The following is a 102,811-nucleotide window of genomic DNA, read 5'->3' as shown; positions in this document are numbered from 1 at the left end:
GCTGTCAGCTCTTGATTGCTAGCTAGAACCGTTCTTTCCGCAAGTCTCATTTATCAAACAGCGAGTAAAAGGAGATGAATCAAAAAAGGAACGGGATCCTGTACCCAGAGGTTACTTTGTTTCGTTTGTCATGCTCGTTGCAGGTCCTTTTGGGATTGTCAGTCCAACGATTCTCTCAGCAGGTTTTTGTATCGTTTGTCCAAGTTTGACTTATTTGTCCTGGGGGAAACCGGCGGTTCCCTCTGCATTCCTTGTATGTGGGACCTGTATATAGACAATAATGTCCAAGCAGGCCTGAAAGACTATCCTATCAGGTGCGACAGAAGCTTTGTTTCAGGATCTCACGCAAAGACGCAAAGACGCAAAGGGGGAGATGAGTGGACTGATGGGTATCTGTGGCTCGCCCCTGGTTGGCACCGTTATCCGCCTCTCTCAGGATATGCCTTGCGGATTTCCCAATTCTGCCCACCTTTGCAAAATGCCTCACAATTGCAACTGTGTCCGCTAAACACCGCACCGGGAGATCCTCTTTAGAAAAGCGGCTTCAGCTTCATCGCGGATTTCACGAATATTTCCATCTAGATCCGAAATTGCTTCGAAGCCTAATTCTTGCCAAATTCCTTCCAGCTTTTCGACTTTCTTGTCGTTTCTCGAAGTTTCCTTTGTCAATATGAAATCAATAAAATCACAGACCTCCTCCAGCCTTTCAGGAGGTATCTTGTGCAATTTTCGCTTAATCCGAGATAGGGTCAATTGCTCTTTCATGGTGCAATTCCTTCGTTCTTCTATCCGCAAAATGCCAGCTTGGTTTAACGAACTTCTTTCCAGTGACATGCAAAGGCGCGAAAGCTCTAAGATACAACAAGGAAACTTTTACTGATCAAAGTCGCTTCGCCTGCTCTCAAGAACATTACCATAAATGAAGCGCCATGTGCCCGACATTCCCTGCACAATTTTGATTGTACGGACTTGCTTATTCTAAGTCAACCGCTCTAGGTCTCCGATTCTCCATGCATGAGTGCGCAATCATTGACACATCCGCCCTGATTGCCTTGGAGAAACTTCGTCTCTCCCCGGTTCTTTGCGAGCTCTATTCAGAAATCATCATTCCCAGAGCCGTTGTCGACGAATTTGGAACATTGGAATTCCCTTGTCTTTCAATCCGCCAAATCCAAAGTCCCAAATCTTCACAGACGCTCCCGAATATGGTTATGTCATGTGCTCTGAGCCCGGCCCCATGCCTGGCGCAGGGGTCGGACCGAGTCAAGTAACTGAATTAGCATCGAAAACTGTCCGAAATCAGGCGCATTTTGCTCCTAGAGCTGCCATTTTGGTGTCGAAACGGGGGCGCTAACGGGGTCTGGGTGCGGGCCCTCGATGTTTTCCCGTACCATATTCATACGGATGTTTCATTCGATAAGCGAGACGATCATCAAGGCCAAAAATAGAGAAACAACATGGCTTCAACGCGGTGTTCCTTCTTCAGGAAAATCGGAGCTACTTCCAAAACAGTTTTCTCCGCTTTTTGAGGAATTGAAGAGAAGAGGAAAACGGAAGGAACAAGGCTATGGAGTGCTTGTCCGTTGCACAAACGCATGGTATGGAATGTGTTAGTAAAGCCGATGAATCCGGGAGACAGAGGTGACCCAGCAGATATCCAATCCGCATGACAAGTTGTTCAAACAGCTCCTTGGCGAGCCCGAGAATGCTGCAGATTTTGTGGCGAACAACTTCAGAACTCTTGATCTGCGTGAAGTCAGGGTGACACCTCTCCGGCTATTCTCCAGGGGGCACTGATTCAGTGAGGAGTGAGACATCATGAGCAATACATTGGCAAAAGTCAAGAACCTGGAACAATTCTTAAGGAAACATGGAGATGATGCACTCATCTCCCAAACGATTGCCAAGATGTTGAGTTACAAGATCCAGCAATGCGAAAGGGAAATCAGGAAGCTTGATCGAGAGCTGAGGAAGTTCGAGCGAGCACACGGTATGAATTCATCTGATTTCTTCAGGGACTTTATGGATGGCAAATTGGGTGACGAGCTGGACCTCATTGAATGGTCTTCGTTCTATCAGATGCGTCAGCGAGTTTTGGACCGGAAGGCTGAGCTCGAAAGGGTGTGAGCGAGTGATCGAAAACTACTTCCTGGAGTTGCTCCAAAAGCTTTTTGTCAGCCCCGCTGTCTCCTCATTCAAGACGGTAAAAGAGAAAGTCCAGGAAGAGGATGGCTACATCCGAATTAAATGCCGGCTCCAGCGGGGCCACAGGCTTGAATTTGCCGAGTATGTGCAGGCGCATGGCAGCAGTATTGTCGTGGTCACATACAATTATCACTGGCAGGACGCTCATGGAGTCCTGGTCAGAAGATGGGATAATGTCCCACATCACAGAGGTGTGGATTCATTTCCTCACCATCTGCACATTTCGGAGGCCGAAGTGATCGGCTCCGGTCCGACCACGCTTCAAATGGTCCTGAGGGAAATTGAAGCACGGCTGCTCAAACCAGTCTGAAGGATTGCCGGCATGGCGATATCAAAGGGGTCCATGCGAAGTGAACTGACGACTTGTTCGAATCTCTTGATGCTGTAGGACAGCTGTAGGGCAGAATGATATCAGAGTATTTTGCATCCGACACCCGCCCACAGGTAGGCCTGCAAAAAGAGGACAGGTTTTTTGAGCCCCAGTCCCGCCGTTGGCGGGATTGATGGTGGTTTCGGTGCGAATGAAAAAACCGGTTTTGTTGTACTGCTTGATGGAGTTTCCCCGGAACCAGTGTTTGATGCAGGCGTTATTGTCGTAGGGCCGCCAGAAGGTCTCTCATTTAAATCCGGGAATTGCCCCGGCTAAAATTAACCATCATGCCGTTAACCCTTTGCATTTAGCCACTTTCGGAACTTTAGTTTGCTAAATATTATGCTACCGGTACAGATCATGTTATGCTGCAACTCTGGATAAGCGTGCGGAATCAAAGAGAATAGCCGTCGTTAAACACTCTGGGGACATCCGTTGCGATATCAACTGGTTACACAAACTCGCAACATAAGGGTCGGACCGAGTCAAGTGGCTTAATTACCTTTGAAAACTGCCACAAATCAGGCGCTCTTTGCTGTTAGAGCTGCCATTTTGGCGTCGAAACGGGGGCGCTAACGGGGTTTGGGTGCGGGCCCTGGTGGTTTGGATGTTGCCTCGGGTTGGCTTTATTAGAACCGCTAAGGCTCGAAGCCTGTCCTGAGATATCGAAGAGGGGCGCTAAGGAATTGACTTTTTCCCTGATCGGGGAAAAGCCGATCGGGGAGAGAACCAGCCCCTGGAGCTAACAGCGTTCTTTGCGTCTTGAACGACACCTTGCAGCGATTCGGGCTACATGCTAATTTCATTCCCATTCAGCTCGGAGCTCATTCTGACACGTCAGTCGATCACCGTTAAATTAGCCGCCGATAAACGCAGATTAACGCGGATGTGCCCTGTATAGGTCCATCGTGAATTCCTGTCGAAAGAGAAAGGACGTAGGGTGTTTTCTGGGCCGTTTTGTGGTAGTTTCCCCAAGGATTCCATGGTTAAATGAAAATGAGACTTGCCATTTGTGACCTGTATGGCGGGGAGTGCTATGCCGTACCGAATCGAATTTGCAGCGTCGGTGAAAGAGCAGCTCAAGGAGTTGTCCAATCATGAGCGAGCTTTGGTTTTCGATGAAATGGATAAGCAACTCATTCATGAGCCCCTCAAAGAAACAAGAAACCGCAAACCTTTGCGGCCAAATCCCTTAGCTCCATGGGAACTTCGCATCGGAGATTTAAGGGTTTTCTATGACGTAAGTTCCGGACCGCTCATTGTACAGGTCCTCGCGGTTGGTCGAAAGCGGGGCAACAGGCTTTTCATCGCAGGCAAAGAGGTGAAAATATGAAATCCATCGAAATTTCAACAGCATCAAAACCATTGTCCGAGTACGTCGATGAGCTGGGAGATGAGGTACTGGTTCTGACATCCCACCAGCAGCCCATTGCCGCCATTGTCTCCCTAAAGAATGTGGACAAGGAGTCTCTTTCCCTCAGCACCAACGCTGAGTTCATGGCCATTATTGAAAAAGCGAGGGATGAGCTTAAATCAGGCCGGAAGATCTCATTTGAAGATATGAGGAAAGAAGTCCTTCAGTGACACTTGCTCAGCCACATGAATTAGGGCATAGGGCATAGGGTGGAAAAGAGTTAGACTGCACGGCTATGAAATCAACTGCAATTACCAAATCGTTATTGATGCGGGTTCATTGGTTGGAGATTTTGCTGCGAACAACATCCGGGACCTGGCTCAAAGTCCGCTCGTACGAAGCTTCAACCCTATCTTGCTCAGCCACATGTTTATGATGTGGAAAACTTTCTACGTCCCAGTCGGGCGCATTATCCCAGCGGATGAGAAGGCGACCGGCACTGTCCTGCCAATGATAGGCGTATTTGCGTTTCATGCCCCGCATGACGGTTTCGCGAACGTAGAGCTTCGAGCCGTCGGCAAGATCAATTTCCATTCTCAACCGAAGTGAACTGCCGGCTTGTTCGAATCTCTTGATGCTGAAGGACAGAATGATATCGGAGTATTTACGCAGCGTCTGCAACACGCTGGAGCTCCTTGACCTTCGCCTGCCACCACTTCAGGGCGCTAACACAAAATTCCCAGTCTTCCAGGTCCTCCTCCAGCTCAAAGTCTTCCTTGCCCTTCTCACTATGAATGAGCCTCTCAAACTCATCTATCTTCATTCCGTGCTTACGTTCGAAAAACTCACATTCCGCGCTATATTGCTCCGTTCTGGAAAGGGCTACCAGTAGGGCCCAATCCTGCATGAGCTCAGACTTGGAGCTGTATCCTTCTCTCTGAAAAATCTCTTCAAGTTCTTCCGAATTGTTCATCACCTCTTCACCTCCTTGCCGCTGCTGAGAGTGTTTTTTACAACAGCCTTGAGTTCGTTTGGTGCGTTAATTGCGTTCGCCGGAAGATAGCTCCGCTTTGAAGTCGCGATTGTTGGGCGCGTGCACGTCGTTTTGAGCGCTGGGAGATTGAATCATTGGTAGATTGGGCTGCCACTGGCGTTGGATTCAATTTATAGAAACGCATTTGTCGTGTCAAGCCTTAATCAATTTTGAGTTGTGGACTGTTCGTCGTTCTTGGTTGTTATTGGAACCGCTAAGGCGCTAAGGACGCAAAGGATTGGGTTTCATATGGGGTCGGACCGAGTCAAGCGGCCGAATTGCCTTTGAAACCTGCCAAGAATCAGGCGCTTTTTGCTGTTAGAGCCGCCATTTTGGTGTCGAAACGGGGGTGCCAATGGGGTTTGGGTATGGGCCCTGGTGGTTTGGATGTTGCCTCGGGTTGGCTTTGCTGGAACCGCTAAGGCTCGAAGATCGCTAAGGAATTGCCTTTTTCCCTGATCGGGGAAAAGCCGATCAGGGAAAGAACCAGCCCCCTGGAGCTGACGGCGTTCTTTGCGTTCTTCGCGTTTTGCAGGACACCTTGCAGCGATTTGGGCTACATGGTATTAGGTTAAGAATTATCCGGGAGAGAAGGGTGACTCAGCAGATATCCAATCCGCATGACAAATTGTTCAAGCAGCTTCTCGGGGAGCCTGAAACCGCGGTGGATTTTGTGGCCAACAACTTGCCCGCCCAAGTGGTTTCTCATCTGGACCTGAAGACACTGCAGGTGGTGCAGGTATCGTTTATCGACACCCAGTTCGTGCAGTCTGAAGCTGATTTGCTTTTTTCGGTCGCCATTGACGGCCGGCCCGGCTATGTGTATTTCTTATTCGAACACCAGAGCAGCCCGGACGGTTTCATGATGTTGCGCTTACTGGGATACATGGTGCGCGTCTGGCGTCGCTTTCAGGGGGAGCACCGGCAACTGGATCGCCTGCCGGTGATTGTTCCCATGGTTTTGTTTCATGGCCCCAAAGGCCGGCAGACGCCGCTTTCATTCCAGTCTCTGGTGGACATTCCGGCCGAAAGCTTTGTGCCATACACGCCGGCTTTTCAGTGCAAGCTTTACGACTTGTCACCCTTCGGACAAGATCAGCTGGCGGGAAACGCCGTCATACGGATATTGGCGGATTTACTCAGCGCCTACGGAAGCGCTGATTTCCAAGAGCGGGTGCGAAGGGCCTTCGATACCCTCAATGAGCTCTTGAATGCACCCGGGTTTGGGAAGTTGCTGGAGATCGTCTTTCGCTACGTTCTTCAGGTATTCGACATTCCGAAAGAAGAGCTCGGACAACTTGTCACCAGTACACTCAAACGCGATGTGAGGGAGTTCATCATGACCACCTATGAGCAGTTGAAGCAGGAGGGTTGGCAGGAAGGCAGGCAGGAGGGTCGGCAGGAGGGCAGGCAGGAGGGAGCCAGCCTGGTTTTGGCCCGGTTGGTCGCAAAAAAATTTCAGACGCAGCCAGACGAATTGCTTCCCTTGCTTGGCAAGCTCAGTGCTGCGCAACAAGAGGAGTTGATCCAAACAATATTGGAATCATCGACTCTGCAAGACGTCACAGAGTGGCTTGAATCAGTCTGCCAAAACTGAGCCCCAGCCGACCCCTTCGGTCAACCTGACTTCCCGATATTTGTGGAAAAGGTTCAGAAAACTTCACCAATGCGGGGACGACCGAGATTCCGGCGGCCGGCATGCCTCCTAAACGCAGGGTCAAATCATGCCGCAGACGCCGCTCCATTTTTAACACTCGATCTTTTCCGCCAAAGCTCTACGGGCCGCCACTTTGGCGTCGAAACGGGCGCGGTAACGGGGTTTGGGATGGGCCCTGGTGGTTTGGATGTTGCCTCGGGTTGGCTTCATTGGAACCGCTAAGGCTCGAAGATCGCTGAGGAATTGACTTTTTCCCTGATCGGGGAAAAGCCGATCAGGGAAAGAACCAGCCCTGGAGCTAACGGCGTCCTTTGCGTTCTTCGCGTTTTGCAGGACACCTTGCAGCGATTCAGGCTCCATGGTATTAGGTTAAGAATTATCCGGGAGAGAAGGGTGACTCAGCAGATATCCAATCCGCATGACAAATTGTTCAAGCAGCTTCTCGGGGAGCCTGAGACCGCGGCGGATTTTGTGACCAACAACTTGCCCGCCCAAGTGGTTTCTCATCTGGACCTAAAGACACTGCAGGTGGTGCAGGTATCGTTTATCGACACCCAGTTCGTGCAGTCTGAAGCTGATTTGCTTTTTTCGGTCGCCATTGACGGCCGGCCCGGCTATGTGTATTTCTTATTCGAACACCAGAGCAGCCCGGACGGTTTCATGATGTTGCGCTTACTGGGATACATGGTGCGCGTCTGGCGTCGCTTTCAGGGGGAGCACCGGCAACTGGATCGCCTGCCGGTGATTGTTCCCATGGTTTTGTTTCATGGCCCCAAAGGCCGACAGACGCCGCTTTCATTCCAGTCCCTGGTGGACATTCCGGCCGAAAGCTTTGTGCCATACACGCCGGCTTTTCAGTGCAAGCTTTACGACTTGTCACCCTTCGGACAAGATCAGCTGGCGGGAAACGCCGTCATACGGATATTGGCGGATTTACTCAGCGCCTACGGAAGCGCTGATTTCCAAGAGCGGGTGCGAAGGGCCTTCGATACCCTCAATGAGCTCTTGAATGCACCCGGGTTTGGGAAGTTGCTGGAGATCGTCTTTCGCTACGTTCTTCAGGTATTCGACATTCCGAAAGAAGAGCTCGGACAACTTGTCACCAGTACACTCAAACGCGATGTGAGGGAGTTCATCATGACCACCTATGAGCAGTTGAAGCAGGAGGGTTGGCAGGAAGGCAGGCAGGAGGGAGCCGGCCTGGTTTTGGCCCGGTTGGTCGCAAAAAAATTTCAGACGCAGCCCGACGAATTGCTTCCCTTGCTCGGCAAGCTCAGTGCCGCGCAGCAAGAGGAGTTGATTCAAAGAATATTGGAATCATCGACTCTGCAAGACGTCACAGAGTGGCTTGAATCGGTCTGCCAAAACTGAGCCCCAGCCGACCCCTTCGGTCAACCTGACTTCCCGATATTTGTGGAAAAGGTTCAGAAAAGCTTCACCAATGCGGGGACGACCGAGATTCCGGCGGCCGGCATGCCTCCTAAATGCAGGGTCAAATCATGCCGCAGACGCCGCTCCATTTTTAACACTCGATCTTTTCCGCCAAAGCTCTACGGGCCGCCACTTTGGCGTCGAAACGGGCGCGGTAACGGGGTTTGGGTATGGGCCCTGGTGGTTTGGATGTTGCCTCGGGTTGGCTTCATTGGAACCGCGAAGGCTCGAAGATCGCTAAGGAGTCATTTTTTCCCTGATCGGGGAAAAGCCGATCAGGGAAAGAACCAGCCCTGGAGCTAACGGCGTCCTTTGCGTTCTTCGCGTCTTGGCGGTTCCCAATTTTCAAAAGCAAAGACAGGAAAAGCATTTCGGATTTCGGATGGACACTTGCCGAAAGGACACGAGCTTTTACTCGTCACTCGCATTTATGCGGCTTTCACCACTTCGGCCCTTATTTGGGCGCCCTTTTCCTGTTCGACCATGATCAAATCATATCGTGATTGGAGATTCATCCAAAATTGAGCACTATTCCCGAAATACTGCGCTAACCTGAGCGCTGTTTCGGCAGTAATGCCTCGCTTTGCATTTAGGATTTGTGAGATTTGACCGGTCGGCATTCGCAATGCGGATGCAAGGTCCTCTACTGTAATATTTCTTGCATTAAGTTCTCTTCCAAGAATCCGACCAGGATGCACCGCGTTCATATTCTCACCCTGCATGATAATCTACAATCTGAACCTCAGAAGCGTCTCCGTCTTTAAATCGAAAGCAGATTCGCCATGGTCCGTTTATCGTCATTGCCCATTGCCCGGCCCTATCGCCGCTCAGCTTGTGCAGGCCAACACTCCTTAACGGGCTAAGGTCCGACAACCCCGTCGCAGCATCGAGCGCGGCCAGCAAATCCTCGGCAGCCTCAATATCGAGCCCTCGAAACTTGCCAGCTTTACCGGATTCATAAAATCTTCGAGTTCGGCCGTCTGCAAAGGATTTGATCATGTTATACTGTTTGAGAGTGACAAGTTGCATTCCTGGATGCCGGCTTTCGCCGGCATGACGAGCATGGGCGCCAATTCCTACCGTCATTCCGGCAATCCCGCCGGGGCGGGATTAACCCGGAATCCAGAATATCGTGCAGAACGCAACATTTAATCCTTAACGATTATAGTACAATAATCTGATAGATTTCGTAGGTCAAGACAAGTCTTAAGCCGGATGGAAGGCAGAGGAAATTTACCGTGAAATAACCAAGTGACGCGAAGTTTTCCGGGCTCTCTCTCATCGAATCCCCGGAATGCCGAATGAGAAAGCAATAGAAAGGGACAGTGATGTGGAAAACTTTCCACCTCCCAGTCGGGCGCATTATCCCAGCGGATGAGAAGGCGACCGGCGCTGTCCTGCCAATGATAGGCATATTTGCGCTTCATGCCCCGCATGACGGTTTCGCGAACGTAGAGTTTCGAGCCGTCGGCAAGATCGATTTCCATTCTCAACCGAAGTGAACTGCCGGCTTGTTCGAATCTCTTGATGCTGAAGGACAGAATGATATCGGAATTCCGTGCTTCCGTTCGTAAAACTCGCATTCCGCACTATATTGCTCCGTTCTGGAAAGGGCCACCGGTAGGGCCCAATCCTGGATAAGCTCAGACCTGGAGCTTCGTCGTTCGTCGTTCTTGGTTGTTATTGGAACCGCTAAGGCGCAAAGGACGCAAAGGTTTGGGTTTTTTCCCTGATCGGGGAAAAGCCGATCAGGCAAAGATCCAGCCCTGGAGCTAATTCCCTTCTTCGTGCTCTTTGCGTCTTGATGGTTCCTAATTTTCGGTTCCCCTGGTTTAAAGCGTTTGGTGCCGGCACATACAATTACATTTGGGATTGCGGAAATGAAATCTTTTACAGAAGGCAGAGGGCAGAGGGCAGAGGACAGAAGGCAGAAGGCAGAAGGCAATTTCGGATTGCGGGGAAAAACAGCTAAATCACAAAAGCTCTCATGCAAAGGCGCTAAGACGCAAAGGGAAGCGGCGTTTTTGGTTCTTGGTTAAATGGGAAGATTGTTTACAGAAGCAAAGAAAGGCAGCAGGATAGGGATTACGGGTTACGCTTGAGAGCAGTGCTGCTTCGTTTGCTTCGTTGTGTAACACAGAGGGCAGAGTTCCTTGCCCCCTGCTCGCTGCTGCTAAATTACCAAAGCGTTATCGGTGAAGGTTGCTTGCAGCGATTCCGACCATAAGGTATGATTTCAAGAAATAGCTCCAGCATGATCGTGTCGAGCTGGTTTGGTAATCATATGTTCGACATCATTCTTCGAGTAGCTTTAGGCCGCTGATTCTTCGGAAGTCTTGCAGATTCAATGTCACAACCCATAAATCATAGCATTTCGCGGTCGCGCCAATGAATATATCCCTGAATTCCACAATCTCATTTCGCCCTTTCAGATCTCGGTATATCAGCGCAGCTGCTTCCGCTATATCATCGTCAAAGAAAACCGAGTCTATCCATCTCGTTATCTTGCTGATGTCCTCGCGATGTCTTGCTGTTTTTGCTCCGGAATACAACTCGAACAGGGTCACAGAGGACATGAAACAAACATTATGTTCCTTAATTTTCCACAGGCGCGAATTCTCTTTTTTCCGCTTCCGTAGAAAGTCGATTACAACCGATGTGTCCACTAAAATTCTTCTACCGGCCATGACTTTATTTTCACATCCTCTTCGCTGATGTCCCATTGCGAAACAGATTGGAAGTCCCTCTTCCACTCAGCACGATCATCCAGAACAGGAGCTCTTTTAAACGGTATCACGATCACCTCAACTTCCTTCCCATAAAATGTGTCAGGCAAGTCTATCGTAATTCGCCTTCCCTCAACCTTTTTGATTTCCCTGACTACTTGCATTCTAGATCCTCTGCAGATGAATAACTGTCCACAATTGCACCTTAACAAACGTCTGAAATTGAACCACAGTCGTATGCATGGAGCCCGCCTCCCACTTGATTTTAAAGCAAGCTGGATCTGAGTCAACACAAACACACAAACGATTTGGTTCTTCGCGTTTGGTACTTTTTTGAATTTTGAGTTTTGAGTTGTCCCCTGTTCGTGGCTGCCCTCGCACTTAATGCTTTCAGTCAAAATGAACACACAAAATCTGTGCCGTTCTTTAAAGTTCTTGGTTTGTCGTTCTTGGTTCTTGGCAAGAGGGAAATTGACTCTGCCTACTACTGGGAGTATGCTGCCACTGTATCCCGAGCTCACAAGAAGGAGGCTCCATGACCGAACTGCTCAAGAAGGCTTTTGAGGCCGTCTCAAAACTTCCCCAGAAAGCCGGGATGCCATAGCCGCAAGGATGCTGATGGAACTGGAGGATGAAAGCCGCTGGGATGAAGCCTTTGCCATTATGCAGTCAAAGCGAGGCCAAGATGATCCGGCCGCCAAATAAACCGGCAACCTCTACACTTCCCAATGAGAGATGCACATTGCCTGAGTTGGCCGATGTATCCTAACATCAAGCGTCAGGTCGCAGCTGTCTCGCCTTCGTCGATAGACGAGAAGTTCGTGATCTTCACAGCGCCATCGGGAAAACGAGCCACGATGTCGAGTGTTCCCCCCATGGCCTCGATCGTCGCGCGCAACGTGGAAATGTACATATCGGTTCGCTTTTCCAGTTTGGCTATATTGGGCTGTTTGATGTGCAGAAGCTTCGCCAGCATTTCCTGGGACACTCCCCGAGCACGGCGCAACTCATGCAAAGGCATCTCCGCAACCATTTCCCGATAACGCGCCTCGGATCGGGCGATTGCTTCAGGCGACATTTTGGCTTCCAGTTCAGCAAATTTACGAGCCATCCTTTAAGCCCTCCCTGCGCAATGTTTCTAAATGTTCATTGTAGAGCCGATCTGCGATGGGCACATATTCGTCATACCAGCGATCGTCTCCAGTTTTCTCTCCACCGATCAGCAAAATCGCGCATCGGCGAGGATCGAAGGCATAGAGCACGCGATAAGGTCGGCCGGTGTGCTGAATGCGCAGTTCGCGCATGTTGCCGTGTTGTGACCTTTTAATACGCGCCTTTTACAGTACTTCTGGTAACTGACTGCTTTAAGGCAACGTATCTTAAATGCAGATGATACGGAATCGGAGATCACTCATGAAGACTAAAGCAGTGAGCAGTACCTTAACCCTTGATGAACTGTTGCAGGAGATGCACTCACTGGAGGAAGACCTGGCCGGCTATGAGCGTAAATATGGAGTGCTTTCAGAAACCTTTTATGAATCCTATGACGGTGTCGAATTACAAAAAAGCACTGGCATCCACCTTGAAGTAGTCGCTCAGCGTCCTGATATGGGCTTTGCTCAGTTGGCGTTCACCCTTAAGGATCTTGTGCCCCAAGGAACGCTCCCCGAGGAGCCTGCCCAAATCAGATTCATTCATACCGCTGAATTCCAACAGCTTCTGCAAGAATTCAAGCGGAGACACTTTAGGTAAGACCATTGGATGATACATGTTTTCATAGACTTCTATGAGAGCGCTGAAAATATCCAACTGATCCTGCTCGGCCTCGGCAAGACTATCTTCGCCCTTTATGGCGAGCTGATCCACTACCTCGATGGCTCGCAAATAATCGTCCTCGGTTCTCAAAGGCCAAACAGGGTAAATCTTGGCGCTCGAAAACCCTGCCGTCCCTTCTCGCTGAGATCCTTCTTTGCCGGGCGGTACAACGGCTACCATAGACGTTCTCCTTTTCCTCTAATACTTTTCTTTCCAGGCGCCCTTGCTGTACTCGGCATGGGTTAAAACGTCCAGAATAAAGATTTTTCCCCTGTTATAGTGGATCGATGCTATCAGCCTGTAGTTATTCCAGCTAATATTGAAGACTGTCGCGGTTCTCCCGCTTTTCACCTCGACTGCATCAGCACTTGGAAAGACACGGCGAACATGGTTGATGTGCTCCCATTTTGCCTTATTTGCAACGCGATACCAATCTTCTAATGGGGATCTCGCCGGTTTATGAACTTCCCAAAAGCGTCTGAGCTTGTCCTTCGTAATGATCCACATCCTCCATCCTTAACCTTCGCCATATTATGGCTATCCGTGTACGTTCTGTCAACATGGCAATTAACAGACTTTTGAGTTGCGGGCTGTTCTTCGTTCTTCGTTGCTGGTTGCTGACTTTGAGCTATGCTCAGTTTTCAGTCTTGAATTTTGAATTTCCGCCTGTTCGGGGGTGCTGACCGCAATAACGTTTTCAAGAATGTGTGGACACACAATCTGGGTCATAATGCAGTGCTCAGAGGATTGAGGGGGAGACGGGAATCATTCTCGGATTTGGGATTTCGAATCTCGAATTTCGGAAATGAAATTGTTATCAGCGAAGTCTACTTGCAGCAACTTGGGCCTTAAGATATGATTGAAAAGAACTGATGGTTTTTCTTATTCGAACTGTATCGACAAGATCTTCAGGAAAGACAAAGGCATGGATACTGTGACTCAAAAGTTAGACACAAAGCAGCGCGAATAGGCCCCTCATGCGGCGGCGGAGGTGAACAGCGCGTGACCGAGATCATTGAACTGGCGGATCAAAATGCTTTGGACGTGACGAGATCCATGATGGAGATGTCATATGGAAACGACGAGGACGAAATGTGTCCACCTGCCTGAACTCAATCTGAGAGAGGATGAGATACGGCTTCTCCTTGCGATTAAACTTCTCGACGACGGTCTTCTCTCGTTGGGAAAGGCTGCTGAAGTCGCTGGATTCTCAGAGAGGGCATTTGTGGAAATTCTCCTCCAAAGAGGAGTGGCTCCCATAAAGTACACCGATATGGACCTGTACAAAGAGCTTGAAAATGCATGAGAGCGCAGTCATTGACACATCCGCCCTGATTGCCTTGGAAAAACTTCGTCTCTCCCCGGTTCTTTGCGAGCTCTATTCAGAAATTATCATTCCCAGAGCTGTTGTCGATGAATTTGGAACATTGGAATTAACTTGTCTTTCGATCCGCCAAGTCCAAAGTCCATTGATAAACTTGTTTGTCGGTGAGCTTGGTTTGGGTAGAGGGGAATCAGAGGTGATCACCCTTGGCGTTGATTCTGGCATGAGGGTAGTCATTGATGATTCCAAAGCACGTAAAATCGCCGAATCCCTTGGCCTGAAAGTGGTCGGGACGATAGGGATTTTGATGAAATCCGAAGGGATGGGATTGATTTCGAGCGCCTATGAGGAAGCAACTAAGCTAAAGGAAGCAGGTTTTTACTTAAGCGAGAGACTGCTGGATGAACTTTCCAAATGGAACAAGTAGTTCTTTGCTGGAACTCTGAACGGGATTGAGAGTGGCCAGGCTTTGGGCAAATCCGCTCTTTGTGCTTGGTTCCTGGTTCTTGGTTCGTCGTTCTTGGTTAAAAAGAAATGATTGCACGGATTACGATTTGCGCTTTTGAGCAGTGCTGCTTCGTTTGCTTTGTTGTCGCTTTTTCTTCCGAAACCCGAAATGCCTCAAAAAAGCTTTACCAATAAGGCAACCACAGCGATGCCGGCGGCCAGCATGCCTCCCAAACGCAAGGTCAAATCGTGCCTCAGACGCAGCTCCATTTCTTTCATATCGCGGCGTAGCTCTTCAATATCTCTTTTCAGAGCTGCTTCAACTTCATTGAGGTCTTTTCTCAGGGCCGCATCGAGTTCCTTGAGGTCTCTTCGCAGGGCCGCATCGAGTTCCTTGAGGTCTCTTCGCAGGACTACCTCAAGTTCCTTCAGATCGCGTTTGGTAGCTAAATGCCCGTCGATCAGTTCGACGATCACCTGCGTCTGAACTTCGGCTTGCTCCTCAGTGAACCCTACCGCCCTTAACTTCTTTACATATGCGTGTGTGTCGAACCCTAATCCACTCATGGCTGCTCCATACATTGATTTAGACTATACCGCCGCATGCGGGAAGTCAACGTTCAACGTTCTTCGTCAAAAAAAGATTGTTACAGGAGGAAACGAAGAGAAGGAAGGGGACATGAAAGGCATTTCAGTGAGCAAAGTGCCTCACAATTGCGACTGTATCTGCTAAATACCGCATCTAGAGATTCTTTCCAGAAGTCCCGTTTCAGTTTCCTGCCGGATTTCGCGAATACTTTTATCCAAATTTGAAATCTTTTCGAAGCCCAGCTCTTGCCAAATTCCCTCCAGCTTTTCGACCTTCCGGTCGTTTCTTGAAGTTTCTTTTGTCAGTATAAAGTCAATGAAATCAACAATCTCTTGAAGCTTTTCCGGAGGTATCTTGTGCAACTTCTGTTTGATCCGAGATACGGTCAGTTGTTCTCTCATGGTACAAATCCTTTTTCTTTGCGTTCTTCGCGCCTTGGCGGTTCCCAATTTTCAAAAGCAAAGACAGGAAAAGCATTTCGGATGGACACTTGCCGAAAGGACACGAGCTTTTACTCTCGCCGCTAAGCTTGTGCACGCCAACGCATCACCGACACGAAATCACGCGGCCACGGAACTTCATGATAACACCACCATATCGTCACCGCGTGGTTTCGTGTCCGCGAGCATGCCCTTGTTACCGCCTTCCAGTTTCTCGTAAAGTGTCTCTGGTGCTACATCTGCACCATTTGGCCATGCTATTGTGCCGCCCTCTATCGTGGCCATCTTAAAATACTCTATGTCTCGCAGAGGTTCGAAAATCGGTCCTCTGCCTATGTAATCTGAAAAATCAATCTCTCCCTCTAGACCATCATCAAATGCTATTCTGTATACGTAGCCGCCTCTGTAATTGATTTCAGATACTTCATTTAGATTCCACATTTTAGTCCTCAATCTAATGGGGGTATTTTTGTCGCCGTTCTCGACTTGAGATCCCCTCGTAGTATGTTACCCCTGAAATCGAAAACCGCCTTCATTCCTTGGTACTCAGCATGAAAATGTGGTGGATCGTGATCGTCATAGTACATTCTGATAATGATACCAAAGAACATAGACAATATGGGCATCTGTATCCTTTGTATCGTTTCTTCGTAGGGCAACGCGTTAACACTCTTTAACGGGCTAAGGTCCGACAAAGCCGTCGCAGCATCGAGCCCTGCCGGCAAATCCTCGGCAGCCTCAATATCGAGCCCTCGAAACTTGCCGGCTTTACCGTATTCATAAAATCTTGAGTTCGGCCGTCTGCAAAGGATTTGATCATGTAGTACAATATTTTGATAGATTTCATAGGTCAAGACAAGTCGATTTCGGAAACAAAAATACGTCCCAGGCTGGGGAGTGGAGGTACCTGAGTTCGGAGTTGAGCCACGCGATTATGAAATCAAGAGCAATTACCAAATCGTCATTGATGGAAGGCGAGTATTTACCCAGCGAATTCTTTCGAATTGTTCATCACCTCTTCACCTCTTCACCCCCTTGCCGCTGCTGATAAGGTTGTTTTACAACAGCCTTGGCGTTCTTTGCGCCTTTGTGGTTCATAAATAAGCGCTAAGCCTGTCGGCTAAGCCTGGGGTCGGACCGAGTCCAGTGGCTGAATTACCTATGAACTTACGTTTCCCCTCTGCTCTCACCAGAATTCCGACTTGACGGACTTAGTCAAATAAACTAAGTTGACTCAAAGTATGCAAAAAAACCATTACTTGGCAGCTTGCTACTCCGATGAGGTGAAATGCCGATATCCCGTCAGGCGGCAACAAGACCCGGTCCGGAAAGGGAGGAAACGATGAAGGCTGTCAATGTCCACGAAGCAAAGACAAAGCTCTCGGCTCTCCTGGCTGAAGTGGAAAAAAACGGGGAGCGTATCTCTATATGCCGGAATGGCAAACCCGTGGCCGACCTGGTGCCCCACACGCACCCCGATCGCCTTGCACCGCATCCGGTCATGAGCGCCATTAAGATCAAATATGATCCGACAGAGCCTCTGAATGATGATGAATGGCCGGAGACAAACTGATGTTGCTGGATACATGCGCTTTGCTCTGATTACCTTTGAAAACTACCACAAATCAGGCGCTTTTTGCTGTTAGAGCCGCGATTGTGGCGTCGAAACGGGGGCGATAACGGGTTCTGGGTGCGGGTTTGGGTGGTTTGGATGGTTTGGATGTTGCCGCGGGTTGGCTTTATTGGAACCGCTAAGGCTCGAAGGACGCTAAGGAATGGGTTTTTTCCTGATCGGGGAAAACCGATCAGGAAAAGATCCAGCCCCTGGAGCTAACGGCGTTCTTTGCGTTCTTCGCGTTTTGCAGGACACCTTGCAGCGATTCGGGCCACATGCCAATTTCATTCCCATTCAGCTCGGAGCTCATTCTGATACCTCGGTCCATCACCGTTAAATTGGCCGCCGATAAGCGCAGATTAACGCGGATGTGCACCAAATCGTTATTGATACGGGTTCATTGCTTGGAGATATTGCGTTTCATGCCCGCCATGACGGTTTCACGAACGTAGAGCTTCGAGCAGTCGGCAAGATCAATTCCCATTGTCAGCCGAAGCGAACCGCCGACTTGTTCGAATCTCTTGATACTGTAAGACAGAATGACATCAGACTACTTACGCAGCGTCTGCAACACCCCGGAGCTCCTTGACCTTCGCCTGCCACCACTTCAGGGCGCTGAGAGAAAATTCCCAGTCTTCCAGGTCTTCCTTGTTCTGCCCGCATTGTGACACCAAAAAAGGAGCTTAAACCACTGCCAAGTCTGAAAGGTTTTCGGAAATCGATTCGAATTTCCGGCGAACCTCTCAGCACCACCGTTGTGCGTATGAGAAACCGGGAGCGTTATTGATGTACTACGTGGATACCAGCATCCTGGCCGCGTATTATTGCCCCGTTCATAATTTTCCCAACTCGACGTTTGGGTATTTGAGCTAAAGGATCACAAACATCGGTAGTCCGCTCGTCTTCTCGTAGGACTATTATTTCAACTTCCCCGGGCGGAATGTCGGGCATATGAATGACGAGCATTCTGTCTTCGCCGATTTTTGTCCTCATTTTTCGCGCCAGCATTCTTGAACTCCTTGGCTTAAGATCCTGTTCTTTCAGCAAGCATTGGAAACAATTAATAAAACGCTCTTTCGGAATCGCGCCCGAACCGTCTCGCTGCAGCCCACTCGTCATGATCTAAAGGCCTTATCATTCTATGCACCCTCGTTGCGAAATTCAAGGAAGGAACGAAGGGGTGTTGGGGATTACGGATTAAGGCGGATTGCGGATTGCGGAAAGTTTAAAAAACAAATTTTTGCAGAAGTTAATCAAGGAGACGAAGGGGGCGCAGAGGGCATGGGGCATGATGCAGAAGACCCAGACTACAGAAGACAGAGGGCGGGAGACGGAAAACAATTTCCGATTTCGGATTGTGAATTTCGGAAAATAAAGACTGCTTGGCTCTTGGTTCGGGTTCCCGGCGTAATCCGTAATCCTTGATCCTTAATCCGTCTCTTGGTTCTTCGTTTGTCGTTTGGAGCGTTTAGATCGTTAGGATCATAAGCATAGGTGGCCGCCCAGAGCTTGGATTCTGTCCCCTCGCGAAGTAACAAAAGGCTGATTAGAAATTGATTCGTTTCAAATGTGTGTTACACCGAGACTGTGGAGCACAGGAGGGTAAAATGAGCAACTTGACCATCACCGTGGATAGTCAAACCTTAAAGAAAGCGAGGCTGCGCGCCATCGAGCAGGGAACCTCCGTCAATTCTGTGCTGCGGGATTTTTTGGAGGCTTATGCGGGTTTGCGCAGCGAGCGAACAAAAGCACTCCAGGAACTGATTGCTTTATCCCGCAATTCGGATTCCAGGCGCGGAGGTCGTGTCTGGTGTCGGAATGATCTGCACCAGCGCGACTGATGCGATCCTTTTTTGACACCAACATCCTGGTTTATCTTTTTGACGAAGATGCTCCCGCAAAGAAAGCCAAGGCCCAACTCCTGCTTAAGGAGGAAGTTGAAGCGGGCCGAGCCACCCTGAGCACCCAAGTTCTTCAGGAATTCTATGTGGTCGTGACACGCAAGCTTGCTAAACCGCTCTCCCTCGATTCGGCAGAACAAGCGGTCCGTAATTTGGCTGCCCTAAACACGATCCAAGTAGATAGTGCTTTGGTGCTTGCTGCAATCGCAAGGAACCGTCAGGAGGGCTTTTCTTTCCGGGATTCTCTCATTATTGAGACCGCTTTGGCCTGCGGGACCAAGCGCCTCTTTACCGAGGATTTGCAGAATGGGCAGATCATCCAAGAAATGCTAATTGAAAATCCATTCATGGCTTTACCGGTAGAAGAAAAAAGCAACATACCCCCCCGATCCAAACGCTCTTCAATGACTTTCCTTATCGTCTTGCGATTCTTCCATATCATTTCGATCCAATTTCCAACAAAACACTGATTATCAGTCTGCATCAAACAGCAAAATGTCGGTCAGCCCCGCTAGCTTTAGGAATTCTCTGTCATTGGTGATGATGCCCCCGGCGCCCATTTTCAAGCCGGTAGCAGCATGGATGGCGTCAGGTGTCCGCATACCATGAGCTCCGCGCAGGCGAGCCGCTGCAACTGAGATTTCCGAAGATAACGGGAGCACCTTTATATTCGGAAAATCAGTCACCAATTGGACCAAAATTTCGGCTCGTTCGAAATCATTGGCTCGGCAGGCAGGAACCAGCAGCTCGGCAAAAACCAGCGTGGATATGATACCAGTCAGATCACCCGCTTCGATACGGCGGAAAAGCCGCTTTGACGTTGCGTAATGTCTTGGATGTTGTTCCAGGAAATAAACGAAGACTACGGTGTCCAGCCCAAGGATACTGCCTCTGCTCAGTTTTTCCGGATCTAACTGTCCCATCGTTCACGCGATCTTTCAAGCTCCGTCTCATATCCCCGCCAAAGGTCCGAAGCACAGCGTTCCAACGCATCGACATAAGATGACGGTGCTCTGCGAATAACAATAGCATCATCTTTTTCAATAACCTGCAGAAGGTCGCCGGGCTTGATAGCCAATCGTTTACGAATGGCCGCCGGCAATACAAGCTGCGATTTGCTGCTGAGCTTTACAATGGGCATGGCAACTCTCCCCCACAAATATGTTTTACCTATCAGTAAAGCAAGTGTTGCGTTTTGTCAACAATGGGTTCTTGGTTCTTCGTTAGGAGGAGGCTCCACAATCGCGGGGTTTGGGTGGTTTGGATGTTGCCTCGGGTTGGTTTTATTGGAACCGCTAAGGCGCGAAGGACGCTAAGGAGTGGGTTTTTTCCTGATCGGGGAAAACCGATCAGGAAAAGATCCAGCCCCTGGAGCTAACAGCGTTCTTTGCGTTCTTTGCGCCTTGGCGGTTCCCAATTTTCAAAAGCAAAGACAGGAAAGGCATTCAGGATTCGCCATGGTCCGTTTATCGTCATTGCCCATTGGCCGGCTCTATCGCCGCTCAGCTTGTGCGGGCCAACCCCGTCGCAGCATCGAAGCAGGCCGGGTTGAGGTATGAAACCCAGCGAAACAGGTGTTGGGTTTCGTACCTCAACCCAACCTATACCTATCCAGGTGTGCGAATCCAGGAGAATCATCCATCAATCCGGCTCCCGTGCCTCATGTTCGACGACCGGCTCGGTCAGGTCCCCCACCGTCTCGACGGCACCTTCCATGCTGCCGAGGAGAAGATCTTAATCCTTAATCCTTAATCCCAACTTCAGCAGAAGGCCGACTACGATGATCCCCTCCGCCACGAACAGCGCCAGCATCGCATAGATCGCCAGCTTTATCAGGCCGAGCGGCCGTTCCGTGGCCACCGCTACCGGTGCGGTTATGGTGTAGAGCACCTGGTTCGGGTTGAGGTTGTCCCTGCTGAGCTTCTGGTAGATGGCGTTCATTTGGTCTATGCTCTGCACCAGCCCGGCAAAAACCTGGTCCTGCGTCTTTGCAATGCGCTCCGTTGCCATTTCGGCAAATCGTTCCTCGACATCCGTTTTGGGCTCGCCCCGGTTGAAATCGAAACTGTTTATTTTATCAAAGAGTTCCTGGTAATATTTGGCTTCGAATTCCAGATTGATTTTTTCCAGACCGGAATCGATCATCTTCTTGGTGATGTCCTGCCGGAACATGGAGTCCGAATTTTCCTGGGCCATCTGCACCAGGCTGTCGAGGAAGGAGGAACCGAACTGAGGAATCATGGCGGGCACGTTTTCGAACGGGGTGCGTGCCGGCGGGCCCTGGGCGGCGGCGGCTGATCCCTGGCCGGGCGGCAGCCCGACTCCGATGGACTTGCGAATGTACTGGTCGAGGGAACTCTCATACACCGCGCTGTCGGCCGAAGCCTCCTCCATCTTCAGTTGAATTTCGAACAGCCGGTTTTGCAGGTAAGCCAGGGTGAATTCGGGGAACTTGGCCACCCCGACCTGGCGGATGAGGCCAAACAGCGGGCTCAGCTTGAACTGATTGAGATCGTTCAGGCGATAGCGCAGATCGCTCAATGAAATGCCCTTCTCCCCGATACAGCAGATTTTGGCTCCAGGCAGCCCGGACAGCCGGTCGATGTCCTTGAGGGCGCGCGTGACCGTCAAGCGCAGCCGGTCCGTAGCGATCAGGTAATCTTCCGATGCGATGCTTTCCTTGTCGATGACATTGGGAGAAACCAGTTCGATTTGGTACTGATTGGCTCCTTTCACTCGCTCGGCGTAACTTGCCCAGGTGCTCAGAATGTCGTTGAGGACCTTTGCCAACATGGTTTCGGGCAGAAATGAGCCAGGATTTTCCTGCACAAAGGCCAGCGAAAAAACCGGCACCATGAGGTTCTTCTTCTTCTCCAGAAACTCCGCTTCGATGCGCTGGCGAGACTCGAAGCTGAGGTTCGTTTCCGCCAGCTTCTGCGCGTATTCGTGCTCCAAAAGGGAGAGCCTGGCATTGGTTTGGTAGACGGATAAGGACCCCTTGAAATCAGGGAACTCCATGAACTTTTTCAGGTGGTTTTCATCGTAGACTTTCTGCAGGACCGGGGTTGACAGGATATCGGAAGCACTGAACTTCATGCCGTTGGGGTACTGGCCCTTGTCGATCCCTTCGAACAGCAGTTTGAATTCGACTCTGGCGATCTTTTGCTTGTCCTGAAGGAGGTAGGCTGCACCCGCCACGCCGCCGATCACCACCACTGCAGCGAGAGAATAAATGAGGATGCGAACCCGCTGCCGCCACAGGGCCAGGATGAGATCCCTGACGCCAATTTCGTCGGCCTGCTCGGAACGTAACGCCGTCCTGTCGGCTTTGCCCTCCGGGGTTTGCTGTTGCGTACCGGGCATTTTTCCCCTCCTTGGTCATGGATTTGTGCCTGCCCTGGGAGCTCGCGGCTAACCTGTTCTGCAACCCTCCACAGTGATCATAACGCCGGGGTGGACTTGGTTTTCCTAAAGACTGCAGCGCCTTGAATCGACCGCCAGCACTTTTTGCCGGGTTTCGTCCCTCAACCCAGCCCACACGTTCGACCCAGCCTACACCTGCACGTCGTTTTCAATCGGCCGCCGATAAACGCCGATTAACGCGGATGGGTCCTCTACGCGCTCGCATGGGCCTGCGGCCCCTCCGTGCGGAGACCGCCCCCGATGAGAACACCGACGATGATAACGCCCTCGAGAAAGAACAAGGCAAGAATCGTATAGATCAATATTTTCTTCAGCGCAACCGGCTTTTCAATACTGGTGACCACCGGAGCCGTCACGCTGAACAGGACCAGTTCGGGGTTCAGGTTGTGCCTGCTCAATTCCTGATAAATGCTGTTCATTTCATGGATGGTCTGCATCAGAGTGTCAAACACCTGCTGCTGCGTTTCATTGATGCGCTCTTCCGCCAGGGGGATGAACTTTGCTCGCGCCTCCCTCTCTTCCGCACTTTCCTGCTGCGCCTTCAGGTCGGACAACCTGTCAAACAGTTCCTGGTAATACTTGGATTCGAACTCCAGATTCACCTTTTCCAATCCCGCATCGATCATCTTCCTGGTAATGTCCTGCCGGAAAGCGGCATCCGAGTTTTCCTGGGCCATCTGCACCAGGCTGTCCAAAAATGTCGAGCCAAACTGAGGGATCATGGCCGGAACATTTTCCAGTGCACCCGTCTGCGGGGGCGGCTGCCCTCCGTCGGCCGCCAGGCCGGCGCCGCCCGATTTGCGCACGTACTGGTTGAGGGAAGTTTCGTACACGTTGGCGTCGGCCTTCGCTTCTTCCATTTTCAATTGAATTTCAAACAGCTGGTTCTGCAGATACCCCATGGTGAATTCGGGAAACCGCGAAACCCCCGCCTGCCGAATGAGACCAAACAGCGGGCTCAATTTGAACTGATCGAGATCCTTCATACGGTAGCGCAGATCACTGAGCGAAATGCCCTTCTCCCCGATCTGGATGATCTTGGCACCGGGCAGCTCGGACAGCTTGTCGATATCCTTGAGCACCCGGTTGACCGTCAGCCGCAGGCGGTCCGTGGCCACCAGGTAATCTTCCGATTCGATGGCCTCCTGGTTGATGATGTTCGGAGACACCAGCTCTATCTGGTATTCGTTGGCGCCCTTGACGCGCTCGGCGTAATTGGCCCAGGCGTTCAGAATATCATTGAGAATCTTGGCCACCACGGCTTCCGGCAGAAACTCAACGCGCCCCTCCTGCACGAACGTCAGTGAATAGATCGGCACCAGGAGATTTTTCTTCTTTTCCAGGAATTCCGCTTCCAGTCGCTGGCGGGCCTCGAAGTTCAGATTCTTTTCCGCCAGTTTTTGCGCATATTCGTATTCCAGCAAGGCCAGCCTGGAATTGGTCTGGAAGACCGACAGCGATGACTTGAATTCGGGAAACTCCATGAATCGGCTCATGTTGTTCTCGTCATAGACCTTCTGCAGCACCGGCATGGAAAGGATGTCCGACGGGCTGAAGGCCATCCCGTTGGGGTACCTGCCGTCATCGGCCCCCTGAAAGAGCAGCTTGAATTCCAGCTTGGCCACGTGCTGCTTCTGCTGCAACAGGTAGAATGCGCCGGCAATGCCGCCGATCACCACCAGCGCGGCGAGCGACAGGGTGACAATCCTGGCGCGCGCACGCCACAGCGTTAAAATCAGGTCCCTGATGGAAATTTCGTCTTCCTCGAATTCCTGGTAATCCACCATGTGCCGCTGGTCTTTCGGCTCCAATTCCTGCGGATGATTCTTGCTCATATAGCTCCTCTTATCGTTTTCTACAAATACCGACTTTTGGCCGCAGATGCACGCCGATGAACGCAGACGGGCGTGTGCTGCCTGCAGCCGTCTGTGCTTGAAAGGTTCACCCCGTCATTTGATCTCTTCCCATCGAGGGCCGGCGGTCACCCACGCATGGAGCCGCGGCACGCTTCTTCTCCACCCGCACGGGGGGGAGAGGGTCGGGGTGAGGGGCGAGTTCCGGGTAGAGACTAACTCACAAGGGTGGGAAATTCAACAGAGGAAAAAACGCAGCGGCAATTGTCATGCCGGACGCCGGCCTTTTTCGGTGGGTGGAGGTGCGCCTCTTTGCGCCGCAACCCACCAGAGGCTTCGCCGGCTGCGGCTTGTCATGCGTGCCGAGCGACCAGGCCCGGTGGAATTTTGGGCGATGAAACCGGCCATTCCGCTTCTGAAACACGGTGATCAATCGAGCAGCAGCGAATAGACGGGCCCCATATCTACCCGATTTTTCGGTTCAGACGGGGTTGCATCCGGATCCAGCAGGTTGATGATGCCGTTGCCGTCGTCATCGTCCCGCCATTTGCCGCCCCAGAGCTGCAGTTCCTGACCGTCGCTGATGCCGTCGCCGTCACTGTCGGGATTGTTGGGATCGGTGCCATAGATATTGATTTCATCCACATCGGGGATGCCATCCTTATCGGAATCCAGGGCGGGATCGGGAAGCGGCGAGTTGGAAGCGGGGTCGCTCGGGGTATTCACCACCAGTTCCTCTGAAAAGTCGCTTTCATTGCCGCCGGCGTCATAGGCCGTGGCCGCGAAATAGTAGAGGGTTCCCGGCTTTAAATCGGCCACCTGATGCTGCGTGCAGTTGCCGACATCGATGGAAACATCGTAGGCTTTGCTTTGCGTCCCGTAATAGAGTTTGTAGCCGGCCGTGGCGGAATCGTTGTTGGGGTCCCACGCCACGGTCAGCTGAGCACCGTAAGCCGTTTTTATGGAAAAAATCTGAAAGAGCAGAAGAACGACCAGAAGAGTGACCAGCCTGGAGGAGTGAAGAGCTCCGCATTGGGCTGCGCTGTCGGCTTGCATGGCAAAACCTCCCCGTTATGATGCTGCGGCCGCGCCGAATACAGCCGCATGCGGGAGGCGCCGTATTCGCCCGGCAACCCTGCCGCCGTATCCCGATAACCCCGGGACTTAGGCCAGTGGCTTTGCGTCCCACCCTTTCGGATGGTTTGCCCTTATCAAGCGATTTATGGTGCTGGTTGAGCCTCTTGCAGAACGCCTTGGGTATCATTTTGGCCGGGTTTGCGAGAGGCTCGGTTGTTTTTATTGCCTGTTGCGTTGCTCGGATTTTATTCAAATTCCATGCCGTGCGGGAGAGTGGTCGGCGGGAGGATTGTCGTTGGGTTTCGTCACCGTTCAAGAAAATGATTTCGGCTTCCAAGTAGGCTGGGTTGAGGTACGAAACCCAGCGAAATAGTCGTTGGGTTGAGTCACGCGCAGCGCGTGACTCAACCCAACCTACACCTACACCTACACCTGCCAGTCACCCAAACATCGGGCCGCGGCACTCAGTCGTTGGGTTTCGCGCTGCTCAACCCAACCTACACTTGCGGGGGACAGGAGAGATCATGGAAGCCAGATTGGGATTTCACGAGACCCGGTCAACTTACGATGGATTTCAAATGGTGGAGCGGATTACAGAAATGTAATCCATGTCTGGAAAATTCAACCGCTACTTTGACGCCTGTTCGACAGTACCTGCCATCAGAAATTTGGAAACCGCTCTGGAGGATGCGCAAAATCCTCCGCAGGTCAGGGTGTGCGCAGCACTCCCTGACAAAACCGTGGCGTCAGGGAGCTCCTTCCAGTCGCACCCTGACCTACGCAAACACGAGTTTCCAAATTTCTGTGCCATGCCCTTGTTGCAACGCCGGGATGAGACAGGCGCGCACTCGCCCTGACAAATGTAAGGTGAATCGTCAACACGGAGCCTGAGCTTATGCCGCAATGACATGAAAAAAAATCGTTAGATTCAGCTGTTGTTATTTTGGTACAAGTATTGCTCTGTGATAAGAATTCTCAGATGCTGCCTCTCAGCATCTGAGAGCGTATAGAACAATGTTTTTACCCCCGATCGTTTTGCCGGCAGGCTGCCCGACAACGGGGGATTCGCATGCCGTCCAAGCTGGTCTTATCGAGGAGGTTGAATGAGTAGAAGTAGCCACAGGACCGTTTTTCTCTCTGGCATTTTTATCGGTGTCTTATTGACTGTATTCTGGCCAAACCTTGTGCCGGCTCAGGACGAAACAGGCCGCGGGCATGGCAAGCGCGATTTCTCCGAAATAATGGCGGAATTGCAGAAAGTTGAACGGGAAGTTCTGGATCGAGGCTATACCTTCTCGGTAGGCTACAATCCGGCTGCAGACTACACCATCGAACAGCTTTGCGGGCTCAGACCGCCACCAGATCAACTGAAATCGGCTGAGCTGCAGGCCACTCCGGTCATCACGGCGCTGCCCCCGGCATTTGACTGGCGCGACAACAACGGAGTCACTCCCGTCAAGGATCAGGGCTACTGCGGGAGCTGCTGGGCTTTCAGCACGGTGGCGGTATTGGAACATCAAATCAAGATCCTGTGCGGAACGACCGTCGACCTTTCGGAGCAGTACCTGGTGTCGTGTAATCTGGATGGGATGGGATGCAACGGCGGCTGGTGGGCCCATGATTACCATCAGTCGCCGGGAGCCGTGCCGGAATCGGAATTCCCCTATGCAGGGCAGGACCTGGCGTGCGGAGGGCCTTATTCACATCCGTACCAGATTGATTGGTGGAGCTACACCAATACTTCCGTCGGCGCCATCAAGCAGGCCATTTACGACTATGGCGCGGTTGCCGCATCGATTTGCGTAGGTCCCAACTTCCAACATTATACGGGCGGGATTTTTAACGCAGATGAATCCAGCTCTTGCACTGAACCCTACTTGACCAATCACGGTATCACCCTGGTGGGCTGGAACGACGATCACGGTGTGGATGACGGTTACTGGATCCTCAAGAACAGCTGGGGACCTTACTGGGGTGAAAACGGCTACATGCGCATCCGCTACAACATGTCACGAGTTGGTTATGGCGCCAGTTACGTAGAATTTTCAGGCTGCGGAACAAGCAGCATGGGCTCGGTCAGGGTGACCATCGCTCCACTGCAAGCCATATCGGCCGGAGCTCAATGGCGGGTAGACGGAGGAACCTGGAGAAACAGCGGGGATACGGCATACGGCCTGACGGCCGACTATCACTTGATCGAATTCAAGGAGATCCCAGGGTGGAATACACCCGCCAGCCGGACGGTTTTCATTCAAAGTGGAGAAACCACCTACATCGAGGCAGACTATGTGCTTCAAACAGGCAACCTCAAGGTGACGTTGTTGCCCGTTCAAGCGGTCGGCGCCGGGGCTCAATGGCGGGTGGACGGAGAAACCTGGAGAAACAGCGGGGATACGGCATACGGCTTGACGGCCGACTATCACTTGATCGAATTCAAGGAGATCCCAGGATGGAATACACCCGCCAGCCGGACGGTTTTCATTCAAAGTGAAGGAACCACCTACATCGAGGCAGACTATGTGCTTCAAACAGGCAACCTCAAGGTGACGTTGTTGCCCGTTCAAGCGGTCGGCGCCGGGGCTCAATGGCGGGTGGACGGAGAAACCTGGAGAAACAGCGGGGATACGGCATACGGCCTGGCTGTCGGGCAACATCGAGTGGATTTCAAGGATGTGCCGGGATGGAACATGCCGCCATCGCAAACCGTCACAATTTCCAACAACACAACTTCGTCCATTGAGGGTGTTTACACTGTTCACAGCGGCTCATTAAGCGTCGCCATCAGCCCCGCGGCGGCAGCCCAAATCGGCGCCCAATGGCGAGTGGACGGCGGCGTATGGAGGAATTCCGGCAGCGTTGTGACCGATTTGACTCCAGGCGATCATGTGGTCGATTTCAAAGACCTTGCAGGGTGGACCAAACCCAATAATCTCATCGCAGCCATAACAAATGGAGAAACCACTTCGCTTGCAGGAGTTTACTCCGCACAATCCGGTTCTGCAACGCTAACTGTTTCCATCCTCGCTCAAAAGGACGGTTTGACAGCCGCCGAGAAGGATGTTGTGACAGCCAATGCCCAATGGCGAATCGACGGCGGAGCATGGCATGGTAACGGAGACAAAGTACTGGGCCTCTCCCTGGGCCTCCACCTGTTGGAATTTTCGCCGCTGCCGGGCTGGAGGACTCCCAGCGCCCAGGTGTTGCAGATCACAACAACGAACAATGCCGCAACCGGAATCTACACACCGGTCAAGAGCATGCCATGGCTGTCTATTTTATTGGAATAGAATCAATCATACCTTCGCATCCCGCAAAGTATGGGGTGAGACCGCAGTAATTTGAGGGCATGGCCGTTCAATGGTCATGCCCTTTGCATTTTACGGCCGGCTTGGTTTATTTTTCAGATCGTGCTAATGAATCCCCGTCCTGAAATTTTATGATTCCTCTCCTTCCGCGGCGGCAGAGGGCCGGGGTGAGGGGGGGGACTGAGTAACTTTCTGCAAAGCTCGATGTTTAGTACAGCTCCACCAACCTGCGGAATTCGGCCGCTTATTTGTGTGGAGCTGCGCATGGAGCCAACGATCTTGGTGTGCCGTTGAGCCATTCCATCAAGTCATTCATTGCAGGCAAGGATGTGCCGACTGATCCCTTGATCGCCTGCGTGACGCTTGTCTACGTCATGAGCCAGGCGGTGGATCTCTACCTGTTTCATTTCATCTTCGACATTCATCTGCCGGTGGTGGCGATGCTTGTCATGCTCACCGCCCTGAGCATCGCCAACTGGCGGGCCGTCTTCGAGTATCTCAACGACTTGAAATTGTTGGCTGCCATCATGGCCCTGTGGTCCGTCTATCTGCTGGTCAACGGCTTTCTGGGCGAAGATTTTCGAACGTCCATCGTCCTGTTGTTTCGCTTTGTCGGCAGCTGGCTGATCGCCGTGCAGCTGGGGATTGCTTTGTACGTCGGCGGAGAAAAGCGCTGGAAATGGGTGGCCGCGGCGCTGCTGATCGGCTTTTTTTTGGTCACCCTCATCTGGTATCTGCAATCCATCCGATCGCCGTATCTCGAATGGCTGCAGCCGGGCCTGCGCGACCCGGCAAAAATCCAGGGCTGGGGCGGCCTGTACGTGAACCCGAATATTCTCGGTTTTGCGCTGGTATCCCACGCCATGGCGGCCATCTGGTACAGCCTTTGGTCGCCGCTTTCCATCGTCATTATCCCGGTGGTCTGGTTGACGGCCCTTGCCGGCATCCTGCAAAGCCGCAGCAGCAATTCCTTTATTGGAATCATCCTGGTCGGCTTTTTGGCACTGTTCGCCTACACGCAATGCCACTGGAGCGCTCTCCCCACCCGGCGGAGATGGCTCCGGCCGGCCGCCGTCTTTGCGGCATTGATCGGCATCTGCGGCGCCGGCGCCGCCCTTTTTTTCCAGCCGCAACTGCAAAAGGTCCTGGAGCCTTTTCAGAGTTACCTCGGGGCAGACACCGGCTGGTCCACGTTGCCCGATGAACCTGAGGGTGCCGAGATCGCCAGAGTATACGATGACGAGCGGCAAAGCCACGTGTATGAATTGGCGGGATCGGGGCTGCCGCACCATTACGTGTACTCTTTCGGCGGCGTCGTCACGCAAGAGGGTGACGACTGCACCCTGGGTTGGCGCATGCAATTTTCACAGCCGTTTGTGCTGACCGTTTCGGTTCAGACGGATCGAGGGCCGGACGAACTGTTGTACACATCGCCGCGCCTGTTCATCGACACCGTCTATGAAGCCGGGCTGGCGTTCGATCTCGGCCCCGGCGTGACGGACGGCCAATGGCACAGCGTGACCCGGGACCTGCAGGCGGACCTGCAAAAGGGAACCCCCGGCGTGACGCTGGTAGGGGTCAAGAGCTTGCTGGTGCGGGGAGCGGGAAGAATCGACGACATCCAGTTCAGCAGCCACTTTCACGACACTTTTGACCACCGGCGTGTTTGGACTTCCCACGATTTCGAACGGGTACTCAGCCGGATCGACATCGGCCGCGTGCGAATCTGGAAACGGTCGATCGGCTACTGGAAGGAACGGCCATGGCTCGGAATAGGATTCGGCTCCTTCCAATATCTCCCCGAAGAGAGGACATTTTTCCACGCCCATAATTTTCTCCTCAACCTGCTGGTGGAACAGGGCCTGCTTGGGCTCGGCCTGCTCCTCGCTTTCAGCGCCGTGCTGCTGTGGCACATGAAGAGCTGGGTGGGAGCGGCGCTGCTGGGCAGTTCCTTTGGCTCGCAGTTGTTTGACAACCTGACCCTGGATTTTTCCTTCCCCATTTACACTTCGTTCGTCCTGGGCTATTGCTTCTTTCTTGTCATTGGCAGAAAAGCAAATGAGGATTCATGCGCCACATAGATTTGCGGCGCAGGTCAGGCGCCGCTTTTTGCGCCGCAACCCGGCTCCATTGAAAATATGCGTAAAATTGACTCCACAGCCGGCGCTTCGGTACTGCAGGGATCCACGCGCATCTTCCTTGCGGAATCCCTCATGCTGCCGACCGGTCTTCTGACCGTCGTCTTTCTCACCCGCACACTCGGGCCGGAAAGCTACGGACTTTACAGCCTGGCGGCCGTGATCACTTCCTGGACCGGCTGGACCATTGCTTCCATTTTCAACCGGACCACCGTCAAGTTTGTCAGCGAAACGCAACAATGGAAACCGGTCGCCTCCACGGCCCTCCGGCTCTATGGCCTGACGGGCCTGGCCGCCCTCGCAGCCCTCATTTTGCTGGCATGGCCGATTTCCCGCCTGCTGGCAGAACCTTCCCTCATCAAGTATCTGTGCCTGTTTGCCGTCGATATTCCGCTGTTTGCCCTCTCCAGTGCTCACAAGGCGGTTTTGCTGGGGTTGGGACGGTTTGCCGCAAAGGCCCTGGTGAGCTCGGTCTACTGGATCGCCCGGCTTGCGCTCATCATTCTTTTCGTGGAGATGGGCCTCTCGCTGACCGGTGCGATTCTGGCAAGCATCTGCGCGTCCCTGCTGGAACTGGGTTTGGTCCGCTGTTTTGTTCGACCTCCGGTGTTCGGCCGCGAGCATTTTCCCTTGGCCAAATTCTGGCAGTATTCCGCTCCCCTCTTCCTGGCGGCCCTCAGCGTAAGAATTTTTGACCGGCTGGACCTGTTTGCTCTCAAATCCCTTGGCGGCACTGCCGCGCAGGCCGGGGTGTATGCGGCCGCTCAGAACCTGACTCTGATCCCGGGAATTTTGGCCCTCGCCTTCGCCGATCCGCTGCTGGCGGCGTTGACCCGGCTGTATACCGGAGGGCGCCTGGCCGACGCGAAACTCATGGCGCGCAATGCCATGCGCTTGGTGCTCCTGCTGTTTCCCTTTGCCGGCATCGTCGCGGGGGCCTCGCGAGAAATCGTCGGGCTTTTTTTCGGGTCGGATTACCTGTCCGCCGCCCCGCTGGTGGCGATTCTCACCTTCGCGGCCTTGTGGATGGTGATGATCGCGGTGACCGCCGGCATTTTGACGGCCGGGGGCAAACCCAACTGGACCCTGGTGGTGACCGCCCCGATGGTTCCCCTGGCACTGTGCGGCCACGTCCTTTTGATTCCGCGCATGGGTCCCGCAGGGGCCGCGCTGATCACCTTGACCTTTGCCACCCTGCACGGCGGGCTGGCTGTTTACGCCGTAAACCGGCAATGGAGCGTACTGCCGCCGGGCAAATCGGCCGTGCGCAGTCTGCTGACTTTGTCTGTAAGCTATCCGGTTTCCGCCTTTTGGCCCGTGTCCGAAATCTGGCTCTTGCCAAAAATCGCTGTTCTTGCGATCATCGTGGTAATCCTTTTGACGGCCGCCGGAGAATTCTCCCGAGAAGAAATCCAAATGGTGCGAGGCACCTTTCGGCGAGGAGCACCTGACTTGTGAGCAATATGGCTGGACCCCTGTTTTCGGTAATTGTTCCCACCTATCAGAGGCCGGAGCAGCTGGCCGGTTTCTGTTTGCCGGCACTGGCCGGCATGCATTACCCGCGCGAAAAGTTCGAGGTCATCATCGTCGACGACGGCAGCGCCAGGCCCCCAACGGAAATCGTGGATCGATTCAAGGAGCGGCTTGACATCCGGCTGGTCATCCAGAGTAACCAGGGCCCGGCGGTGGCGCGCAACCGAGGCGCCGCGTCAAGCGCGGGGACCTATCTGGCGTTCACCGACGACGACTGCGCTCCGCACGCGGACTGGCTGCGGCAGCTGGAGACGGCCCTGGAGCGTAATGCGCGCCGCGCCGTCGGGGGCCGGACGGTGAACGTTTTATCCGGCAACGGCTACTCTGCCGCCAGCCAGCTGCTGGTGGATTATCTCTATGGGTATTACCTGGAGCGCCCCGGCCGGGGTCTTTTTTTCACCAGCAACAATCTGGCCATCGCAGCCGAGCAGTTTCATGGGGTGGGACGTTTCGATGAAAACTTTCAGCTGGGAGGGGAAGACCGCGAACTGTGTGTGCGCCTGGCCCATTTGGGCTTTGACTTGCACTATGAGCCGCGCGCTGTCGTCTATCATGCCCACCGCCTGTCTGCCGCATCGTTCATCCGCCAGCACTTCAAGTACGGTCGCGGCGCAGCCCGTTTTCACCGGGCTGTTTCGCTGCAGAACAGGAAAAGTGTGCGCGTGGAGCCGATCTCCTTTTACCTGGACCTGATGCGCTACCCGTTCACCCAACCCGCGGCCTCAAGAAAGCGGCTCCTGTGCTTTCTTCTGCTCGTGTCGCAGGCGGTCAATGCCCTTGGATTTTTTTACGAAAAGCTGATTGCGCGTTGGCGACGCCGGGGTTTTGCCTCATGACGAGCGAGCGCCGACCGCATCCGAACGGAACGGACAGCTCAGCGGCGGGAATGGATCAGCCTCTGGTTTCCATCATCATTCCCGTGCACAATGCGAGACGGCATCTCGCATCCTGCCTCGAGGCCGTTTTCACCACCGGTTACCCGCGCTATGAAGTGATTGTCGTCGATGACGCATCCAGCGACGGCTCGTCGGACACGGCCGCGTCCTTCGGCCTCGACCCGGTGGTACTCGCGCGCCGGATGGGCCCCGCCGCGGCGCGCAATCGGGGAGCCGGGCAAGCCAGGGGGGATATCCTGCTGTTTGTGGATGCCGATGTGGTCATTACCGCGGATACGGTGAGCCGGGTGGTGCAGAACTTCGCCGACCATGATGTCGCCGCGCTGTTTGGATCCTACGACGATAGCCCTGGAGACCAGGGCTTTTTGTCGCAATACAAGAACCTCGCACATCACTTCGTGCATCAGCAGGGAAACCCGGAGGCGACCACCTTCTGGGCCGGCTGCGGCGCGGTCAAAAGCGCGGTGTTCCGGGAACTGGGCGGGTTCGATGAAGGGCGCTATGGCGTGCCGTCCATCGAGGACATCGAACTGGGCTACCGCATCAAGCAGCAGGGATACCGCATTCTGCTCGACAAGCGCCTGCAGGTCAAGCATCTCAAGCGCTGGACTTTGCCCGGACTGCTCCGATCTGATATATTGTGTCGTGCGCTCCCGTGGACCAGGCTGATGCTGGAGCGCGGCCACTTGAACAAGGACCTGAACCTGCAGGCTTCCCAACGGCTGAGCGCGGTTCTGACAGGGTTGACGGCGATTCTCGCGGCGCTGTCGCTGGTCGTCGCAAAGGCGGGGTATTGGATCCCCTGGCTGATGGTGGCCGTTGTTTTGATCAACTGGAAATTCTACCGCTTTTTCGTGCAAAAAAAGGGGGCGGCCTTCGCCATCGCCGTGGCCCCGTTGCATTTTTTCTATTATTTTTACAGCCTTGCGGTTTTTCTTGGGGTGTGGTTTGATCACACGATTCTCAAAGGCCGGTTCAAACCATAGGCCGGGTTCAAACCGTAGGCCGGGTTGAGGCACGAAACCCGGCAAAAAACAAAAACACGCCTGCCGGGTTGCGGAACGAAACCCGGCCAACCGAAGCCATTGAGCAGCTCCTGGATCGATTTTGTATGAACAATGCGAATTGTGACCCGCACGGCAGAAGAGTCATTATCGTCGGCGGCGGACCGGCCGGCCTCACCGCCGGTTACCGATTGGCGCAGATGGGGCTGCCATCCGTCATTCTCGAGAAGGACCAAATAGTCGGGGGGATATCCCGAACGGTCAGCTACAAAGGCTTCCATTTCGACATCGGCGGGCACCGCTTTTTCACCAAGATCAAGGCGGTGGACGACATGTGGAAGGAGGTGCTGAACGACGACTTTTTGCGCAGGAAGAGGCTTTCCCGCATCTACTACCGGAGAAAATTTTTCTACTATCCCCTGCGGCCCTTCAATGCCTTTGCCGGGCTGGGCCTGTGGGAAAGCACCATGATCCTGGCCAGCTACCTGTATGCCCGGCTGTTCCCCCACCGGCAGGAGGAAACCTTCGAACAGTGGGTGTCCAATCGCTTTGGCAGGCGGCTTTTCCAAACCTTCTTCAAGACCTATTCGGAAAAGGTGTGGGGGATGTCGTGCAGTGAAATTCGAGCCGAATGGGCGGCCCAGAGGATCAAGGGACTCTCGCTTCTGAGTGCGCTGAGAAATGCTCTGGCGGGGCAAAACGGCGCAAACAAAAAGCGAGTGATCAAGACGCTCATCGATGAATTCGACTATCCCAGGCTCGGCCCCGGAATGATGTGGCGGGAAGTGGCGGCGCGCATCGAGCAGAGCGGTTCCCGGGTGCTGCTGGGGGCGGAAGTCGAGGGGATCATGCGGGCAGAGAACGGGGTCGAGGCGGTCACGATAAGCCGCAACGGCGAGCGAGAGGTACTGCACGGCAGCGATTTTATCAGCAGCATGCCCCTCAAGGAGCTGCTCCTCAAATTCGAGCCGCCCGTCCCGGACCAGGTCAAGACAGCCGCACACAACCTCAAGTACCGGGATTTTTTGACGGTCGCCGTGATTGTCGACAAGAGCCGGCTGTTCCCCGACAACTGGATCTATATCCACGACCCCGCCGTCAGGGTCGGCCGCATCCAGAATTTTAAAAACTGGAGCCCTTTTATGGTGCCCGATCAAAGCAAGACGTGCCTGGGCCTCGAATATTTTTGCTTTGAAGGGGACGATCTGTGGCGTCAGCCGGACCGGCAGTTGATCCAGATGGCGGCAGAAGAACTGGAAATGCTGCAGTTGGCCGAGCGCTCCTCCGTTGAAGACGGGCACGTGGTGCGAATGCCCAAGGCCTATCCGGTATACGATTCGGAATACAACGATTCTCTCCGGATCATTGAAGATTTTCTGCGCGGCATTCCCAATTTGCAGGTGGTCGGGCGCAACGGCATGCACAAGTACAACAACCAGGATCATTCCATGCTGACCGCCATGCTGGCGGCGGAGAATGTGGTCGGAGCCGCGCACGACCTCTGGCGGGTGAACGAAGAACAGCATTATCACGAGGAAGTGACCATAGCGCCCGAGCAGCAGCGGCTGCTCAAAGAAAAGCTGCGGGCCGCGTTTGCCAGGATGGACAGCTTCGCCTTTGCCACCGCGACCGGGCTGGTCTGCAGCATGCTGCTGCTGTTGGCCACGCTGTTTGTGCTTTTGCGGCAGGATTCACCCCTGGTGCCCTACATGGGTCTTCTGGGCCAGTACTTCATCGGCTATTCGGTGACCCCCGGGGGCGCATTGCTGGGAGCCGTCAGCTGTTTCACCTGGGTGTTTCTGTTGAGCTGGCTGTTCGCCTACCTGAGAAACTTCATGATCGGATTTTTCATTTACCGGATTAAGAGGAAGATGGAACTGCTCACGTTCAAGGATTTTTTGGATCATTTTTAGCACGGCATCGAGGCTTTCGGCCCTTTCTCCCCCGCGCGCCGACGGCTGGACACTCTTGACCCCGCGCTTTTCGGGGGGACGCTCCCTCTCCCCCCCGCGGGCGGAGAGGGTCGGGGTGAGGGGGGACGGGCTGCTGAATAGGAGGCGCAGGGTGGCTGCCAACCAGATCAACGATGAAGAAAAGCTGTTCAGCGGTATTCTCCGGCTGAACGCCAAGGTTTTCGGGCTGGTGCTCGGCATCGTGCTGGGCCTGCTGGTGTTCGTCGCCACCAACTGGCTGCTGCTCAAGGGCGGACACCGCACCCCCGACGGCCGCTACGTGGTCGGCCCGCATTTGCAGCTGCTGAGCCAGTTTTTCATCGGCTACCGGGTGTCCTTCTGGGGCAGCATCATCGGCTTTTTTTACGGGTTCGCGCTGGGCACCCTGAGCGGCTCCGCCATCGGTTGGATTTACAACAAGATAGTCGACTGGAGAAAATGAGGGGCAATGCGGATTGTGGTGGTACAAAATGTGCGCAGATATCTGCCGGTTGCCGGCCTGCTGTTGCTCTTCTCAGTGCTGACGATCAGCAGCGTCCGGCACAAGTCCGCCACCTTTGACGAGCCCCTGCACATTGCCGGCGGCTATGGGTACTGGTCGCAAAACGAATACAAACTGAGCACGGAAAACGGCAACTTTGCCCAGCGATGGGCCACCCTGCCGCTGCTGTTCGGCGAGTATAAGTTTCCACAGGACAAACATTTCGACAATTTCAGAAGCAGCTTTAAATTTTTCTACCACATGGGAAACGACCCGGACAAAATGCTGTTTTTGGCCCGGGGGATGATTGTTCTGCTCGGCATACTGCTGGGGCTGCTCGTGTACCTTTGGTCGGCGCAGCTTTTCGGCCACGCGGGGGGATTGCTGTCCCTGCTGCTCTATACTTTCAGCCCGACCGTCCTTGCCCACAGCCGGCTCGCTACCTCAGATCTGGCGGTCACCCTGTGCTTTACCGCCTCCCTGTGGTCCATCCGGGCACTTCTGCAGCGCGTCAACGTGCTCACCCTTGCCGCCAACTGCCTGGCCCTGGGTGCTCTATTTGCTTCCAAAATGTCCGCTCTCATCATGATTCCCGTGGCAGCGGTTCTGTTTGGAATTCGAATCATTCATGGCAAAGAGCTGCCGGTCGAGTTCAAGGGCAGGCAATGGCTCATTGGCACACGTTGGGCCCAGGTTGTGCTCCTCAGCGCTGTGGTGTTACTGCAAACGGTTCTGGTGACAGGCATTGTAGCCGGCTTTTACGGCTTCAGGTATTCCGCTTCGAAAGTTCATGCCGCTTCTGCGCAGCCGGCAGAGCACACTGCCAATGTCGGAAAGCGCGCTTTCCCTAAGCTAAACCTGGACGAGCAAAACATCACTGAGCGCAAAGCCGCACCGGTTTCTCCTCTGCTCGAATCGGCCCTCAAGTATGCCCGCAAACACCACCTGCTGCCCGAAGCCTACCTCAACGGCATTTACGTGGTGGCCAAATATTCGCTGGTACGCCCCGCTTTCTTCAACGGCAGGTACGGCAGCGGCGGATGGACCTGGTTCTTTCCCTATTGCTACCTGGTAAAGACCCCGCTGCCGGTTTTTGTGGTTTTGCTGCTGGCCGCCCTGGCGGCGGTCACCCATTGGCATCGGAGCAGGAACGAGCAGCAAGAAAACGGGTGGGCCCTGTTACGCCAGAGCCTTTATCGAACGGCACCTCTCTGGCTTTTTGTCATCACTTACTGGGTCGTTGCGGTAAACACCAGCCTGAACATCGGGATTCGTCATCTGCTGCCGGTCTATCCCGCTACTTTCATCCTGGCGGGAGCAGCGGCCTCCTGGTTTGGCAGCCGGCGGCGCTGGATTCGCCGGGCATTGGCCGCCGCTCTGACGATTCTTGTGGCCGAATCCCTGCTCATTTGGCCCAACTACCTGGCTTATTTCAATCAATTGGTGGAAGGCCCCAAAAACGGTTACCGCCACTTGGTCGACAGCAACCTGGATTGGGGACAGGATTTGCCCGCCCTCAAACAATGGCTGGCCGATAACGGTCTGGACAATCAAGAGAAGACGCCCGTTTATCTCTCCTATTTCGGGAACGGCAACCCGACCTATCATCAGATAGACGCCGAGCGTTTGGCCGGGTATCCCGACCTCGATTTGAAAGAAAAGAAAATTGTGCCTTTGCAGGGGGGAGTCTACTGCATCAGCGCCACCATGCTGCAGACGGTTCACCTGCGCTATGGCGGCCGCTGGAACGAAGCCTACGAAAAAGTCTACCAATCGCTTCTCGGGTTTGCGCAAATGGCTCAGCACATGGCCAAAAGTCCGGCGGCTGCAAAGTTGTTTTGGACGCCGCAACGGAAGAAACAACTGAAATATTTTCCCGAGCTGCAGCTGGGCCGCTTGTGCGAGTATCTGCGCAACCGGCAACCGGATGCAGCCATCGGCTATTCCATCCTGGTCTATCGCCTGAGCGAACTGGACGTGCAGCAGGCCATGCTCATGCCGTTTGCCCGGTTGATCGGCAGCCGGGCTGCTGCCGGCAATGAGAAATAAGGGGGGGCCATTGAGCCCGGGGGAGACTCAGAGCAATCCGGCCGATGGGCGGACCGAATGGCGCAGTGGGTCGTTCGCCGCCATGCTGGAAGAACATTTCTGGGGGCTGCTGAGCGTCACCCTTCTGGCGGCCCTGGCGATTCGCTTGACGGCCCTGTACCAGCTGGGAAAGACTCCTTATTTTGATTATCTCCTGTGGGATGAAAGGATCTATCACGAGTGGGCCAAACAGATAGCGAGCGGCACTTACCAACCTCGGGCCGCTTATGAGTTCTCACCCCTGCCGGCGTATCTCATCGCCGCCGTCTATTGGCTTTTCTCGCCTGAGCCTGTCTACGTGCGACTGATGAACGTGGGACTGGGGGTCCTCACCTGCCTGTTCATCGCCTTGACAGGGAGGGAGCTGGGACGTGGTGCCGCCGGCCTCGCTGCCGGCGCCATTGCCGCCCTTTACGCCCCGTTTATTCTATACAGTATAGTACCCCTCAAGACGGCATTGTCCCTGCTGCTGTGCGCGCTTGTGATTTATTTTCTTTTGGCAGAGACCATACGCGCCAGTGCCAGCAAGGCCTTTTTTTTGGGGATCTTTTTAGCAATGGCCTTTAATGTGCGCGGCAACTATAACGTGTTAATGCCTCTCGGTTTGCTGCTGGTAGTATATTCCACCTGGAAATTTCGACCCGATGCTCGGAAAGTACTCTTCTCGGGCTTGGTCTTCGTATTTGGACTCTCCTGCGGGATATTGCCGTTCCTGATTCGCAACTACCGAATAACGGGCGACATTATCCTTTCCACCACCCAGTCGGGTTTCAACTTTTATATCGGCAATAATTTGACCAACAAGGACCCCTATTATCGTCCCTTGCCTTTTGCTTCCAATTCGCCTTTCAAGCAGGGCGCTCAATTTACCATTGAGGCCAGTAGAAGAGTTGGTAGGTCTCTGACCGCCAGAGAGGCTTCCTCTTATTGGTACAAGGAAGCCATGAAGGAAGCTCTGGTAAATCCGGCCGATTCCTCGTTTAAATTGATCAAGAAATTCATTGCTGTGTGCAATCGGTTCGAGGCCGCCGATCATTATGACATTGATTTTTTGGGTCAGTTTGTGCCCTTTTTCAAATGGCCATTGCCCAGCTTTGCACTGCTGTGGCCTTTCGGACTCGCGGCATTGTTATCGGAGTCGGTACATCGCAAGCCAGTCAGATGGTTGCTGGCAGCTTTTGTTTTATATGCTTTGACTCTGATTCTCTTTTTTCCGAGTGCACGCTATCGCGCGCCCCTTCTGATCATACTGATCCCTTTGGCTCCAGTCGGAATTCTACAGCTGGTTCATTCAATCAAGACAAAAAACAAAGCAAAAACTGTATGTTACATATCCTTAACAACATTGATCACGGCGTTGGAATTTTACCCGCTCCAGGCGGCCGGTGACAGAACAGCCTACTACAACACTCACGCCATTGTGTTGTACAATGCAGGGCGGAAAGAGGAGGCAATTGACTACTGGGTAAGATCTGCGCAGATGAATGGGTTTTTCTCCCCTTCGGCTAATCTCCGCTTGGCACATCTGAATTTCTTCATGCACAATTTAAAGCAGGCCAAAGCATACCTGGATAGAATCAGTGATTCTTCCTACCAGGCAGCCCCCAAATACAGCTTGCTGGGCGATATTCACCGCTCCGAAGGAGCGTTGAATCGTGCAGTTTCCGCCTATGAACATTCACTGGCGATCAACTCCGGAGAGTTGGAGGTCCGGAAAAAGCTGGTTGATCTCCTGAACCATGTATCCCCTTCTGCTGCATTGGCTCATAGAGTCAAGGTTCTTCAACTAAGAAATTTTTACAAAGGACTGTAGACCATTGACGCTAAGGCAGAACGATTTCCACACCGATCCCTTCCCATTTTCTTAACAGCCGCAGCTGAGCTACATCCCCTTATCCACGCTAACCGATGGTTATTATTATTACATTTCTCCACACAACAAAACCCTTGACAGGCACTGGGCTCTGGTCTACTCTGATGCGCTAAGGTCGCGGTTTTATTTATGTAGCGCACTTTAAAAAATTCTTGACAGGTATAAGAACCTTGATTAGAGTGACACCGTGCCGCCATGAGGAGTCTAGACCTTAGTGATCCAATCATCAACCGGAGACAGGTCGAAATTGGAGGGGTGGCACGGCATCGGTAACACATGTCGTTGTCCAGTATCGCTATACCTAATAACGTTTATTGACAGACCGAAAGGGGGTGAGGCATAACCGCACAAGGCAGAGTTCATTTTGGGGTTTTAATGTGTAGTGTATCGCTAAATTTTGGAATTGTTTTATTGTTCAGGGAGGAAAGAGCATGAAGAAAATCACGGTTTTTTTATTCGCCCTCCTCGTGGGTTTGGCGACAGTGGCGCCTAATGCACTCGCCACTTCATATGACCCAACGGGAGTACCCGGCAATTTACCTGCGTCGCCCAAAACGGCGATGATCTGGAATCACGGGAACATGGGCGATGCCCTTTTTGGCGAGCTTTACAGGGCGATCGCGCCTTCTGATGACATCTTTTTTGGAAATGCCAACGTTGTCACCTATGTTTCCATTGAAAACACCAGCAGCAAGTGGGTAGCGGCTCATGTCCGCCTGCGCACCGGAAGGTTCAGCATTGAGGCGATCGACTTCCCGATTTTTCTCTCGCCCCGAGACGTTTTTTGGTTTCAGTTTGAAACTTTCGGCAAGGATGGGACGCAGGTAGTCACTATCGTCAGTAAGGACAAGGAAACCATACTCAAGAGCGGTCTAGATACTTATAAGCCCAGGATTGGCTACGTCGTTTATGACGATGTTACCGGGACTCTCATCATGACCCTTAAGACCGATTTGTTGAAGCAGTACAACATGGCCGCTGCTTACCAGGCAACTGAAGAACTGACAATGGGGCATGTCGAAGTATTCGGCTTGTTCTCTCTCGATTTTCCAAGCAATAGAAAGCCCGTCGACAACTTTTTTGGGGTTATGTCTCAGCTGTGGAACGATGATTTTGGAGCGTGCCTGGATGCTGATCTGATTTGCCTTCCCCTGAGTCGGCGATTCGCTTCCTACCACGAGAACGGGCTCACTTTCGCCGATAGGAGAGTGCCTGCGATCGACGTTGAAAAGGACCTTACCGGCCACGTCTTCATTGGGGATTTTAAGACCGGGGTATACGCCGGCTACACCATGAAGGCTTTAAAGGATTTCAGGGCCGGTGTCGGCCTTCCTGGTGGCCTGCATGAATTTCCTACTCCACATGGTCCCCGGTGGGAAAATCCTATTTCTCATCGCGACCTGTTCATCCGCGGCATCTTCAACGCCAGCGGGAGGATACTGGTTAACCCCGCTACCATTCTCTACAATTATGGAGCGGACCCGGCTTACCTGGAACCTGACTGGGCAACCAGCTTTGGGCCGACTTGGAACGACGGGGACAACTGGTACGGTGACCCGACGGAGATCAATTCCGCCCCGGGAGGGATCGTTCCTACCGAGGGACAACTTCGACAGATCGCCGCGGTTCGGTCTTTCAGCCTAGATGAAGTCGAAGATGCTCTTTACAAAAAACAGATTTCGGCAACCTATTTCAATCAGGGTTTTGAGCTTGCGCAAACTTACACATTGGGTGTTTATACAGCCCCAACCAAGTTCCTTCACTTCTTCTTCAATGGAGGAAGCGGTCTTTCCGGAACCGGCAAGTACCTGAACGCCTGGCCAGTTGGAAGCGGTTCCGGCGCTCGTATTGCCAGGTCCGCCATCAATCCTGCGGGAATGTCGCAGATCGGTTGTGACGCAGGTGTGTGGAATACAGAACAGCTTGGACCGAAGGATCCCTCTCCTTTACCGAGCATTGTTCTGCCTTGGGAGACCAACCTTCTTCCGATAGGCAATCGCTCTGCGGATAACCTGGCAGGTTTCGGCTTCCTGGTGACCGATCAGGATGCAGTCCTTGTGCGCTATGAGGACGGCTTCAACGCCGGCTGGTTCCTGCTGCGGGATTTCTTCTTCACCAATGGTGATCCCCGTTGTGGAAACACACCAGCAAACCTTAACGATCTTGTCAGAAGTGACTCCGCTTACTTCTGGCCGGTCTGCAGCGGAGAAATCATCAATTTCTTCTCGGTTCCTCCTATTTACGGTTATTACCTGTTGTCCCCGGGTGGATCGGATCCATTGGCTTTTAAAATCCCCATTTCATCTCTGGTCATGGATTTCGAATTCACCAATTATCCTCATGTCCGTATGTATGACCCGTCCTGGGACAACGATGCGGACTATGATGGGGTGCTTGGTGGTGTTGATGGCATCTCTAATTCGGTAATTCCCTTTGGGGATACCGGTTACGGTGGATAACTATAACGAGCAATAAAACATAGGGAAAGGCTCAGCCTTTCCCAGCAACTCTAAGGCGGGCTGAACTCAGCCCGCTTTTTTGTCGCACCCCCAAGCCCAGTGAATCATCCGCGATTTTGCTGGTTCGCTCAGAAGGGAATTAACAAGGACCAATGTTCAATTTCACACTCGTACTCCGGAGATCCAGCATGCCTGTTATCAACTACATAAGGCGATTCTCTTTGCTATTCCTCTCATTATCGCTTTTTCTGCTTTTGCCATTGAATCCCTGTTCCTGGGCTGTCAGCGCATCACCATCAGCCGCCATGGAAGCTCTACAACAACGGGCTAATCAATACTGGCAGTACAAGCTTGATGGAAAGTTTGAAATGGCTTATGAGCTCGAAGATCCTGAATCCGTTAAAGACGTCTCTCTGACAGAGTATGTTCGATCCTTCGGCAGTGGCGTCAAGTGGCTCAAGGCCGAAGCCAGGAGCGCCAAGATGCAGGGTGACGATCTCGCTCTCGTTGAAATCATGATACGATACGTCTGGACGTTCACTCCCCACAACCCCAAAGACGGCTTCGAGGGCATAACCTACGAACCCTGGAGGCTAAGGGACAATCAATGGTACCATGTGTATCAAAAACCTAGCGAAATGTTCAGGCGGCCGGATAGGGAGAAACCCGCCGAAACGAGTAAAGGGGTAAAGTCGCAGCAGGAATCGTCAAAGCCTGAAAAGGAGAACTCTCAACCTGGACAACAATCCTCGGCACCGGAGGAAAGCAAGTCTGAAGAGGGCTCGCCTCAGCCCGAAAAGCAAGACATCTAAAGGACCCGCGAAGAATCACGACCGAGAGTCGCTCTCATCGTCGGCATCCGACGTTACCACAGCACGACACAATAGGCCGCCCAAAACAATGGCGCGGACTTGCAAGGGCGTAGAAGGTTGGGTTTCGTCGCGCCCTACGCGTGACGAAACCCAACACGGGCTCGGCTGACTCTAACATAGTCGTTGGGTTTCGCTGCGCTCTTCCCAACCTACGGAAGTCTGCTGTTTGCTTTTATCCCATTTCATCAACGTGCAATCGCATCTCGTGCCGGTTTGACAAAACGGCGAGGCTTTGCTCCCCGCAGTTGAACAGCAAATCTATAATGGAGAGGTTGGGGATGAATACCCCGTGGAGCTGTGGATAAATCGGGTGGCGATAATCCTGGTATTCGACGGCAATGCCGGCCTCGGCAAACAGCTCTTCATTGATATACGAGCGCGCCGCCGCGCCGGACACATAGGTATCCGCGTTGAACTTTAGACAAACCTCAATTAACCGTTGATTCTTTCCGGTCTCGCCGATGTTCAGATGAGCTATGTCTATGAGCTTGGTTTCTATATCGAGTGCTTGCTTCAAACAGTTTATCAGGTATAGATCCAGTTCAACAAGATATTCCCACCGGCGTTGGTAGGCATCCTCAAGAATGGCGGCATAAGGTTTGTAATAAGGAGCCTTGCAGTAGTTTTGCCGAATGATGTTCATGTGTTTTACGGCCCACGGTAAATCGTTATTGATTTTTATTTCATTGATACGCGCGTGGAACTGCCCTTTGGACTTGACAGGCACGGTCAGCCACTGCCACCCTTCCCGGGTCTTGATGCGGTTGCGGCTGCGCCAGTCCTGCCGGGTATATTGCAGCGTTGTCGCGTGCACAAACACATCGACTTGCCGCATTTGATCAAAATAGCCCAGCCACGGCAGATAGCCGGGCTGCAGGATCGCCAATCTCATGCTTATCCACTCCTTCCACTGACAGACCTTAACCAGAACAATGACAGACTCCGTTGCGGTTTCAGTGTTCACCATGAAGCAACCGGAAACCGCCCGCAGGCCGCCCGAGGGCTCTCCCGTATGCGTCGTCAATCTTATAGCACTTCCGGTGAGGTGTAAATTCCTTACCTTTTCTTAAAGCGATCGCTGTGTTTGCCGGCACCCGGGACCGGCGGGCGTTGCATGCTTTGCACTCTTCTTGAAACCGTTTGACACCCGCGCCACCAGAAGATATTAGTCCGATGATCTTCGTCTTTCGTTGATCGAAGCACGAAGCGGCCTATCAACTGCAAGGGCGCAAAGCACGCCAAGGTTCGCAAAAGTTGCATGCTTTAGGGAGAATCCTTTGCGTGCCTTTGTGTGTTTGGCGGCTTTGCGGTGAACGATCACGGTGAGGCCGGCATACCGACCAGTATCACTGCAGACTCAGACAGGACAGTGACTTGATGAATGTTAGTTGGCTACGCGGCCGCACCGCTTTTCTGCTATCCACGGCCTTTGTACTGATCTGCCTCAGTTCTCTACCGTACCTCTACGCTCATCTGTCGTGCCCTGCCGACAAGCAATTTGTTGGTTTGATCGGGTGGGATGTTCCGGGCACCTACATGTATTTCATGTGGCAAAAGCAGGCTCAGGAAGGGCACATCCTTTTTGAAGACAGGCTCACCCCGGAACAGCACGAACCTTTCTATTTCAACCTGGAGTGGCTGTTACTCGGCAGATTGGCCAGATACTCGGGGCTTTCCATGATTGCCGCATTCCAACTGGAAAGATGCCTGACAATCGTCATGGCGTGCATCACCCTATATTACTTCGTCGGCTGCTTTTTCGTCGATGTCACGCAACGCAGGGCCGTGTTTCTTTGGATCGTCTTGACGTCCGGCCTCGGTTGGACCCTGTGGCTGGTGCACAAAGTCACCGGACAGTCCTGGCCGATACGGGTGTGGGACATTGAGGGAGTGAACTTATTCGGGTATCTCATCAACAAGCCCCACTTTGTCCGTTCCCTCGCCCTGGTGTGCCTGAGCTATGCATTCCTGCTCAAGGGCGAGCAAACCCACCGGATCGTTTATTTCGTCCTGTCCGGACTCACCATTATGCTCCAGGGCTTTATCCGGCCATATGATCTACCCGCCGCATTCCTCATTCTCCTGCTCTTCCCTTCGATCCTCTCCATGCGCCGGCGGAAAATCCAATGGCTCCACTTGAAGAACTATCTCACTGCCGCCTTGACCGCTTCTCCGATTTTTATATACTACCTCTTTCTGCGCCGCTCCGTACTCCGCGAGGTATTCCAGGCGGTATCCTTTGAAGCCTTCACACCGCTGGAGATGATCCTTTGGCTTGGGCTTCCCCTGTTAATAGCCTTGGGCGGGTTTGATGGATGGAGGAACTTCAGAGAGTGGGACAAGCCGAAATTGTTCCTTTACATATGGGTTACGATTATCGGCGGGCTCATATACACCTATCCCATCGTTCCCTGGGGTATGGAAAGTGCGGGATTGTGCTACATCGTCGCCCCCATTTTGGCCGCACGACTCCTCTACGGACAATGCATTCCCGCCTTACTGAGGACGGACGTGGGACGAAATCTGTCGCGCCGATTGAAGTGGGAGGAAAGGAACTGGGTCATGGCTGTTTCCCTGGCTGCCATTGTCCTGTGCTTCCCGTCCAACATGGTCCTCTACGGCAAGCTGTTTGCTACCCTTGCCACCCACTCGCGCCCTTCCCATATACCCGAACACGTAGCGCAGGCCTTTTCCTGGCTGGCCGAAAACGCATCTCCGGAAGATGTGGTTTTGTCAGCTCCACCCAATGGGTACCATTTACCGGTCGATGCTTCGGTAACGGCATTTAGCGGGCATGGTCATTTTACCGTCGATTACGCAGGGAAAAACCGGCTGGTTGCACGATTTTTTGATGTACGCGAATCGGATGATTTTAGAATAGAACTTCTCAAGAAGTACCATGTGAGCTATGTATTTTTCAGCGATATTGAGAGAGAATGGGGAGGCTTCGAACCTGCTGGAGCTCGCTACCTCAAGCCCGTCTACAACAATGCCGGAACTGCGATATACCAGTTCCGGCAGGAACACAACTGACGATCCACCGATCCGACCGCGCGCATGACGAGCTCCGCGCCTCTTGTAAATGACGGATTAGTGGGACTTGGGTGCAATTGAACATGATGAATTATTCGTTTCTCTATCAGCAAATAGTCAATGGGTACAGCTCCCTGCCTCTACACCTGTTGCCGGGCTACAGCCTGCCTCCCTTGCAGCTTTTCCTGGAAGTGACATACAACTGCAACCTGAGCTGCGATTTCTGCCAGTTTCTGCAGAGCTCTGACAGTGGCAGCATGCCAGCATCAGCAAATCGATTCGAGCTTTCCATCGGCGAGTGCCACAACATTGTTGAACAGGCTCCTCCAACGGCAGTAATCTCTTTTACCGGGGGTGAACCGTTTGTGAAAGCCGGGTTTGCTGATCTGCTCGGGGCGGCATCGGAGCGCAACAAAACGCATATCTTCACCAACGGAACGAGGATCGGCGGCAAGACGGCCGAATCCTTGGTTGACCTGGGATCGAGAAATCTATTGACGCCCGGGCTGATTCTAGTGGGCATCAGCCTGGAGGGGTTGGCCGACACCCACAATCGTATCACCGGGCGCCCATGGGCCTACGCGAAGACCATCGAAGGTCTGCACTCATTAGCTCATTACAAGGCATCAAAGAACAGGAAGTATCCGCTGATAGAGCTCAAGACCGTCATCTCCGAAAACAATGTGAGGGAGCTCTATGCCATTTACCAGGTGGCGAAGCAGTGCCGGGTGGACATTTTCAACGTGATGGCCATGAGTATGCTGCCGCAGGCCAGCCGCACCGGGAGGTGTGCCGCGGGCTCCTATCTGGAGCCGCCGCCGCCGGTCAAGCCCGTTGCCCCGGTCATCCTCGAGGAACAGCTCAGAAGAATCCAGGAGGATGCCGCCCGATCCGAGATTCAATTGAGGACCACGCCTCAAGGTTTCGATTTCAGGGAAATCATCAATCACTACCACGATAAGCGAAGACTCGCCGGGTATCGCTGCTATTATCCCTGGTACGGGGTGGGCATCTCAGCCTACGGCGACCTGCTCATATGCCCTTACACCGTTACGGGCAATGTTCGAGAGCACCGCATCAAGACATTGCTCAACAACCGCAGGGCGAGGATTTTCAGAAAGCATCTGCAAGCGGCCAGGATATTCCCCGGCTGCTGGGGCTGCTGCATGCTTGTTCCGCGCAAGCCCAGGCTGCCTCGATAGTGATTCCCCGTTTCTCATCCCTCAACTCATTCGGCAAGCCCTTTCAATTGGACGTAATCAAGGGCTGCAGACAGGCTACGCCCATCTTCGCTGCCAGGCACCACTTCAAGGGGCACCGCACTGAATGAAAAGTCCAACTTCACGGAATTCAAACCATATTTCAATACTCCGCCAGGGACTGTGACGGTAAGGGGCGCAAAGTCATGATCCTCCAGTTTCCGCATGGCAATGCAACTTCCATTCACAGAAACGGTCATTTCTTGAACCGGTCCCCCCGGATAGTGGAAGGGGATCAGTCTGAGTTCCATCTGCACCCCCCTCACGCGGTTTGCCAGAATTTCCAAAGAGGCGCTCGTGCCCTCTACCCACCTGACGGTGGTCCCGTCTCCCCAGGCCTCCGTTTGATGCCAGCCGCGCGACAAGAATTTTTCATCTCCAGCGGCTCCTATGTCCACCACGTTCCAAGACGCATCGTCCACCGGCCACAGGTCTATGGACTTAATTCTCAAGCCGGGCCTCATATCGAGAGCCTGATAGCGTGCTTTGGAAAAAAGCCCCTCGGAATAGAGGTGCAGCAGGTTGCGCTGTTCTGTCAATTTGGCCGCGGGCAACAGATAAAGTCTGGAGAACTCCGAATGCGTGGGAGCGAAGTCCTCGATTGTGCTCCCGTTCCAGGCAACAGAAAGCCGCACGGGATCATCCACAATGCCGGGGATCCAGCCCTCTATCCGCAGCAAAGAAGTGCGCTCCGAGCCGCCGAAAACGACTGAACTTTCTCTTCCCATGCGCCGAAACCGGCGTTCATCGGCCCCCTCAAGCCCGCCCCAACCCCGAAGCAGATAGGGAACCGGCAAACCTTTTGACAGAATATAGCCCTCGTTCTGATAGACGATATGCTGGTACTCCGGGTCTACAATGTCACGTCTGACAACAGATGTCGGGGTCAGAGTGTAATCGATCTCATCCTGCAACGGGTCGAAGAAAAAGCGGGCATTGGGCCTGCCGGAAAACGGGGCCAGTATCCAAAAGCCCCACGGCTCCAGGGATCCATTCAGCTTCAAGCTGTGCTCCTGCAAAAAGAAAGACAGCCATGCTTCTTCAGTCGGCCAGTGAGAATTGATCAGGACGGGAGCAGTGCGCGGGACGGTCCTGGAAACATGCTGCAATGCCATGAGGGAGTCTCCCAGCAGCGGGTAGCGGGTAGCGGTGAAGCGAGCAAACGTCATGCTAGACAACATGACGATGATGGCGCAGGACAATCCCATAATGAGCTTGCCGAAGACGGGGCGAATCAGCTTCATTACATAGTCGATACCGTACACCAGGAGCACAAGAAGTGCAAATAGGCTAATGATCGAATGCTTGTAGAAGTGATAAGTGAAATCCACCGCATAGAAAAAGCTCCAACCAGCCAGGAACAAAACGAGGCAGGCTGAGACAAGCCGATCTTTCGACCTGATTCGCTGCCAGGCCCCTGCCGCTATCAAAATCAAGGCTGCCGCCGCAGCGTAAATCAGCAGATAGTGGTCCGCAGTTCCACACTCGATTCGGCTGAAATGCTGCCTCAAGCCCAAAATTTCCCCAAGATGCGGGTACCGGGGGATGTTATCCGTATATTGGGATGTTACGGTGAGTATCTCGAATCCATGCAAAGCGACAAAGACCACCATGAATGGATTAATGAGCATGGCTCCCAGGCTCAGTTTGACACCATTTAGCAGCGGTCGGAGAGGGGACCGGGGTTTCCACGAAAGCAAACCGTAGATGCAATAGAGGCCGACGGCGTAAGGCAGCAGGATCCAGTAGACGGAACACAACCCAGCGATGATCAGCGAATAGAAGATTAATTCTCGCTTGTTGTCGCAATCGCACATTCGGGGAATGAAGCCGATGATCAAGATCAGGTAGATGATCCCCATCGAAATGGGCATTTGCCCCATAACAGGCCAGGCAAAGTACCCATAATTCAGGGCGCTCAAAAAAGCCACCGCAAGAGCTTGACCCCGGGTCGCATTAAATCCCGCCCGGCAGGCAACGAACACACTTATGGGCAGCAAGGAGCCGACTACGGACGACAAGAGCAGGTAGAGCTTGTAGGGCGGTATGCCCGTGTAAGAGGCGAATGAGGCGATCAGGAAAAAAAATCCGAAATATTCCCCTTTTCCGATAACCTCGCTCAGCAGGTTGGTTATGGGTTTGCTGTAATCGACCCGGACATCCTGCGTGAAAGGGTGATGGACGAGATATTCCGCCGGAGCGGTAACGAAAAGGGAATAGCTGTCCAGAATCGAGGTCAAGCTGCCTGCACGCAAAAGAATCACCGCCGCAGGAATGACCGGGATCACCACACACACGGCTAAGACCGCATGCTCCCATTGGAATTTATTGAGGGCCCCCCATTTTTTGCTCAGCTCCAGCAAGGATAGAATTACAGTTGCCAGCAACACAAGCCAGGAAGCAAACTGTGTCTTGATTCCCAATAGACTGAAATAAATGGGCAAGATCGACAACATAATCGAGCCAATCACCGGTGCCAAAATCAACCCGTATGTGCCGTTTCCTCGCCTGCACAATAGTGAACTAAGACCATAACCGGTTACGAAGAGAGCCAGATAGATTGTCGAGTACAGAAAGAAAAGTTCTATACAAAACATGAATCATGACTCTTCTGTTTGAGGCGATTCATGAGAAAGCTTCTTTCAGCGCTATGGGACATCGCTTCTGTACCAAAAGCAATTCAGAGGAATTCACAAGCGTGGTGTGCAATAATCTCTACTTTACAAGCCCAATCTGCATTTTGGTGCGCTAAAATATGAAAATGTGCAATGGTTGTCAAGGTAGAGGTCGGGGTAGTCGGTGCGAATATTTGTTGACCTCGCTGACGCAGGAAGCTATATGTAATGTTTTAATGCTTCTGGATTTTTGCATGGTGTCCACATAAGAACTTTTTGAATATAGGAGGTTTTTACTTTGGCAAATCATCCATCGGCCATCAAGAGGGCAAAGCAAAACGAGAAACGCCGGGTTCGCAACCGGGCGCGCAAGACGCGCATGAAAAACGTCATCAACAACCTGGAAGATGCGCTCGCTTCCAATGCTCGTGATGTCGTCCAGCAGTCACTGAAGGAAGCCATATCCGTTATCGACAGGACCGCTCAAAAAGGGGTCATTCACAAGAACAAGGCGGCCCGCAAAATTTCCCGCTTGACGCAGAGGGTGAACGCCCTGTTGCAGGCCGAGGGTTCATAGAATATTGACATGATCGGCACGGCAAAGGGTTGCGGGCTGTTTCCGCAGGTTGGGGCAGCGTCACGCGCCGCGCGTGACGCTGCCCGGGGCTTACCTTAAAACGACGACGTCAGTCCGCCCAGCCCCTCGGACAGCCTCAGAACCAGATGCTCCATAAACCATTCGGGTTTGGTCCCCATCCCCTTCAGGCCAATATCCACTTGGCGAATGGCTTTGTGAATCCGGCTAAGCTCCTGCTGCGAAAAAGAAGCAGACTCTTTGACGTAATTTTTTACCACCGATTGCGGAAGGCGCAGCCGGCGGCTTAAATCGGCCGGAGTCATCCCGCGCTCCACGGCATCCCTGCTTTGCCACAAGAGCCTCACCTGTCTGGCCATGAGGGCAAGAATCACCAGCGGCTGTTCTCCCGAGAGAAGCAGTCGTCGCATGGCCTTCACCGCCTGACTGGTATCACGCCGGCTGATGAGGCGCAGCAGCTCAAAGATGGTGAAACCGCGCTGCGCACTCGCCAGTTCCTGCACATCAGCCACATCGATGGTCCCCCGCTCACCGACGTAGACGGTCAGCTTTTCCAGTTCCTGCTCGAGCCGGTACAAATCGAGCCCCGTCTGGTCAAACAAAACGGAGGCCGCCTGGGGGGTCAGTTTTTTGTTCTTACTGCGCGCTCTTTCCTGCAGCCACTGGGCGACGTTCCATTCAGTGGGCCCGACAAAGTCCACCACCACACCGACGGACGCTGCCGCCGCTTCCAGTTTTTCTGTGCCTTTCCTGCTCGACACGGTGAGCACCAGGCAGGCGCTCGGGTAAGGCTCCTCCAGGTAAGCGAGAAGCGGTTTTTGCTGATCCTTCTGCCAGGCATGCGCCCCCCGAACCATGATGAGCCGTTTGCTGCCGAACATGGGGAGCGCCCTCAACCGGTTCACCACCTCGACGGCCGGGCAATCTTTGGCCGCCAGCTTCTCTCCATTGAAGCGTCGCGCATTGGCTGGAATGACCCGCTCGACCAGCCCGGCCCACGCCTCTTCCATGAGCAGGTCCGCATCTCCCTTGAACAGGTACACGGGAGCCAAAGGGCCCTTGGCCAGATGTTTTTGAAATTCAAAGGGTTTCATGCCGGTGATCAGAAATTGGCCAAAAAGCGATCATGGATCCGAATGGACATCTCCCGGGCAAGGAACTCTTCGGCCCGCCTCCGGTTTTCGTACAACACGACCGGATCGTTGGAAGCTTCCGAATAGGTCCGGTAATAGGTGTAACCGGGGTATTGCCAGATGACCCTGCCGGTCTGCGCATCTTCGCAGCGAATATCCACCGTCAGGAAGAGACGCGTTTGAATGGTTTCTTCGACCTCCCGCTGCGCCACCCTGGAGGTATAAATATTGGTGATGCGCCCTTTCAGTATGGCCTCGGCCTGTTCTACGGGAACCACCTGGAGTTGGCTGCGCAGGATGAATTCTCTCCGCAGCGCCGACGCAAAAAGGGCCTCCAACCCGGCTTCCGATGTGTTGTTTTCGAAAACGGGAATGGCGATGCGCTGCAAGCCCGGCTGCGGACCGGGGCCCTCCCCGGAAAAGCGGTATCCGCATCCCCCGAGGAGCAGCAGCAGGCAAAATACCAAGGCTTTCAAACTCATTAAAATTGGCATATTCGTTTGCTCCTGGCTGCTTCCCTAGAAAATTCCATAGGCCGGTGCGGCGCCTTCCTTCGTTTTAATCTTCGCCGGGTTTTTCTTTCAGTTGCCGGGGAATCGGGGCAGGCCGGGCAGTGCCCTGCTGCGTCTTGAGGCGCGATCATGCCACCCGCTTAGACCACAATATTCACCAGTTTGTTGGGGACCACCACGACTTTCTTGACCTTTTTGCCCCCAATGAAGTCCTGAATCTTGCCGTCGTCAACGGCAGCACGCCGCAATGCTTCCTCCGTCGCACCGGAGGGAACGGTTATGCGACTCCTCAGCTTGCCGTTCACCTGCACCACGATGAGAGTTTCTTCAGTTTTCAGGGCCTGTTCACTCCATGCCGGCCAGGGCATCTTCATGACACTCTCTTGATGACCCAGGCAGCGCCATAATTCTTCGGCGATATGCGGCACCATGGGCGAAATGCACAGTATGACGGTCTCAACGGCTTTCCTTAGAACCCGCCGGGACTCCCCCGACTTCCCGTTGTTTTCAAGGGTCTGATAGATTTGGTTGACCAATTCCATGACGGCAGCGATGGCGGTATTGAAATGAAACCGATCACGGATGTCTTCGGTCACCTTCTTGATGGTTTGGTGCGTCTTGCGATGGAGCTCCAGCAGGTCGGCCGGCAGATCCCCGTTGCCCGCATAAGCCGGCGCCGCTCTGAGGTGATCCAGGTTTTCGGCCACCATGCGCCACACTCGCGCAAGAAATCTGAAGGACCCTTCAACCCCCTGCTCGCTCCAGTCCAGATCGCGCTCGGGGGGCGACGCGAACAGGCAGAAGAGACGCACTGTATCCGCACCGTAGGCCTCGATCATCTCATCCGGATCGACCACATTGCCTTTGGATTTGCTCATCTTAGCGCCGTCTTTGATCACCATCCCCTGGGTCAGGAGATTCAGGAACGGCTCGTCCATGTCCACATAGCCCATATCGCGCAGCACCTTCACGAAGAACCTGGAATAGAGCAGGTGCAGAACTGCGTGCTCAATGCCGCCGATATACTGATCGACGGGCAGCCAGTAATCGACCCGCTCTTTATCGAGAGGACCGGCCGTGTAGTCGGCACAGGCAAATCGGGCAAAATACCAGGACGATTCAACAAAGGTATCCATGGTGTCGGTTTCGCGTCGAGCCGGGCCTGCGCATTGGGGGCAAACGGTCCTGTTGAAGGCTTCGCAGACGGGCAGCGGGGAAGCACCGTTTGGCAGCATTGCGACATCCGTCGGCAGCACTACGGGCAAGTCCGCTTCGGGAACCGGCACGGTTCCGCACTGGTCGCAGTAGATGATGGGAATCGGTGCACCCCAGTAGCGCTGTCGGGAAATGCCCCAATCGCGCAGCCGATATTGCACCGTTTGACGTCCCTGCTCCCTGCCTGCGAGCGCTGCGGTGATTGCTTCACGCGCCCGGGCCGAAGTCATACCGCTGAACGTGCCCGAATCCACCAGCACCCCGTCTTCCTCGTATGCTTCGGTCAAGCTCTCCGCCGGCGGAATACCGGTCAAATCTTCCGGTTTGATGACCACCTTGATGGGCAGACCGTACTTGCGGGCAAACTCGAAGTCTCTCTGGTCGTGTGCCGGCACGGCCATCACGGCACCCGTCCCGTATTCCATGACGACGAAGTTTGCCACATAGATCGGCATCTTTTCCTGTGTCATGGGATTGATGCAGTAACTCCCGGTGAAGACCCCTTCCTTTTCCAGCAAATCCGCCGTGCGATCGCTGCGCTGCGCCTGTTTTGCACGCTCCACGAAAGCTTCAATGGCATCCCGCTGCACCGCGGTCCGGCAGATCTCCGCCACCAGCGGGTGCTCCGGGGCCAAACTCATAAAAGTCGCCCCAAACAGCGTATCGGCTCTGGTGGTGAAGACCTTTATGCCTGCGCCCCCGGACTCCATCGGAAAGATAATTTCACTGCCCAGGCTCTTGCCGATCCAGTTCTGCTGCATGGCGAGCACCCGTTCCGGCCAGCCGGGCAGCTTGAAAGTGTAATCCAGCAGTTCTTCAACATAGGCCGTTATCTTGAAAAACCACTGCTCCATCTCCTTTTGCACCACCGGCTGATCGCAGCGCCAGCATGCCCCGCCTTCCACCTGCTCGTTCGCCAGCACCGTCTGACAGGTGCCGCACCAGTTGACATAGGCGGAGCCCTTATAGGCGAGGCCCCGCTCGTACATTTTGAGAAAAAACAGTTGTTCCCAGCGGTAGTAGGAGACATCGCAGGTGGCAAATTCCCTCGACCAGTCGTAGGAAAAGCCGAGTTTTTGCAGCTGCCCGCGCATATAATCGATGTTGTCGTAGGTCCATTTGGCCGGGTGTGTTTTCGCTTTGATGGCGGCATTTTCGGCGGGCATCCCGAAGGCGTCCCAGCCCATCGGGTGGAGCACGTTGTACCCCTGCATACGCAGGAACCTGGCGACCACATCGCCGATGGTGTAGTTTCGAACATGACCCATATGAATGCGGCCGGACGGATAGGGGAACATCTCCAGCAGATAAAACTTCTTGAGGGCAGGATCCGCCCTGGTTTCAAAAAGGCGTTCCCGATGCCAATGATCCTGCCATTTTTTCTCAATATTTTTAGGGAAATACTTCGCGTCCATGAATCACCTTCTTAATCTGGGCATCCATCGTCCATTTTGCTGGGTTTCGTACCTCAACCCAGCCTGCTTGCAAGCCAAAATCATTTTCTTGCACAGTATGCAATGAGTATTGCCGCCCCCACCCGCGCTGGTTGAAAAGGCCAAATAAAGCGTTTATAGTTAGCAGAACGCTTAAGACTTGGAAACAATTATTTGAATGACGTACGCCAGCAAGGAAATCGTAGATGTCGGACAAATCTCACAGAATTCCCGATCAAAAAGAATTGGAGAAGGAGCTCAGTGATTACCTGTCGAAAAAGTATGGCACCCACATCAGGGTCATGTCGCCCATGATGACGTCCGACGACAAACCGCCAAAGGGCAAGGCCGGCGTCGAGCAGATAAAGTTTGACCTGAAGCCGACCGAGCTCGAAGCCTATCTGCACGATTATGTGATCAAACAGGATGAAGCCAAGGCCATTCTGGCCACAAAGATATGCACGCACTACAACCGCATCCGCTATCAAAACCGGAACAAGCGAGGCGGCGGCCAAAATATGGTGGGGCGCATCAAGAATAACATCGTCCTGATCGGGCCGACGGGAGTCGGCAAAACCTACCTGATCAAATTGATCGCGCAGAAGCTGGGGGTACCGTTTGTCAAGGGCGACGCCACCAAATTCAGTGAAACAGGCTATGTGGGGGGCGACGTAGAAGATTTGGTGCGCGAACTGGTGGTTCAGGCCGATGACGATATCGAGCTCGCCGAACATGGCATCATCTACATTGACGAAATCGACAAAATTGCCTCGTCGACCCACTTCATCGGACCGGACGTTTCCCGCACCGGCGTTCAGAGGGCTTTACTCAAACCCATGGAAGAAACCGACGTGGACCTCAAAGTTGCCCACGATCCCATATCCCAGCTGCAGGCCATCGAACACTTCAGAAAGACCGGCAAAAAAGAAAAACGAGTGGTCAATACCAGGAACATTCTGTTCATCATGAGCGGTGCCTTCAACGAATTGGGCGCCATCATAAAGAACCGCATCCAGAAGCAAAACATCGGATTCGGCGCCAAAGTCTACAGCAAAGAGATCGACCCGCAATACCTGCAGGAGTGCAAAGCCGAAGACCTGATAGCGTACGGTTTTGAGAGCGAGTTCATTGGCCGGCTGCCGGTAATTGCTACACTCCAGGTGCTGCAAGTGGAGGATTTGTACCAAATCCTGAAAAACCCGAACAACCCGATCATCCTCGGCAAGAAGGAAGACTTTCGCAGCTACGGAATCGATATCAAATTTGAGGATGAAGCGCTCTACCTGCTGGCTCAAATGGCGTACGAGGAAAAAACCGGAGCGCGCGGGCTGGTCAGTGTGATTGAGAAGGTGTTGCTGCCGTTCGAGAAAACCCTCCCCTCGACCAGCGTCCTCTTTCTCGTGGTGACCAGCGACCTGGTCAGGGCGCCCCAAGACGAGCTTGCCCGCATTCTGGCGAATCCCAACGATCCCCAACGGCAGGCCGCTTATGAGAGCATAGTCCGGGCGGAAAGAAATCTGATTCATACCGAGATCATGAGGGACAAGAAATATTTGATCGACAACTATCCTTTGGTTTTCAACCGGGAACGCCTGGAGCTCATGATCAATCGCCACATGAATTGCGCAATTCCCATTGATGATCTGTGCAACGATATTTTGGCGCTGCACAATCAAATCAGGTTGTTTGAAGCCGGATTTTATGATCGGCACGGCTTTAAGATTCATTTCGATGAGGACGCAACCAACGAAATCATTGCCAGGTCGTTGCACAACGACATAACCGCCTCGGCGGTGTGCAAGAAAGTCTCGCGCGATTACGACTACGGGTTTAAGCTGATTGCCGATCGCAGCGGACAAATTGAGTTCACCCTTCCGAGAAAATCCGTTGCCCAGCCGGACATCTATCTGGAAGAGCTGATCAGAGAGAGCTATCACTACAAGCCGGACAATCCCCCGGAAACCAACCCATCAGACTGACCAAGGAAGAAGCCCCAAGATGATAGGCATCTCAAAACTTTATTGCGGCACCGTGGAGCCGTCCGACGCATTGCGTTACGGACGGCGGAGCGGTTGCCTGCCTTCACATTTGCTGCAATTCTCGGCCGACAAAAAGCCCGTGGTGGTTTGGAACATCACCAGGCGCTGCAACCTCAAGTGCATGCATTGCTATGCGCATGCCCGCAACCAGGCGTTTCCCGACGAACTGTCTACCCGGGAGGGATTGAAGGTATTAGACGATCTGGCCGATTTCGGCTCGCCCGTAGTGCTGTTTTCCGGCGGTGAACCCCTCATGCGACCGGACCTCATGGAGCTCGCCGGGTATGCCGTCAGCAAGGGGATGCGCGCGGTCATTTCCACTAACGGGACGTTGATCACACCTGCCATCGCGCGGCAGCTCAAAGCCATCGGGCTTTCCTATGTGGGAATCAGCCTGGATGGAATGGAGGAGGTGAACGACCGCTTCAGGGGAGTCAAGGGAGCCTTCGGCAAAGCGCTGGAAGGCATCCAGGCATGCCGCGCAGCGGGCATCAAAGTGGGCCTGCGCTTCACCATCAACCGCCTCAACGCTGGAGAAATACCGGCCATCTTCGACTTGCTGGAAGCACAGGACATCCCGCGGGTATGCTTCTATCACCTGGTTTATGCCGGGAGGGGGAGCAAGCTCATGCAGGAGGACCTCACCCATGAAGGCACCCGCGCTGCAGTTGATCTCATCATAAACAGAACGCATGATCTGAATGGTCGCGGAAAAGCCAAGGAAGTGCTCACCGTTGATAACCATGCCGACGGTCCCTATGTGTACCTGCGCCTGCTGCGCGAAGGTTCGCCGCGGGCGGCGGACGTGCTGCAACTTCTCAAAATGAACGAGGGCAACAGTTCCGGGCGCGGTATCGGGTGCATCAGCTGGGATGGAGAAGTGCATGCCGACCAGTTCTGGCGCCACTATTCCTTCGGTAACGTTCGGCAGCGGCCGTTCAGCCGGATTTGGACGGACCTGTCCAACCCCCTGATGAAGCAGCTCAAGGATAAGAAACGCTATGTGAAGGGAAGATGTGCCGGCTGCAGCTGGCTGGACATCTGTGCCGGCAATTTTCGGGTGCGCGCGGAAGCGGCTACGGGGAATCTTTGGGCCCCGGACCCCGCCTGCTACCTGACGGATGAAGAAATTTGCCGACAGACGACGGAAAAGCTTTAGCAGAGGAGGCAACACCAGATGCACTATCCGGTTTATCGGCCACGGAGGTTGCGACGGACGGAGAATCTGCGGCGCATGATTCGCGAAACCACTCTCGACATCAGCCAGCTCATCTATCCTCTGTTTGTCATGCCTGGGGAAGAGGTCAAAAACCCCATCAAGTCCATGCCCCAGGTCTTCCAGTTTTCCATCGACCTGCTCATGGAAGAAATGAAAGAAGTGGTGGCCTTGAACATTCCGGCCGTGATTCTATTCGGGCTGCCGCAGGAAAAGGATGAACGCGGAAGCGAGGCCTATTCGCAAAACGGCATTGTGCAGGAAGCGATTCGCACCATAAAAGACAAGTACCCGGAACTGGTGGTGATCACCGACGTTTGCCTGTGTGAATACACCAGCCACGGCCACTGCGGCATACTCAAGGAACAACAGGTCGACAACGACGCCACCTTGGACATTCTGGCCAAGGTGGCCCTGTCCCACGCGCGTGCCGGGGCGGACATGGTGGCCCCCTCGGACATGATGGACGGAAGAGTGGGCGCGATTCGCCAGTCTCTGGATGAAAGCGGTTTCGAACATATCGGCATCCTCGCTTACGCCGCCAAGTATTGTTCGGCCTTTTACGGCCCGTTTCGGGAGGCGGCGGATTCTGCACCCCAATTCGGCGATCGTCGCTCCTACCAGATGGACATGGCCAATGCCTCGGAAGCTCTGCGCGAAGTAGGCCTGGATATTGACGAGGGTGCCGACATCGTAATGGTGAAACCGGCACTGGCATATCTGGATATCATCCGGCGGGTAAAGGAGCAATATGACTGGCCGGTTGCCGCTTATAACGTGAGCGGCGAGTACGCCATGATCAAAGCGGCGGCGGCTCAGGGATGGCTGGATGAAAAACGGGTCATGATGGAGACGTTGATTGCCATTCGCCGGGCTGGAGCCGACCTGATCCTGACGTATTTCGCCAAGGACGCTGCCAGGCTGCTGCAATCTTAGCCCAGCTGTACAGAACTTAAGTGACCAAATTTTGTAGAATTGTTGGGTAGAGTCACGCGTACCGCGTGGCTCAATTCAAACTGCTCCATGCGCTCTTAGAGTGCGCAGCAACAGAGGAAAATACCCCACGTGAATTCCCATCCAGCACCACACCCGGGCGGCGCTGAGACCCGCCCGGGCAACTTGCGCCTCATCGCCTGGGAGGTGACCAGGAGCTGTAACCTCGCCTGCGTGCACTGCCGTGCCGCGGCGCAGGATCGTCCTTATGACAATGAGCTCACCACGGCTGAAGGTTTGCGCTTCCTGGACGACGTGGCCACTTTCGCCAGCCCTATCATCATCTTGACGGGGGGAGAGCCGTTGCTGCGCCCCGATATTTTCGAAATAGCCGCCTACGGAAACCTCAAGGGGTTTCGCATGACCATGGCGGTCAACGGGACGTTGCTGACCCCGGGTATCGTCAGACAAATGCTGGATTCCGGTATCCAGCGCATCAGCATCAGCATCGACGGGGCCAACGCCGCCTCGCACGATGCATTCCGCCAGGTCAAAGGCGCCTTCGAAGCGGCTTTGCGAGGCATTTCCCAGGCACGCCAGGCCGGCCTGGATTTCCAAATCAACACCACCATTACCCACCAGAACCTGCATGAGCTTAAAGCTATCCAGCAATTGGCGATTTCCCTGGGGGCCGTAGCGCATCACATTTTTTTGCTGGTCCCCATGGGTAGAGGACGGGATATAGCCGAGCAGTCCATCAGCGCCGAACAATATGAGCAGGCCCTGCACTGGTTCTATGAGCAAAAGGAGCGGGTTCCTTTGCAGCTCAAGGCAACCTGCGCGCCGCACTATTATCGCATCCTGCGGCAGCGGGCCAAAGCCGAGGGGAAAAAAGTCAATTTCCAGACCTTTGGGCTGGACGCGGTAACGCGCGGCTGTCTGGGCGGAGTGGGCTTTGCTTTCGTGTCGCATGTGGGCCGCGTGCAACCGTGTGGTTACCTGGAGCTCGACTGCGGCAACATAAGGCAACAGCCGTTTCAGGAAATTTGGGAAGAATCTGCCATCTTCAAAGACTTGCGCGATTTCAAAAAGTACCAGGGCAAATGCGGCCGCTGCCGGTACATAACGGTATGCGGGGGCTGCCGGGCGCGCGCCTATGAAGCCACCGGCAATTATCTGGCCCCCGAGCCTTTGTGCCTGTTTCAGCCGGGAAGCTCAGCGAGTGACACAAAATGAGATCACTCGGAGCACGGGCAGCAGCAGGCCAGGCTCTTGTCCGAAACCCAACGGCTCCATGAGCCCGCCCAGCCCATGTGGGGTTGCGTCACGCGCAGCGGGTGAGTCTACCCAACCTACGGAATTCGGCCGCTTAATTGTGGGGCACGGTACTGAGTGCCGCGGGGTCACGCGCAGGTAACCGGCAGCTCAAGGGGGAGAGGAATCTCCCATTGCCGCACGAGGCACTCACGGCAGCGACTTGCGCAGCGCCGAAACGACCGCCGCCACATGCTCGGGCGTCATTCCCACCCAGAAAGGCAGGCTTAGCGTTCCGTCTCCGATCTTCTCGGCGGCAGGGAAATCCCCGGGATGATGATTTAATGCGCTCCTCAGATAAGTGAGCAGATGAATGGCCCGATAATTGACCGCCACCCCGATCTCCTGTCGCGACAGCGCGTGCAGCACCAAGTCTCGGTCGGCATCTTCCAGCAGGACGGTGAACAGATGGTGCGCGCTCTTTGATCCCTGCGGGATTGCAGGCAGCCGAACTCCCGGCACATCGCTCAAGGCCTCCGCGTACAGGCGGTAGAGCCGCTGCCGCTCTGCCCACAGGGTATCCACTTTGTGCAGTTGCGGGAGCAGGATGGACGCGTGGATGTTGTCCATATTGTACTTCCAGCCGCACTCGAGCATGTCCCAGTGGCGATAGCTTCCATGGTAGCGATCTGCCGCCTCTCTGGACATGCCGTGCTGCCTCAGGAGCCTGATCCGATCGGCCAGCTCCTGATTGCCTGTGACGACGGCGCCCCCTTCCCCGCAGGTGAGGTTCTTTGTCGCGTAAAAACTGAAGCAGGCGGCATCCGATAACTGGCCGGGACGAACACCGTCGCGCGCCCCCTCGATGCAATGGGCACTGTCTTCCACCATCTTCAGCCCATAGCGGTCGGCAATCTCCCGCAAGCGGAGCATGTCGCACATGCTGCCATACAGATGAACCGGCAATATGGCCCTGGTGGACGGAGTGACGGCCTTCTCCACGCGATTGCAGTCCATCAGGCCCGTAGCGGGCTCGACATCGACAAAGACGGGCCTGGCCCCGGTGTGCAAAATGGCGGTGGCCGTAGCGATGAAGGTCATGGGGGTGGTTATGACTTCATCACCGCGGCCTATGTTCAACGCCAGAAGAGACAGATGCAGAGCGGCCGTGCAGGAATTGAGCGCAATGCACCAGCGAGAGGGTCCAAAGTAGTCTGCAAAGCGCCCTTCGAATTCAGAAACGTACGCTCCGCTGGTGAGGAACAACCCCCCCAGACATTCTACGACGCTCTTTTTTTCCTCTTCCCCCAGCGCATGTCGGTAGAATTCAACCTTCAATTCATCTTCTCCAGTCAATGCGGCTTCCCACCCGGAGGGCAGGCCCGCCCGCCTCCCTTCACGTCATAAACGGCGCTAATGCATTTCCTTTTGCCCTGTCCTGGTCAGGATTTTAACATGCTTCATCCATTCGATCTCGCGCCACCAGTCACGATGGTTCACATACCATTCGATGGTCTGCTGCAAACCCTCCCGAAACGGCCGCCCCGGCAGGATACCCAGCAACCGTTGCGCCTTATCGGTGGAAGATATGTGGTAGCTCACCTGCCCCGGCCGGTCGCTCAAATGAACGATCATGTCCTCGGGCTTACCCATCTCTTTAAGGATCATGCGGGCAATCTTTAACACACTGAGGGCTTCTCCCGACCCAATGTTGATGGCTTCCCCGAGAACCCTGTCGAGGGGCGCTTCGATCGCCGCCTCTATACGCCTGCAGGTATCTTCCACATAGAGCCAGTCCCTCCTGGCCGAACCATCCCCATGGATGGTCAGAGGCTCGTTGTTGATGGCCGAGGTGATAAAGCGCGGCACCACCTTTTCCAGATGCTGGCGCGGTCCATACTGGTTGAAAGGCCGCAGTATGACCGCAGGAATCCCGTAGGTGAGGAAATACGAGTGAACCAGGCGATCGGCACCGCATTTGGCGGACGCATACGGGCTGCAGGGATTGAGCGGATGCTCCTCATCCATCGGTTCCTTCAGCGCCGAGCCGTAAACTTCCGAGGTGGAAATGTGCACGAAGCGCTCCAGGGAATCCATGAACTTGAGGACCGCATTGGCAACGGTGTGGGTGCCGAGAATATCCGTTTCGAAAAATTTTCGACTTTCCAGGATAGAACGGGTGACGTGTGTTTCCGCAGCGAAATGGACCACAATGTCAGCCTTCTGCACCAACGAGTTGACCATTTCGATGGACGTGACACTGCCCATGAAAAACTCGAATCGTTTGTGGTCCTGGTGAATTCGCTGGGGGATATTCCTGAGCCTTCCGGCATAGGTGAGCGTATCGAGCACAATGATCAGATCATCGGGATGATGATCGTACCAGTATCGCACAAAATTGCTGCCCACAAAACCGGCTCCGCCGGTCACCAGAATAGTTCGCAAAATCCTTCCCTTTCCTCACACAACCTTTGCTGCCTGCGCCGTCATCGGTTCGCTGCCGCCCTCTGCCCTCTCAAACAGGCTTCCTGCGGAACACGGCCTCCCATCCTCCCACATATTGCCACAACGGTTCCCGCCCGATGCCTCTCACGCGTGCCTCCAAATGTCCCGGCAGCTTTAACGCGGCAGCAATTATCGTTTTAATGGGCTTCTTTGTAAAGGATGTTTCCACAATGGACGGCTGCGAAACAATGCACGCTGCATCGGGAGCGAAAATGCGCACGAAGGAATTCCAAAATGCAGGTCCGAGATCGTGGAGATGGGCCGGATAGCCAAAATCAAACATGTCCCACAGCTTCATGAAAGGCGAAACGAAAGGCGTTCGCACATAAAAGTACCCGCCCGGTTGCAGCAGTGAGTACAGTTTTTTGATGACCGGGTAAGGGTACGGAACATGCTCGAGGCTTGCACTGGCTATGACGATATGGCAGTTGTTTGCAAGCGACTCGACCGATCTTCTCTTCTCGATGTGCACCTGACCCTCTCGAACCCATTCCGGCCCATGATCGATTACCATGATTTCGACTTTTCGGCGCAGGCGCGAAGCCACTGCCACGGCAAGAGAACCGTCGCCACCGCCAAAATCGACGATCCGTAAACTCTCTTGCCGATCGATCCACTGTTTGGCGAGGTAGCGCAATATATGCCCGGCAAAGCGATCCTCATCATGGAATGTAATTTGTTTACCGGGTGTGTACTGTCGGTAAATTTCCGCGAATCGCCCTTGATAATATCCGTTCAAGTACTCGGGAACCGGCATGTGAGATGCTGATATTGCTTTACAATTGCCGCATTGCAGAAGCCGGACGGCCGGAGCCTCCTGAATTACCGCAACCGTATCCCTTAACTGTTCACTCAAGCATAAAGGGCACTGACTTCCACAGTCGTACAATTGACTGTCATCTACATGGACAGACAAATGCGAAATAAAAGACAATTTCCATTTCACGGCAGGTGCAAATCCTTTCCCAAACAAATCAACTGTACACCTGATGGCCCAAAGCGCTCAGCTTTATACTCGCAAGCGACGCGAGATAGAGGCTCCAGACCTGCCAGCCATATTCCCCGGTACCCGTTAGGGTTTCTTCTACCAGCTTTTCTACCGCACTGCGCCGCAGTTGCCTCTGTGCAAAGTCGCAATCGTTGAATATGGCGTGCATGATCTCACGGCTCGAATAGCCCTGGAAATAAGCATTGATATCCATGGTCAAACCGCGCTTGGGGTATTCCAGTATGTACTGTGGATAGGTGTGCTTGAAATATTTCTTCAGATAGCTCTTCGACGTGTTCCCCGCAATCAACCTTGCTGCCGGCATTGCAATCAATGTTTCAATAAACTCCCTTCGCAGGAATGGATTCACATACTCAAGACCAAATGAACGTTCAAGACTTGTCTCTATCACATTCCAGGACTCAAACAGTGTCCACCAGTCATATTGCAGCCTCTCCGTCAAACTCAGCGGGGCCGGCCGTGCCCATTTGGAAAAATAAGCGCTCTGCCACTCTTGCTTGAAAATCGACTGCAGGAGCCCTCTCGAGGTGACAAGAACTCTTTCCCGGTGCCTTCTCGGATCGGCATATTCGGGCAGATGCCACGAATATCCTGCTAAGGACTCGTCTGCCCCGCGGCCGGTCACCACATAATCCATATGCTCGGCTGAAATAGCATCATCGAGCAAGAACCGAGTCAAATGACTGGGATGGGCAATGGGATAGTGGAGGGTTTCGATAAGTCGCCTTCCCTCCAGAAGCAAATCGACCTGCGTGAAGTCGTATACCGTCAGGTCCAGACGATAATCGCGCGCAAGTCTATGTACATTGGGCAACTCATCGCCGGGACCTCTGCCGAGAGTCTTGCAGGAAAAAGCTTTGATGGATGCTTCAGGATGCAACTGGCGCGCAAGAATGATCAAAATAGAAGAGTCCAAGCCCGCACTCAAGTGAAAACCGGCATTGTCCATCGCAAGCTCCCGAAGAGACACAACAAGCAGTTTGCGCAAGTCGGGTTCTTCCCTGGAGGCTTCCACGGCAGGCGGAACATATTTCTTTAAGCTTGCCTGCGGCTTTCTCCCGAAAAGATAGTTCACCTGTTCGCCGCAACGCAGCACATAGACATTACGGCAGAAGGTTTTGTTGGTCAGGGGGCACTGCGACTCCAAATACTGCCACACGAACTCCGCTTCGCAACCTACAGGGATACCGTAGCGGCGCAGGGTTTGCACAACTTCAATCCATGATGTGGAGGCAACAAATAATTCCTCACATCCAGAGTAGAAAAATGGGCGGGTTACAAACAAACCCTTGCGAAGTTGCAGGCTTTTGCCGCAGGTCAGGTGAACATCCGCTTCCCGCAGAAACCACCAGCCATCCCGATAGCTCCAGTCCCCTGAAACCGAAGGATGATCCTCTCTCCTGAAAAGCAAAAATCTATCGGTCATAGCAGGACGAATCGGAAAGGATTTTCTTTTCAACGATGTATTTCGGTCGTTGCAGAGTCTGCCCATACAGACGGCCGAGGTATTCCGCCATGATACCCAGACAGAGCAGGATGATCCCGGTCGAAAAAAAGATGGCCAGGGTCACTGATGTCCACTCTGGAAGATCTTGGTCTCGAGCGATTTTCTGCAGGACCAGTACAAACCCAATACAAAATGAAACAGTCGATAACGAGACGCCCAGAAATGAAATCAAGCGGAGAGGTTTTTCGGAAAAGCCGATCAGGGCATTCAACACCTGGGAGATCAGTGAGTGAATCTGATATTTTGACTTGCCGCTTTGGCGCACTCCCTGGCTGACCGCCACACTTGTTTGTTTGAACCCCACCCAGGCAAACATGCCGGCCAGAAAAGCGTGCGCCTCGTCGAGTCTGACCAGTTCATCGCGCACCGTCTTCCTGAAGGCGCGCAGGACCGCCTGGTTATGCGGGCAATGCAAGCCGGTCATGTAATTGACTACATACCAGAAGGCGCTTGACAACATTCTTCGCAAAAAGGGCTCATTGCGGGACTTGCGCACGGCGTAAACCACATCATATCCCGCTTCCAGCTGATCGATCAGTTTGGGGATATCCTCCGGCTTATCCTGGAGGTCACCGTCGAGCATGATGCAGATGTCGCCGCCGGCATGATCCATACCGGCGCACAGGGCATTGTGATGTCCGAAGTTACGCGACAGTTTAAGGATATTTATATTCGCCGTGCCCTGCTTCTGCAGTTCCTCGAGGCGCCTCAGGCCGGCGTCCTCGCTCCCGTCATCCACAATCCAATACTCCGTCGAACCTCCCAATTGTTGCATGACGGGAATGAGACGCGCGAACAATGGCTCGATATTTTCCTCTTCATTATACAATGCGATAATAATTGAGTATTTCATTCATATCCCAGGCCGCTCAGCATCGGCAGCTATGGTCGGATTCCAGCTCCACCCTAATTTGCCGGGCAGAGCCGGTGACACCATGTACCTTCAGCGCTTGATCAGATAGACTTTTACCTCATGTTGTTTTTGCGCTTCCGCGCTGGTCTCGATCACCAGTTTCACTTCCCGCCGCTGATCACCCGGCGGCAGATTGGGCAGATTCTCCGGTTTTGGTATCACCTCGAGGCTATAACCGACCCGTCCGTTGGGCAGCGGTTTCGGGACGACCTCGAGGAGACTGGCATCATAGGTCATCCGCGTGATTTTAAAGGGCCTGTTCAGATTGTTGATCACCAGCACCTTACCCGACCGCAGCGGCTGATTTGCACCCAGTCGCCCCACAGCAAGGGATTGAGGCCGAATCGATATCACTCCCTCGATATTGCCCGCCACGCGTATCAAGATTTCCGGCTTTCGAGCCATGTCCGTGGAGATCCTGATGACCCCCCGGTAGGTTCCTTCTTTCGCCCGGTTCTTAACCTCCAGCCGGTAGTGCTTACCCGCTTCAATCGTTTTGATCTCATACGCGATCCGGTCTTCCAGGCTGCTTTCTACCCCGGTTATCTCAAAGGGCTTGGACACCGTGGTCAGATCAATGGTCTTGACTTCCAATTGCTCCGCTTGCCCCTGAAAAAAGATCGTGCTGCCCGGTCGCGTCTCGATGAGAGTCCGAATTTTGCCCTTCATCACCAGGGTTGTGCGCGGGTTCATGGGATCGTTGCTGAACACCCCGGCAGACTTCTGCACGTTCCCCTGGAAACCTTTCAAACTCACCTTCAGCTCAATTTTTCCCTCGCCGCCTGGCGGGATGACCCGATCGAAATGGGCTACGGCGCATCCTCACCCCGGGCGCACCTGGTGGATTTCAAGCGGCTCTTGACCGTTATTTCGAACGACAAAACCGTGCGCGACTTCTTCTCCCTCGTCAACTTCTCCAAAATCATACACGGTTTCGGATATGCTCAGAGACGGATTCCCCTGCGCAGCCGAAGGCGGCGAAGATTGCGGTGTTGCATTATCATCGACTGCCTGTAATGCGGGAGCACCGCCGAGCCACATAAAAAGCACGAGCAAACCACAAACCAACCTGAGTCGACCCAACATATTGTTCTTACCTCCAGCACTTTTACCGTTTCATACGGTTTAAGAAAATGATTTTGGCTTTCGTCAAGCTGGAATGCTTCCGCCGCGAGCGCTGCGGAAGCATCCGCTCAGTCCCCGCCGGCGCGTGGCACAGCCGGATGCCGGATCAGCCTGCCCGAATAGACCACCGCGATTCCTTCTTTTTTGAAACGCCCCGCTTCCTCGGCAAGAACTTTGTAAGTCGACTTGTAGGGATGACCGATGGCGACGGCGGATCCTTGGATCTTCGCCCTGCGAATGAGCTGAACAATCTGCCCGCGGACAAATCTTTCCGTGGGAGTATGATCCAGGAAAATGTCCCTGCGTATGCTCGGAAGGTTCAGTTGTCTGGCAAGGGAGTACCCGACACTCTTGTCCGTCGTAAAGCTGTCGAGAAAGTAGAGTCCGCGACGCTGCAATTCGGAAAGCACAACCCGCATCGACGCAGGGTTCCGGGTGAATCTCGACCCCATGTGATTGTTCACGCCGGATACGTTGGGGCAGGCATCCAATGCAGTCCGCACGGCCCGCTGAATGCTCTCGGGAGACATGGAAACCAGCAGTGCGCCGGTTCCCGGATTGATTCGAGGATACTCCTGCGGCTCCATGGGCAGGTGCAGGATCACCTCATGGCCATGACTGCCGGCAAGCCTCGCGATTTCCTCACTATGAGTTTGAAACGGCAGAACTGAAAAAGTAATTGCCAGAGGAATGGTAAGAAACCGCTTAGCCATTTCGAGATTCAGTCCGAAATCGTCGATGACAATGGCTACCTCACCCAGCGGAGCCACAGGTTTGGTTTCGCGAGGCGGCACAATCTTCGGCTTGCCTGGCTGCAGGGATGCCAGTTTCTTTTCTTCGTGCAACGCAGGGCGGTTCGCCGCAACACTCTGCCTGGGAGGCGGCGGAACTTCGACGGATGGTTTCGGCCTGGCGGGCTCAACCGCCCTGGCCTGCTGCTCCTTTACTCTTCTTGCTTCTCCTGCCTTCCGTACTTCCTTGCTTGCTTCCTTGTGGATCTTGCCGAAAGACTTGGGACCGTTTCTTGTCCCGGCGTCTTCCACGACCGGTTGTTTCACAGGGGATGACTGCTCGAGGTTGCCCCAATAGATCAACCCACCCAAAACCACAGCAGCAACCAGCCAGATTGAAAAAAAGGGCAGGAGTGCAGCAACTCGCGAAGGCCCTGCTTTGCTTTTCGGGCTCCGCGCTGAACTGCCGGGGCGTTGCGATTTTCCACGCTGCGATGCGGCACGCCTCTTGGATGCTTCCTTCTTTTTCCCCGCAGCGGATTTTGAGGCCATTAATTAAAACGCATTTTTGCCATAATTTTATAGCTTTTCAGCAAATCAAGCGCCCGTCTCACCTGGTTGTCCTGATCGAGCAGCTTTTGCGCGTCTGAATCGGCACCGGGGAGATTCTCTTTGCCCTCCTTGCCGTCGATTTTTTGCAGTTCCATATGGCGCGGCAGATTCTTTTCCCGGATGCGCTGAATTTCTCTGGCTTCCTCATCGTCCGTCTTTTCGCCCAGTTCGCGCTTGACAATGATATCGGGTTCGATGCCCTTCGCCTGAATGGAGCGTCCCGAGGGGGTGTAGTAGAGGGATGTGGTGAGCCTTATGGCTGACCCGTCATTCAACGGGATGACCGTTTGCACCGACCCTTTACCAAAAGTGGGCTCGCCCAGGATGATGGCCCGCTTGTGATCCTGCAGGGCCCCCGCCACAATTTCCGAGGCACTGGCGCTGCCGGCGTTTACCAGTACCACAATGGGATAATTGTGCGGCTTATCATTCTTGTGCGCCTCAAAGCGCATTTTTTGGCTTTCCAGCCTGCCCCCCGTGTAGACGATCAACCCGCTGTCGAGAAATTCATCACTCACTTCCACCGCCTGATCCAACAGTCCACCGGGATCATTGCGCAAATCCAAAACCAATCCCTGCAGAGGCTGATTCTGCTTTTCCAGCTCATCCAACGCCTTACGCAGATCATTTGCGGTCCCGCTCTGAAAACTGGATATTCGCACATAACCATAGGAAGGTTCCAACATCTGGGATTTGACACTTTGAATGGTGATCACGTCGCGCACGATATCAAACTCCAGGGGCTTTTTTTCACCCTTGCGGATCACCGTTAACTTGACCTTGGTGCCTTTGGGGCCGCGCATCTTCTGCACGGCCTCCATGAGCGACATATCCTGAGTGGGCTCATCATCGATCTTGACAATCTGGTCCCCCGCCTCCATTCCGGCCCTGTCTGCAGGCGTTCCCTCGAGGGGTGAGACAACCGTCAAAATGGAATCTTTGATGGTGATCTCGATGCCCAATCCTCCAAATTTGCCTTTGGTCTCAATCTGCAGTTCCTTGTAGTCTTCCGGTTTGAGAAACGACGAGTGCGGATCAAGGTCCTTGAGCATGCCATTGATGGCGCCGTAGATCAGTTCCTTGGATTCAACCTTTTCCACGTAATTGTCTTGAACCAGATTCAGTACGTCACTGAATAGTCTCAGATACTGGTAGATACCCGAACCTTCGGGGTTGGTTCGTGCGGTCAAACTGGACCAACTGAGAACGAAAAATGTCATCCCAATAAGAACCAATATGGCCACTATTTTCTTATTTTTGGACATGCGAAAATTCCTCACTCTGCTGATGATTTATTATGAAATTGTAGTTTCTTGCTGCAGCTTTTTCTACAGCAAAAAGTGGTGAAACCTTTGCCGGCCATTACCGCTCCTCAATCCGTCAGGCAAGCCTGAGCGGGTTCGAAATGAACTCGTATTTCGTGGACACCATTAATCAAGGAACTTTCAACCAAATAGCCCAATTTTTGAAAAACGCCGAACACTTTTTCATTACCGGGCGAGATATAAGCCTTGAGCATGCGAATACAATGCTGCCTGGCTATCTCCGTGAGATGATGAATCAAAAAGGTTGCAATGCCTTTGCGGGCATAGGTTGGATGCACTGCAAAATCGAGCTCCGCGATCATACTCTCTTCATCCAGAACGTAGTGAGCAATGGCGATGATGCGTTCCGCATCCATTTCACCGACGATGCCGACCATGTTCATTTTTCTATAATAATCGATATCCAGGAGTTTTTGGATATCATAGTGGGGAAACACTTTCATTGTCGACAAGAACCTCACATACGACTCATCGCGCGGCAAGGAATAGAAGAACTCCTTGAGGGCCCGCTCATCCGTGAGCTTGCTCGGCCGGAACAGGACTTTGGTATCGTCGGCAAAAATTTGTGTCAACTCCCACTGCTGAGGATATAAGAGCCTGGAAGTGCCGACGTGCGCAAAATCCTTTCTGATGTAGTTGAGGTCTTGGGCGGCGTGCATGAGGGATTCGCGAAAATCGGGATGGGCAATTCCGATCAAAGCCAAGGCGCGCTCCCGGATACTCTTGCCGTGCAGATGAGCGATCCCGTATTCCGTTATCACATAATGGACGCCTCCCCGAGTGGTCACCACGCCACCGCCTTCGGTCAGATCCGGAACGATGCGCGACTTTTTACCATCCAGTGTTGCCGAAGGCAAAACGATGATGGCCTTTCCTCCCTTGGAATGTCTGGCGCCACGAAGGAAGTCGGTGGCGCCCCCTACGCCGCTGTAGATCTCATACCCCAGGGAATCCGAACAGACCTGGCCGGTCAAATCGACCTCCAGGGCGGAATTAATGGAAACCATTTTTTCATTGCCACTGACAACCTGGTAATTATTGGTGTATTCCGTGGGATAAAAAGCCACAAGGGGATTGTTGTCGGCAAAGTCATACAGCTGTTTGCTGCCCAAACAGAAGCTGGCCACTATCCTGCCCGGGTGCAGGCTCTTTCTGGCACCGGTAATGACGCCTTTTTTGATCAAATGCAAATAAGCATCCGTCAGCATGTCGGCATGCACCCCCAGCTCTTTTTTCTCCTCCAGGGCATACAGAACCGCCGTTGAGATACTCCCCACCCCCACGCGAATGGTCGACCCATCTTCAACCACTTTGGCGACGTGGCTGCCTATGGCTTCGGCAATGGGATTCATGAGCGGCCGGCCAACCTCAAGAATCGCTTCTTCGTGTTCCACAAAGGCGTCAACATCTCTCACGTGAATGAACGAATCTCCCAAAGTTCTCGGCATTTGCGGATTGACCTGGGCGATCACGTGACGGGCGGTCTCCGCAGCCGACTTGACGATGTCGACCGCGATGCCGTAGCTGCAGTAACCATGATCATCCGGCGGGGACACCTGAATAAGCGCCACATCCAGCGGCAGCGCTCCACTGCGGAACAACCCGGGGATGTCTCCAAGGTTGATGGGAGTGTAATCGGCACGTCCTTCGGCAACGGCTTCCCGGCTCGAAGAAGCCACAAAAAAAGACTTGAGCCGGCACTTGTCCGCAAAGCCCGCCTCGGTAAAGCGTGTCTTGCCGACACTCAAGATGTGCAGGATCTCCAAATCAGCAAGCGAAGGAACCAGCTCTTCCAAGGCCTGAGTCAAGTGCTGAGGCTCGCCGCAGCCCGACCCTATAAAAACCCGATCGCCTCGCCTGATCGATTGCAGCGCCTTCCTGGCAATCGTCTTCCTGCTCGCATAATCAGCAATCCAGGGCCGCATTGGTTGGTGGCCGACAGGGGACGACACAGGTGAGGAAGACGGCATGTTACTTTCCTTTCCAATCAGCCGAAACAGCAGCGGCCTGCATCAGGCTACCGGCTGAGTCCGCTGCACATAGGCCGCCAGCAGTATACCGGCAACAATCATCGCCAGGCACAGGATCTGCCCCATGGTCAAAAAGCCAAAGATGAGGCCCAAGTGAGCATCAGGTGTTCGAAAAAATTCCAGGAAAAATCGAAAGGCACCGTAAAAAATCAAGAAGAAGACGACCATCATGCCGTCTTTGAATGTTTTTTGACGCAGGTACCAGAGCAATGCAAAAAGCACCAGCCCCTCCATGAGGGCTTCGTAGAGCTGGGAAGGGTGCCGCGGAACCGGTCCTCCTTCGGGGAAAATCATCGCCCAGGGGACGTCGCTCGGTCTTCCGTAGAGCTCACCGTTAATGAAATTGCCCAGGCGCCCCAGCCCGATGCCAATGGGAGCGGTGACCGTAACGCAGTCGGTTACCGCCCAGAAGGGAAGCCTTCTGCGGCGACAAAACAGCCATCCGGCCACCACCGCTCCTATAAAACCTCCATGGAAAGACATCCCGCCATGCCAGGTGGCAAATATCTCCAGAGGGTTTTTGAAGTAGAAGGCATAGTCATTGTACTGGTAGAAAACGAGGTAGCCCAGCCGGGCCCCGACAATGAGGCCGACGGCCAGATAAAACACCAGGTCCTGGGCAACGGGACCAACCAGGCCCAGCTGTTTGGCACGCGGTTGACGAGGAATGAGAAAATATGCTGCGAGAAAGCCAAGCACATACATCATCCCGTACCAGCGCACTTTAATCGGCCCGATCGAAATGATATTGGGATCAATACGTGGGTACTGGATCAATTGAGCGCCCCTGAGTTCATTGTGCGTTGTGGTTACAACAACTATAGTTTATCCTTAGTTTGGCCGACAGGCCATGGAAAGCTACCATAGCGGAAAAAACCGGTCAATCTACAACCATTCAAGGAGAAGCTATGAGCGGACATCACCACCATCATTCTCGTGCCGAGCACACCCAGAGCACTCTGCCGGAGAAGGAAAAACTGAAAAAAGTGATTGATCACTGGATACAGCACAACATTGAGCACGCCCGCTCTTATACCGACTGGGCGCAACGCGCCGACCAACTGGGGCAAAAAGAGGTGGCCGAAATATTGATAGGAATCGCTGCGCAATCGACACGGCAAAATGAAGACCTGGAACGCGCGCTCACGTTGCTGAAAAATGCCGGCTGAGGGTCGCGTTGACAGGTGCAATGCCGTGTGTCATAGTGTTTCGCCTTGTTTGCAGCCACATTGGTCGGGACCGAGCGGTTTCTCACGGAGAGGGCAATCGGCGGTCCCGAGCGGTGCCGAACCCGAAACGGATGACGCACATGCGGGGCTATTTGGAACGAGAGCATGTTGGAATGTATCATGCCGAAAAACGCAACGGAGCAGGCTTCATCACCCACGGTTCACCCCTGCTGGATTGATGGTCAAGCGGTTTATGGCGACACGACCTATCCCTTGATCAATCCTTCTACGGGGAGGAGCTTTGCCCAGGCTACAATGGCGGATGCGACCCTGGTCGATTCCGCACTGGCGGCAGCTCAGAGCAGTTTTCCCAACTGGCGGGCGGCGTCGGCAGCCTTCCGCACCGATCTTTTGTGCGCCCTGGCCAACCTGATACGCGAGCACCAGGCATGGTTCGCAAAGACCCTGTGCGACGAAGTGGGCAAGCCCATCGGCGCAGCACGGGACGAAGTATCCAATGCAGCCCATCTGATGGATTATTTTGCTCAGGAAAGTCTCCGCCTGAGCGGTCGGATTCCGCTGCTTGGGTATCCGCGTGAGCAGGTCATGATTGTTCGAGAGCCGGTGGGGGTGGTTGCCGCCATAACCCCATACAATTATCCGCTGAGCACTCTGGTCTGCAAAATGGCCCCTGCGCTTGCCGTGGGGTGTACGGTCGTGGCCAAACCGGACGAGCATACTCCCATAACCGCCATCAGACTGGCCCAACTGGCATCGGAAGCAGGTCTGCCCAATGGGGTGTTCAGTGTGGTCACCGGATTTGGTCCTGAAACCGGAAGGCTTTTGGTCGAGCATCCCACACCGCGGCTCATCGCCTTCACAGGAAGCACCGAAGTCGGTAAGGAAATCCAGGCGGTCAGCGCCAGATGGGTGCGCAAGGTGGTCTCGGAACTGGGGGGGCATTGCCCTGCCATTGTCTGTGCCGACGCGCCCTGGCGGGAGCTGGTATCGTCCATGGTCTGTCAGAGCTTTCGCAACTGTGGCCAGTACTGCTACCGCATCAGCCGTATCTATGTAGATCGTCAGATCTATGATGAATTTTTGACTGAATTCATGGCCGCAACTGGCCGGCTTCGTGTGGGGCCTGCCCCGGATCCGGAAACCGACCTTGGCCCGATGAATAATGCAATGGCGCTGTCCCACCTGCAAAACCAGATAGCGCAGGCAAGAGCGGAAGGGGCTCGGGTGCGGCTGGGCGGCGCCCCTGCCGACCTGCCCTCGGGCGGATTCTACTATCTGCCTACCGTTTTGACCGACGTCACGCCCGAGATGCGCATAGCGAGAGAGGAAGTCTTTGGGCCGGCTGTTGTCATCAGCCCGTTTGCCGACCCTCGCACAGCCATTGAGGAAGCCAACGGGAGTCCTTACGGCCTCGGAGCTTATCTGTTTACAGCGGATTTGGCGCGAGCAATGGAGTGGGCGGGACAGCTGGAAGCAGGCAGCGTGTGGGTGAATCGTATCCACCAGGCCTACCCGGAAGCGCCCTTCGGAGGCATGAAGGAAAGCGGACTTGGCCGCGAAAAATCGCGCTTCGGCATCGAGGAATACACCGAGCTGAAAACCATTTATTTGTCTTATTGATTGCGGCCATTGAGCCTCGATCTGCTGTGTTCAACAACAGGAGTGATAGACCATGGTGCCCATTGTTTGCATTGTCGGTGCTTCCGGTTCAGGCAAGACCACTTTCCTGGAAAAATTGATTCCCATGATGCGTGATAGAGGCTACCAAGTGGGGACAATCAAGCACGATGCGCATAATTTTTCCATGGACCACGAGGGCAAGGATACGTGGCGCCACAGGAACGCGGGAGCACAAACCATTGCCATTTCTTCTCCGACCCAGGCGGCAACCATTCGTACTACGGCTCAGGAATTGAGCCTGTCCGAACTTGTCGTGCGCTATTTTTGGCAGGAGGATATTATCCTGGCGGAAGGCTACAAACGCTCCAGCTATCCCAAAATTGAAATATTCCGCTCGGCGGTCGAAGCGCGGCCGATTTGCACCCCCAAGGATCACCTGATCGCCATCGTCACCGATGATGAGACGGACCTGGATGTGCCAACCTTCCCCTTTGACGACGTGTCGCAGGTCGCTGATCTGATTGCAGAGCGCTATCTGAAAGAGCGCAAGCGGCCAAGAATTCTGGTGCATGTGAACGGCAAGAAGTTGCCCATGAACGATTTTGTGCAAGATTTCTTGATTGGCGGCATTCGCGGGATGCTTTCCAGCTTGAGGGGATGGAAGGAGGGGGAAAAAGTTGACCTTCACATCACCTGGGAGGGCCGTTGAGTGCTGACGGGAGCCGTTCTTGCCGGCGGCCGCAGCAGGCGCTTCGGCAAGAACAAAGCCCTTGAAATTTTTCATGGCAAGCGTCTGGTTGATCATGCTGTTGAGTCGTTGCGCGGCAACTGCAGCCCTGTCTTGCTTGTGGCCAACGATTTGAATCTCTACTATGATGTGAGAGCAACGCTTGTGCGCGACATCATTGCCCACCAGGGGCCTCTTGGGGCCATATACACGGCGCTCTTGTTCAGTCCCCATGAATGGGTCTTCGTCCGGGCAACGGATATGCCTTTCTTTGCTGCGGAAATTCTGGCTCTGATGCTGCCGTTGAGAACCGGGTTTGATGCCGTGGTTCCTCTGTATAACAGTATGTATGAACCTCTTCTGGCACTTTACCATCGCCGATGTTTACCGGTGATTGCATCTGCCTTGGAGAACCACGAAAGAAAGGTCATCTCCTTTTATCCCAAAGTCAAAGTCACAGCTTTGCAGGAAGAAGAGTGGCGGCAGGTGGACGAAGAGGGGCGCAGTTTTTTTAATATCAACACTCTTGAGGACTGGGAGCAACTCCAATGGAGCTGATGGAAGCCAGGGAGTTGATCAGAGAGCTCGCATCACCCGAAGGCATCGAGTGGGTTTGGCTCGATCATGCTCTCGGCCGCGTATTGGCGGAAAAACGCAACGCCAATCGAAACATACCCGGGGAACCTCGTGCACTGGTGGACGGTTTTGCCGTCGTCAGTTCCGACACCGCCTCTGCAAGGCCGGATAGGCCTTGCAGGTTAACCGTCCGAGGCGAACTGTCCGCCGCAGGAGAATCCGGGGATCACGCCATCTCGCCCGGAGAATGCATGCGCATCCTGACGGGAGCTCCGCTGCCGCGCGGCGCCGATGCCGTCATAGCCCAGGAAAATGCTTTGCGTGCGGACGAACAAATTGTCATAGATGAGCCGTTCTCCATTGGAACCGGGGTCAAATCTGCAGGCAGTGAGGTGAGCAAAGACGGGTTGCTGCTCGATCAGGGTGTCCTACTGACTCCAACGCGACTGGCTTTGCTGGCTGCATTGGGTTATTCTACGGTGCCTGTCTTCATGCGGCCTCGGGTCGGCCTGCTGGCAACGGGCAATGAAGTGAAGGAGATGGGAGAGAGCATCGAAGGGCCTTTCACCTATTGCAACAATCGGTATCTTCTGGCCTGGTCCACTTCCCTGCAGGGGGGCCGCCCCATTCATCTTGGAACTGCAAAGGATCACCCCGATTTGATTGCGGGAACTCTTGACCATGTGGACGCGGCAATCGTTATTTCCACCGGCGGCATGGGTCGCGGCGCCCGCGATTTTGTGCTGGCCGCCTGGGAAAAAGTGGGCGTGACCGTGCTGTTTGAGGAGGTCAATCTTTTACCGGGGCATAGAAGCGCTTTGGGGAAACGAGGAAAACAGATTTTCATGGCTTTTCCGGGCAACCCCTGGGGTGCCCAGGCGGCGTTTGAACAGCTGGCTACCGTTGCGCTGCACCGCTGCCAAGGGTTGCAGACCTATGCAAATCCAAGCGTGCCGGCAATCCTGGAAGGCAGCATAACAAAGCGTGCCGGCTTTTACAGGGCGGTGCGGGGAACGCTGCAACAGAGCTCGAAAACATTTTCTTTCAGGCCTGAAAGCAACAAAAGTCAATTTAGTCTGTCAAATGTACAGGAAAATTTGTCCTATATTCTTCTGGAATCCCATATATCAGAATCACTGCCGGGAAGCGAAGTACAAGCACGATTCTACGATTTCCCTTTGCTGGCGCTTCCCTTATTCGGGGTACAACGCCCTCGTGAGGGCAACTATGCTTAAAGGCTCACCTGTCGAAACGGCGTATTACAGATTTTTGGAACGCTACTTGGTTCCGCGGCTTGTCGAATTGCACCTGAAACCCAATCATATCAGCATCTTAGGGCTCCTGGTGAGCATGATGGCCGGAGTGTCATTCGCCTTCCGGCCCTTCTGGGGAGGGCTGCTGACATTATTGACAGGCCTGCTCGATACACTCGATGGCTCACTTGCCCGGAGCACAGGCCATACTAAGAAATTTGGCGCCTTTTTGGACTCAGTTTTGGACCGCTATACCGAACTGATCATTTACCTTGGCATATGGTGCTATTTTTATCGGCAGGGGATGGCCAATGCTTTCATTTCGATAACTATTTTGCTGATCCTATTCGGTTCGCTCATGGTCAGTTACACGCGGGCCCGTGCTGAAAGCCTGGGAGTTCGCTGTCTGGTTGGAATGCTTCAGCGCGGAGAGCGGATTATCATGATAGGCATAGCCGGATTTTTGAATCCTTTGGTTAATCAGCTACTTGGTAATCCAAGCAGCCGATGGCTCCAAAATATTGAACTGATCTCCATGCTTCTGCTTCTGGCTGTCGGCACCAATTTGACCGCCCTCTGGCGATTCATACACGTTCTCAATAATCTTCGCCGCTAAGCTCCGGACACCTTCGCTGACCGAAGAATTCCAGAAAGATTCACGCCGCCGCCATCTATAGAGGAGTATCCGCTTTCTGCAGGATTATTCGATCATCTTCTCTATAAATTTCAAAGGAATCACCCACCTCAAACCCCAGCTGTTCGATCAGGAGGGCCTTGTTGAGGGTGATGCTGCCGCTCTGCCCTATGGTTCTAAAATTGGTGGTCTTAATGATCATCGAGGGCTTCAACGCACCCTTCTCCCGGCGGCGAACCAACGGCCTGTCCGGCGCTGAGGGCTTGGGTTTGGCAAGGATTGGGGTCTGCTTATTGAACTCCATCTGGGGAATTTCGCCTAATTCGGCAAGCCCGCGCATATACAGGTCCTGAACTTCGCTCTTGAATTTTATTCCAAACAGTTTCTGCACCGACTCAAGCGAGCGCCCATTGCGTATCTCATTGGCCACCAGCTTCGCATCCACATTCTTGTATTCAACCTGCATGGTATTGTTCCTTTCTGTTGGCTGAGCAGTTTTTTCACCTAAAGCGGATCAATCAAGAGGGCTTATTCGTCCTGCCGAGGAAAGCGCGCTGCACGGCATGGATCTACTGCAGGCGGCAACCATGCAGAACCAGCCCGAATCAACTTCACATCTTCAAAGCGAATACCGCGCTGAGACTGGAAACGCACTACCTGTTCTCAAATTATTTGAATCTAATAATAAGAAAATCCCTGAGATCCCAGAAATCTATGATTCAACCTGCTTGAGGGGAATCTTTACAGACGCGGCCGTAATTCACAAACATCTATGCACTCAAAATATCAGTTTTCATCTCTTATGAATGGTGAAATGCTGAATGGATTTTTGTCAGTTGCTCTTGAGGCGCACTAAAAATAATCAATGATCGAGCGACTGTCAAGCGCTCCGGGAGCTCTCCGCACAAAGGCACAGCTTTTATGCATGCCGGCGCATGATTTGACCGAGCTCATGAGTCAGCCGTATCACTCGTTCCGCCATTTCACGAGAGAGACTTGCGCAGCCGCAACTGGGTGTAAACAGTGAGCAGGACAAGATCTCTCCTAACCCGGGTTGACCCTCAAACAGCTCGGCTACCTGATCCATCCATCGATCGGCCAAGCGCTGCGCCGATTCTTCAATGATTGTTGCAGGATCAGAAGTCGGCACCATTCCCCAGGCTATCTTGCGGTTCATGGAAATGAACCGGGCAATGCGGTCTTTGTACAGGGCAAATTTTTCAAAATAGTGGTAGGCATCAAAATTAATGATATCAACGTTTGAATCGAAAGCCAGTAACCAATCTGTGTTGGCACAGACATGGATTCCCGCTAGAGCTCCCGCCGCGTGAACGGCATCGACCACTTCCGTGAGTAATCCCTGAACCAATTCACGGGATACGCTGATGAAGGCCGACGACCCAAACCCTGCCAAAGCAGGTTCATCCAGGAACAAAATTACCGGATGCCCCAGGGACTCGAGCTGCTGCACCTGCCATTTGGCTTTCATGGCCAGATGCTTGGCCACTACATCCACAAACCTTTCATCGTAAAGGAGCGCCCGGTCCCGCTGGTCTTTCAAGCCGGAAAGCAACGTGAAGGGACCCACTATCTGCCCTTTGACCGCCTTGCAGGGCAGATCTAATCGGCTCAGAACCTCCATGAACCGGTAGAACGTTTTACCGGTTTCCGGTCCCAGTTGGAATCGTGAGCCTGCAAGGTCTTTACTTCCTGCTTGAATCTCCAGGTATTCTTCATAAAAGGAATATAATTCCTGGTCGATTTGAGCAGAATCGGTCTTCACCCTGAGATCCTCGGCACCTTCCTGTATCCCGGGCAAGCCCTCAAGGTACTGAACCATCATCTGTTCGCTCTTATAGGCTGGAAGCTGCGGCCATACCGGGATTTCGGGAACCGCCCGAATGACCAGATCGATCGCCTCTTCTCGATCCTGGTGAGGCATACTTCCCACCAGTGTGACGGAGCCATCCGCTCGCCAATTGTCCATGGATACCTCTTTCTCGCAGATGTGTTGCATCGCCTGTGCATCTCGCAAATCAGCAGGGGCTGCATTGCGTATCACATTTACAGCGTCAGGTCAATTTGCAGCGCCCTGCGGAAATAAATGTCGTCCATCCTTCATGAGTTCTGTTTAATGTTGAAAATTATATATAATAAGATAACATGAATCAGTAATTTTTATAATTATTAATCGAGTGCCTTGCAAAACTTATTGAAACGGTCGTCCCTGGGCAACAACGCGCGGCCGAACTTGTGCAAGAGGGGCTGAATTCCGTAGGTTGGGTAGAACGCAGTGAAACCCAACATGCGCACTGGTCAGTCCTCCGCATTTTTTGAGGTGAGTGGATGCCCAAACCAAAGTTGGTCATATACGCGACGGTACTTGCCGCCTTAGCCGTCGGCCTTCTCCTGTGGCATGGAAACCTGGGTAAAGTCCTGACCCCCTTCCTGACTCCGGGTGCAAGTGACGAACCGGCGCAAAAAGGTCCACCCGCTGCCGATAAGGGAGATTCATTGCCGGCCGCCGGCTCAATCCAAGGACCCGCGGGCCAGGCGCAGGCCATCAAAAGAACCGCGATTCCTGCACCAGATAAGTCGATTGATTCCAAAGGCGAACCGGAGGAGTTACCACCCGCTCCCCCATTGCCGGAAATCCATCCTGAAGCCAGCCAGGACGAACGCCGGGAGGCGTACGGATTAGAAGACAGTGTTGATTTCATAGTACGTCCCGATGAACCCTTTGAAATCGCCGGTAAACAGTGGACCATTGACGAGATATTGAAGCGCCTGCACCCTTCCATTGAACGTGAACCAATCCTGCCAAGTATTCAGGAGGCCGACATCGGCTCCGCCCTGCGCAAACCCATTAAGCCTCAATCCCCCGCCAAAGGAGAACCGGCCGCCTATTACGCCGTCCGCGTGGTGCTTCCGGAGGATAACCTCTGGAACATTCATTATGCCATAATTCAAGAGTACCTGGCTCGGCGCGACATCATTTTGTCACCCTGGGCCGACGAACCCTATCGCAATGGCCGGAGCAGCGGAGTCGGCAGGTTGCTCAAGTTCATCGAAGGCCTGGTATATGTCTACAATTTGAACCAGAATCAGTTCAAAACAGACATCCATCTCATTTATCCTAACGAAATCGTCGTTTTTTTTAAAATTTCCGACTTGTTTGCCGCCCTCGACAAATTGCAGCCGGAAGATCTGCAAAGGCTGCGATACGTCAGCAACAGTCTGCAGCTGGAGCACTCCGGGCAATCCTCCAAACTGCTGGAGCGCTGAGCGCTGTAGAGACCCTGACACCGAGGAGCCGCCCTTTTAGGCCCAATCGACCCATTTTTTCCCTATAAGCCCCCGGGGAAGCCCATGCGGGAGGCGGCGTTTCACCACGCACCAGTGCGGACCCTGTGCAGCAGGCAAAAGGCTCCGTTCCAATCCGGTAAACATATTCTAAGACTACGAAAAGATGCACAAAAAAACCATATTTCCCTTGACGGGTGAAAGAATGTTCTGCTAGATTTTGTGCTCCAGCGAGGGAGGGGGAAGGGGTCGACGTGTAGATTTATGAGCGTTCATTCGCATAGTTCAATACCACGCCTCACACTTGATTTCCATTATCCCCCGGGTGGCTTAGACTGAGTACAGTTGCACACAATAGAGTGTCCGAAATGGGCCTGCCAGGGTGCAGGTTGGGTTTTGTCACGTGTACCGCGTGACTCGAGCCGACCTGCGCAATTCGGCCACTTGATTGTGTAGCGCTCAAACGCCGTCAGGACGGCAGGCAATCGGGCGTCACGCCCCATTTTGCAGGTTTGCCGGGGTGATGCCGGGTCGGCATGCCCGGACAGGCTCCTGGCTTGTTCCCTGACAGCAGATGGGGGTTTTCAGGGGAAGGAGGTGACTCGGGGCTGGGATTTCTGGAGGAGCTTGCATAGCAGGTAACACTTTTTTGGGGCTACTGTGTGATTGAGAGAGGAGGAGGAGAGAATGAGGGCTTACATTCGAGTTTTGTTAGCGGGACTCATCGTTGTTGCCTGGGGAGCTCAGGTATGTTTTGGAGCGGGTTTTGCTCTGTATGAAGGCAGCGCACGCGGAAACGCTCTCGGCGGTGCCCTGGTTGCCAGGGCGGATGATCCTTCCGCAGTTTACTACAACCCGGCCGGCATTACCCAGTTACCCGGGTTGCAGATGATGGTGGGCGGTACTTTTATCCTGGGGTGGTGAAAATCGTCCCTGATATGCTCAAATATTTCAACCGAGAATTGTTCCGAACTGTTGTTGTATTTTCAACATAACAAAGTCGATTGTGCGGGACTTTTTGAATAAATTCAAGTATGGATAGAATTTTAGGCTCTCATCTTTTAGGAGGAACCGATCCATGCTTGATAAGAACTCGAAATCTGAAAGTGATTGTTACAGAAGCCCGGCCCGCAAGCTCATCAAATTTTTTGAAGAAAGCCGTGACCAATGGAAGGCCAAATGCCTGAGCGCAAAGTACCAGATCAAATTGCTGAGCAACAAGATTCGGTACTTGGAGAAGCGCAAGGCAGATCTTAAAAAAAGGGTGAAGAAGCTTGAAAAGGAGCTCGAAGAGTTGCAGGAAAAAAAACGATAAGCATCCCTGGCTGTGAGAAATTCGACATCGTCCCAACGTTTCATACCTATTCCATCGCGCATATCTCTCTTTTCGTGGAGTTTGTTTTATCAGGGGGATCGAGTCTGAGAGGGGCAAGTCGGATTCTCAAGATCATTTCATCCTCTTTGGGACTCGGTAGATCGACTCCGTCCTGGTATGCGGGTCGGTTTTGGTTGCTTCGTTTGGGCTACTATAAGCTTGAGCGAGCAAAGGAGAAAGCAACGGACTGGATATGGATAGTGGACCACACCGTTCAACTGGGAAGTGAGAAGTGTTTAGTCATTGTGGGGATTCGCCAGAGTTCCTTGCCGGCTGTTGAGCTTCGCCTGACCCATGAAGATGTGGAACCGATTGCGTTGTTGCCCGTGACGCACTCCAACGGCGCCATCGTGTATGAACAGCTTGTTAAAACGATTGAGAAAACCGGGGTGCCTCGGCAAATCGTGGGTGATTACGGGCCGGACATAAAGTCGGGAATTGAAAGATTCTGCCGCCAGTACCAAAACACATGCTACATTTACGATATCAAACACAAGGGAGCCGTCCTGCTAAAGCGCGAACTTCAAGACGACGAAGACTGGATCAAGTTTACTCAAAGCGCCGCTCAGACTGCCAAGAAAGTTCAGCAAACGAATCTAATGGCGTTCGCTCCACCCAACCAGAGGAGCAAGGCGCGCTACATGAACGTGGATAAGTTGGTCCAATGGGGACAAGATGTGCTCAATTACTTGGATCGAGGAGTCAGCAATGATGGACTCGATCTCACCCGGATGAATGAAAAGCTTGGTTGGCTGCACGAATACCGTGAACAAATTGGTAGCTGGAGCACTCTGATGAATGTGGTCGAGAGTGCCGTTGATTTCGTGAGGTCCGTTGGAATCTACCGCTATTGCAGTATCGACTTGGAAACTGCTATCGAGGAATGCGGCAATGACGATCGAGCAAACCGGGTTCGCGCTGAATTGATTTGTTTTGTAGAACAACAATCATTAAATGCCAAACCAGACGAAGTTCTGCTTGGAAGCAGCGAAGTCCTTGAATCGGCTATTGGTAAGTTCAAGACCCTTGAACAAGATCAAGTCAAAAGTGGTTTTACATCCATGCTCCTATCATTTTCAGCTTTTCTATCGAAGACGACCCAGGACGCAATCCAAACAGCGCTTCAAGCAGTTCCAACTAAAAAGATCCATGAATGGTTCAAGGAAAAAATCGGTCAATCGGTTCAATCACAGAGAAAAGCATTCCTGAAAGTGGCGAGAAGTACGGAATAAAAATGGCATCAATTCTTACTCCAGGATTTGGGCATGATTTTCACCACCCCACTTTTATCCTGCCCAGTGTGGATGTGACCACAACCAATCCCATAAGCGGGGAGAAAACGAAAACCAGCTCGGACGCCACCGTTTGGATGCCCCCGCACCTGTACACCACCTATCAGTTTAACGACTCAGTCTGGTTTGGTTTTGGCGTTTTCGGTCAGTTTGGATTGGGCACGTTGTTCCCGGCGGATTGGACCGGCCGTTACAATTCCTACGATGCCGAGATCAAATCCCTCACCTTCAATCCCAATGTGGCATTTAAGGTGAATGACCAGATTTCTGTGGCAGGCGGCATCGATTTGATGTGGTTCGACCTCAGGCTCAAGAACAAAATCGACGCCCTGCGCATGAACAACCCCATGTATGACGTCCGGCAGAACCTGACCGGGGATTCTTTCTCCGCCGGCTGGAACCTCGCACTGCGCTACCAGCCATGCGAATGGGGCGCGTTCGGCATCTCCTACCGAAGCAAGATCAAGCAGAACGTCACGGGAAATGTTGACTTCAACAAACCACAAATTTTAGAAATGCTGGCGCCGCAAGCGTTCCCCAATACGGGTGCGGGCGGCGACATCACACTGCCTGATACGCTCTCCATGGGATTGATGTTCAAGCCCTGGGAACGCTTCAGCGTTGAGATCGGCGGGACCTGGGTGCGCTGGAGCACCTATGAATCGCTGACCATTTCCTATGATCAGCCCATCATTGGCCCTCCCTTTGTCCCGGCACCGGTTGATTCAGTCAAGCGGGACAAAAATTGGCATGATACCTGGCGAGCCCAGGTCGGTTTTGAATACACCGCAATGGATTGGTTGGATCTACGTGCCGGCTACATTTACGACCAATCCCCCGTCGACGATGAGTACGCTGATTATCTGCTGCCGGCCAACAGCCGTCACCTGTTCAGCTTCGGACCCGGATTTCGCTGGCGCAACTGGACGCTGGACCTTTCCTACACCTACATCTGGATATTGGACCGCGAATTCAAAGCAACCCCCTATCAGCTCAGTCAAGGCATCATGGATTCGAAGTTCGATAGTGGAAAGGCGCATCTTGCCGGGCTCAGCCTGAGCTACAAGTTTTAACTGCATTTAATCGTAATCGTTCACCGCAAAGACGCGAAGGGCACAAAGACACGCAAAGAATCCTCCCTGAAGGGCACAACCTTGGCGTTCTTTGCGCCTTTGTGGTTCATAAAGAGCTGTATGGTGAACGGTTACTGGAAAAAAGCCTGGATCGCAAACCCGGGCTTTTTTCTTTGAGGAGGCACCATGGCAGAAGATTTGAAAAAGATGTACCGCACCGTCATGGAAGACCATTTCCCCGATTCCATGGAGATTTCTTTCGGAGAACAAAAGTTGATCTACCGGAAACGCGCCTGGAAGTTCCCCGATTCCAAGAGCGGAGAGCTGGTTGAAAAAGGGCTGCGCTACGGAGAAAATCCAGGGCAGGAAGCGGCACTCTATGAACTGGTTGGAGGTCACCTAAGCCTTGGCGGTTGCCGCTTCATTGATCCCAACAGCGGACTTGTCAGTGCCATCAAGGAAGAAGACATGCTGCAGGAGGGGAAACATCCCGGGAAGATCAATCTCACCGACCTCGATAACGGTCTCAACATCCTCAAATATCTGATGGAAAAGCCTGCGGCGGTGATATTGAAACACAACAACCCATGCGGTGCGGCTTATGGGAATTCTGTGGCGGAAGCCTATCATCGGGCCAACCGGGCGGATCGCATCGCCGCCTTTGGCGGCTGCCTGGTTGTGAATCGGGTGGTTGATAAGGAGACGGCGGAACTCATCGCAAAGAACTATCTAGAGGTGGTAGCAGCCCCGGATTATGAGGAAGGCACTCTGGATATTTTGAAAAATCGGCCCAATCTGCGCATCATCCAGATGGCCAAAATCGATCGGCTGGCCGATTACACTCCGCTCCGCTTTGTCGACTTCAAATCTCTCATGGACGGCGGAATCATCGTTCAACAGTCTCCACTGAACAGGATTTTGAACAGCGCCGACCTGAAACCGGCCGAAGCCACATATCAGAACAAGTCTTACCGAATCAACCGGGAACCATCCCGGGAGGAAACCAGGGATCTCCTGTTTGGCTGGTTTGTGGAACAGGGCGTCACCTCCAATTCTGTGCTCTACGTGAAGGACGAATGCACCGTCGGTATCGGGACAGGAGAGCAGGATCGGGTAGGGGTCGCCGAAATTGCGGTATACAAGGCGTACCAGAAATATGCCGACGCCCTCTGCCATGATCGCTACGGCATATCCTACAAGGACCTGGAGCTTGCCATCGAGAAGGGCGAGCGGGACCGTGCCCAAAAAGATGCCGTCGATGCGGAAACGCAGGCAGCCAACGGTGGCCTGAGAGGTGCGGCCATGGTTTCTGATGCGTTCTTTCCGTTCCGTGACGGGATCGATGTGGGAATTCGTCAGGGAATATCTGCCGTGGTTCAACCCGGAGGCTCCATGCGCGACTGGGAAGTCATCGAGGCGTGTAACGAAGCCAACGTCACCATGGTGTTTACCGGGCAACGGGCTTTCAAACACTGAGAGGGCCCACCGACATGGTTTTAAACCGCCTTGTGCTCACTCCGGCGCATGCCGCCGGAGGGGGCCGGGGCGGGCGCCGCAACCCGGTGGCCACGAGCATTCCCGCGTCTCAGTGTGGATCCGCATGAGGTCCAGGCGAAATTCTCGGACCAACAACTTTATGCCACCGAGGCCAGGGGCGAGAAGATTTCCAATGGGGGAGCGCTCAGGGTCTCCCCGATTTGAATGAGATACCGGTAGAACTGCCGCAAACCGTTTTGCTGACCCCTGTCCAGATCGAAATTCAAATGGCGGTAATACTCTTCCAGCTCCAAGGCATTGAGAAGGCCTTTGTGGGCGGCCTGCTGACAAATCCTCTGACGATTGGCCAACCCCCACCGCTTGGCCTCGAGAAGACTCTCGATTGCGGTTTTCACGGAGCCATTCCATTGTTCGATCAGCTGACGCTGAATCACCCAGAGAGCGAACACAAAGGGCAATCCGGTCCATTTGAACCACTCCTCACCCAGATCCAGTCGATGCGGATAGAGCTCATGGGTGCCCAGTCTCAGCGCTTCATCGCCTATGGCGAGAAAGGCGGCGGGTGGTGTGCCCTGCATGAGAGCCTGCGAGCAGTTGCCGACTTTGCATGTGACCTTCACATTCCGGTGAACCATAAAAAGTATTTTCAACAGAGCTACGGAGGTGTGGGACTGGGCGCTGACCAGCACTTCTTTGCCGGACAATTCGTCAATGGGAACCTGACTGAGCAGCAGAACACTCTTGACCTGGCCGGCACAACTGATCGATAGATCGGGAAGCACATAGTAGCGCTCCGGATGGCGCGCGTATTCGATGGACGATACCACACTGAGATCGAGCTCGCCTCCGGCCATGAGCCGATTCAAATACGCCGGCGTGCCGCAAACGAGGTGAAAAGAGTGGGGCACCTGTCCATATTCGAGCGGATAATATACCGGCAGCACATTTAAGAACCCGATTCTTCCCAACTTCAATTGTTCCGGAGGCAATTGACCCACTTCCATTCTCCTCTATGACCCTGATGTATGAGTTTTTCACTCAGCCGGGACAAACCCGTTGCGCCGGGTAAGTTGATCGACAAAAAAGTCGAATGCCTTCCCCTGGCCAGGCTTCCGAATCGTTGAGCCTGTTTGAGTGCCCGGGCCCCGCCGTGCGTCATCATGAAAAAGACGGCATCGGGAGAGACCTTCGGATGGTGATTCAGAAGGTGCACTGCTTCAGCAAACAGGTCGAGATCACTGTTGCTGGCCAGGCTATCCGTCCCCAGGCAGGCCGGGATTCCATACCGCAAGCTCTTTTCAATATCCGCCCGGCCGACATTGAGATTGTGGTTGCTACGGGGGCAGAAGCATACGGCGCAACCCCTGCCGGCGACTGTCTCCCAGTCGGTTTGCCGCATGTGCACCGCATGGACCAGCAACGTTTCCCGGTCCAGAACGCCTAATGAGTCAAGGTACTGCACGGGTGATGTGTGTGGTGCTCGCCAGCCGGGGGTCCATCTGCCAAGGCGCTGCAACAATTCGCGGCAATAACCGCTGCCGGTTTGCAGAAATTCGATCTCATCCCCATGTTCTGCGACGTGGATGCTAAAGGGCAGACGGTGCTCGCGGCACCATGCTTTGGCTTGCTGAATCAGACTGGCCGAAGTGGAATAGCAGGCATGCGCCGCCAGGCTGATCGTCCGGCCGACTGCCGCCTGTGGTGCGCGGATGTCCGAAGCCACTGCCGCCTGCAGATCATATTGATCGAACCCCAGAATTTCTCGAAAAATGTGCCTTGCGGGGAACTCGTCTGAAACATCCAAACCGGGCTCGTTGCTGGTGTCGGCATACAAACCGGCCCCACTTTTCAGCACCTGCCATCTGCCCCGCCGGCTTCCATCCAGCTGTTCCTGCCGCGACGCCGATACCCGCAGTGAGAACAGGTTCTCCAGCCAATCAGCGAAACTCCGCTGGGGCAATGGGATTCTGCCTTGCAGGAAGGACAGCTCAAGATGCGTGTGCGCGTTGACCAAAGCGGGGGCAAGAGCGGCGGCACCATGCTCCACCTGTTGCACTCCGCTTGACAAAAAAGCCTTGAGATCTTGGTAGCGAGCCGCTTCCACAATGGAATCGCCGGACACCAAAACCGCACCATTCGGAATGGGCGGACGATCCATTGGAACAACCCACTCGGCCCTGTGCAAAACCATCTGATCAGTCGATGCAGAATTGCTTGAAATCAAAATGCCTGGCCTTTCGAGCTTCCCGCTTGCGTATTCGTCTAAGCACTTGTTCGAAAATTGAGTTTCGGGCTTTTCAATCGCCCTCAATCAGCAACCCATTGATAGGCCATGGTCCTCTGCCGCGGCTTGAACCCCGCCGCCTCAATGATGCGCCTTATCTCCTTGATGGATAAACGGAAACTGACACCCGCCGCAGCCACGACATTTTCTTCAATCATGGTCGAACCAAAGTCGTTCGCCCCGAAATGCAGCGCCAGCTGGGCTACCTTAGGCCCCATGGTGACCCAGGAAGCCTGGATGTTGTCAAAATTATCCAGAACCAGTCGCGCAATGGCCAGGAGCCTCAGATAGGCCACGGCCGTTTCCGCGGGCCTTGCGATGGCGGTGTTCTGAGGCTGGAAAGCCCAGGGTATAAAGGCAGTGAATCCCCCCGTTCGATCCTGCAGGTCGCGCAAGGCGAAAAGATGCTCCAATCTATCCTCGAGAGCTTCCAGGTGACCGAACATCATGGTTGCAGTGGTGCGCATGCCCTGGCGGTGCGCCTGCTCCATGACGTCAAGCCACTCTTGGGAGGAACACTTGTTTGGAGAAACACGGCTCCGCACCGAATCCACCAAAATTTCCGCTCCACCCCCCGGTATCGAATCCAGCCCCGCCGCTTTCAGCCGGGAGATGACCTGCTCCACGGCAATGGCCTCGAGCTTGCTGAAGTGCACAATTTCCGGGGGTGAGAACGCGTGGATATGGATCGGGTAGCGACTCTTGATGAAGCCGAGGAGTTCTTCATAGAACGCCAGGGGCAAATCCGGATGATGCCCGCCCTGCATGAGTATCTGAGTTCCGCCCAGCGCCAGGGTTTCCTCGATTTTTTGGCCCACCTGTTGGTGGCTCAGAACGTATCCCTCGCGATCCCCGGGAGGCCGATAAAAAGCGCAGAACCGACATCCACAGACACAGATGTTGGAATAATTGATATTCCTGTCGATAACATAACTGACATAGTCCGCCGGGCGTTTTTTCAGTCGAACCGCATGCGCCATGTGACCAAGCCCATGAAAATCTTCGTTTTGGTAAAGATCTCGGGCATCTGCAAAACCCAGTCTTGTTCCGTTCTTGATAACATCGCCAATGCTCATCATGTTGCTGCTTATCCTGCTGCGCGGGGAACCGCTCAATCGTGAAAGACTAAGGCTTCCAAGATAATATTTTTGCCATAGCCAAAAATCATTTCCCTAAACACGATGACAATTGGATACCTTGTGGAAAAAACAGTTGCGTTCGACAGGATCAAAGCCCGCATCTCGAATCGTACGTTCCAATTCCTGGCGCGTGAGCGACTGCTCGGATTCGGCTCCAGCCATGTGTCCGATCTTTTCCTCGACCACCGTACCGTCAAAGTCATCGGCGCCAAAATGCAGGGCCACCTGAGCCAGCTTCACCGTCAGCATGATCCAGTAGGCCTTCAGGTGAGGAATATTGTCGAGCATCAGCCGGCTGACAGCCATGGTTTTAAGATCTTCCACGCCGGTTGTGGGCCCGACTTCGCATACCTGGGTGTTGGCCGGCTGAAACGGCAACGGGATAAAACAGACAAAACCTTGAGTTTCATCCTGTAACGCCCGCAAAGCGAGCATATGGTCGAGCTTTTCTTCGTTACTTTCCACATGACCGTAAAGCATCGTAGCATTGGACTTAATGCCCAGCTCGTGAGCCTCCCGTGCAACCCTCAACCAGCCTTCACCGCTCAGTTTTGCGGGGCACAGCAGCGCCCGCACACGCGGACTGAATATTTCCGCCCCGCCGCCAGGCAGCATATCCAGGCCTGCCGCCCGCAGACGCCTGAGGACCTCACGGCTGGAGCAGCCTTCCAGAGCAGCAAAATGCGCTATTTCGACAACCGTAAACGCCTTAATGAGCACATCCGGCCTCACTTGCTTTATTGTCCGAAGAAGATCTTCAAAATACGCAAGTGGAAGGTCGGGATGACACCCGCCGACCATGTGCACCTCGGTAATGGGCGCGGTGAGGCTGTCGTGCATCTTGTGGTGGACATCGGCTGCCGTCAGCTGAAAAGCCAGGGGATCGCCCTTTTGGCGGCCGAAAGCACAAAATCTGCACCCATTCACGCAGATGTTGGAATAGTTTATGTGTTGATTCATCACGTAGAAGGCCCTATTGCCGTGCAGGCGCAGGCGCACCTTGTGGGCAAGGGCGCCGACAGCGAGCACATCGGAGCATGCGAAAAGACGCTGCCCATCTGCAAAGGTCAGTCTCTCACCGGCTTCGACCTTTGCAAAAATGTCCCCCAGTTGCAGTTGCTTATACCAAGAGTAGTTCACCATGAGTCGTATGATCCTGTCCCGGCCGTCATGCAGCCCGTCCAATCCCGCCCTGCTATTCGACCTCGCGCTCCATGCCGACCGCCATCTGCAAACCAAAGCCGTTTCCGGTTCGATCCACTGCCTTCCCCTCGGACACCGCCGCGCTCATGCCGGTGCGAATGAGTCCGATGAATTCATCGACATAACGCTCCAGGTCACTCTCGGATGCACCGTATATCCCGGCTCCGGCATCCAGGAAGGAAACACAGTAAGCTTGCAGAAAACGGTCCATGAGCGCATCGAGAAAAAAGACGGTCATGTTGACGTCCAGATCGGAACGCAGCTCGCCGTCGGCTATGCCCTTCTCCACCAGGGGGCGCAGGTATTCACTGGAAAAAAGATGCACCTGCTGTAGGAATTCGGCACGCAGTGGGAAATCTTCCTGAAAAATCATTTTGAGGTAGATACGATAAATTTTGGGATGTTTTTGGATAAACCTGATTCCGGCTGACAGGCTTTGACCGATGCGCTGAAAAAAATCCTGCTCCGCCGTATCTTGCCTGACTTGGCGCAAAGAACGCCTCACCAGCTCCACAGCATGGTCGAAGATCACCCGGAACAACCCCTCCTTATTGACAAAATATTGGAAGAGGGATCCCTTAGCGATGGCCAGCTTCTGCACCATGCGGTTCATACTGGCCTGGCGAAAGCCATGCGATGCAAATTCATCAATTGCTATTGCAAGAATTCTTTGCTGTTTGTCGCCTTCCAAATTGTTAAAAGTTTCTCGAGGAAGCTTCAACCGAGCATACCTGCCACATGATACAAGCCAGGAAAACTTTAAAAGCTGTCCATTGTAAGCCGGAAATGACCAGGTGGTCATTATAGAAAATACAAACCCTTTGTCAACCCATGAAGAGCTCGATCGGCAAAACATCTTCCCTGGTCAATCCACGTACTGCCCAGTCAACCGCTCAAAAGGCCGTCCGAAAATTGGCCTGTCCTCCGCTCGTCCTGCCGGTGAACCCCGCCACCCGGCAGGCATGCGTTGCCCTGGATTCCTGGCGCCGCCGCAGCAGTACCCCGCAATGCCGTAAAGCAGGCGAGGCAAAGACCCATTGTCTCTGCCTCGCCTTCGCATTAGAATGTCCATCATGACAATCAATGACAAACGCATATCTCTGGGGAAGCGATTACGTTCGAGCCGCTCTTTTCACTGCCTCGGCACTTTGCCCAACTGGCAAGATTATCCCGCCGTGCGGAAAGATGCACTGCGAAACGCTGCGGTTGTTTACTACCCGAGCACGCTCTACGAGGATCTGTTCGAATCCATCGGCAAGAGTGTCTTCCCCTCTAATTTCTATTCACTCATGGGGAACAAAATTCGTCAGACCGCCGTGTTTCAGTTACTCGGCATCAATCACCCGCGCACCCGTTTATACTACGGTCGAAACCGCATGCGACGAATTCTCGAGGACTTCCCCCTGCCCTTTGTTGCCAAAACTCCCGTCGGATCATCTCAGGGCCGGGGAGTGTGGCTGATCAACAGGGAGCATCAACTGAGGGACTATTTGCACGACCATCGGCCGGCATATGTGCAGCAGTATCTGCCGATCGACCGGGACCTCAGGGTGGTCATCGTTGCCGGGCAAGTGGTCCATAGTTATTGGCGGATCCAGGCAGCCGACAACTTTCGCAACAATGTGTCTCAAGGTGCGCGTATCTGCTACGATGACATTCCCGACGATGCCTTGAAATTTGCCGGGGATGTTGCGATCCGCTGCGGCTTTGGAGAAGTTGGACTGGATGTCTGCCATTTTGAGGACCGGTACTATGTTTTGGAAGCGAATATGGTGTATGGGCTGGAAGGATTTCGCCAGGCTGGATTGGATATTCACGAAATTCTGGCGGATTTGGCAGACCGGGGATTAATTTAGCCGCCTGTGCCGGAATTGGTTTGGCCCCCCCTGTGGTCATGCCGGCGCAGGCGGGCACTCCCCCCGGCAGCAGGCTCCTAAGTCCGGTTCGGCTCCGCCGGCTCCCTGCTTTGCCGGTGCGCTCGCTGCAAGAATTCCATAGCCTGAGCGCGGGTTTTATCGGAAACCGATATCCCCCCGAGCATACGGGCCAATTCTTCTATCCGCGCTTCACCCGATAGCGGGGTAATGCTGGTGGTGGTTTCTTCCTTGTGAGTCTGTTTGGCGACTCGGTAGTGATATTCCCCGTAGCATGCAATTTGCGGCAAGTGGGTGATGCAGATCACCTGGTGCTTTTCGGCCAGGTGCTGCAGCTGTCGGCCGACCAGTTCCGCAGTACGCCCGCCAATGCCCGCGTCCACTTCGTCGAAAATGAGCGTTTCAGCTTCTCCCTGACGACTCAGCAGACTTTTCAAGGCAAGGAGAATTCGCGAGAGCTCCCCACCGGATGCTATTTTGGCCAACGGCTTGAGCTCTTCTCCGGGATTCGCCGAGAGTAAAAACTGCAAGCGATCCATGCCGGCAGGAGAAAAACGCCGACTCTCTTTCTCCTTCTCCTGTTTATCGTCGTCAAAGGCGACGGAAAAACTGGCTTGATGCATGTCAAGCAACGCTAAAACATCTTCCACCGCTTTTCCCAACAGCAATGCCGCCTCTCTCCTCTGAGCCGACAGCGCTGCAGCCTTTTCGAGGTACGCTCCCTCGAGAAGCTCCTTGCGTCTCCTCAGATCATTTTCGACCAAATCCCATTGCTCATCTTCCGTAAGAGCCTGGCGCAGCTCATCCCGCCGCCGAATCATCCGTGCCACGCTGCCGCCGTATTTTTTCCCCAGTTTCTGCAAAAGCGCCAGCCGCTCCTGGGCCGCTTCAAGCCTGTGCGGCTCAAAGGAAATACTGGAAGCATAACTCTGCAGGCAATGGGACAGCTCTTCAAGGTGAATGCGCGCCTGCTCCAAATGGGTGAGCAGAAAGCTTTGCCTGGAATCAATCCCGACAAGCACATGCAGATTCCGCTCGAGTTCCGCAAAGCGCCCCAGAATGGCATCACGCCCGGCATACAGGGTCTGGTGCGAATCTTGTGCAGCGTCATGGAGCGTTGCGGCATGCTTCAGCACGTTTACTTCCTGCTCCAAGGCCTCGTCTTCTCCTTCGTGCAGCTCTGCGGCTTCCAGTTCCTGGAGTTGAAAACGAAACCAATCCGCCTGATCCGCTCTCTCTTTTTTGGATCGCCTCAGCCGGGTCAATTCTCCTGCGACCTCCGACCATTGCTCATAGACCTCGGCCACCTGTTGCACCATCGGCTCCAAGCTGCCGAAAGCATCCAGCAGTCCCAGATGCAATTCCGGGTTGAGGAGCGACTGATGCTCGTGTTGCCCGGAAATGGAAGCCAGGAACTTGGCCATGGGTTGAAACTGCTGGAGCGTGACCAACTGATCGTTCACGAATACCCGACTGCGACCGGTGCGGCTGACGGTCCTCAGCACGACCAGTTCCCCGGTAAAATCCTGCCCCAGGTCACTCAAATATTGCACCAGAGCATCCTTGGCCGGAACCTGAAAGACTGCCTCGACCGCCGCTTCATTGGCTCCCGTACGGATCAATTCCTGCGACGCGCGACTGCCCAGAATGAGGTTCACAGCACCAACGAGAATTGATTTGCCGGCACCGGTCTCGCCCGAGAGAATATTCAAACCGGTCCCAAAGGAGACCTCCAGGTGCCTGATGACAGCCAAATTGTGGATAACCAACTCAGTCAACATCGTGCCTTACCCATCCGACCTTCCGCCCGCATTGGTGACGCGTCGATGAATCAGCAGCATAATCGTTTCAAGGCTCCAGGATGCGCAGGATTTACATAACGGTTTCATGATATTACATCCCAACGCCCGAGGCAACGTGAACGCCGTTCAGAAAAAAGTTTGCTCTTGTCCGGCTATTTTTGTTAACGTACTTTTTCTTTCATTTTACATCGCTGACTTGGAGCAGCCTCAGAGGGTAACAAACTTTTATGAAAAAATGGTGGTTGAAAACAAAGCGCCCGGTGGGACTCACGGTTAAGCAAGATCCTTACGGGTTTTCAGTGGATAAGCGGCCATCTTTTCTTTTGAGAAGCTGGTTTGAAAAGATGATCACCAAGACTTCCATGCCGGATGATCAGCAGCACCAGCTGGAAGAATTGTCAAAAAAAGGTCATATCGTATACGCTTTCGAGTACCGATCCCATCTGGACTTTGTTTACCTCAACCTACGACTCTACCAACTGGGCTTGCCGGCACCTTCCTTCCTTTTCGATATGCATCCCTATCTATGGCAGCCACGATGGTATGCGTGTAAGATTCTTGCCTATCATCTGTACCACTTCATGCGCAACAGAAAACGGCCGGACCCGTACACGGACGGCCATTACCGGAAGAAGATTGAAGACCAAGAGACCGGTTTATTCTTCCTGCTGGGAGAAAAGGGCTACTATCGGCGTACGGTTTTGGTCGGCCATGACCCGCTGGAGCATTTGATAGAGATCCAGAAATCCCACGCAAGACCAATCTTCATTGTTCCTCTGGTGCTGCTTTATACCCGTGACCCGGGCCGCAAGAGACGCGGGTTTGGTGAGATCTTTTTCGGCCAAAAGGAACAACCCGGGCCGCTTCGCAAATGTTTTTCCTTTCTTCGCGGGTACTCGAGCGCCGCGTTCGAAGCCGGCGAAGCCCTCAATTTGCAGGAAGTGCTGGGGGAGATTTCGGAAAAACCCCACGAGCGTCGCAAACAGATTTTTCAGCTCCGGCGCGAGCTGATTGATTCCATCGCCGTCATTAAACGCGCCATTGTCGGGCCGCGCCCCAAAACCAAGCTGGAGCTTAAAGAGATCATCCTGCATCACCCCAGGCTGGAAGCGCAGATGCAGCGGCGCGCCAAGTCGAGTCAGCAGGAAATTTGGAAGATCAGAAAGGAAGCCGATCAGTATCTCGATGAAATCGCAGCCAATTATAATTACACGTTGATCCAGATAGCGGAAAAATTCCTCACCTGGATGTGGAATAACCTGTTTGACGGGATCGATGTGGATGTAGAAAGCCTGCAACGAGTCAAACGCGCCGCCCGGCATAATACTTTGGTTTATATTCCTTGTCACAAGAGCCACATCGACTATCTGATCCTCTCCTACATACTGTTCCGAAACAACCTCTATTCGCCCTTCGTTGCGGCAGGAAAGAACCTCTCCTTTTGGCCTCTGGGACCGATTTTTCGTCGCGGTGGAGCGTTTTTCATTCGCCGCAGCTTCAAGGGCATCAAGTTCTATGCTGAAGTATTTTCCCTTTACGTCAAGACCCTGGTGCAGTTGGGCCATAATGTCGAGTTCTTCATCGAGGGCGGGCGCAGCCGCACGGGCAAAATGGTACTCCCCAAGCTGGGACTCATGGCCATCCTGATACAGGCGGTAGAGGAGGGCTTCTGCGATGATTTGGTGTTTGTGCCCACCTCCATTTGCTACGATCGCATACCCGAGGAGGAATCCTATCTCAAGGAAGTTTCGGGAGGTGCCAAGGTCGACGAGAATATCGGCCAACTGGTCCGCGCGCGGCGCTTCTTGAAAAAACGCTACGGTCGGGTGTACGTGCAGTTCGCTGAACCCATATCGTTGCAGCGCTATCTCGAACGGGTTCAACTGAAGATGGGTAAGCTGCGTCCCAAAGAACGGCATGCCATGTATCGCGATTTTTCCTATCGCATCATCAACAGCATCAACCAGGCTTCGCTGGTGACTCCGCATGCTTTAGTGGCAACCGCACTCCTGAGCACACCCCGCCACGGCATCTCCCTGGCCGAATTCAAGGAGACCTGCAAAGTATTCTACGACTATCTGGGGGTCCATCAAATCAGATTTTCCAACACGCTCAGCAACTATGCCGTGGTGGTTGCGGAAACGCTGGCGGATCTGGAACGGAGCAAAATCATCGGCAAACTCAAGGATGCCGACGACGACCTGGAAGAAGAAGTTTACACCATGGAGGACAGCAAGCGATTAACCCTGGAGTATTACAAGAATAATGCCATCCATTTTTTCCTCCCCGCAGCTTATGTTTCCACGTCCATCCTGGCCCAGCAGACGTTCCAATTCAGTCTCTCGCAGATTTTGGAAGATGTTGCGTTCATGAAGAACTTTTTCAAGTTCGAGTTCGTCTATGACAGCGAAATTTCCGACCAGAGCCTCGTGGAGGGAGTGCTCGACGCATTTGAAGAGATGGGTTGGTTGCATCCCATTGGCCAGGAAGATCACCCCTATTTGTTGACGCATAAAGGCATGCGGGTGGCCCATTCTTTCAGCAGCGTGCTGCGCAATTATTTTGAAGGCTACTGGCTGGTGCTCCGGGCGTTCAAGTACCTGCAGAAAAAATCCTACAGCGACAAGGATTTCATCAAGAAAGTCTTGGGATCGGGGCAAAAGGCGCTCAAGCTGCAATTGATCGAACGGCCCGAATCCGTTTCCAAGATCATCTTCGCCAATGCTCTCAAGTATTATCTCGAAAAAGGCGTCATCGATAAGAAAATAGGCGGCACCAAAGGAAAAGAAAAGGACCAGGATCTATATGTCGATGCGGGAAATCGCCTGCTGATCCAGCATTACAGCAAGCAAATCAGCCGCTTCCTCAGGTCGCCGCACTTTTCTCTGCAATGAAGCATTGCCTCCTCACACATCGACCATGCTTTCCTGCAACAATTCGATATCCTCGATGTGTTCTTCCAGATAATTTTTCAGCTTTTTCTTGAGGCGGCTTTCGATCTGACGCACACGCTCCCGGCTTATCCCGAACTCGTCTCCGATTTCTTGGAGTGTCATAGAATCTTCGGCCAGCAGTCGCTTGTCAAAAATCACCGCCTCTTTTCCATTCAATTGCTTCCTGAACAGCATCAATTTGTCATGCAGGATGCTCTTCGCTTCTCGATCTGCAATCTGGTCGTCTACGGGCAGATCATCCGAGGGGAGGAATGACTTGTGAGTGTCTTCGGAATCTTCTTTCAAAGGGCTGTCCAAGGAGATTTCCCAGCTGTTGAGCCGCTGATCCATTTCGACGATTTCGGATTCCTTGACATCCAGTCGGTCGCTCAGCAGTTTCGCGGAAGCCTCTATCCCTTGGGCCTCGAGCCGTTCCTTTTCTTTGCGCAGGTTGAAAAAAAGCTTCCTTTGGGCTTGAGTTGTGCCAATCTTGACCAGCTTCCAGTTGTCCATGATGAACTTGATAATGTAGGCTTTGATCCAAAACGATGCGTAGTAGGAAAACTTGTAGCCCCTGTAAGGATCGAATTTCTTCACCGCCTGCATCAGGCCGACGTTGCCTTCCTGAATCAGATCCATCAGGTTCTGCATCCAGTACCGTTGAAAATCCATGGCGATCTTGACCACCAGGCGAAGATTGGCCGTGATCAGCTTGTAGGCCGCATCGAGGTCGTTCTTTTCCCGATAGCGAACAGCAAGCTCCCGCTCCTCTTCACGACTCAGCAATGGATATCTTTTGATCTCATCGAGATAGAGACGAAAGGGATCCAACACTACAGAGTGAGCCTTCCCAGGGGAAGGCACGGAACTCGGCTTCACTTTGCTGCTGTGCTGGTTTTTTTTGGAACCCGCCTTCTTTGCGGCACCTGCTTCACTTTTTTGCGCCATATAGCAGTGACCTCATCCTGATATGGAATAATCCGATATCGACAAAAGGTTGTTTGACTGGGGACATCTCCATTCGCTAAAAGTTTAAATTGAATATTATTATACGCGCTTTGCCAACACAAGGGTAAAACCCCGACCGACCGTATTCAATATTTTGCATGAATGGTGCGCAATATGACCTGCATTCCCGCTTAGACGATCGGCTAAGCCCCCTGCGGTTTTACAAAAGAACGAGCACCTCCTTAAAAGTCATTGCTTTTTACCAGTGAGTTCTTTATAAAAGCCTCGACCATGCTGATAATCGCAGGCTACTGTCGTTTGTGCCCTTCGATGCAGACACATATTGACTCCAGTTATGCACACCCGCTAAGTGAATCCCTCTTGCCTGCTGCGGCTTCATCCAATCCTTGGAAACCGACAAAAGGTTGGCTTGGGGCTCTGCCACAAGATTGTGGCAGCGCAGTGGTCGGCAAGGGAAGCGGCCCAACGGAATTTTTTCCCAAGGCAACCAGCCTATTTGGGAGATTGACTGAAAATGGCGTTAGGAATATCTCATGGTAGTGGCGGTTGATGGTCCTGCCGGAGCGGGGAAGAGTACGGCATGCAGGCTTTCGGCGAAAAGGCTGGGGTTTGCTTACCTGGATACCGGTGCGATGTATCGTGCAGTGGCATGGAGCCTGGTCGAACAGGGTGATTCCCTGACTGCTGCCGAGAACGTAAGCAACCAACTGAGCAGGCTGCCTCTTCATTTCGGTATCGAAAACGGTTCCCTGGTGATTTATCATGGAGCGCGGCAGCTGAGCGACGAGCTGCGACAACCGGAGATGGCCGGCTGGGCGTCCCGCATTTCGCAGATTCCATGGGTTAGAGCCTACTTGACCAGGTGGCAGAGGCGCCTGGCGAACGCGGCAGATATAGTTGCCGAGGGCAGGGATATGACGACGGTGGTGTTCCCCGATGCAACGGTAAAAGTCTACCTCACGGCCGACCCGGCAACGAGGGCCCGGCGCCGCTTCCTGGAATATCGAGCAAAGAATATCGAAGTAGATTACACTGATTTGGAGGCGCAAATCCGAGCCCGCGACCAGGCTGATCAGGAAAGGTCATTGGCGCCTTTGCGACCGGCCTCCGATGCGATTCTACTGGACACTTCCGCGTTGGGAATTGACGAGGTGGTGGATCGTCTGGTTGAAATCATACGATCCGCAAGCACCTCAGGTGCGCCTCAATAACGTTTGAAAAGATCTAAATATACATTGAATTCGGACGCGATTTCAGGTATAATTGTTGTTTATTAAGGTGGCGACTCGCCAAATTTGGACAAGGGGGTACTAGACTCAATGGTTAACAACGACGATTCAACAAAACAAACCCACACAGAAGATCCAATGTTCACCGACATGAATTTGGAAGATCCCATGCTGGACGGTGACATCGAGGACATGGAAACGCTCGAGGATCTTTATGAACAGAGCTTCCGCAATATCCAGGAAGGTGAGGTCATCCGGGGTCGCATCGTGCAAATCACCGATGACTACATCATGGTGGATATTGGTTATAAATCGGAAGGGCAGATCCCTGTTCGCGAGTTCAAGGATGAAAGCGGCAACGTGCAAGCCGCCATATCCGACGAAGTGGACGTACTGCTTGAACTCCACGACGACGAAGAGGGAACCATCCTTCTGTCGAAGGAAAAAGCGGCAAAGATCAAGGTTTGGGACGATATAAGCCGAATCTATAATGATGACGGTATCATCGAAGGCAAGGTCATTTCCAAGGTCAAGGGCGGCCTCGCCGTGGACATCGGCGTTCAGGCATTCCTGCCAGGCTCCCAGGTCGACTTGAGGCCGGTTCGCAACCTGGAATCCCTGATCGATCACACCTACCCCTTCAAGATCCTCAAATACAATAAGAAACGTCGAAATGTCGTGCTCTCCCGCAGAGTCCTGCTGGAAAAGGAACGCGAACAGATGAAAGCCGAGACTCTTGCCAGCCTGGAAGATTCCAAGGTTGTGGAGGGAGTGGTAAAGAATATTACCGACTACGGAGTTTTTGTGGATCTGGGAGGAATCGACGGACTGTTGCATATCACCGACATGAGTTGGGGCCGCGTCGGCCATCCATCGGAAATGTTCCAGATAGGCGACAAGATCAATGTCATGGTGCTCTCTTTTGACCGCGAGAACGAACGCGTTTCCCTGGGACTCAAACAGCTGGTACCCGATCCATGGACCAATGCGGAAGAAAAATACCCCGTCAACACTCAAGTCAGGGGTCGCGTCGTGAGCCTGACCGACTATGGGGCGTTCGTCGAAATTGAAGAAGGCGTGGAAGGCTTGATCCATGTTTCCGAGATGTCTTGGACCAAAAAAATTCGCCATCCGAGCAAGATATTGAACGTGGGCGATGAAGTCGAGGCCGTCGTGCTGAGCATCAATCCCGACAACAAGAGAATTTCTCTGGGTATGAAGCAGCTCGAGCCCAATCCGTGGGATGTGATCGCCGAAAAGTATCCGATCGGCACTACGATCGCCGGTAAGATCAAGAACATCACGGACTTTGGCGTGTTTATCGGAATCGATGAGGGCATCGACGGGCTGGTCCATATTTCCGACATCTCCTGGACAAAACGCGTCAAACACCCTTCGGAGGTCTTTAAGAAGGCCCAGGAAGTCCAGGCGATAGTCTTGAACATCGATAAAGAGAATGAGCGCTTTTCTTTGGGTATCAAGCAGCTTGAGCAAGATCCCTGGGAGACCATTCCCGATCGTTATCCCCTGGGAAGCGTCATCAGCGGCCCCATCACTAATGTTACCGACTTCGGACTGTTTGTGGAATTGGAAGAGGGCATCGAAGGCCTGGTTCATGTTTCGGAAATCAGCAAAGAAAAGATCAAGTCCCCGGTCGGCCAATACAAGATGGGTGATACGATTACTGCCAAAGTGATCAACATTTCACCCAAAGACCGCAAGATCGGGCTCTCGGTTAAGAAGGTCGATGATCAGGAAGAACGATCCAACTATGAAGAGTATGTGAATACCGCCAAAGCAGCAACATCCAACCTTGGCGAGCTGCTCAAGGAAGAATTGGAAGCCCTTTCCAACAATTCCGCACCGGCTGACAAAGAATAGTTGTCGATTACCCTTTGTGTTTGCAAGCCCGGTTCATGCATTGCGCCTGATACCGGGCTTTCGTGTTTGGGAGGACCCCGGCAGCGGTGAAACAACCTGGTT

The 102,811-nt window shown here is 53.5% G+C and carries 93 protein-coding genes, 1 pseudogene and 1 riboswitch (1 of these 95 only partly in view); of the genes and pseudogenes, 48 read left to right on the top strand and 46 right to left on the bottom strand.

Features of this window, described 5'->3' with window-relative positions; all coding sequences use genetic code 11:
• Nucleotides 1–504 precede the first annotated feature (504 nt).
• On the bottom strand, nucleotides 505–765 hold the full coding sequence (locus tag K1V27_RS16590; protein WP_258931165.1) for a DUF2281 domain-containing protein: 261 nt from the start codon (nucleotides 763–765) through the stop codon (nucleotides 505–507).
• Between the two features lie 245 nt (nucleotides 766–1,010).
• Here K1V27_RS16590 and K1V27_RS23240 point away from each other — a divergent pair, with 245 nt between their 5' ends.
• The 6 genes from K1V27_RS23240 to K1V27_RS16575 all read left to right on the top strand — a co-directional run bounded on the left by K1V27_RS23240 (nucleotide 1,011) and on the right by K1V27_RS16575 (nucleotide 4,159).
• Nucleotides 1,011–1,271, top strand: coding sequence for a PIN domain-containing protein (locus K1V27_RS23240; RefSeq protein ID WP_492226230.1), 261 nt, complete (start codon nucleotides 1,011–1,013; stop codon nucleotides 1,269–1,271).
• 370 nt (nucleotides 1,272–1,641) lie between these two features.
• Complete coding sequence (locus K1V27_RS22900; RefSeq protein WP_353740599.1) at nucleotides 1,642–1,797, top strand: Rpn family recombination-promoting nuclease/putative transposase; 156 nt, start codon at nucleotides 1,642–1,644, stop codon at nucleotides 1,795–1,797.
• Nucleotides 1,798–1,818: 21 nt separating this feature from the next.
• Nucleotides 1,819–2,127, top strand: coding sequence for a hypothetical protein (locus tag K1V27_RS16585; RefSeq protein ID WP_258931164.1), 309 nt, complete (start codon nucleotides 1,819–1,821; stop codon nucleotides 2,125–2,127).
• A gap of 4 nt (nucleotides 2,128–2,131) precedes the next feature.
• The gene (locus K1V27_RS16580; protein WP_258931163.1) at nucleotides 2,132–2,515 is read left to right on the top strand and encodes a toxin-antitoxin system TumE family protein; all 384 of its coding nucleotides are present in this window, start codon (nucleotides 2,132–2,134) and stop codon (nucleotides 2,513–2,515) included.
• A gap of 1,081 nt (nucleotides 2,516–3,596) precedes the next feature.
• Complete coding sequence (locus tag K1V27_RS22895) at nucleotides 3,597–3,908, top strand: type II toxin-antitoxin system RelE family toxin (RefSeq protein WP_353740598.1); 312 nt, start codon at nucleotides 3,597–3,599, stop codon at nucleotides 3,906–3,908.
• Nucleotides 3,905–4,159, top strand: a complete 255-nt coding sequence (locus K1V27_RS16575; RefSeq protein ID WP_258931162.1) for a hypothetical protein — start codon at nucleotides 3,905–3,907, stop codon at nucleotides 4,157–4,159. The genes K1V27_RS22895 and K1V27_RS16575 overlap by 4 nt, the downstream gene beginning before the upstream one ends.
• A gap of 106 nt (nucleotides 4,160–4,265) precedes the next feature.
• Here the strand turns inward: K1V27_RS16575 and K1V27_RS16570 are convergent, their stop codons facing one another.
• Together K1V27_RS16570 and K1V27_RS16565 are read right to left on the bottom strand one after the other, a co-directional pair.
• On the bottom strand, nucleotides 4,266–4,613 hold the full coding sequence (locus K1V27_RS16570) for a toxin-antitoxin system TumE family protein (RefSeq protein WP_258931161.1): 348 nt from the start codon (nucleotides 4,611–4,613) through the stop codon (nucleotides 4,266–4,268).
• Nucleotides 4,594–4,902: a hypothetical protein gene (locus tag K1V27_RS16565; protein ID WP_258931160.1), complete on the bottom strand. Its 309-nt coding sequence runs from the start codon at nucleotides 4,900–4,902 to the stop codon at nucleotides 4,594–4,596. Before K1V27_RS16565 ends, K1V27_RS16570 begins: the two co-directional genes overlap by 20 nt.
• A 655-nt stretch (nucleotides 4,903–5,557) precedes the next feature.
• Between K1V27_RS16565 and K1V27_RS16560 the strand changes: the two genes are divergently transcribed.
• Both K1V27_RS16560 and K1V27_RS16555 read left to right on the top strand, forming a co-directional pair.
• Nucleotides 5,558–6,559, top strand: coding sequence for an Rpn family recombination-promoting nuclease/putative transposase (locus K1V27_RS16560; RefSeq protein WP_258931159.1), 1,002 nt, complete (start codon nucleotides 5,558–5,560; stop codon nucleotides 6,557–6,559).
• Nucleotides 6,560–7,012: 453 nt separating this feature from the next.
• The gene (locus tag K1V27_RS16555; protein ID WP_258931158.1) at nucleotides 7,013–7,990 is read left to right on the top strand and encodes an Rpn family recombination-promoting nuclease/putative transposase; all 978 of its coding nucleotides are present in this window, start codon (nucleotides 7,013–7,015) and stop codon (nucleotides 7,988–7,990) included.
• Between the two features lie 488 nt (nucleotides 7,991–8,478).
• On the opposite strand, the gene K1V27_RS22890 is transcribed toward K1V27_RS16555, so the two are convergent.
• The 9 genes and pseudogenes from K1V27_RS22890 to K1V27_RS16525 all read right to left on the bottom strand — a co-directional run bounded on the left by K1V27_RS22890 (nucleotide 8,479) and on the right by K1V27_RS16525 (nucleotide 13,098).
• The gene (locus tag K1V27_RS22890) at nucleotides 8,479–8,757 is read right to left on the bottom strand and encodes a HigA family addiction module antitoxin (protein ID WP_353740597.1); all 279 of its coding nucleotides are present in this window, start codon (nucleotides 8,755–8,757) and stop codon (nucleotides 8,479–8,481) included.
• Between the two features lie 4 nt (nucleotides 8,758–8,761).
• The gene (locus K1V27_RS22885) at nucleotides 8,762–9,049 is read right to left on the bottom strand and encodes a type II toxin-antitoxin system RelE/ParE family toxin (protein WP_353740596.1); all 288 of its coding nucleotides are present in this window, start codon (nucleotides 9,047–9,049) and stop codon (nucleotides 8,762–8,764) included.
• Nucleotides 9,050–9,198: 149 nt separating this feature from the next.
• The gene (locus K1V27_RS16550) at nucleotides 9,199–9,633 is read right to left on the bottom strand and encodes a toxin-antitoxin system TumE family protein (protein ID WP_258931157.1); all 435 of its coding nucleotides are present in this window, start codon (nucleotides 9,631–9,633) and stop codon (nucleotides 9,199–9,201) included.
• A gap of 711 nt (nucleotides 9,634–10,344) precedes the next feature.
• A complete protein-coding gene (locus K1V27_RS22880) occupies nucleotides 10,345–10,737 on the bottom strand; it encodes a type II toxin-antitoxin system VapC family toxin (RefSeq protein WP_353740595.1) in 393 nt (130 codons plus the stop codon).
• Nucleotides 10,716–10,940, bottom strand: a complete 225-nt coding sequence (locus K1V27_RS16545) for a hypothetical protein (RefSeq protein ID WP_258931156.1) — start codon at nucleotides 10,938–10,940, stop codon at nucleotides 10,716–10,718. Before K1V27_RS16545 ends, K1V27_RS22880 begins: the two co-directional genes overlap by 22 nt.
• A 614-nt stretch (nucleotides 10,941–11,554) precedes the next feature.
• Nucleotides 11,555–11,887 (bottom strand): XRE family transcriptional regulator, encoded by a 333-nt coding sequence (locus K1V27_RS16540; protein ID WP_258931155.1) that lies wholly within the window; start codon nucleotides 11,885–11,887, stop codon nucleotides 11,555–11,557.
• Nucleotides 11,877–12,104 (bottom strand): annotated as a pseudogene (locus tag K1V27_RS16535) (type II toxin-antitoxin system RelE/ParE family toxin); the annotation flags it as partial. The pseudogene K1V27_RS16535 and the gene K1V27_RS16540, both read right to left, overlap by 11 nt.
• 229 nt (nucleotides 12,105–12,333) lie before the next feature.
• On the bottom strand, nucleotides 12,334–12,771 hold the full coding sequence (locus K1V27_RS16530) for a helix-turn-helix domain-containing protein (RefSeq protein WP_258931153.1): 438 nt from the start codon (nucleotides 12,769–12,771) through the stop codon (nucleotides 12,334–12,336).
• A gap of 18 nt (nucleotides 12,772–12,789) precedes the next feature.
• Nucleotides 12,790–13,098 carry a type II toxin-antitoxin system HigB family toxin gene (locus K1V27_RS16525; protein WP_258931152.1) on the bottom strand — a complete coding sequence of 103 codons (309 nt, stop codon included), beginning with the start codon at nucleotides 13,096–13,098 and terminating at the stop codon, nucleotides 12,790–12,792.
• 565 nt (nucleotides 13,099–13,663) lie between these two features.
• On the opposite strand from K1V27_RS16525, the gene K1V27_RS16520 reads away from it, so the two are divergent.
• On the top strand, nucleotides 13,664–13,897 hold the full coding sequence (locus K1V27_RS16520; RefSeq protein WP_258931151.1) for a UPF0175 family protein: 234 nt from the start codon (nucleotides 13,664–13,666) through the stop codon (nucleotides 13,895–13,897).
• Entirely contained in the window at nucleotides 13,890–14,342 is a 453-nt protein-coding gene (locus K1V27_RS16515) for a PIN domain-containing protein (RefSeq protein ID WP_258931150.1), read from the top strand. Before K1V27_RS16520 ends, K1V27_RS16515 begins: the two co-directional genes overlap by 8 nt.
• 194 nt (nucleotides 14,343–14,536) lie before the next feature.
• Here K1V27_RS16515 and K1V27_RS16510 read toward each other — a convergent pair whose 3' ends face one another.
• The 4 genes from K1V27_RS16510 to K1V27_RS22875 all read right to left on the bottom strand — a co-directional run bounded on the left by K1V27_RS16510 (nucleotide 14,537) and on the right by K1V27_RS22875 (nucleotide 16,002).
• Nucleotides 14,537–14,929, bottom strand: a complete 393-nt coding sequence (locus tag K1V27_RS16510) for a CCDC90 family protein (protein WP_258931149.1) — start codon at nucleotides 14,927–14,929, stop codon at nucleotides 14,537–14,539.
• 162 nt (nucleotides 14,930–15,091) lie between these two features.
• Nucleotides 15,092–15,352 (bottom strand): DUF2281 domain-containing protein, encoded by a 261-nt coding sequence (locus K1V27_RS16505; protein WP_258931148.1) that lies wholly within the window; start codon nucleotides 15,350–15,352, stop codon nucleotides 15,092–15,094.
• A gap of 177 nt (nucleotides 15,353–15,529) precedes the next feature.
• Nucleotides 15,530–15,832 (bottom strand): DUF2442 domain-containing protein, encoded by a 303-nt coding sequence (locus K1V27_RS16500; protein ID WP_258931147.1) that lies wholly within the window; start codon nucleotides 15,830–15,832, stop codon nucleotides 15,530–15,532.
• Between the two features lie 8 nt (nucleotides 15,833–15,840).
• Nucleotides 15,841–16,002, bottom strand: a complete 162-nt coding sequence (locus K1V27_RS22875; RefSeq protein WP_435051674.1) for a DUF4160 domain-containing protein — start codon at nucleotides 16,000–16,002, stop codon at nucleotides 15,841–15,843.
• Between the two features lie 677 nt (nucleotides 16,003–16,679).
• Here K1V27_RS22875 and K1V27_RS16495 point away from each other — a divergent pair.
• The 3 genes from K1V27_RS16495 (at nucleotide 16,680) to K1V27_RS16485 (ending at nucleotide 19,377) form a co-directional block, all read left to right on the top strand.
• Nucleotides 16,680–16,964: a type II toxin-antitoxin system Phd/YefM family antitoxin gene (locus K1V27_RS16495; RefSeq protein WP_258931146.1), complete on the top strand. Its 285-nt coding sequence runs from the start codon at nucleotides 16,680–16,682 to the stop codon at nucleotides 16,962–16,964.
• A gap of 1,649 nt (nucleotides 16,965–18,613) precedes the next feature.
• Nucleotides 18,614–18,847, top strand: coding sequence for a hypothetical protein (locus tag K1V27_RS16490; RefSeq protein ID WP_258931145.1), 234 nt, complete (start codon nucleotides 18,614–18,616; stop codon nucleotides 18,845–18,847).
• Nucleotides 18,847–19,377, top strand: coding sequence for a PIN domain-containing protein (locus K1V27_RS16485; protein ID WP_258931144.1), 531 nt, complete (start codon nucleotides 18,847–18,849; stop codon nucleotides 19,375–19,377). The genes K1V27_RS16490 and K1V27_RS16485 overlap by 1 nt, the downstream gene beginning before the upstream one ends.
• Before the next feature lie 3 nt (nucleotides 19,378–19,380).
• Here K1V27_RS16485 and K1V27_RS16480 read toward each other — a convergent pair whose 3' ends face one another.
• The 5 genes from K1V27_RS16480 to K1V27_RS16460 form a co-directional block, all read right to left on the bottom strand.
• Nucleotides 19,381–19,830 (bottom strand): type II toxin-antitoxin system VapC family toxin, encoded by a 450-nt coding sequence (locus K1V27_RS16480; RefSeq protein ID WP_258931143.1) that lies wholly within the window; start codon nucleotides 19,828–19,830, stop codon nucleotides 19,381–19,383.
• Entirely contained in the window at nucleotides 19,818–20,048 is a 231-nt protein-coding gene (locus K1V27_RS16475) for an AbrB/MazE/SpoVT family DNA-binding domain-containing protein (RefSeq protein ID WP_258931142.1), read from the bottom strand. The genes K1V27_RS16480 and K1V27_RS16475 overlap by 13 nt, the downstream gene beginning before the upstream one ends.
• Nucleotides 20,049–20,641: 593 nt before the next feature.
• Nucleotides 20,642–22,270 (bottom strand): GumC domain-containing protein, encoded by a 1,629-nt coding sequence (locus tag K1V27_RS16470; protein ID WP_258931141.1) that lies wholly within the window; start codon nucleotides 22,268–22,270, stop codon nucleotides 20,642–20,644.
• 251 nt (nucleotides 22,271–22,521) lie between these two features.
• Nucleotides 22,522–24,165, bottom strand: coding sequence for a hypothetical protein (locus K1V27_RS16465; RefSeq protein WP_258931140.1), 1,644 nt, complete (start codon nucleotides 24,163–24,165; stop codon nucleotides 22,522–22,524).
• 447 nt (nucleotides 24,166–24,612) lie between these two features.
• A complete protein-coding gene (locus K1V27_RS16460; protein ID WP_258931139.1) occupies nucleotides 24,613–25,239 on the bottom strand; it encodes a fibronectin type III domain-containing protein in 627 nt (208 codons plus the stop codon).
• 69 nt (nucleotides 25,240–25,308) lie between these two features.
• Nucleotides 25,309–25,400, bottom strand: a riboswitch (cyclic di-GMP riboswitch).
• Nucleotides 25,401–26,363: 963 nt separating this feature from the next.
• Between K1V27_RS16460 and K1V27_RS16455 the strand changes: the two genes are divergently transcribed.
• The 11 genes from K1V27_RS16455 to K1V27_RS16405 all read left to right on the top strand — a co-directional run bounded on the left by K1V27_RS16455 (nucleotide 26,364) and on the right by K1V27_RS16405 (nucleotide 43,801).
• Complete coding sequence (locus K1V27_RS16455) at nucleotides 26,364–28,547, top strand: C1 family peptidase (protein WP_258931138.1); 2,184 nt, start codon at nucleotides 26,364–26,366, stop codon at nucleotides 28,545–28,547.
• 302 nt (nucleotides 28,548–28,849) lie between these two features.
• A complete protein-coding gene (locus tag K1V27_RS16450) occupies nucleotides 28,850–30,646 on the top strand; it encodes an O-antigen ligase family protein (RefSeq protein ID WP_258931137.1) in 1,797 nt (598 codons plus the stop codon).
• 57 nt (nucleotides 30,647–30,703) lie between these two features.
• Nucleotides 30,704–32,161 (top strand): lipopolysaccharide biosynthesis protein, encoded by a 1,458-nt coding sequence (locus tag K1V27_RS16445; RefSeq protein WP_258931136.1) that lies wholly within the window; start codon nucleotides 30,704–30,706, stop codon nucleotides 32,159–32,161.
• 5 nt (nucleotides 32,162–32,166) lie between these two features.
• Complete coding sequence (locus K1V27_RS16440; protein WP_258931167.1) at nucleotides 32,167–33,072, top strand: glycosyltransferase family 2 protein; 906 nt, start codon at nucleotides 32,167–32,169, stop codon at nucleotides 33,070–33,072.
• The gene (locus K1V27_RS16435; RefSeq protein WP_258931135.1) at nucleotides 33,069–34,118 is read left to right on the top strand and encodes a glycosyltransferase family 2 protein; all 1,050 of its coding nucleotides are present in this window, start codon (nucleotides 33,069–33,071) and stop codon (nucleotides 34,116–34,118) included. The genes K1V27_RS16440 and K1V27_RS16435 overlap by 4 nt, the downstream gene beginning before the upstream one ends.
• Nucleotides 34,119–34,243: 125 nt before the next feature.
• Complete coding sequence (locus K1V27_RS16430; protein WP_258931134.1) at nucleotides 34,244–36,049, top strand: NAD(P)/FAD-dependent oxidoreductase; 1,806 nt, start codon at nucleotides 34,244–34,246, stop codon at nucleotides 36,047–36,049.
• A gap of 151 nt (nucleotides 36,050–36,200) precedes the next feature.
• Entirely contained in the window at nucleotides 36,201–36,530 is a 330-nt protein-coding gene (locus K1V27_RS16425; RefSeq protein WP_258931133.1) for a hypothetical protein, read from the top strand.
• 6 nt (nucleotides 36,531–36,536) lie between these two features.
• A complete protein-coding gene (locus tag K1V27_RS16420) occupies nucleotides 36,537–38,618 on the top strand; it encodes an ArnT family glycosyltransferase (protein WP_258931132.1) in 2,082 nt (693 codons plus the stop codon).
• Between the two features lie 10 nt (nucleotides 38,619–38,628).
• A complete protein-coding gene (locus K1V27_RS16415) occupies nucleotides 38,629–40,470 on the top strand; it encodes a glycosyltransferase family 39 protein (protein ID WP_258931131.1) in 1,842 nt (613 codons plus the stop codon).
• A 491-nt stretch (nucleotides 40,471–40,961) separates the two neighbouring features.
• Complete coding sequence (locus tag K1V27_RS16410; protein WP_258931130.1) at nucleotides 40,962–42,989, top strand: hypothetical protein; 2,028 nt, start codon at nucleotides 40,962–40,964, stop codon at nucleotides 42,987–42,989.
• 152 nt (nucleotides 42,990–43,141) lie between these two features.
• The gene (locus tag K1V27_RS16405; protein WP_258931129.1) at nucleotides 43,142–43,801 is read left to right on the top strand and encodes a hypothetical protein; all 660 of its coding nucleotides are present in this window, start codon (nucleotides 43,142–43,144) and stop codon (nucleotides 43,799–43,801) included.
• 232 nt (nucleotides 43,802–44,033) lie between these two features.
• Here K1V27_RS16405 and K1V27_RS16400 read toward each other — a convergent pair whose 3' ends face one another.
• Entirely contained in the window at nucleotides 44,034–44,753 is a 720-nt protein-coding gene (locus tag K1V27_RS16400; protein ID WP_258931128.1) for a WbqC family protein, read from the bottom strand.
• Nucleotides 44,754–45,238: 485 nt separating this feature from the next.
• Here K1V27_RS16400 and K1V27_RS16395 point away from each other — a divergent pair, with 485 nt between their 5' ends.
• Both K1V27_RS16395 and K1V27_RS16390 read left to right on the top strand, forming a co-directional pair.
• Nucleotides 45,239–46,894, top strand: coding sequence for a hypothetical protein (locus tag K1V27_RS16395; protein WP_258931127.1), 1,656 nt, complete (start codon nucleotides 45,239–45,241; stop codon nucleotides 46,892–46,894).
• 83 nt (nucleotides 46,895–46,977) lie between these two features.
• Nucleotides 46,978–48,096: a radical SAM protein gene (locus K1V27_RS16390; RefSeq protein ID WP_258931126.1), complete on the top strand. Its 1,119-nt coding sequence runs from the start codon at nucleotides 46,978–46,980 to the stop codon at nucleotides 48,094–48,096.
• A gap of 26 nt (nucleotides 48,097–48,122) precedes the next feature.
• Here K1V27_RS16390 and K1V27_RS16385 read toward each other — a convergent pair whose 3' ends face one another.
• Nucleotides 48,123–50,750, bottom strand: coding sequence for a hypothetical protein (locus K1V27_RS16385; RefSeq protein ID WP_258931125.1), 2,628 nt, complete (start codon nucleotides 50,748–50,750; stop codon nucleotides 48,123–48,125).
• Nucleotides 50,751–51,066: 316 nt separating this feature from the next.
• Here K1V27_RS16385 and rpsT point away from each other — a divergent pair, with 316 nt between their 5' ends.
• A complete protein-coding gene (rpsT, locus tag K1V27_RS16380) occupies nucleotides 51,067–51,345 on the top strand; it encodes a 30S ribosomal protein S20 (RefSeq protein WP_258931124.1) in 279 nt (92 codons plus the stop codon).
• A 95-nt stretch (nucleotides 51,346–51,440) separates the two neighbouring features.
• On the opposite strand, the gene holA is transcribed toward rpsT, so the two are convergent.
• The 3 genes from holA to leuS all read right to left on the bottom strand — a co-directional run bounded on the left by holA (nucleotide 51,441) and on the right by leuS (nucleotide 55,638).
• A complete protein-coding gene (gene holA, locus K1V27_RS16375) occupies nucleotides 51,441–52,457 on the bottom strand; it encodes a DNA polymerase III subunit delta (RefSeq protein WP_258931123.1) in 1,017 nt (338 codons plus the stop codon).
• Between the two features lie 8 nt (nucleotides 52,458–52,465).
• A complete protein-coding gene (locus K1V27_RS16370; protein WP_258931122.1) occupies nucleotides 52,466–52,990 on the bottom strand; it encodes an LptE family protein in 525 nt (174 codons plus the stop codon).
• Between the two features lie 158 nt (nucleotides 52,991–53,148).
• A complete protein-coding gene (gene leuS, locus K1V27_RS16365; protein ID WP_258931121.1) occupies nucleotides 53,149–55,638 on the bottom strand; it encodes a leucine--tRNA ligase in 2,490 nt (829 codons plus the stop codon).
• Nucleotides 55,639–55,862: 224 nt separating this feature from the next.
• Between leuS and K1V27_RS16360 the strand changes: the two genes are divergently transcribed.
• The 4 genes from K1V27_RS16360 (at nucleotide 55,863) to ahbD (ending at nucleotide 61,080) form a co-directional block, all read left to right on the top strand.
• A complete protein-coding gene (locus K1V27_RS16360) occupies nucleotides 55,863–57,635 on the top strand; it encodes an AAA family ATPase (RefSeq protein WP_258931120.1) in 1,773 nt (590 codons plus the stop codon).
• Nucleotides 57,636–57,654: 19 nt separating this feature from the next.
• On the top strand, nucleotides 57,655–58,854 hold the full coding sequence (ahbC, locus tag K1V27_RS16355) for a 12,18-didecarboxysiroheme deacetylase (RefSeq protein ID WP_258931119.1): 1,200 nt from the start codon (nucleotides 57,655–57,657) through the stop codon (nucleotides 58,852–58,854).
• A gap of 18 nt (nucleotides 58,855–58,872) precedes the next feature.
• Complete coding sequence (gene hemB / locus K1V27_RS16350; protein ID WP_258931118.1) at nucleotides 58,873–59,847, top strand: porphobilinogen synthase; 975 nt, start codon at nucleotides 58,873–58,875, stop codon at nucleotides 59,845–59,847.
• 129 nt (nucleotides 59,848–59,976) lie between these two features.
• Nucleotides 59,977–61,080, top strand: a complete 1,104-nt coding sequence (gene ahbD, locus K1V27_RS16345) for a heme b synthase (RefSeq protein ID WP_258931117.1) — start codon at nucleotides 59,977–59,979, stop codon at nucleotides 61,078–61,080.
• A gap of 228 nt (nucleotides 61,081–61,308) precedes the next feature.
• On the opposite strand, the gene K1V27_RS16340 is transcribed toward ahbD, so the two are convergent.
• The 11 genes from K1V27_RS16340 to lgt form a co-directional block, all read right to left on the bottom strand.
• Nucleotides 61,309–62,454, bottom strand: a complete 1,146-nt coding sequence (locus K1V27_RS16340) for a DegT/DnrJ/EryC1/StrS family aminotransferase (RefSeq protein ID WP_258931116.1) — start codon at nucleotides 62,452–62,454, stop codon at nucleotides 61,309–61,311.
• A 57-nt stretch (nucleotides 62,455–62,511) separates the two neighbouring features.
• A complete protein-coding gene (locus K1V27_RS16335; protein ID WP_258931115.1) occupies nucleotides 62,512–63,543 on the bottom strand; it encodes a dTDP-glucose 4,6-dehydratase in 1,032 nt (343 codons plus the stop codon).
• Nucleotides 63,544–63,613: 70 nt separating this feature from the next.
• Nucleotides 63,614–64,360, bottom strand: coding sequence for a class I SAM-dependent methyltransferase (locus K1V27_RS16330; protein WP_258931114.1), 747 nt, complete (start codon nucleotides 64,358–64,360; stop codon nucleotides 63,614–63,616).
• A gap of 217 nt (nucleotides 64,361–64,577) precedes the next feature.
• Nucleotides 64,578–66,038 (bottom strand): asparagine synthase-related protein, encoded by a 1,461-nt coding sequence (locus K1V27_RS16325; protein WP_258931113.1) that lies wholly within the window; start codon nucleotides 66,036–66,038, stop codon nucleotides 64,578–64,580.
• On the bottom strand, nucleotides 66,028–66,972 hold the full coding sequence (locus K1V27_RS16320) for a glycosyltransferase family 2 protein (RefSeq protein ID WP_258931112.1): 945 nt from the start codon (nucleotides 66,970–66,972) through the stop codon (nucleotides 66,028–66,030). The genes K1V27_RS16325 and K1V27_RS16320 overlap by 11 nt, the downstream gene beginning before the upstream one ends.
• 90 nt (nucleotides 66,973–67,062) lie before the next feature.
• Nucleotides 67,063–67,788 (bottom strand): hypothetical protein, encoded by a 726-nt coding sequence (locus K1V27_RS16315; protein WP_258931111.1) that lies wholly within the window; start codon nucleotides 67,786–67,788, stop codon nucleotides 67,063–67,065.
• Nucleotides 67,789–67,854: 66 nt separating this feature from the next.
• On the bottom strand, nucleotides 67,855–68,073 hold the full coding sequence (locus tag K1V27_RS22870) for a DUF1573 domain-containing protein (protein ID WP_353740603.1): 219 nt from the start codon (nucleotides 68,071–68,073) through the stop codon (nucleotides 67,855–67,857).
• A 152-nt stretch (nucleotides 68,074–68,225) separates the two neighbouring features.
• On the bottom strand, nucleotides 68,226–69,215 hold the full coding sequence (locus K1V27_RS16310; RefSeq protein ID WP_258931110.1) for a divergent polysaccharide deacetylase family protein: 990 nt from the start codon (nucleotides 69,213–69,215) through the stop codon (nucleotides 68,226–68,228).
• Between the two features lie 224 nt (nucleotides 69,216–69,439).
• Nucleotides 69,440–70,765: a S41 family peptidase gene (locus tag K1V27_RS16305; RefSeq protein WP_258931109.1), complete on the bottom strand. Its 1,326-nt coding sequence runs from the start codon at nucleotides 70,763–70,765 to the stop codon at nucleotides 69,440–69,442.
• 107 nt (nucleotides 70,766–70,872) lie between these two features.
• Nucleotides 70,873–72,795, bottom strand: coding sequence for a GNAT family N-acetyltransferase (locus K1V27_RS16300; RefSeq protein ID WP_258931108.1), 1,923 nt, complete (start codon nucleotides 72,793–72,795; stop codon nucleotides 70,873–70,875).
• A gap of 42 nt (nucleotides 72,796–72,837) precedes the next feature.
• On the bottom strand, nucleotides 72,838–73,632 hold the full coding sequence (gene lgt, locus K1V27_RS16295) for a prolipoprotein diacylglyceryl transferase (RefSeq protein WP_258931107.1): 795 nt from the start codon (nucleotides 73,630–73,632) through the stop codon (nucleotides 72,838–72,840).
• A gap of 131 nt (nucleotides 73,633–73,763) precedes the next feature.
• Here lgt and K1V27_RS16290 point away from each other — a divergent pair, with 131 nt between their 5' ends.
• The 6 genes from K1V27_RS16290 (at nucleotide 73,764) to K1V27_RS16265 (ending at nucleotide 78,837) form a co-directional block, all read left to right on the top strand.
• Nucleotides 73,764–74,024, top strand: a complete 261-nt coding sequence (locus tag K1V27_RS16290) for a DUF8180 domain-containing protein (RefSeq protein WP_258931106.1) — start codon at nucleotides 73,764–73,766, stop codon at nucleotides 74,022–74,024.
• Between the two features lie 180 nt (nucleotides 74,025–74,204).
• The gene (locus tag K1V27_RS16285) at nucleotides 74,205–75,665 is read left to right on the top strand and encodes an aldehyde dehydrogenase family protein (RefSeq protein ID WP_258931105.1); all 1,461 of its coding nucleotides are present in this window, start codon (nucleotides 74,205–74,207) and stop codon (nucleotides 75,663–75,665) included.
• Between the two features lie 52 nt (nucleotides 75,666–75,717).
• A complete protein-coding gene (gene mobB, locus K1V27_RS16280) occupies nucleotides 75,718–76,374 on the top strand; it encodes a molybdopterin-guanine dinucleotide biosynthesis protein B (protein WP_258931104.1) in 657 nt (218 codons plus the stop codon).
• Entirely contained in the window at nucleotides 76,375–76,950 is a 576-nt protein-coding gene (locus K1V27_RS16275) for a molybdenum cofactor guanylyltransferase (RefSeq protein ID WP_258931103.1), read from the top strand.
• The gene (locus K1V27_RS16270; protein WP_258931102.1) at nucleotides 76,941–78,203 is read left to right on the top strand and encodes a molybdopterin molybdotransferase MoeA; all 1,263 of its coding nucleotides are present in this window, start codon (nucleotides 76,941–76,943) and stop codon (nucleotides 78,201–78,203) included. The genes K1V27_RS16275 and K1V27_RS16270 overlap by 10 nt, the downstream gene beginning before the upstream one ends.
• Complete coding sequence (locus K1V27_RS16265) at nucleotides 78,196–78,837, top strand: CDP-alcohol phosphatidyltransferase family protein (RefSeq protein ID WP_258931101.1); 642 nt, start codon at nucleotides 78,196–78,198, stop codon at nucleotides 78,835–78,837. Before K1V27_RS16270 ends, K1V27_RS16265 begins: the two co-directional genes overlap by 8 nt.
• Nucleotides 78,838–78,892: 55 nt before the next feature.
• Here the strand turns inward: K1V27_RS16265 and K1V27_RS16260 are convergent, their stop codons facing one another.
• Nucleotides 78,893–79,321, bottom strand: coding sequence for an AbrB/MazE/SpoVT family DNA-binding domain-containing protein (locus K1V27_RS16260; protein WP_258931100.1), 429 nt, complete (start codon nucleotides 79,319–79,321; stop codon nucleotides 78,893–78,895).
• Nucleotides 79,322–79,774: 453 nt separating this feature from the next.
• Nucleotides 79,775–80,842: a uroporphyrinogen decarboxylase/cobalamine-independent methonine synthase family protein gene (locus K1V27_RS16255; RefSeq protein WP_258931099.1), complete on the bottom strand. Its 1,068-nt coding sequence runs from the start codon at nucleotides 80,840–80,842 to the stop codon at nucleotides 79,775–79,777.
• A 359-nt stretch (nucleotides 80,843–81,201) separates the two neighbouring features.
• Here K1V27_RS16255 and K1V27_RS16250 point away from each other — a divergent pair, with 359 nt between their 5' ends.
• From K1V27_RS16250 to K1V27_RS16225, 6 genes are all read left to right on the top strand, one after another.
• Entirely contained in the window at nucleotides 81,202–82,140 is a 939-nt protein-coding gene (locus K1V27_RS16250; protein ID WP_258931098.1) for a hypothetical protein, read from the top strand.
• Between the two features lie 705 nt (nucleotides 82,141–82,845).
• Nucleotides 82,846–83,082, top strand: a complete 237-nt coding sequence (locus K1V27_RS16245) for a hypothetical protein (protein WP_258931097.1) — start codon at nucleotides 82,846–82,848, stop codon at nucleotides 83,080–83,082.
• Nucleotides 83,083–83,236: 154 nt separating this feature from the next.
• Nucleotides 83,237–83,473: a hypothetical protein gene (locus tag K1V27_RS16240; RefSeq protein ID WP_258931096.1), complete on the top strand. Its 237-nt coding sequence runs from the start codon at nucleotides 83,237–83,239 to the stop codon at nucleotides 83,471–83,473.
• A 326-nt stretch (nucleotides 83,474–83,799) separates the two neighbouring features.
• Nucleotides 83,800–84,765 carry a hypothetical protein gene (locus K1V27_RS16235; protein ID WP_258931095.1) on the top strand — a complete coding sequence of 322 codons (966 nt, stop codon included), beginning with the start codon at nucleotides 83,800–83,802 and terminating at the stop codon, nucleotides 84,763–84,765.
• Between the two features lie 2 nt (nucleotides 84,766–84,767).
• Nucleotides 84,768–85,898: an OmpP1/FadL family transporter gene (locus K1V27_RS16230; protein WP_258931094.1), complete on the top strand. Its 1,131-nt coding sequence runs from the start codon at nucleotides 84,768–84,770 to the stop codon at nucleotides 85,896–85,898.
• A 186-nt stretch (nucleotides 85,899–86,084) separates the two neighbouring features.
• Nucleotides 86,085–87,374, top strand: a complete 1,290-nt coding sequence (locus K1V27_RS16225; RefSeq protein ID WP_258931093.1) for an IMP cyclohydrolase — start codon at nucleotides 86,085–86,087, stop codon at nucleotides 87,372–87,374.
• Nucleotides 87,375–87,532: 158 nt separating this feature from the next.
• On the opposite strand, the gene K1V27_RS16220 is transcribed toward K1V27_RS16225, so the two are convergent.
• The 5 genes from K1V27_RS16220 to K1V27_RS16200 all read right to left on the bottom strand — a co-directional run bounded on the left by K1V27_RS16220 (nucleotide 87,533) and on the right by K1V27_RS16200 (nucleotide 92,742).
• Nucleotides 87,533–88,393, bottom strand: a complete 861-nt coding sequence (locus K1V27_RS16220; RefSeq protein WP_258931092.1) for a menaquinone biosynthetic enzyme MqnA/MqnD family protein — start codon at nucleotides 88,391–88,393, stop codon at nucleotides 87,533–87,535.
• On the bottom strand, nucleotides 88,366–89,553 hold the full coding sequence (locus K1V27_RS16215) for an amidohydrolase family protein (protein WP_258931091.1): 1,188 nt from the start codon (nucleotides 89,551–89,553) through the stop codon (nucleotides 88,366–88,368). Before K1V27_RS16215 ends, K1V27_RS16220 begins: the two co-directional genes overlap by 28 nt.
• Before the next feature lie 149 nt (nucleotides 89,554–89,702).
• Nucleotides 89,703–90,758 carry a cyclic dehypoxanthinyl futalosine synthase gene (gene mqnC / locus K1V27_RS16210; RefSeq protein ID WP_258931090.1) on the bottom strand — a complete coding sequence of 352 codons (1,056 nt, stop codon included), beginning with the start codon at nucleotides 90,756–90,758 and terminating at the stop codon, nucleotides 89,703–89,705.
• Nucleotides 90,759–90,851: 93 nt separating this feature from the next.
• Entirely contained in the window at nucleotides 90,852–91,961 is a 1,110-nt protein-coding gene (mqnE, locus tag K1V27_RS16205) for an aminofutalosine synthase MqnE (protein ID WP_353740601.1), read from the bottom strand.
• A gap of 52 nt (nucleotides 91,962–92,013) precedes the next feature.
• Entirely contained in the window at nucleotides 92,014–92,742 is a 729-nt protein-coding gene (locus K1V27_RS16200; RefSeq protein ID WP_258931088.1) for a TetR/AcrR family transcriptional regulator, read from the bottom strand.
• Between the two features lie 352 nt (nucleotides 92,743–93,094).
• Here K1V27_RS16200 and K1V27_RS16195 point away from each other — a divergent pair, with 352 nt between their 5' ends.
• Nucleotides 93,095–93,877 carry an ATP-grasp domain-containing protein gene (locus K1V27_RS16195; protein ID WP_258931087.1) on the top strand — a complete coding sequence of 261 codons (783 nt, stop codon included), beginning with the start codon at nucleotides 93,095–93,097 and terminating at the stop codon, nucleotides 93,875–93,877.
• 77 nt (nucleotides 93,878–93,954) lie between these two features.
• On the opposite strand, the gene recN is transcribed toward K1V27_RS16195, so the two are convergent.
• A complete protein-coding gene (gene recN, locus K1V27_RS16190) occupies nucleotides 93,955–95,676 on the bottom strand; it encodes a DNA repair protein RecN (protein WP_258931086.1) in 1,722 nt (573 codons plus the stop codon).
• A gap of 263 nt (nucleotides 95,677–95,939) precedes the next feature.
• On the opposite strand from recN, the gene K1V27_RS16185 reads away from it, so the two are divergent.
• Nucleotides 95,940–98,591 carry a 1-acyl-sn-glycerol-3-phosphate acyltransferase gene (locus K1V27_RS16185; RefSeq protein WP_258931085.1) on the top strand — a complete coding sequence of 884 codons (2,652 nt, stop codon included), beginning with the start codon at nucleotides 95,940–95,942 and terminating at the stop codon, nucleotides 98,589–98,591.
• Nucleotides 98,592–98,603: 12 nt separating this feature from the next.
• On the opposite strand, the gene K1V27_RS16180 is transcribed toward K1V27_RS16185, so the two are convergent.
• Nucleotides 98,604–99,578, bottom strand: a complete 975-nt coding sequence (locus tag K1V27_RS16180) for a sigma-70 family RNA polymerase sigma factor (RefSeq protein ID WP_258931084.1) — start codon at nucleotides 99,576–99,578, stop codon at nucleotides 98,604–98,606.
• 554 nt (nucleotides 99,579–100,132) lie between these two features.
• Between K1V27_RS16180 and cmk the strand changes: the two genes are divergently transcribed.
• From cmk to sppA, 3 genes are all read left to right on the top strand, one after another.
• Complete coding sequence (gene cmk / locus K1V27_RS16175) at nucleotides 100,133–100,810, top strand: (d)CMP kinase (RefSeq protein ID WP_258931083.1); 678 nt, start codon at nucleotides 100,133–100,135, stop codon at nucleotides 100,808–100,810.
• Between the two features lie 108 nt (nucleotides 100,811–100,918).
• Nucleotides 100,919–102,709, top strand: coding sequence for a 30S ribosomal protein S1 (locus K1V27_RS16170; protein WP_258931082.1), 1,791 nt, complete (start codon nucleotides 100,919–100,921; stop codon nucleotides 102,707–102,709).
• An 86-nt stretch (nucleotides 102,710–102,795) separates the two neighbouring features.
• Nucleotides 102,796–102,811: the start of a signal peptide peptidase SppA gene (gene sppA / locus K1V27_RS16165; protein WP_258931081.1), read on the top strand. It continues 854 nt past the right edge of the window; only the first 16 of its 870 coding nucleotides appear in the window; it begins with the start codon at nucleotides 102,796–102,798; its stop codon lies off the right edge, out of view.

This window comes from Desulfoferrobacter suflitae (genome assembly GCF_022603395.1).
Classification (GTDB): Bacteria; Desulfobacterota; Syntrophobacteria; order Syntrophobacterales; family Syntrophobacteraceae; genus Desulfoferrobacter; species Desulfoferrobacter suflitae.
This window is presented reverse-complemented; position numbering and strand designations above follow the sequence as displayed.

Excerpts from the sequence above, each read along its gene's own strand:
- K1V27_RS16590 (WP_258931165.1), bottom strand. The coding sequence starts at position 765 with ATGAAAGAGCAATTGACCCTATCTCGGATTAAGCGAAAATTGCACAAG.
- K1V27_RS23240 (WP_492226230.1), top strand. The coding sequence starts at position 1,011 with ATGCATGAGTGCGCAATCATTGACACATCCGCCCTGATTGCCTTGGAG.
- K1V27_RS16585 (WP_258931164.1), top strand. The coding sequence starts at position 1,819 with ATGAGCAATACATTGGCAAAAGTCAAGAACCTGGAACAATTCTTAAGG.
- K1V27_RS22895 (WP_353740598.1), top strand. The coding sequence starts at position 3,597 with ATGGCGGGGAGTGCTATGCCGTACCGAATCGAATTTGCAGCGTCGGTG.
- K1V27_RS16575 (WP_258931162.1), top strand. The coding sequence starts at position 3,905 with ATGAAATCCATCGAAATTTCAACAGCATCAAAACCATTGTCCGAGTAC.
- K1V27_RS16565 (WP_258931160.1), bottom strand. The coding sequence starts at position 4,902 with ATGAACAATTCGGAAGAACTTGAAGAGATTTTTCAGAGAGAAGGATAC.
- K1V27_RS22890 (WP_353740597.1), bottom strand. The coding sequence starts at position 8,757 with ATGAACGCGGTGCATCCTGGTCGGATTCTTGGAAGAGAACTTAATGCA.
- K1V27_RS22885 (WP_353740596.1), bottom strand. The coding sequence starts at position 9,049 with ATGATCAAATCCTTTGCAGACGGCCGAACTCGAAGATTTTATGAATCC.
- K1V27_RS16550 (WP_258931157.1), bottom strand. The coding sequence starts at position 9,633 with ATGCGAGTTTTACGAACGGAAGCACGGAATTCCGATATCATTCTGTCC.
- K1V27_RS22880 (WP_353740595.1), bottom strand. The coding sequence starts at position 10,737 with ATGGCCGGTAGAAGAATTTTAGTGGACACATCGGTTGTAATCGACTTT.
- K1V27_RS16545 (WP_258931156.1), bottom strand. The coding sequence starts at position 10,940 with ATGCAAGTAGTCAGGGAAATCAAAAAGGTTGAGGGAAGGCGAATTACG.
- K1V27_RS16540 (WP_258931155.1), bottom strand. The coding sequence starts at position 11,887 with ATGGCTCGTAAATTTGCTGAACTGGAAGCCAAAATGTCGCCTGAAGCA.
- K1V27_RS16530 (WP_258931153.1), bottom strand. The coding sequence starts at position 12,771 with ATGGTAGCCGTTGTACCGCCCGGCAAAGAAGGATCTCAGCGAGAAGGG.
- K1V27_RS16525 (WP_258931152.1), bottom strand. The coding sequence starts at position 13,098 with ATGTGGATCATTACGAAGGACAAGCTCAGACGCTTTTGGGAAGTTCAT.
- K1V27_RS16520 (WP_258931151.1), top strand. The coding sequence starts at position 13,664 with ATGGAAACGACGAGGACGAAATGTGTCCACCTGCCTGAACTCAATCTG.
- K1V27_RS16515 (WP_258931150.1), top strand. The coding sequence starts at position 13,890 with ATGCATGAGAGCGCAGTCATTGACACATCCGCCCTGATTGCCTTGGAA.
- K1V27_RS16510 (WP_258931149.1), bottom strand. The coding sequence starts at position 14,929 with ATGAGTGGATTAGGGTTCGACACACACGCATATGTAAAGAAGTTAAGG.
- K1V27_RS16505 (WP_258931148.1), bottom strand. The coding sequence starts at position 15,352 with ATGAGAGAACAACTGACCGTATCTCGGATCAAACAGAAGTTGCACAAG.
- K1V27_RS16500 (WP_258931147.1), bottom strand. The coding sequence starts at position 15,832 with ATGTGGAATCTAAATGAAGTATCTGAAATCAATTACAGAGGCGGCTAC.
- K1V27_RS22875 (WP_435051674.1), bottom strand. The coding sequence starts at position 16,002 with ATGTTCTTTGGTATCATTATCAGAATGTACTATGACGATCACGATCCA.
- K1V27_RS16495 (WP_258931146.1), top strand. The coding sequence starts at position 16,680 with ATGCCGATATCCCGTCAGGCGGCAACAAGACCCGGTCCGGAAAGGGAG.
- K1V27_RS16490 (WP_258931145.1), top strand. The coding sequence starts at position 18,614 with ATGAGCAACTTGACCATCACCGTGGATAGTCAAACCTTAAAGAAAGCG.
- K1V27_RS16485 (WP_258931144.1), top strand. The coding sequence starts at position 18,847 with ATGCGATCCTTTTTTGACACCAACATCCTGGTTTATCTTTTTGACGAA.
- K1V27_RS16480 (WP_258931143.1), bottom strand. The coding sequence starts at position 19,830 with ATGGGACAGTTAGATCCGGAAAAACTGAGCAGAGGCAGTATCCTTGGG.
- K1V27_RS16475 (WP_258931142.1), bottom strand. The coding sequence starts at position 20,048 with ATGCCCATTGTAAAGCTCAGCAGCAAATCGCAGCTTGTATTGCCGGCG.
- K1V27_RS16470 (WP_258931141.1), bottom strand. The coding sequence starts at position 22,270 with ATGCCCGGTACGCAACAGCAAACCCCGGAGGGCAAAGCCGACAGGACG.
- K1V27_RS16465 (WP_258931140.1), bottom strand. The coding sequence starts at position 24,165 with ATGAGCAAGAATCATCCGCAGGAATTGGAGCCGAAAGACCAGCGGCAC.
- K1V27_RS16460 (WP_258931139.1), bottom strand. The coding sequence starts at position 25,239 with ATGCAAGCCGACAGCGCAGCCCAATGCGGAGCTCTTCACTCCTCCAGG.
- K1V27_RS16455 (WP_258931138.1), top strand. The coding sequence starts at position 26,364 with ATGAGTAGAAGTAGCCACAGGACCGTTTTTCTCTCTGGCATTTTTATC.
- K1V27_RS16445 (WP_258931136.1), top strand. The coding sequence starts at position 30,704 with ATGCGTAAAATTGACTCCACAGCCGGCGCTTCGGTACTGCAGGGATCC.
- K1V27_RS16440 (WP_258931167.1), top strand. The coding sequence starts at position 32,167 with ATGGCTGGACCCCTGTTTTCGGTAATTGTTCCCACCTATCAGAGGCCG.
- K1V27_RS16435 (WP_258931135.1), top strand. The coding sequence starts at position 33,069 with ATGACGAGCGAGCGCCGACCGCATCCGAACGGAACGGACAGCTCAGCG.
- K1V27_RS16430 (WP_258931134.1), top strand. The coding sequence starts at position 34,244 with ATGAACAATGCGAATTGTGACCCGCACGGCAGAAGAGTCATTATCGTC.
- K1V27_RS16420 (WP_258931132.1), top strand. The coding sequence starts at position 36,537 with ATGCGGATTGTGGTGGTACAAAATGTGCGCAGATATCTGCCGGTTGCC.
- K1V27_RS16410 (WP_258931130.1), top strand. The coding sequence starts at position 40,962 with ATGAAGAAAATCACGGTTTTTTTATTCGCCCTCCTCGTGGGTTTGGCG.
- K1V27_RS16405 (WP_258931129.1), top strand. The coding sequence starts at position 43,142 with ATGTTCAATTTCACACTCGTACTCCGGAGATCCAGCATGCCTGTTATC.
- K1V27_RS16400 (WP_258931128.1), bottom strand. The coding sequence starts at position 44,753 with ATGAGATTGGCGATCCTGCAGCCCGGCTATCTGCCGTGGCTGGGCTAT.
- K1V27_RS16395 (WP_258931127.1), top strand. The coding sequence starts at position 45,239 with ATGAATGTTAGTTGGCTACGCGGCCGCACCGCTTTTCTGCTATCCACG.
- K1V27_RS16390 (WP_258931126.1), top strand. The coding sequence starts at position 46,978 with ATGATGAATTATTCGTTTCTCTATCAGCAAATAGTCAATGGGTACAGC.
- K1V27_RS16385 (WP_258931125.1), bottom strand. The coding sequence starts at position 50,750 with ATGTTTTGTATAGAACTTTTCTTTCTGTACTCGACAATCTATCTGGCT.
- holA (WP_258931123.1), bottom strand. The coding sequence starts at position 52,457 with ATGAAACCCTTTGAATTTCAAAAACATCTGGCCAAGGGCCCTTTGGCT.
- K1V27_RS16370 (WP_258931122.1), bottom strand. The coding sequence starts at position 52,990 with ATGCCAATTTTAATGAGTTTGAAAGCCTTGGTATTTTGCCTGCTGCTG.
- leuS (WP_258931121.1), bottom strand. The coding sequence starts at position 55,638 with ATGGACGCGAAGTATTTCCCTAAAAATATTGAGAAAAAATGGCAGGAT.
- K1V27_RS16360 (WP_258931120.1), top strand. The coding sequence starts at position 55,863 with ATGTCGGACAAATCTCACAGAATTCCCGATCAAAAAGAATTGGAGAAG.
- ahbC (WP_258931119.1), top strand. The coding sequence starts at position 57,655 with ATGATAGGCATCTCAAAACTTTATTGCGGCACCGTGGAGCCGTCCGAC.
- hemB (WP_258931118.1), top strand. The coding sequence starts at position 58,873 with ATGCACTATCCGGTTTATCGGCCACGGAGGTTGCGACGGACGGAGAAT.
- K1V27_RS16330 (WP_258931114.1), bottom strand. The coding sequence starts at position 64,360 with ATGCCGGTTCCCGAGTACTTGAACGGATATTATCAAGGGCGATTCGCG.
- K1V27_RS16325 (WP_258931113.1), bottom strand. The coding sequence starts at position 66,038 with ATGACCGATAGATTTTTGCTTTTCAGGAGAGAGGATCATCCTTCGGTT.
- K1V27_RS16320 (WP_258931112.1), bottom strand. The coding sequence starts at position 66,972 with ATGAAATACTCAATTATTATCGCATTGTATAATGAAGAGGAAAATATC.
- K1V27_RS22870 (WP_353740603.1), bottom strand. The coding sequence starts at position 68,073 with ATGTGGCTCGGCGGTGCTCCCGCATTACAGGCAGTCGATGATAATGCA.
- K1V27_RS16305 (WP_258931109.1), bottom strand. The coding sequence starts at position 70,765 with ATGTCCAAAAATAAGAAAATAGTGGCCATATTGGTTCTTATTGGGATG.
- K1V27_RS16300 (WP_258931108.1), bottom strand. The coding sequence starts at position 72,795 with ATGCCGTCTTCCTCACCTGTGTCGTCCCCTGTCGGCCACCAACCAATG.
- K1V27_RS16290 (WP_258931106.1), top strand. The coding sequence starts at position 73,764 with ATGAGCGGACATCACCACCATCATTCTCGTGCCGAGCACACCCAGAGC.
- K1V27_RS16285 (WP_258931105.1), top strand. The coding sequence starts at position 74,205 with ATGCCGAAAAACGCAACGGAGCAGGCTTCATCACCCACGGTTCACCCC.
- mobB (WP_258931104.1), top strand. The coding sequence starts at position 75,718 with ATGGTGCCCATTGTTTGCATTGTCGGTGCTTCCGGTTCAGGCAAGACC.
- K1V27_RS16270 (WP_258931102.1), top strand. The coding sequence starts at position 76,941 with ATGGAGCTGATGGAAGCCAGGGAGTTGATCAGAGAGCTCGCATCACCC.
- K1V27_RS16265 (WP_258931101.1), top strand. The coding sequence starts at position 78,196 with ATGCTTAAAGGCTCACCTGTCGAAACGGCGTATTACAGATTTTTGGAA.
- K1V27_RS16260 (WP_258931100.1), bottom strand. The coding sequence starts at position 79,321 with ATGCAGGTTGAATACAAGAATGTGGATGCGAAGCTGGTGGCCAATGAG.
- K1V27_RS16255 (WP_258931099.1), bottom strand. The coding sequence starts at position 80,842 with ATGGACAATTGGCGAGCGGATGGCTCCGTCACACTGGTGGGAAGTATG.
- K1V27_RS16250 (WP_258931098.1), top strand. The coding sequence starts at position 81,202 with ATGCCCAAACCAAAGTTGGTCATATACGCGACGGTACTTGCCGCCTTA.
- K1V27_RS16245 (WP_258931097.1), top strand. The coding sequence starts at position 82,846 with ATGAGGGCTTACATTCGAGTTTTGTTAGCGGGACTCATCGTTGTTGCC.
- K1V27_RS16240 (WP_258931096.1), top strand. The coding sequence starts at position 83,237 with ATGCTTGATAAGAACTCGAAATCTGAAAGTGATTGTTACAGAAGCCCG.
- K1V27_RS16230 (WP_258931094.1), top strand. The coding sequence starts at position 84,768 with ATGGCATCAATTCTTACTCCAGGATTTGGGCATGATTTTCACCACCCC.
- K1V27_RS16225 (WP_258931093.1), top strand. The coding sequence starts at position 86,085 with ATGGCAGAAGATTTGAAAAAGATGTACCGCACCGTCATGGAAGACCAT.
- K1V27_RS16215 (WP_258931091.1), bottom strand. The coding sequence starts at position 89,553 with ATGGATCGTCCGCCCATTCCGAATGGTGCGGTTTTGGTGTCCGGCGAT.
- mqnC (WP_258931090.1), bottom strand. The coding sequence starts at position 90,758 with ATGATGAGCATTGGCGATGTTATCAAGAACGGAACAAGACTGGGTTTT.
- mqnE (WP_353740601.1), bottom strand. The coding sequence starts at position 91,961 with ATGGTGAACTACTCTTGGTATAAGCAACTGCAACTGGGGGACATTTTT.
- K1V27_RS16195 (WP_258931087.1), top strand. The coding sequence starts at position 93,095 with ATGACAATCAATGACAAACGCATATCTCTGGGGAAGCGATTACGTTCG.
- recN (WP_258931086.1), bottom strand. The coding sequence starts at position 95,676 with ATGTTGACTGAGTTGGTTATCCACAATTTGGCTGTCATCAGGCACCTG.
- K1V27_RS16180 (WP_258931084.1), bottom strand. The coding sequence starts at position 99,578 with ATGGCGCAAAAAAGTGAAGCAGGTGCCGCAAAGAAGGCGGGTTCCAAA.
- cmk (WP_258931083.1), top strand. The coding sequence starts at position 100,133 with ATGGTAGTGGCGGTTGATGGTCCTGCCGGAGCGGGGAAGAGTACGGCA.
- K1V27_RS16170 (WP_258931082.1), top strand. The coding sequence starts at position 100,919 with ATGGTTAACAACGACGATTCAACAAAACAAACCCACACAGAAGATCCA.